Source organism: Marinobacter sp. SS5-14b, assembly GCF_030541005.1.
Classification (GTDB): Bacteria; Pseudomonadota; Gammaproteobacteria; order Pseudomonadales; family Oleiphilaceae; genus Marinobacter.
The window spans coordinates 1-104508 of the sequence record NZ_JASSVM010000010.1; the positions used below are offsets into that span (position 1 = coordinate 1).

General features: G+C 56.2%; 94 protein-coding genes, 3 tRNA genes and 1 rRNA gene. 37 read left to right on the forward strand and 61 right to left on the reverse strand.

What is annotated here, in order from left to right; all coding sequences use genetic code 11:
* Positions 1–133: 133 nt before the first annotated feature.
* The 4 genes from QPL95_RS16490 to QPL95_RS16505 all read right to left on the reverse strand — a co-directional run bounded on the left by QPL95_RS16490 (position 134) and on the right by QPL95_RS16505 (position 3589).
* A complete protein-coding gene (locus QPL95_RS16490) occupies positions 134–550 on the reverse strand; it encodes an MAPEG family protein (RefSeq protein WP_063519512.1) in 417 nt (138 codons plus the stop codon).
* Between the two features lie 96 nt (positions 551–646).
* Positions 647–1015, reverse strand: coding sequence for a ribonuclease E inhibitor RraB (locus QPL95_RS16495; protein ID WP_303292029.1), 369 nt, complete (start codon positions 1013–1015; stop codon positions 647–649).
* Positions 1016–1167: 152 nt separating this feature from the next.
* Positions 1168–1578: a hypothetical protein gene (locus QPL95_RS16500; RefSeq protein WP_298451636.1), complete on the reverse strand. Its 411-nt coding sequence runs from the start codon at positions 1576–1578 to the stop codon at positions 1168–1170.
* A gap of 532 nt (positions 1579–2110) precedes the next feature.
* A complete protein-coding gene (locus QPL95_RS16505) occupies positions 2111–3589 on the reverse strand; it encodes an ATP-dependent endonuclease (RefSeq protein WP_303292030.1) in 1479 nt (492 codons plus the stop codon).
* Positions 3590–5013: 1424 nt separating this feature from the next.
* On the opposite strand from QPL95_RS16505, the gene QPL95_RS16510 reads away from it, so the two are divergent.
* Positions 5014–5280 (forward strand): hypothetical protein, encoded by a 267-nt coding sequence (locus QPL95_RS16510; RefSeq protein WP_303292031.1) that lies wholly within the window; start codon positions 5014–5016, stop codon positions 5278–5280.
* A gap of 96 nt (positions 5281–5376) precedes the next feature.
* On the opposite strand, the gene QPL95_RS16515 is transcribed toward QPL95_RS16510, so the two are convergent.
* From QPL95_RS16515 to QPL95_RS16535, 5 genes are all read right to left on the reverse strand, one after another.
* Positions 5377–5679: a hypothetical protein gene (locus QPL95_RS16515; protein WP_303292032.1), complete on the reverse strand. Its 303-nt coding sequence runs from the start codon at positions 5677–5679 to the stop codon at positions 5377–5379.
* A 129-nt stretch (positions 5680–5808) separates the two neighbouring features.
* Complete coding sequence (locus tag QPL95_RS16520; RefSeq protein ID WP_303292033.1) at positions 5809–6144, reverse strand: hypothetical protein; 336 nt, start codon at positions 6142–6144, stop codon at positions 5809–5811.
* 493 nt (positions 6145–6637) lie between these two features.
* Entirely contained in the window at positions 6638–6886 is a 249-nt protein-coding gene (locus QPL95_RS16525; protein ID WP_303292034.1) for a hypothetical protein, read from the reverse strand.
* Positions 6887–7349: 463 nt separating this feature from the next.
* Positions 7350–7748 (reverse strand): GFA family protein, encoded by a 399-nt coding sequence (locus QPL95_RS16530; RefSeq protein ID WP_061334003.1) that lies wholly within the window; start codon positions 7746–7748, stop codon positions 7350–7352.
* Between the two features lie 116 nt (positions 7749–7864).
* A complete protein-coding gene (locus QPL95_RS16535; RefSeq protein ID WP_008170669.1) occupies positions 7865–8263 on the reverse strand; it encodes a hypothetical protein in 399 nt (132 codons plus the stop codon).
* 1672 nt (positions 8264–9935) lie between these two features.
* Here QPL95_RS16535 and QPL95_RS16540 point away from each other — a divergent pair.
* On the forward strand, positions 9936–10922 hold the full coding sequence (locus tag QPL95_RS16540) for an integron integrase (RefSeq protein WP_303292035.1): 987 nt from the start codon (positions 9936–9938) through the stop codon (positions 10920–10922).
* On the opposite strand, the gene QPL95_RS16545 is transcribed toward QPL95_RS16540, so the two are convergent.
* The gene (locus tag QPL95_RS16545) at positions 10919–11266 is read right to left on the reverse strand and encodes a 4a-hydroxytetrahydrobiopterin dehydratase (protein ID WP_303292036.1); all 348 of its coding nucleotides are present in this window, start codon (positions 11264–11266) and stop codon (positions 10919–10921) included. The genes QPL95_RS16540 and QPL95_RS16545 overlap by 4 nt on opposite strands.
* A 125-nt stretch (positions 11267–11391) precedes the next feature.
* On the opposite strand from QPL95_RS16545, the gene imuA reads away from it, so the two are divergent.
* From imuA to QPL95_RS16560, 3 genes are read left to right on the forward strand one after another with little or no spacing between them, the layout of a single operon-like run.
* Complete coding sequence (gene imuA, locus QPL95_RS16550; RefSeq protein WP_303292037.1) at positions 11392–12081, forward strand: translesion DNA synthesis-associated protein ImuA; 690 nt, start codon at positions 11392–11394, stop codon at positions 12079–12081.
* A gap of 6 nt (positions 12082–12087) precedes the next feature.
* Complete coding sequence (locus QPL95_RS16555) at positions 12088–13506, forward strand: DNA polymerase Y family protein (RefSeq protein WP_303292038.1); 1419 nt, start codon at positions 12088–12090, stop codon at positions 13504–13506.
* Entirely contained in the window at positions 13506–16622 is a 3117-nt protein-coding gene (locus QPL95_RS16560) for an error-prone DNA polymerase (RefSeq protein ID WP_303292039.1), read from the forward strand. Before QPL95_RS16555 ends, QPL95_RS16560 begins: the two co-directional genes overlap by 1 nt.
* Positions 16623–16983: 361 nt before the next feature.
* Here QPL95_RS16560 and QPL95_RS16565 read toward each other — a convergent pair whose 3' ends face one another.
* The 4 genes from QPL95_RS16565 to dbpA form a co-directional block, all read right to left on the reverse strand.
* Positions 16984–18306: a sodium ion-translocating decarboxylase subunit beta gene (locus tag QPL95_RS16565; RefSeq protein ID WP_303292040.1), complete on the reverse strand. Its 1323-nt coding sequence runs from the start codon at positions 18304–18306 to the stop codon at positions 16984–16986.
* 25 nt (positions 18307–18331) lie between these two features.
* On the reverse strand, positions 18332–20113 hold the full coding sequence (gene oadA / locus QPL95_RS16570) for a sodium-extruding oxaloacetate decarboxylase subunit alpha (RefSeq protein WP_303292041.1): 1782 nt from the start codon (positions 20111–20113) through the stop codon (positions 18332–18334).
* A gap of 41 nt (positions 20114–20154) precedes the next feature.
* Positions 20155–20406: an OadG family protein gene (locus QPL95_RS16575; RefSeq protein WP_303292042.1), complete on the reverse strand. Its 252-nt coding sequence runs from the start codon at positions 20404–20406 to the stop codon at positions 20155–20157.
* Between the two features lie 222 nt (positions 20407–20628).
* The gene (gene dbpA, locus QPL95_RS16580; protein ID WP_303292043.1) at positions 20629–22002 is read right to left on the reverse strand and encodes an ATP-dependent RNA helicase DbpA; all 1374 of its coding nucleotides are present in this window, start codon (positions 22000–22002) and stop codon (positions 20629–20631) included.
* A 104-nt stretch (positions 22003–22106) separates the two neighbouring features.
* Here dbpA and QPL95_RS16585 point away from each other — a divergent pair, with 104 nt between their 5' ends.
* On the forward strand, positions 22107–22643 hold the full coding sequence (locus QPL95_RS16585) for a DUF2058 domain-containing protein (RefSeq protein ID WP_303292044.1): 537 nt from the start codon (positions 22107–22109) through the stop codon (positions 22641–22643).
* A gap of 45 nt (positions 22644–22688) precedes the next feature.
* Here QPL95_RS16585 and QPL95_RS16590 read toward each other — a convergent pair.
* The 6 genes from QPL95_RS16590 to alaS form a co-directional block, all read right to left on the reverse strand.
* Positions 22689–22765: transfer RNA gene (locus QPL95_RS16590), tRNA-Arg, on the reverse strand.
* Positions 22766–22785: 20 nt separating this feature from the next.
* Positions 22786–22862: transfer RNA gene (locus QPL95_RS16595), tRNA-Arg, on the reverse strand.
* Between the two features lie 60 nt (positions 22863–22922).
* A tRNA-Ser gene (locus QPL95_RS16600) sits at positions 22923–23012 on the reverse strand.
* Between the two features lie 125 nt (positions 23013–23137).
* Positions 23138–23335: a carbon storage regulator CsrA gene (gene csrA, locus QPL95_RS16605; protein WP_044385012.1), complete on the reverse strand. Its 198-nt coding sequence runs from the start codon at positions 23333–23335 to the stop codon at positions 23138–23140.
* A gap of 172 nt (positions 23336–23507) precedes the next feature.
* On the reverse strand, positions 23508–24746 hold the full coding sequence (locus QPL95_RS16610; RefSeq protein WP_303292045.1) for an aspartate kinase: 1239 nt from the start codon (positions 24744–24746) through the stop codon (positions 23508–23510).
* Between the two features lie 107 nt (positions 24747–24853).
* Positions 24854–27484, reverse strand: a complete 2631-nt coding sequence (gene alaS / locus QPL95_RS16615; RefSeq protein ID WP_303292046.1) for an alanine--tRNA ligase — start codon at positions 27482–27484, stop codon at positions 24854–24856.
* Between the two features lie 159 nt (positions 27485–27643).
* Here alaS and QPL95_RS16620 point away from each other — a divergent pair, with 159 nt between their 5' ends.
* The gene (locus tag QPL95_RS16620) at positions 27644–28180 is read left to right on the forward strand and encodes an RDD family protein (protein ID WP_303292047.1); all 537 of its coding nucleotides are present in this window, start codon (positions 27644–27646) and stop codon (positions 28178–28180) included.
* Positions 28181–28198: 18 nt separating this feature from the next.
* Here the strand turns inward: QPL95_RS16620 and lptG are convergent, their stop codons facing one another.
* Positions 28199–29260, reverse strand: a complete 1062-nt coding sequence (gene lptG, locus QPL95_RS16625) for an LPS export ABC transporter permease LptG (protein ID WP_303292048.1) — start codon at positions 29258–29260, stop codon at positions 28199–28201.
* A complete protein-coding gene (lptF, locus tag QPL95_RS16630; protein ID WP_303292049.1) occupies positions 29253–30356 on the reverse strand; it encodes an LPS export ABC transporter permease LptF in 1104 nt (367 codons plus the stop codon). The genes lptG and lptF overlap by 8 nt, the downstream gene beginning before the upstream one ends.
* Positions 30357–30578: 222 nt before the next feature.
* On the opposite strand from lptF, the gene QPL95_RS16635 reads away from it, so the two are divergent.
* From QPL95_RS16635 to QPL95_RS16655, 5 genes are all read left to right on the forward strand, one after another.
* Positions 30579–32069 carry a leucyl aminopeptidase gene (locus QPL95_RS16635; RefSeq protein WP_303292050.1) on the forward strand — a complete coding sequence of 497 codons (1491 nt, stop codon included), beginning with the start codon at positions 30579–30581 and terminating at the stop codon, positions 32067–32069.
* Positions 32059–32571 carry a DNA polymerase III subunit chi gene (locus QPL95_RS16640; RefSeq protein ID WP_303292051.1) on the forward strand — a complete coding sequence of 171 codons (513 nt, stop codon included), beginning with the start codon at positions 32059–32061 and terminating at the stop codon, positions 32569–32571. Before QPL95_RS16635 ends, QPL95_RS16640 begins: the two co-directional genes overlap by 11 nt.
* 312 nt (positions 32572–32883) lie before the next feature.
* Positions 32884–35736 (forward strand): valine--tRNA ligase, encoded by a 2853-nt coding sequence (locus tag QPL95_RS16645; RefSeq protein WP_303292052.1) that lies wholly within the window; start codon positions 32884–32886, stop codon positions 35734–35736.
* 4 nt (positions 35737–35740) lie between these two features.
* Positions 35741–36625 carry a ketopantoate reductase family protein gene (locus QPL95_RS16650; protein WP_303292053.1) on the forward strand — a complete coding sequence of 295 codons (885 nt, stop codon included), beginning with the start codon at positions 35741–35743 and terminating at the stop codon, positions 36623–36625.
* A gap of 25 nt (positions 36626–36650) precedes the next feature.
* Complete coding sequence (locus tag QPL95_RS16655; protein ID WP_303292054.1) at positions 36651–37208, forward strand: cob(I)yrinic acid a,c-diamide adenosyltransferase; 558 nt, start codon at positions 36651–36653, stop codon at positions 37206–37208.
* Positions 37209–37243: 35 nt separating this feature from the next.
* On the opposite strand, the gene QPL95_RS16660 is transcribed toward QPL95_RS16655, so the two are convergent.
* The 4 genes from QPL95_RS16660 to QPL95_RS16675 form a co-directional block, all read right to left on the reverse strand.
* Positions 37244–39274: a methyl-accepting chemotaxis protein gene (locus tag QPL95_RS16660; RefSeq protein ID WP_303292113.1), complete on the reverse strand. Its 2031-nt coding sequence runs from the start codon at positions 39272–39274 to the stop codon at positions 37244–37246.
* Between the two features lie 118 nt (positions 39275–39392).
* The gene (gene ampE / locus QPL95_RS16665) at positions 39393–40280 is read right to left on the reverse strand and encodes a regulatory signaling modulator protein AmpE (protein WP_303292055.1); all 888 of its coding nucleotides are present in this window, start codon (positions 40278–40280) and stop codon (positions 39393–39395) included.
* Positions 40281–40835, reverse strand: coding sequence for a 1,6-anhydro-N-acetylmuramyl-L-alanine amidase AmpD (ampD, locus tag QPL95_RS16670; RefSeq protein ID WP_303292114.1), 555 nt, complete (start codon positions 40833–40835; stop codon positions 40281–40283).
* 166 nt (positions 40836–41001) lie between these two features.
* Positions 41002–43284: a DUF1631 domain-containing protein gene (locus QPL95_RS16675; RefSeq protein ID WP_303292056.1), complete on the reverse strand. Its 2283-nt coding sequence runs from the start codon at positions 43282–43284 to the stop codon at positions 41002–41004.
* Positions 43285–43508: 224 nt separating this feature from the next.
* Here QPL95_RS16675 and nadC point away from each other — a divergent pair, with 224 nt between their 5' ends.
* Positions 43509–44351, forward strand: a complete 843-nt coding sequence (gene nadC / locus QPL95_RS16680; protein WP_303292057.1) for a carboxylating nicotinate-nucleotide diphosphorylase — start codon at positions 43509–43511, stop codon at positions 44349–44351.
* Positions 44352–44369: 18 nt separating this feature from the next.
* On the opposite strand, the gene QPL95_RS16685 is transcribed toward nadC, so the two are convergent.
* The 5 genes from QPL95_RS16685 to QPL95_RS16705 are packed head-to-tail and all read right to left on the reverse strand — an operon-like array spanning position 44370 to position 48103.
* Positions 44370–44705: a YqcC family protein gene (locus QPL95_RS16685; RefSeq protein ID WP_303292058.1), complete on the reverse strand. Its 336-nt coding sequence runs from the start codon at positions 44703–44705 to the stop codon at positions 44370–44372.
* Between the two features lie 15 nt (positions 44706–44720).
* On the reverse strand, positions 44721–45518 hold the full coding sequence (locus QPL95_RS16690; protein WP_303292059.1) for a ParA family protein: 798 nt from the start codon (positions 45516–45518) through the stop codon (positions 44721–44723).
* Between the two features lie 39 nt (positions 45519–45557).
* Positions 45558–46256 (reverse strand): DnaA regulatory inactivator Hda, encoded by a 699-nt coding sequence (hda, locus tag QPL95_RS16695; RefSeq protein ID WP_303292060.1) that lies wholly within the window; start codon positions 46254–46256, stop codon positions 45558–45560.
* The gene (locus QPL95_RS16700; RefSeq protein ID WP_303292061.1) at positions 46253–46813 is read right to left on the reverse strand and encodes a CDP-alcohol phosphatidyltransferase family protein; all 561 of its coding nucleotides are present in this window, start codon (positions 46811–46813) and stop codon (positions 46253–46255) included. The genes hda and QPL95_RS16700 overlap by 4 nt, the downstream gene beginning before the upstream one ends.
* A gap of 21 nt (positions 46814–46834) precedes the next feature.
* Positions 46835–48103: a DUF2066 domain-containing protein gene (locus tag QPL95_RS16705; RefSeq protein WP_303292062.1), complete on the reverse strand. Its 1269-nt coding sequence runs from the start codon at positions 48101–48103 to the stop codon at positions 46835–46837.
* 230 nt (positions 48104–48333) lie between these two features.
* Here QPL95_RS16705 and purM point away from each other — a divergent pair, with 230 nt between their 5' ends.
* The 3 genes from purM (at position 48334) to QPL95_RS16720 (ending at position 50876) form a co-directional block, all read left to right on the forward strand.
* Positions 48334–49398: a phosphoribosylformylglycinamidine cyclo-ligase gene (gene purM / locus QPL95_RS16710; RefSeq protein ID WP_303292063.1), complete on the forward strand. Its 1065-nt coding sequence runs from the start codon at positions 48334–48336 to the stop codon at positions 49396–49398.
* Positions 49395–50057: a phosphoribosylglycinamide formyltransferase gene (gene purN, locus QPL95_RS16715; RefSeq protein ID WP_303292064.1), complete on the forward strand. Its 663-nt coding sequence runs from the start codon at positions 49395–49397 to the stop codon at positions 50055–50057. The genes purM and purN overlap by 4 nt, the downstream gene beginning before the upstream one ends.
* A gap of 72 nt (positions 50058–50129) precedes the next feature.
* Complete coding sequence (locus QPL95_RS16720; protein WP_303292065.1) at positions 50130–50876, forward strand: DUF3108 domain-containing protein; 747 nt, start codon at positions 50130–50132, stop codon at positions 50874–50876.
* Here the strand turns inward: QPL95_RS16720 and QPL95_RS16725 are convergent.
* The 4 genes from QPL95_RS16725 to apbC form a co-directional block, all read right to left on the reverse strand.
* The gene (locus tag QPL95_RS16725) at positions 50867–52150 is read right to left on the reverse strand and encodes a valine--pyruvate transaminase (protein WP_303292066.1); all 1284 of its coding nucleotides are present in this window, start codon (positions 52148–52150) and stop codon (positions 50867–50869) included. The two genes, QPL95_RS16720 and QPL95_RS16725, sit on opposite strands and share 10 nt — an antisense overlap.
* Positions 52151–52215: 65 nt before the next feature.
* Positions 52216–52815 (reverse strand): YjaG family protein, encoded by a 600-nt coding sequence (locus tag QPL95_RS16730; RefSeq protein WP_303292067.1) that lies wholly within the window; start codon positions 52813–52815, stop codon positions 52216–52218.
* Positions 52812–53378 (reverse strand): dCTP deaminase, encoded by a 567-nt coding sequence (dcd, locus tag QPL95_RS16735; RefSeq protein WP_303292068.1) that lies wholly within the window; start codon positions 53376–53378, stop codon positions 52812–52814. The genes QPL95_RS16730 and dcd overlap by 4 nt, the downstream gene beginning before the upstream one ends.
* Before the next feature lie 306 nt (positions 53379–53684).
* Complete coding sequence (apbC, locus tag QPL95_RS16740) at positions 53685–54785, reverse strand: iron-sulfur cluster carrier protein ApbC (protein ID WP_303292069.1); 1101 nt, start codon at positions 54783–54785, stop codon at positions 53685–53687.
* A gap of 178 nt (positions 54786–54963) precedes the next feature.
* On the opposite strand from apbC, the gene metG reads away from it, so the two are divergent.
* From metG to nth, 8 genes are read left to right on the forward strand one after another with little or no spacing between them, the layout of a single operon-like run.
* Positions 54964–56994 carry a methionine--tRNA ligase gene (gene metG, locus QPL95_RS16745; protein WP_303292070.1) on the forward strand — a complete coding sequence of 677 codons (2031 nt, stop codon included), beginning with the start codon at positions 54964–54966 and terminating at the stop codon, positions 56992–56994.
* A gap of 24 nt (positions 56995–57018) precedes the next feature.
* On the forward strand, positions 57019–57600 hold the full coding sequence (rsxA, locus tag QPL95_RS16750; protein ID WP_044384956.1) for an electron transport complex subunit RsxA: 582 nt from the start codon (positions 57019–57021) through the stop codon (positions 57598–57600).
* A 13-nt stretch (positions 57601–57613) separates the two neighbouring features.
* Positions 57614–58192 (forward strand): electron transport complex subunit RsxB, encoded by a 579-nt coding sequence (rsxB, locus tag QPL95_RS16755; RefSeq protein WP_044384954.1) that lies wholly within the window; start codon positions 57614–57616, stop codon positions 58190–58192.
* Positions 58192–60024, forward strand: coding sequence for an electron transport complex subunit RsxC (rsxC, locus tag QPL95_RS16760; RefSeq protein ID WP_303292071.1), 1833 nt, complete (start codon positions 58192–58194; stop codon positions 60022–60024). Before rsxB ends, rsxC begins: the two co-directional genes overlap by 1 nt.
* Positions 60025–60045: 21 nt before the next feature.
* Complete coding sequence (gene rsxD, locus QPL95_RS16765; protein ID WP_303292072.1) at positions 60046–61098, forward strand: electron transport complex subunit RsxD; 1053 nt, start codon at positions 60046–60048, stop codon at positions 61096–61098.
* Positions 61099–61101: 3 nt separating this feature from the next.
* Positions 61102–61803: an electron transport complex subunit RsxG gene (rsxG, locus tag QPL95_RS16770; RefSeq protein ID WP_303292073.1), complete on the forward strand. Its 702-nt coding sequence runs from the start codon at positions 61102–61104 to the stop codon at positions 61801–61803.
* Between the two features lie 2 nt (positions 61804–61805).
* The gene (locus tag QPL95_RS16775; protein WP_303292074.1) at positions 61806–62522 is read left to right on the forward strand and encodes an electron transport complex subunit E; all 717 of its coding nucleotides are present in this window, start codon (positions 61806–61808) and stop codon (positions 62520–62522) included.
* Positions 62523–62566: 44 nt separating this feature from the next.
* Positions 62567–63205, forward strand: coding sequence for an endonuclease III (gene nth / locus QPL95_RS16780; RefSeq protein WP_303292075.1), 639 nt, complete (start codon positions 62567–62569; stop codon positions 63203–63205).
* Positions 63206–63282: 77 nt separating this feature from the next.
* Here the strand turns inward: nth and QPL95_RS16785 are convergent, their stop codons facing one another.
* The 17 genes from QPL95_RS16785 to QPL95_RS16865 form a co-directional block, all read right to left on the reverse strand.
* Positions 63283–63858, reverse strand: a complete 576-nt coding sequence (locus QPL95_RS16785) for a chalcone isomerase family protein (protein WP_303292076.1) — start codon at positions 63856–63858, stop codon at positions 63283–63285.
* 192 nt (positions 63859–64050) lie between these two features.
* On the reverse strand, positions 64051–65049 hold the full coding sequence (rpoS, locus tag QPL95_RS16790) for an RNA polymerase sigma factor RpoS (protein ID WP_303292077.1): 999 nt from the start codon (positions 65047–65049) through the stop codon (positions 64051–64053).
* Between the two features lie 161 nt (positions 65050–65210).
* Entirely contained in the window at positions 65211–65948 is a 738-nt protein-coding gene (locus tag QPL95_RS16795) for a peptidoglycan DD-metalloendopeptidase family protein (RefSeq protein WP_303292115.1), read from the reverse strand.
* Positions 65949–66262: 314 nt separating this feature from the next.
* Complete coding sequence (locus QPL95_RS16800; RefSeq protein WP_303292078.1) at positions 66263–67228, reverse strand: DUF368 domain-containing protein; 966 nt, start codon at positions 67226–67228, stop codon at positions 66263–66265.
* Positions 67228–67884 (reverse strand): protein-L-isoaspartate(D-aspartate) O-methyltransferase, encoded by a 657-nt coding sequence (locus QPL95_RS16805; RefSeq protein ID WP_303292079.1) that lies wholly within the window; start codon positions 67882–67884, stop codon positions 67228–67230. The genes QPL95_RS16800 and QPL95_RS16805 overlap by 1 nt, the downstream gene beginning before the upstream one ends.
* Complete coding sequence (gene surE / locus QPL95_RS16810; RefSeq protein ID WP_303292080.1) at positions 67881–68651, reverse strand: 5'/3'-nucleotidase SurE; 771 nt, start codon at positions 68649–68651, stop codon at positions 67881–67883. Before surE ends, QPL95_RS16805 begins: the two co-directional genes overlap by 4 nt.
* 23 nt (positions 68652–68674) lie before the next feature.
* The gene (gene truD, locus QPL95_RS16815) at positions 68675–69733 is read right to left on the reverse strand and encodes a tRNA pseudouridine(13) synthase TruD (protein ID WP_303292081.1); all 1059 of its coding nucleotides are present in this window, start codon (positions 69731–69733) and stop codon (positions 68675–68677) included.
* Positions 69730–70209: a 2-C-methyl-D-erythritol 2,4-cyclodiphosphate synthase gene (ispF, locus tag QPL95_RS16820; RefSeq protein ID WP_303292082.1), complete on the reverse strand. Its 480-nt coding sequence runs from the start codon at positions 70207–70209 to the stop codon at positions 69730–69732. Before ispF ends, truD begins: the two co-directional genes overlap by 4 nt.
* Before the next feature lie 45 nt (positions 70210–70254).
* Positions 70255–70956: a 2-C-methyl-D-erythritol 4-phosphate cytidylyltransferase gene (gene ispD, locus QPL95_RS16825; protein ID WP_303292083.1), complete on the reverse strand. Its 702-nt coding sequence runs from the start codon at positions 70954–70956 to the stop codon at positions 70255–70257.
* Positions 70957–71109: 153 nt separating this feature from the next.
* Positions 71110–71382, reverse strand: a complete 273-nt coding sequence (locus QPL95_RS16830; protein WP_044384921.1) for a septum formation initiator family protein — start codon at positions 71380–71382, stop codon at positions 71110–71112.
* Positions 71383–71581: 199 nt separating this feature from the next.
* A complete protein-coding gene (gene eno / locus QPL95_RS16835) occupies positions 71582–72877 on the reverse strand; it encodes a phosphopyruvate hydratase (RefSeq protein ID WP_303292084.1) in 1296 nt (431 codons plus the stop codon).
* A gap of 183 nt (positions 72878–73060) precedes the next feature.
* Positions 73061–73906 carry a 3-deoxy-8-phosphooctulonate synthase gene (gene kdsA / locus QPL95_RS16840; RefSeq protein ID WP_303292085.1) on the reverse strand — a complete coding sequence of 282 codons (846 nt, stop codon included), beginning with the start codon at positions 73904–73906 and terminating at the stop codon, positions 73061–73063.
* 2 nt (positions 73907–73908) lie between these two features.
* Entirely contained in the window at positions 73909–75537 is a 1629-nt protein-coding gene (locus QPL95_RS16845) for a CTP synthase (RefSeq protein WP_303292086.1), read from the reverse strand.
* A gap of 88 nt (positions 75538–75625) precedes the next feature.
* Complete coding sequence (gene tilS / locus QPL95_RS16850; protein ID WP_303292087.1) at positions 75626–76963, reverse strand: tRNA lysidine(34) synthetase TilS; 1338 nt, start codon at positions 76961–76963, stop codon at positions 75626–75628.
* Entirely contained in the window at positions 76947–77900 is a 954-nt protein-coding gene (gene accA / locus QPL95_RS16855) for an acetyl-CoA carboxylase carboxyl transferase subunit alpha (protein WP_303292089.1), read from the reverse strand. Before accA ends, tilS begins: the two co-directional genes overlap by 17 nt.
* A 102-nt stretch (positions 77901–78002) precedes the next feature.
* Entirely contained in the window at positions 78003–81485 is a 3483-nt protein-coding gene (gene dnaE / locus QPL95_RS16860) for a DNA polymerase III subunit alpha (RefSeq protein WP_303292090.1), read from the reverse strand.
* Positions 81486–81487: 2 nt separating this feature from the next.
* The gene (locus QPL95_RS16865; RefSeq protein WP_303292091.1) at positions 81488–81979 is read right to left on the reverse strand and encodes a TlpA disulfide reductase family protein; all 492 of its coding nucleotides are present in this window, start codon (positions 81977–81979) and stop codon (positions 81488–81490) included.
* Between the two features lie 69 nt (positions 81980–82048).
* Between QPL95_RS16865 and arsC the strand changes: the two genes are divergently transcribed.
* Genes arsC through QPL95_RS16885 form a run of 4 tightly spaced genes read left to right on the forward strand, consistent with a single transcriptional unit; the run spans position 82049 to position 85262 of the window.
* Complete coding sequence (gene arsC / locus QPL95_RS16870; protein WP_303292092.1) at positions 82049–82402, forward strand: arsenate reductase (glutaredoxin); 354 nt, start codon at positions 82049–82051, stop codon at positions 82400–82402.
* Positions 82403–82425: 23 nt separating this feature from the next.
* A complete protein-coding gene (wrbA, locus tag QPL95_RS16875) occupies positions 82426–83031 on the forward strand; it encodes an NAD(P)H:quinone oxidoreductase (RefSeq protein WP_303292093.1) in 606 nt (201 codons plus the stop codon).
* A 35-nt stretch (positions 83032–83066) separates the two neighbouring features.
* Positions 83067–83444, forward strand: coding sequence for a DUF2069 domain-containing protein (locus QPL95_RS16880; protein WP_303292094.1), 378 nt, complete (start codon positions 83067–83069; stop codon positions 83442–83444).
* 12 nt (positions 83445–83456) lie between these two features.
* Positions 83457–85262: a GspE/PulE family protein gene (locus tag QPL95_RS16885; RefSeq protein WP_303292095.1), complete on the forward strand. Its 1806-nt coding sequence runs from the start codon at positions 83457–83459 to the stop codon at positions 85260–85262.
* On the opposite strand, the gene QPL95_RS16890 is transcribed toward QPL95_RS16885, so the two are convergent.
* From QPL95_RS16890 to smrA, 8 genes are all read right to left on the reverse strand, one after another.
* Positions 85263–86327 carry a DUF3080 domain-containing protein gene (locus QPL95_RS16890; protein ID WP_303292096.1) on the reverse strand — a complete coding sequence of 355 codons (1065 nt, stop codon included), beginning with the start codon at positions 86325–86327 and terminating at the stop codon, positions 85263–85265.
* 11 nt (positions 86328–86338) lie between these two features.
* Positions 86339–87031 (reverse strand): acireductone synthase, encoded by a 693-nt coding sequence (gene mtnC, locus QPL95_RS16895; RefSeq protein ID WP_303292098.1) that lies wholly within the window; start codon positions 87029–87031, stop codon positions 86339–86341.
* Positions 87028–87588 (reverse strand): acireductone dioxygenase, encoded by a 561-nt coding sequence (locus tag QPL95_RS16900; RefSeq protein ID WP_303292099.1) that lies wholly within the window; start codon positions 87586–87588, stop codon positions 87028–87030. The genes mtnC and QPL95_RS16900 overlap by 4 nt, the downstream gene beginning before the upstream one ends.
* On the reverse strand, positions 87585–88211 hold the full coding sequence (locus QPL95_RS16905) for a methylthioribulose 1-phosphate dehydratase (RefSeq protein WP_303292100.1): 627 nt from the start codon (positions 88209–88211) through the stop codon (positions 87585–87587). The genes QPL95_RS16900 and QPL95_RS16905 overlap by 4 nt, the downstream gene beginning before the upstream one ends.
* A gap of 83 nt (positions 88212–88294) precedes the next feature.
* Positions 88295–90496 (reverse strand): xanthine dehydrogenase family protein molybdopterin-binding subunit, encoded by a 2202-nt coding sequence (locus tag QPL95_RS16910; RefSeq protein ID WP_303292101.1) that lies wholly within the window; start codon positions 90494–90496, stop codon positions 88295–88297.
* Between the two features lies 1 nt (position 90497).
* Positions 90498–90986, reverse strand: coding sequence for a (2Fe-2S)-binding protein (locus QPL95_RS16915; protein WP_303292102.1), 489 nt, complete (start codon positions 90984–90986; stop codon positions 90498–90500).
* A gap of 42 nt (positions 90987–91028) precedes the next feature.
* On the reverse strand, positions 91029–91232 hold the full coding sequence (locus tag QPL95_RS16920) for a hypothetical protein (protein ID WP_368389759.1): 204 nt from the start codon (positions 91230–91232) through the stop codon (positions 91029–91031).
* A gap of 48 nt (positions 91233–91280) precedes the next feature.
* On the reverse strand, positions 91281–91862 hold the full coding sequence (gene smrA, locus QPL95_RS16925) for a DNA endonuclease SmrA (protein WP_303292103.1): 582 nt from the start codon (positions 91860–91862) through the stop codon (positions 91281–91283).
* Between the two features lie 198 nt (positions 91863–92060).
* Here smrA and QPL95_RS16930 point away from each other — a divergent pair, with 198 nt between their 5' ends.
* From QPL95_RS16930 to QPL95_RS16970, 9 genes are all read left to right on the forward strand, one after another.
* Positions 92061–93977 (forward strand): putative nucleotidyltransferase substrate binding domain-containing protein, encoded by a 1917-nt coding sequence (locus tag QPL95_RS16930; RefSeq protein ID WP_303292104.1) that lies wholly within the window; start codon positions 92061–92063, stop codon positions 93975–93977.
* Positions 93978–93992: 15 nt separating this feature from the next.
* Positions 93993–94700, forward strand: coding sequence for a PolC-type DNA polymerase III (locus QPL95_RS16935; protein WP_303292105.1), 708 nt, complete (start codon positions 93993–93995; stop codon positions 94698–94700).
* Between the two features lie 210 nt (positions 94701–94910).
* A complete protein-coding gene (locus QPL95_RS16940; protein WP_303292106.1) occupies positions 94911–95174 on the forward strand; it encodes a DUF4212 domain-containing protein in 264 nt (87 codons plus the stop codon).
* Positions 95175–95180: 6 nt separating this feature from the next.
* Entirely contained in the window at positions 95181–96953 is a 1773-nt protein-coding gene (locus QPL95_RS16945; protein WP_303292107.1) for a sodium:solute symporter family protein, read from the forward strand.
* A 97-nt stretch (positions 96954–97050) separates the two neighbouring features.
* Complete coding sequence (locus QPL95_RS16950; protein ID WP_303292108.1) at positions 97051–97557, forward strand: hypothetical protein; 507 nt, start codon at positions 97051–97053, stop codon at positions 97555–97557.
* 26 nt (positions 97558–97583) lie between these two features.
* Positions 97584–101102, forward strand: a complete 3519-nt coding sequence (locus QPL95_RS16955; RefSeq protein WP_303292109.1) for a PAS domain-containing hybrid sensor histidine kinase/response regulator — start codon at positions 97584–97586, stop codon at positions 101100–101102.
* Complete coding sequence (locus QPL95_RS16960; RefSeq protein ID WP_303292110.1) at positions 101099–102742, forward strand: response regulator; 1644 nt, start codon at positions 101099–101101, stop codon at positions 102740–102742. The genes QPL95_RS16955 and QPL95_RS16960 overlap by 4 nt, the downstream gene beginning before the upstream one ends.
* Positions 102739–103419 (forward strand): sensor histidine kinase KdpD, encoded by a 681-nt coding sequence (locus QPL95_RS16965; RefSeq protein ID WP_303292111.1) that lies wholly within the window; start codon positions 102739–102741, stop codon positions 103417–103419. The genes QPL95_RS16960 and QPL95_RS16965 overlap by 4 nt, the downstream gene beginning before the upstream one ends.
* Before the next feature lie 175 nt (positions 103420–103594).
* Entirely contained in the window at positions 103595–104347 is a 753-nt protein-coding gene (locus QPL95_RS16970; RefSeq protein ID WP_303292112.1) for a response regulator, read from the forward strand.
* 66 nt (positions 104348–104413) lie between these two features.
* On the opposite strand, the gene rrf is transcribed toward QPL95_RS16970, so the two are convergent.
* Positions 104414–104508 (reverse strand): 5S ribosomal RNA (rrf, locus tag QPL95_RS16975); the annotation flags it as partial.

The window sequence follows — 104508 nt, forward strand, 5'->3', positions numbered from 1 at the left end:
TGCCTGACAGCTCGACGAGACTAGCGAAGCAGGCGTTCTCGCTCATGGGTTTAGGTTGGCCGCTGGTGCGGCCAAAAAAATCACTATTGCCTGTTGATTCCGAGAAGGCTCATATGTGTTATGCAAGCATGCGTCATGCGGCCAAATTCCAGGCCGATACAGCCAGCATAGCCAGCAAGACCAAGGCTCCGGTCATGAAGAGTGGCAGCCTCACTGGTATATAGTTTGAAGTCACATGCACGTATGCGTGGGCGTACCTGCTCACGACGAAGAGCCACGCCAGAAATACTGCGACAGATCCGGCAGCGTTGATACTATATAGAACGAAACAGAGAACGTAGAAAAGAACCGGAATCTCAAACTGATTGGCAATGTTGTTGGAAACTTTGACGACATTTTCCGGCCACACTCGGTTGTCGAGAGCCGCTTGTTGTCGATTGACCTTGCCGGCTTTCACCGCGCCCGCTTTCCTTGCCCCAAGAATGATAAACATCACTAAGGTCAGAAAGACCTGTGCCAGAACAGGCCAAAAAATATGACTAGAACTCATCCGTGACTCCAAATTTTATGTGCATAACGCCAGTGGTAATGGGCGACAACGGAGCGCAGCGTAGTTGGCGTCCCGTTGACCACCTTGTTAAAGGTCTCAATTGCCAACGGGCCCGACGTCCATGCCATCGTAGGAATCTAGACCAAATTCATGAGCAAATTTGTAAAGCTCATCGTTTCTCTCGTCTAGGGTCTCAGAAGTGTGTGTCTCAATCCGCTCAACATGGAGCCAAAACGTATCTGGGTCGTTCGGCTCGTCTTTATCAGAAAGAAAAATATCTACGAACCTATAACCCTTTTCAACCAGGGCGTTGTTTGCTTCCTCCAACTTCGTTGGCTCATGATGCGTGAAAAAATATCCCCAAAGCATATCACCCGAAATATCCCAGTCAGTATTCTCTCGGATGTTTTCGAACATTTGATCCAACTGCTCGATGGTTATGATTTTTCCAGGAACATCAGACATCCTCTTGTCTCCCGCATATAGACTGGATGAAATAATGACGGCTAGTAATCCAGCGATTATTTTCATGAGACTTTTAACGCGAAGCTAAGCGGTGCCCTGACAAGGGCATCCGGTGGACGGCCCTCGGGCCGGGAACGTACTTAAGCGATTGGTTAGCAAGCCCATTGGATTGCACCATAGACTACTACACCCGCGCCAAAGATAAATTGGCAGAAGATCAGCACGCGAAAAGCAGTGCTGTATCGGACAATTTTCCCGTGGCGACCCGAATCATTTGCGAACAGTCTGCTGTGTTCAGGGAACTCTTTTTCTAGTTCCTTGAGGCCCGGGATAGTGAGGCGTAATAGGTGCTGACTTCTCAAGTCTACTAGCCAGAAAACCAGCGCTAGAATGATGATAAAAGAGCCAAGCAATACGAGAAGGACAGGATTGAACTGTCTGTCGATAGCGGTAAAAACACCACCATCTGCGAATATCGAGAGAAGCACAAAGAAGTTGAAGCCTTTTAGTCTCTGCTCCGCGTTAAATTTGAAGTGATCCCAAAGGTACTGCCACTCGTCCATGTGATTTCCTTACTTGCTAACGCGAAGCTTAGCGGCGCCCTTGCAATGGAGGCGAAGCCGCAATGAAAAGGGCGTCCGGCGGCCATCGGCCGCGTACTACAGCGACTGGTTAGTGGCAGGTAATGACACTGCCTACTACATGGCACTGACCGTGACGGCCTACTCCGTAACCCTGCACCGGCATAAGCCGATGCACTGTAATTGAAAACACCGCCATCGATGCGGTGAACGAACCTGAACTCAAAGGTAGCAGATCCAGACCGAGTTTTCGGCGGACAGCCCCACACGGTGAACACCAAAACCGCTACCAACGCCACCGCCTGCTAAAGCAACCAAACCGAACGCGGATTTTGACGGCCTTGGTGCTCACCAGATGATGCGGGTCTGGCAACCAGGCCCGGCACCAAGGCTACTGGCACGCCGCAGCCAAAAAGGACCGAGGCCACAGCCACTAACGCCTGCAGCATGCGCGCCCTTGAAATGGAGCTGAAGGCGCAATGGAAAGGGCGTCGCCGTGCCTGCATTGGTTATATTAAGTGGCCAATTGACGCTTGAGATATTCCACTGTTTTCTCAAGTTCCGGGCTTTTCTCAGTCATTAGATGTTGAACTACCATTTCAACCAAATCACTTCTAGACTTTCCTCTATTTCTAAGTTCATCATCTATTCTTTTGTAGAATTTTTTGCCATTTTTGTCTTTTGATACATCAATCTCTACCTTATATTTTTCAACTATTTCCGTGAGACTAACCTGATGAAAAATAAAGTCATTAAGATGCCTAAAAAGCTTATGGTCGATACGATCATGCAGCTTACTTTTTAGGTACTTTTCAAGACTCTCGATAGGAAGATAATTTAAAGGGATATTGTTGCTGACTCCATTGTCGGCAATATACTTTTGAGCCTCAGCCTTAACGTCACCATCAAGAATAATTGAAATAGTAGAGGTCTTCCCAACCAAATTACTATTAACAACTTCTCTCGCAAGCTCAATGACGTTTGTATAGCCACCGCAAGGAAGTACATGGACAAGCTTACTCGATAGCAAGCCATGCTCTCGTAGAAGCCTATTAATAACCTCCTTAGCCAAATCATCTTCAACCAAAAAAATGTAATCATACCCAGAATGATCATAAAGTATTCTCGTTGCATATGCGGGGTAGCATGGATTGAGCATTTCTAAGGACCCATCCGCATGACGTTCCAAGAAAAATATATTGTCTGGCTTGATAGCACCTATTAGTTCAATAGAGTGGGTGGAAAAGTATATTGCATAATTATATATTTTCGAAATTTCTGTTAGGAATGCAACCAGCCTTTTAAGGGAGGAGGGATGGAGTGCCAGTTCAATTTCATCCAAAAATAAAATACACGGTTTGGAAAGGCTTGCGCGGTCATTATTTCTCAAGTTTATCGAATGAAGTACGCTTATCAGCAAATTCTCACCAGTCGACATATGAAATTGACTGACCCGACGCCCCTGCTTTTCATAATAGAAGATATCCCCACTAAATTGGATATCTGGACCGGCATCACGATTATTTATTTTAAGCAATTTTTCGTAATAGGAAGGGTTGTTATGTAAAATCTTGCCGAGATTTTCTTTTATAAAGTCATCTGCCGCATCAAGCTTGCTTCTTTCAATTCTATCGAGCTTGGAAAGTATATGAAAACTGGTGTTTCTAAACCGGGTGCCAAATATTACACTTCCCTCATAAAATCCTTTTATTGACATATTCCCATTTGAGTTCATGGTCCATCGATTATTGCTATTCTTGGTCCAAGACCGTGTTCCGCCATTAAGGCTAAACTTTACATAAGAATCTTGATCAGTAAAGCCGAAGTAGTCGTTCATCCTCATATTAAAAAATACAGTCGAGGCGGCCATCACAAGCGTGCTTTTTCCAGATCCATTTTGACCTGTAATTGCGTAAAGTCCTTTCTCTACCGGAAGATCAATCTTTAGGTTTTCTATAGACTTTATCTTATTAATTTCTACACCTAACTTCACTTTTGATCTCTCCTTTGAGTCGATATTTTGTGAATATAACGCTGAGGTAACCGGCGCCGGAGCGCCAGCGGAGGGAACCGAAAGCGGTACGCTTTTGGCGTCCGGTTGACCGCCTTGTTAATGGCCGTTCACCACCGTGGTTGAGCCAAAACCAAGTGCCGCATACCCTCTCCCGGACAGATTGCACCAATTCGACGGATGGCGAAAGGAACCAGAACGCAAAAGCTGCCAGCCCGATAACCGTTTGAGACGGACGGCCCCATGACTGGGGCACGCCATGAATACCAACACCGCTGACCACTTTGGCAACCAAACCAGACGGCGAACTTTCCGGCCTTGGCCATCACCAAAGTGAGCGGGCACTGCAACCAATCCCGATACCAAGGCCTTTGCACGGCACCAGCCAAAAACCTACAAGTGCCTGGCCATTAACGCCAATATTCAGCGGCGGCCTTTGCGTAGCGAAGCGAAGCGAAGAAAAGGCCGTCCGGTGGAGGCCCAAAGGGCCGTAACGAACTGGAATGACTTGTTAACTGTGCCGCATGCGATGCCGTTGGTTCTCATTGGGGAGTGGCTTTTCAGGTCGGTTTTCACAATACCTACACCCTGCATCTCCGCAACGGCCCTCAAGCCATATGTTGCAATACGCGCAGATAAAAGCATCAAAAGGCTCATAGTAAATCGCTGGCTCCTGACACTTGTGGCATGAAACCGAGTCTTCCGGAATGAAACCCTCGATTTTGACCGCCCCGTCGATGAGCAGAAACCCTTCTTCATCAGCCTTTTCTACGAACTCTGTATCCATGCTTTTCTACAGTTAACGCGGAAATAAGCGGCGGCCCGTCAGGGGCGTCCGGCGGACGGCCCTCTGGCCGGGAGCGAACTTAATTGACTGGTTAAAGGCAGGTACTGACACTGCCTGCTCCCTGGCAACGACCACGACGGCCTACTCCGTTTCCTTGCACCGGCTTACGCCGATACCGTTTGTTTGAATCCACCGCCAAGCCAGCGGTGGGTGAACCTGTACTCAAAGGTACCAGATCCAGAATAAATTGTCGGCGGACGGCCCCAAACGACGAACACTGGATTTGCTGCCAACATCGGTGGCGATTGAAGCTGCCAAACCAGACGCGGACTCTGCCGGCCTTGGTGCTCACCAAATTACGCGGGCTTGGCTACCCAACCCGCCACCAAGGCCACTGGCACATGGCCACCCAAAAGACCGAGGCCTTTGCCATTAACGCCAATGTTAAGCGGCGCCCTTTTTGGAGCGCAGCGGAGAAAAGGGCGTCCGGTGGACGGCCGTCAGGCCGGGAACGAACTTGAACAACTTGTTAGGCTTTTTCCTGCAATGACAGATACTTGCGCTGACATTGATTACCAGCCAAACTGCTAGAAACCATAGCACGAGGCACAACTCGACGATGAAATTTCCTCTCAACTTCCGTGTAGGATTGATGGCTGTTAACTTCGTAGTTTCAGGCATCATGGCCGTTTTTATGTTCTGCTGCAGCCTTAGCTTGGGTCTATGGGGGTGGATGACCAAAGCGACTTGGGCGTATGTTGAAGGCGGTTTTGCTGACAGCACCTTGCTAGGGCTCATCCTGATGATCTCGATATTCCTGCTGGCCGGAACTTATTTCCAGTGGATAGCCAAAGATGCTGCTCGCTTTGTACTAAGCCCTAGATAGGCCTAACGCCGAAGCACAGCGGCGACCTTGAAGTGGGGACGGAGGAGCCACGTAAAGGGCGTCCGGCGGCCATCGGCCGCGTACTGCTGCGACTTGTTATATGGTTGTCTCGCCGTTGAACTTAGGCCAACGGTTATACCCAATCTCAGGATCATTGGAGCGGAACTCACGGATGAACTCTACTTCCTTGGCTGATAACTCGGCCTCGGAACAATCTTCTGACTCCCAGAGAATTTGCTTGCGAATAGTGTAATCTTGGCGAATCGATTCTGGCAGCTTGGCAAAGTCCTCGTTTACCACCTGCATATCTGGACTGCCGTAGTATCGGTAGCTGCCAATACTGTCTTTGCCTATGTAGATCTTGCCTGTGGGATAAGTAATTTTGTAGATCTGCTTCATCAATACATCCGGGCTTTACCCATATAACGCCTGCATTTGCGCGCAGGAACGGAGTGTGGCCTTTTGTGCGACAGTGGCGAAGCCACGCACAAAAGGCCACACGTAGTGACTGTCCGCAAGATGCACTGGTTATACGTTTTTGTTGATGCCATAGTATTTTTTACACGTTGCCCAAAACTGCTCTTTTTTACCTTTTACATTATCGAAATAATCTTCGAAAAAGTAGTTGCGAAACCATGGAGGTGGATACGCATAAAGTTCGCCGTCCTCGCCCTTTTCACTGAGCCAAAACTTGGGCATTTCAGAGTCAATGATTTCAAATTGCTCTGGCTCATATAGGTAAGGCTCATTTTCATCACATATTACCCTAAAGGAATCACCTTCAATACCAAGGACAATATACTGTTTACCTATTGTCATATTTTGAGCTTGGTCTTCTAGGTATTTGATGAATCTTGCTTTCATTTTTTACGTATAACGCCGCCAGCATGCGCGGCTACGAAATGGAGGCGAAGCCGCAATGTAGTAGGCGTCGCCGTGCCTGGCCTTGTTAAATTCAGTCTGACTGATTGCCATAGAGCCGAGCCCCATGAACGATGTGAACATAGAAAAGAAGGGGCACAAAAATGAGAAAAGCCAAACCAACGATTCCCTGATGCTCTAGGGCCTGTCGATAAGTTGGTTTAACAGATCCGAAGGAACCGATGTAAAAAACCAGCCTCGACACTGTAACAAAGGGCCAAGCCACAACCAGAAACATCATCCAAAGCACCGAAGCAACTACGAAAGATTGGGCAAGCGACTCCAGCGTGCTGACGAATCCCGATCCAGTGTCCTGCATAGGCTCCCTTAAATTTAACGCCAATATTCAGCGGCGACCTTTACGCAGCGAAGCGGAGAAAAGGGCGTCCGGTGGAGGCCCTTCAGGGCCGGAACGAACTGGAATGACTGGTTATATTTAGTCATCATCCACAGCCTGAAGTAACTGATGGGCAAGTTCTCTGGCCTGAGCTTTATTCAGCGAGACCGGGAGCGCTTGGTAGGAAAGCAGGCTCTTGGCAACGACCTTTAAACCTACGCCGCTCTCTCCATTATCAAGTGCTAATTGCACAATATCGATTCGCTGCTTGACCGGTCCCTTTCGTAGAGCTTCAACCTCAGCCAACTTGGCGACTTTACGTCCTCTGTAAAGGCTGAACACGCCCATGATCTCTCCCTAGAAAATATAACGCTTGCAGCATGCGCGCCCTTGGAATGGAGCCAAAGGCGCAATGTAAAGGGCGTCGCCGTGCCTGCACTGGTTATGTGCTGAGAAGCTCACGCTCAAATTCGACAACTGACACCGTTTTGTAATCGATCCGATTTATCAGACTAGCCGCTTTATCAATCTTTTCCCTGGGCAGTCCATTCAAAAGCTGCGGAATTTTTGGAAAAGTGGCGACCAGTGGATAGGTATTCCGAACATCAACCACTTGGATGTAGACAGTGCCACACTCCGCAGCGCATTCGAAACACCGCACCCAGGAGTAGCTGGGCACTGTCACTTCTCTGAGTTCTGTTCCACAGTCCGGACAAAACTTCACCATCTAGAATCATCCCTGAACACATAACGCTGAGCGAAGCGGCGGCCCGACAGGGACGTCCGCCTTACGCGGCTTGTTATCACTGCCTCAGTCATTCTCAATAAATTGAGGCAAATCGTCGGTAATCTCGAACCACGGAGCTTTACTGCCCACGAAAACATGGCGGTCTGCGCGTACACCTGGATCGGTGTCGAGGGTGCCCAATGGAAGAGCATAGACTTCCGGTTTTGAATCGAACTTTGTATGAATGCTTGAACCGCAGTTTGCGCAAAAAACCTTGAACTCTCCCGGCGAGGACTCGTAGGTTTTGAGCAGCTCCTGGCCTCTGACAGTCCGCCAGTCATCGACCCGTACCTTTGCACAGGTTCGGAAAGCCGCTGCATGAAGCTTGCGGCACATGGAGCAATGGCAGTTGTAAACGTCGCTAAGGTCACCCGCTACTTCATATTGGACGCCACCGCAAAGGCAGCTACCAGATTGAATCATTGACTCACCTCCCTGTGTGATAACGCCGTTGTTCAGCGGTGCCCTTGTAGCGCAGCGAAAAGGGCATCCGGTGGAGGGCCGTCAGGCCCGGAACGAACTGGAACACTTGGTTAGATTTATTGGATCCTACCGCCTGAAACATGGGCCGCGAAACCTTCCCTCGCTTCCTGTGTTATGCCGGATAGATCTTTGGCCGGGACTCGCTCAACTTCAATCCCCATGGCCTCAGCGACTTTGACCAGATCATCCGCGTGGTACTCAGTCGCTATGAACAATTTTTGGGGTCTTGAGCCAGATTGGCCTTCAGCGTCGGCCAACAATTTCCGTGACAGGAATTCCGGCAAACCAGACATGCTTACCTGAACAAGCTCCATGCCAAAGATCATCCCCGTTGCCACCTCCATGATGGCCATAGCGTTGAAATCTCCATCGGCCTCCGTCATCACCGGTGCTTCGTTCAATTGGAAAAGCAGCCAGGCTTCATTGTGGGCATAATCAGACGGCTCAATTGGCAACGTACTCTCCTGATTCTTTTAAATCTAACGCGAAGCTTAGCGGCGCCCTTGTAATGGAGGCGAAGCCGCAATGAAAAGGGCGTCCGGCGGCCATCGGCCGCGTACTACAGCGACTGGTTAGTGGCAGGTAATGACACTGCCGGCTCCCTGGCACTGACCTTGACGGCCTACTCCGTAACCCGGCACCGACATGAGCCGATGCACTCTGTTTGAAACACCGCCAATGATGCGGTGAATGAACCTGAACTCAAAGGTAGCAGATCCAGACCCAATTTTCGGCGGACGACCCCACACGGTGAACACCGAATTTCCCGCCAAAACTCTTGCTTACTGATGCAACCAAACCGAACGCGGATTCGGACGGCCTTGGTGCTCACCAGAATATGCGGGTTTGGCAACCAAGCACGGCACCAAGGCCACTGGCACACCGCAGCCCAAAAGGACCGAAGCCACAGCCACTAACGACGGATGTTAAGCGGCACTGGCGCCAGCCAGGGTCCGACTTAACGTGTGGTTATACGGACCGTCCTGAAAGACTCTCATGCTCCACCCTACTCACAGACCACTCAACACCCTGCAGACATCCCTGGAAAGCTATCAGGCAAAGGGGCAGCGCGGGCACCGAAGATGCGAAGGCACGGAACAAAGGCGACCACGATTGCCGGTTGATCCGCCTTCCCTCAAGAGCCAAGCCAGACGGATCAAGCCGCGACTTATCCGTCTGGCTTGGCTCTTGAGGGTAGCAGGGAGAGCGCTCAACGGCGATCCGCTCTATTTGTTTTCTTGCAGCCGTTTTCAAAACCAGAAAAAGACTGTTTATACATACAGTATATTCGGGTAACCTTCGGTGAAAGGGCAAGAAAACCCCTTGCACCCTCACCCACCGCTATAACGACGGATGTTAAGCGGCACTGGCGCCAGCCAGGGTCCGACTTAACGTGTGGTTATACGGACCGTCCTGAAAGACTCTCATGCTCCACCCTACTCACAGACCACTCAACACCCTGCAGACATCCCTGGAAAGCTATCAGGCAAAGGGGCAGCGCGGGCACCGAAGATGCGAAGGCACGGAACAAAGGCGACCACGATTGCCGGTTGATCCGCCTTCCCTCAAGAGCCAAGCCAGACGGATCAAGCCGCGACTTATCCGTCTGGCTTGGCTCTTGAGGGTAGCAGGGAGAGCGCTCAACGGCGATCCGCTCTATTTGTTTTCTTGCAGCCGTTTTCAAAACCAGAAAAAGACTGTTTATACATACAGTATATTCGGGTAACCTTCGGTGAAAGGGCAAGAAAACCCCTTGCACCCTCACCCACCGCTATAACAGCTAATTATACGAACGAGTTCGTATATCCCGCGTTCGTATAACTCCACCCAAAACGCGCCCAGAATTTTTAATTTTTCTAATCAAAAACAATAACATGAGAGCGATTCAGCACGGCTACCGCCGGAGTTATACGCCCAGTTTCAAGCCACCCCAGCCCATGCCGACGGGCGTATAACTCCGCCCTGCCTTTTCCTTCTTTCCAACCTTATCAGAAGGTTACAAATATTTCTCATGCATTTTCCGGAGTTTTGCGAACGCGTTCGTATAACTCCGGCTGAATTGCTTAGTTGACTTCATCTGAAATCCTTTTACTGTATACCCATACAGTAAAAGGAGAGCTTCAGGATATGGACATCCCTACCCCCATCCCGGCCCAGCCGACCCGGTTTCTGGATCAGCTTCGCGCCTTTATTCGGCTGCGCGGACTGGCCTATAAAACCGAGTTAACCTATCTGTTCTGGATTAAACGCTTTATCCGGTTCCAGGGGCGCAAACATCCACGCAGCATGGGCACTGCAGAAGTTGAAGCCTTTCTTTCACATCTGGTGCTGCAAGCCAACGTCAGTGTGGCTACTCAGCGCGTTGCGCTAAATGCTTTAATTTTTCTATATCGGGAATTCCTGGGAACACCTCTTGATGATTTGCAGTATGAGGTTGCCCGTAAGCCCAAGAGGTTACCCACGGTGTTCAGTACGGAAGAAGCCAAGAACGTCATTGCGCATCTTCAAGGCGAGTATCAACTGGTTGCCATGTTGCTGTATGGCGCCGGCCTGCGCATCAGTGAGGCGCTGCGGTTGCGGGTCAAAGATGTGGACTTTGGCATGCAACAACTGATTGTGCGCAGCGGTAAAGGCGGCAAAGACAGAATTACATTGTTACCGGATCGCCTGCTCGAGCCACTCCGCATCCAGATAGAGTCTGCACTGCATTTGCATCAATCGGATTTGGCTAAAGGGCTAGGCTCGGTCTACATGCCCGCAGGGCTTGCCCGAAAGTACCCAGGCGCTAGTGAGGAAGCAGCCTGGCAATACGTATTCCCGGCTCCGGATCTTTCTATAGACCCCCGCTCAGGTATTCGTCGTCGCCATCACTTGATCGACAGAACGGTTCAGAAGCATTTCAAAAATGCCATCCGGGAGGCAGGTATTCGCAAGCCCGCCGGTAGCCACACCTTCCGGCACAGTTTTGCAACGCGGCTGCTAGAGGCGGGCTATGACCTACGCACCATCCAGAAACTGTTGGGACATTCCGACGTCCGCACTACCGAAATCTACACCCACGTGGTTCGCAAAGGTGGGTTCGGGGTTCGGAGCCCGGTTGATGAGGTTTTTTAACTCATACCCTGATAAGCCTCATCCGTTCTCGCCGCCATAATAAAGTCATTCCGGTGCAGGCCGCCGATTTTGTGGGTCCACCAGCGCACGGTGGCTTTGCCCCACTCCAGCAATATGGCCGGGTGGTGGTTTTCGGCTTCGGCCAGGTCGGCTACGGCGTTGGTGAAAGCCTGAGCCTGCACATAGTTCTTGAACTTGAATACGCGGATTAGCTGCTCTTCTCCATCACGAACAACAACGTCCCAATCCGGGATGTCGCTCAATAATTCCTTTTTTTCATCGTCAGTCACCTTGGGTGCATCGGCACGGCAGGCTTCACAGGTTTGTTGGCTAAGCGTTGTCATAGCGTTTCTCCTTTTGAAAAGGCTGCTGCAAGCGTGGGTGCCCAGGATCACTTTATCAACCTGACTGTTGAAATCTGGCCACCTTAATAATACTGTATGTATAGACAGTATATCGAGAGATTCCCATGAGTGAATTGCTAAGCAGCCTTCTTCAGGATGCCCGCGTATGGCAAGGCCACAAGCACAGAAAAACCAACCAGTCGGCAGAACCCACAGGTTATCAGGTGCTGGACAACCAGCTTGGCGGTCTGGGCTGGCCCCGGGGTGCTTTGAGTGAATGCCTGCTCGATACCTGCGGCATTGGCGAGTTGCATCTGGTTCTGCCACTGATACAGCGGGTGTCTCAAGAGGGCAAAACCATTTTCTGGCTGAATCCGCCCCATACGCCTTATGCTCCGGCTCTGGCTCGTGAAGGCGTGAGCCTGGACCACCTGGTAATGATCAATACCCGGGATCAGAACGATTTTCTGTGGACGCTGGAAAACTGCCTGCGCTCGCCGGTGACCGGGCTGGTGCTGGCCTGGCCTGGCAGGCTCGCCGGCCGGGATATTCGGCGGCTGCAACTGGCCTCAGAGGCTGGCGGTAATGTATGTGTACTGTTCCGCAGCCGGCGGGAGGTGGATCAAAACTCCCCCGCGGCTTTACGTCTGGAGCTTATCCCCGGTGAACACCAGGATCTTAAGGTCAACATCATCAAGCGCCGGGGCAGCTGGCCGGGGCAACGCTGCTCGCTTGCGCTTGGCCAACGGGCCGATATAACTAACAAGGAATCCTCTCAGGTGGTGCAAGGGCCCTGGTCCGGAGCGGGCAGGTAAGCGGTTATGCTCTGGCTCTACCTGCACTTTCCGCACTTATTGCTGGACCACATTCGCCGGCATCAACCGCCCACTGGCGCTCTCGTCATTGTGGATGGTGCCGGGCATTTTGTGGTTCAGGCCTGCCCCACCGCTCGGGATCTCGGCATTGAAACCGGTATGCGTCTGAAAACGGCTTTGGGCCTGGCCCCGGATCTGAACATCATGCGTGCCGACCCCAAACAGGAGGCCTGGCTGTTAGAGGATCAAGCCCGCTGGCTTTATCACTATGCAGCGCATATTACGCTGGCACCGCCGGACGGTATCTGGGCAGAGGTCAGCAGTTTGCAGAAGCTGTATGGGGGGCTGCCGGCGATTTGGCAAACGGTGGAGCAAGCGTTAACCGAGCGCCAGCTTACCGCCTGGGTGGCCATCGCTCACACACCGTCAGCCGCCCGGTTGTTGGCCCATACCGGCAAAGGGGAATGCACGGCAGACAAGGGCCATATCCTGACAGCGCTTGGCAACCTGCCATTATTGGCTACGGGCTTTGACAAGAAATCCAGCACCCGCTTGCAACGCCTGGGTTTAAACACGTTGGGTGAAGTCTTCGCCCTGCCCGCAGCAGAGCTGGCTCGGCGGTTATCACCCGAGCTACTGGCTGTTGTTCAGAAAATCCAGGGCACAAGGGCTGACCCAAAAGCCCCCTGGCAGCCGCCCCACACCTTCCGGCAGCGGGCGGATTTTATTCAGGAAGTGGAGCATTCCCAGGGGCTGCTGTTCTCACTGCAGCGGATACTGGCAGAGCTGGAAGAAGATCTGTGCTGGCGCCAACAGGATACCGATACCCTTCTTCTGATGCTGCAACACCGGCATGAAGAGCCTACCCGCCTGCGCATCCGCACCACCGGGCCGGAACACCGGGCCCAGGTTTTCCTGAAACTGATCCAACTCAAGCTGGACCAGCAACCGCTACGGGCTCCGGTCACCAGCCTTGTTCTGGCGGTTAAGCGTTTTACCGGACGGGAGGCGCCCGGCGGCCAGGATCTGCTGGGTGAAACCCAGGATCTGAACGAAGCCTGGCACACGCTGATCAGCCGGCTGCAAGCCCGGCTGGGTGAGCAGGCACTGAAGCAGCTAGCGCCAAGGGAGGATCACCGCCCGGAATGTGCCTGGTCGGCCAGTGACGTGCGCAAACCCGGCAAGCCTTATAGAATTGCTTCAGGCCAGCTCCCCCACCGCCCCTTATGGCTTTTGAAAGGCCCGAGGCCTTTGCTGCAAACACCGGTGGTTTGGCATTCCGGCCCGGAGCGCATCAGTGGGGGTTGGTGGGATGGCCAACGTGTTCATCGGGATTACTACATTGCCCAGTTACCGGGCGGTGAACTGGCCTGGGTATTCAGGGACGTTCAGGATGGCTGGTTCATACACGGGTGGTTTGGCTGATGACCACAGGTTATGCGGAGTTGTTCTGTTTCAGTAACTTCACGTTTTTAACCGGGGCGTCGCACCCCCATGAGCTGGCCGAACGGGCGTTGGAGCTTGGTTATCACGCGATTGCAATTACCGATGCCTGTTCGGTGGCGGGCATTCCCAGAGCGTGGGCCGCCCTGAAAGACAGCCCGGTCAAATTGATTACCGGCAGCTGGTTTGAGCTGGACGATGCGCCAACCGGAATCGCTGCCCCCCGCTTCATCCTGCTGGCCCAAACCCGAAAAGGCTACGGCCAGCTGTGTCAGCTGATCACCACCGGCCGCCGCCGGGCCGAGAAAGGCCAATACCGGCTGTTTGCAAAAGATATTGAAACCCACGAGCTGGATAACTGCCTGTGCCTCTGGTTACCCCCAACACTGGCACAAGCCAGCACCGACCAAGCCCGTGTGTGTGGCGAATGGTTGCAGCGGTTGTTTGAACATCGCCTGCGTATTGCCGCTAGCCGAACCCTTGAAGCCGGTGAAGAGCGCCAACTGGCCCGGGTACACTCGCTGGCTGACCACCTACGCTGCCCGGTTGTGGCCACCGGAGAGGTACACATGCACAACCGGGAACGTCAGCCACTTCAGGATGTACTGGCCGCGTTGCGCCATCACAACACCCTGGAAAGTGCCGGCCACTGTCTGTTCCAGAATGGTGAGCGTTACCTGCGCCCGCTTCCGGTATTGCAACGTCTTTTTCCGGAAGCCTGGTTGCAAGAAACCGTCAAGGTTGCCAACAGTTGCCGTTTTGAGCCTGGCAGCCTTCGCTATGAATACCCACCCGATCTGGTGCCGGCCAATGAAACGCCCGCCGCCTACCTCAAACGCCTGACTCGGGAAGGTGAGCAGCGCCGTTACCCCGAAGGCACTCCGATGAAGGTTCAAGCCCTGATCCGCAAAGAACTGGGGCTGATCTCGGAGCTGAATTACGAACACTACTTTTTGACCATCCACGATATCGTCGCCTTTGCCCGCAGCCAGGGCATTTTGTGCCAGGGGCGTGGTTCGGCGGCCAATTCAGCCGTCTGCTACTGCCTTGGCATCACCGAGGTGAACCCGGCCAGGGTTGAGCTGTTATTTGAACGATTCATATCCAAAGACCGGGACGAACCCCCGGATATCGATGTGGATTTCGAGCACCAGCGCCGTGAAGAAGTGATTCAGTACATTTACCAACGCTACGGCAGGGAACGTGCAGCTCTGGCCGCCACGGTTATAAGGTATCGCCCCCGCAGCGCTATAAGGGATGTTGGTAAGGCACTGGGCTTTGATGCCGCGCTGGTGGAGAAACTGCTGGACGGCATCGACTGGCGAGACAAGGCCACCAACTGGCGCCAGCAGATTCTGGACAAGGGGTTGACCCGCAACCCCAAAGTGGCAGATCAGTTTTTTACCCTGGTGAACACCCTGCTCGGCTTCCCGCGCCACCTGTCCCAGCACGTCGGCGGTTTTGTCATTAGCGCTGGCCCCCTGGCAGAACTGGTGCCGGTAGAAAACGCCGCTATGGCCGATCGCACGGTGATTCAGTGGGACAAAGACGATCTGGAAAGTCTCGGCCTGATGAAAGTGGACGTGCTCGCCTTGGGCATGCTGACCGCCATTCGTAAGGCACTGGAGTTGATCAGTGAAGAAAGTGGCAACACCTTCACCATGCAGGATGTGCCCCAGGAAGATCCGGCCACCTACGCCATGCTGCAAAAAGGCGACAGCATCGGCGTGTTCCAGGTGGAATCCCGGGCACAGATCAACATGCTCCCGCGCCTGAAACCGGAAACGTATTACGACCTGGTGATCGAAGTCGCCATCGTCCGCCCCGGCCCCATTCAAGGCGATATGGTGCATCCTTACCTGCGCCGAAAACACGGACTGGAACCGGTAGAATTCCCCAACGATGAGGTGCGTCAGGTGCTGGAACGCACCCTGGGCGTGCCCATCTTTCAGGAACAGGTCATCAAACTGGCCATGGTGGCCGCCGGCTTCAGTGCTGGCGAAGCCGACAAACTGCGCCGCGCCATGGCCGCATGGAAATCCCATGGCGACCTCACCCCATTCCGGGACAAGCTGATCAATGGCATGCTCGAGCGAGGCCATGACCCAGACTTTGCCGAGCGCCTATACTTACAAATCTGTGGCTTTGGCGGTTACGGCTTTCCGGAATCCCACGCCGCCAGCTTCGCCTTACTGGTGTACGTTTCCGCCTGGATCAAACGCCACCACCCGGCCGCCTTCTACTGCGCCCTGCTCAACAGCCAGCCCATGGGGTTCTACTCCCCCAGCCAGCTGGTGCAAGACGCGAAACGCCATAACGTGGCCGTACTCCCGCCAGACGTCAACCACAGCCACTGGGAGCACACCTTGCAAGGCACGGAAAGACAGCTTCGCCTTGGATTGAGAATCATCCAGGGTCTCTCAAAAAGTGGCGGCACCAATATCCACCTGCACCGTCCAGAAAGCGGCTATCAGTCCGCCGCAGACTTACGCGCCCGCGCCAGCCTGAGTCAGCGGGACATGGAGCTGCTTGCCGGGGCAAACGCCATGCCCGGCTTCACCAGCAACCGCCATCAGGCCTACTGGCAACTGCTGGAACACGAAGAACCCGCCGAACTCTTCGCCAACGAAGCCATGGCCGATTACCAACCCCAGCCCTGCAACCTGCTCCCCGAACCCACCGAGGGCCAGAACGTCCTCGCCGACTACAGCAGCCAGGGCCTCACCCTGCAAAGACACCCCCTCGCCCTGCTCCGCGAACAAGGCCACCTGCGCTACTGCCTCACCGCCGACCAACTCAAAGCCACCCGCCCCGGCATCCCCGTACAAGTAGCCGGACTGGTCACCGGCCGCCAACGCCCCGGCACCGCCTCTGGCGTCACCTTTGTCACCCTCGAAGACGAAACCGGCAACGTCAACGTCGTCGTCTGGCTAGACACCGCCCGCCGCCAACGCAAACCGTTACTCACCGCCCGGTTGTTACATGTGAAAGGCGTTATCGAAAAAGAGGGAGACATCATTCATGTGATGGCCGGAAAACTGTCTGACCTGAGCCACCTGATCAACTCGTTACCTGTCTCTTCCCGGGATTTTCACTGAAACGCACCAAACGCCAACAACAACACGTACTCATAAGCTTTAGCAACGGTCAGCTCGAAAGTTAGAAGCGCCAGTGTGGGACTGCTTTCCAAAAATCTCGGAGGCCATGGATGGCCGGAGCGAAGCGCCACAGGGGCTCAGCCGAGCGCTTTTGAAGCAATGCTTCATGCGACAGCTGAGCGACCACAATCTGTGATTGTGGGCCGGACCCCGAAGGGGTGCCGCAAGGAGCGTTTTTTGGAAAGCAGTCCCACACTGGTGCCCCCCTAAATCGCAGGCTACTGGACACAAACTCCCGAAGTCAGAAAAAAGAAAACCCCGCCGAAGCAGGGTTCTCTATAAGTACAGACGCGAAAAACAATCAGCTCAGAAGCTTGATCATCACACCCGCTGCAACCGCAGAGCCGATAACACCAGCCACGTTCGGGCCCATCGCGTGCATCAGCAGGAAGTTCTGCGGGTTCGCCTCAAGCCCAACCTTGTTGGACACCCGCGCTGCCATTGGCACCGCAGACACCCCGGCAGAACCAATCAACGGGTTGATAGGCTCCTTGGTGAACTTGTTCATCAACTTCGCCATCAGAACACCTGAGGCCGTACCAACACCGAAAGCCACAATACCCAGGCCGAGGATGCCCAGAGTCTGGCCATCCAGGAACTTGTCTGCCATCAGCTTGGAGCCAACCGACAAACCCAGGAAAATGGTCACAATGTTGATCAGAGCATTCTGGGCAGTATCGCTCAAACGCTCTACCACGCCACACTCGCGCATCAGGTTACCGAAGCAGAACATACCCAGCAGCGGCGCCGCATCCGGCAGGAACAACACCACGGCAATCAGAACAACCAGAGGAAAAACGATCTTCTCTTTCTTGCTCACCGGCCGCAATTGCGACATCTTGATGGCGCGTTCTTTCTGATTCGTCAGCGCCTTCATGATCGGTGGCTGGATCATCGGTACCAGCGCCATGTAAGCGTAGGCCGAGACCGCAATTGCACCCAGAAGGTGAGGCGCCAGTACACTGGACACGTAGATCGACGTAGGGCCGTCAGCTCCACCGATAATACCAATGGCCGCCGCTTCAAGTATGGTGAAGTCCAGAACGCCCAGCCAGTCCAGCAGAGCTGCGCCAAGAACAGTACCAAAGATACCGAACTGAGCCGCAGCACCGAGCAGCAGCGTCTTCGGATTTGCCAGCAACGGACCAAAATCGGTCATCGCACCAACGCCCATGAAGATCAGCAGCGGCCCTATGGTGCTGCCAATCACCACGGAGTAGAAGTTATACAGCATGCCATTGCCATAACCGAAGTCCTGGGCTAACGAATTGGCCATGGCCATTTCAGAATAGCTGGCTTCTTTGATCGCCTCCTTGAACAGGTCTTTCAACTCAGGCGTAACCGCCTGACCAGCCTGATAGGCCACATCCAGAGGCATTGCCAAGGCTGCAAGGATTTCGGTAGAGCCATTCTTCAGTGCGAAGTGGATGGCATTTTCCGCCGCAGTCAGAGCAAGCCCTGCCTCCGGAATATTCGCCAGAATGCCACCGAACCCGATAGGGACCAGTAGCAGTGGCTCAAACCCTTTGCGAATCGCAAGGAACAGGAGAAGAAGGCCGATGGCGATCATCACCACCTGCCCAATTTCTATGTTGAACAGGCCACTGCCCGTCCACAACGTCATTAATTTATCCATGGAATGCTGGCCCTTATGCGATTGTCAGCATTTCATCATCAGGTTGAACGGCATCACCGACCTTGATGAAGATTTCACCGATAGTTCCTGCCTTGGGCGCGCGGATCTCGGTTTCCATTTTCATGGCCTCGAGGATGATCAACACATCACCCTCTTCTACTGCGTCACCTGGAGAAACCTGAATCTTGAAGATATTGCCACCCAACGGAGCAACCACCGGCTCACCTTCACCCACTGGCGCAGGTGAAGAAGCTGCAGGTGCAGAAGCGGATGTACCGTCACCCTGAATCTGGGTGATTTCACCGCCCTCGGAAACCGCAACCACAAACTTCTTGCCGTTCACGTCCACAGTGTAAGTCTCTGGACCTTCAGACTTCTTGGCCGGAGCGACATCACCTGCACTTGGTACCGGCTCAAACGCGTCCGGGTTACCACGGTTTTCCAGGAACTTCAGGCCGATCTGTGGGAACAGAGCATAAGTCAGCACGTCGTCCACTTCCTGACCAGCCAGCTTGAAGCCCTTTTCATCCGCCAGCTTTTTCAGCTCGTCGGTCAGCTTGTCCATTTCCGGCTCAATCAGATCCGCCGGTCGGCAGGTAACCACTTCCTTGCCATCCAGAACACGTTCCTGCAATTCCTTGTTCATTGGAGCCGGTGCAGCACCGTACTCGCCTTTGAGGATTGCGGAGGTTTCTTTGGAGATGGACTTGTAGCGCTCGCCGGTCAGAACGTTCAACACCGCCTGGGTACCCACAATCTGGGAAGTCGGCGTTACCAGCGGAATGAAGCCCAGGTCTTCGCGAACTTTGGGAATTTCGTCCAGAACCTGGTCGAATTTATCACTCGCGTTCTGCTCACGGAGCTGGTTTTCCATGTTGGTCAGCATGCCACCCGGCACCTGGGCAATCAGGATTCGGGAATCCGTGCCTCTGAGGCTGCCTTCAAATTTGGCGTACTTTTTACGAACTTCACGGAAGTAGCTGGCAATTTCTTCCAGCAAGTTGAGGTCCAGACCGGTATCACGGTCAGTGCCTTCCAGAATCGCAACCACCGCTTCTGTGGGCGAGTGACCGTACGTCATGCTCATCGAGGAAATCGCGGTATCCACGTTATCGATACCGGCTTCCGCCGCTTTGATCGCGGTGGCGGTCGACATACCCGTGGTGGCGTGGCACTGCATGTGGATGGGGATATCCAGTTCTTTCTTCAGACGACTGACCAGATCAAAAGCCACGTAAGGCTTGAGGATACCCGCCATATCTTTAATGGCAATGGAGTCCGCGCCCATGTCGGCCACTTCCTTCGCCAGTTCTACCCACATATCAATGGTGTGGACAGGGCTGGTGGTGTAAGCAATGGTGCCCTGGGCATGCTTGCCTGTTTTACGAACGGCCTTGATGGCGCGATCCATGTTACGGGGGTCGTTCATCGCGTCAAAAATACGGAACACATCAACGCCATTCTCGGCGGCACGCTCACAGAAACGATCGACCACATCATCCGCGTAATGGCGGTAACCCAACAGGTTCTGACCACGCAGCAGCATCTGCTGCGGAGTGTTGGGCATGGCGTTTTTCAGCTCGCGGATGCGCTCCCAGGGATCTTCGCCCAGATAACGGATACAGGAATCAAAGGTAGCTCCACCCCAGGATTCGAGAGACCAGAAACCCACTTTGTCGAGTTTCTCGGCGATTGGCAGCATGTCATCCAGCCGCATGCGGGTGGCGAGCAGGGATTGGTGCGCGTCGCGCAGAATTACATCGGTAATCCCCAGCGGTTTTTTCGTGTCAGTCATCGTGTCAGCCTTCTCTTAAAAGGTTCTAATCTGTACCAGGGTCACTTCTTGTGGCGTGACCGGTATTGTGCAATTGCCTTCTTGATGGCCTCGGCGGTGTCAGGGTCAACCGACTCGGGCGCCTTCGGCTTGGCACGTGGCGTTTTGGCCGGGGTTGCCGGCTCTGGAAGCGCAAACCGTCCTATGATTTTGGACATGAGGAGTGTCGCGAATACCAGAACAACCAGGAACGCGAACACAAAGCCCATGCCGGCAATCATCAGGTCAATGGCTTGTGACATCAGCTCATTCATATCGAACAGCTACCTGTATTGGTTTGTGTGATTTCCCCGTCGGCCATTCCGGCCTTTCAGACAAAAGTCTAATAGCGCGAAAATGCAAAACGGGAGGCAAAATCCTGCGTAATTTACCGTTTTCATTGACCAGGAGCAACCGAAAGCACACATTTCTATAGGGATTTTCCGAGCGCCCAGGCCTGAAAAGACAGCTTACCGGTCAACTGAAGCAGAACCGGCTCACAAGTATCGGACCCGGATTTTCCGCCCTTTGACCTTACCCTGCTCAAGCCGGGCCAGAGCCTTGTCTGCCCAGTCCACGTCGACCGCCACAAAACACTGAAAATCGAACAGGTCGATCTTACCCACCGCAGAACCAGGAATACCGGCGTCACCGGTCAAGGCCCCGAGCACATCCCCGGGGCGCACTTTTTCTTTACGGCCGCCCGCCAGACACAGAGTTTTCATCGGCGGAGTGACTGGCCGCAAGGGCTCAGCCAGCAACTTGCTGGTATCACCCCACACTGCCGCACGACCACGAGCAGACTCCAGGCGCGAAATTTTGTGGCCCTGCTTCGGGGTACACAGCGTTACCGCATGGCCCTGCTCCCCGGCCCGACCGGTTCTCCCGATCCTGTGGGTGTAAACTTCCGGATCTCGTGCTGGCTCCGCATTGATGACCAACGGCAGGCCCTTGATATCCAACCCCCGGGCCGCGACATCGGTCGCCACCAAAACGGTACAACTCTGGTTAGCAAATTTCGCCAGAGTGCCGTCACGGTCTTTCTGCTCCAGATCGCCATGCAGCGCCGAGGCAGCAAACCCAAGGTGCTGGAGCTCAGCCGTCAGATCATCGCAATCCCGCTTGGTGGTACAAAACACCAGGCTCGCGGTCGGCTGAAACCTGGACAACAATCCCGCCACCGCGGTTACCTGCTGGTCAGGCGCGATTTCGTAGAAAAGCTCTTCAATAGTGGCCGTCGAATCCGCCGCCTCCACCCTCACATCGGCAGGATCTACCTGAAAACGCTCACTCAGCGTTCTGATAGGCGCCGGCCAGGTCGCCGAAAACAACAGCGTCTGTCGTGATGACGGTGTCTGGGACAGAATCGAGGTCATCACTTCCTCGAACCCCATGTCCAGCATTCGATCGGCTTCATCCAGCACCAGTGTTTTCAGTTGATCCAGAGCCAAGGTGCCTTTGCGCAGGTGATCCTCAACACGGCCAGGCGTGCCAACGATGATGTGAGCACCATGGCTGAGCGAACCTATCTGAGGCCCTATCGACACGCCCCCACAAAGCGTAAGTACTTTGACATTCTCTTTTGCCCGGGCAAGCTCCCGCAGAGCTTTGGCAACCTGATCCGCCAGCTCACGAGTGGGGCACAGCACCAGCGCTTGCACGGCAAACTGCTTTGGTCGCAGTTTTTCAATGAGCGGAATACCGAAGGCCGCCGTCTTGCCGCTGCCCGTCTGAGCCATGGCGATAACATCCCTGCCCGCCATGGCCGGTGGTAATGCTTCGATCTGTATCCCGGTAGGCTCAGTGAAACCCAACCGATCAAGGTTGGTCAGCATGGACGAAGACAGGCCAAGCTCTTTAAAAGAAGACATAGAAAAATCCGTGGGGTGAGTAATCGTGGGTTATTGAGAGTGCACTGACGGCGTATACTAAAACGAAATTTCATGAAGTTTATCACGAATACACGGAGTCACTGATGGCGTCTTTGCAGGAACAACTACTCAAAGCCGGGCTGGCCGATGAGAAAAAAGCCAAATCCATACGCAGCGAAAAGCGCAAGCAGCGCAAGCAGCAGCCCAAAGGTACCGTTCAGGTCAACGAAGCCGAAGAGCGAGCCCGCCAGGCGCGTCAGGAAAAAGCGGAGCGTGATCGCCAGCTGAACCTTGAGCGGAAGCAGGAAGCCGACAAGAAAGCCATTCAGGCCCAGATTCGGCAATTAATTGAAACGAACCGCCTGAACCGCAGCCGGGGCGAAACGTCTTACCAGTTTGTGGACGGCACAAAGATCAAGAAGATCCTGGTGGACGACAAGATGGTGGATCAACTTTCCCGGGGCAGGCTCGCCATAGTGGCACTGGGAGACAGCTACGAAGTGGTGCCAGACAAAGTGGCCCGCAAGATTATGGAGCGCGACGAAGCTGCGGTCATTTCGCTGCACGACCGGAAGCAGGATGACGCGGGCGAAGATGACCCCTATGCCGGGTATGAAATTCCAGATGACCTGATGTGGTGATACAGACACAAAAAACCCCGCAAGAGCGGGGTTTTTTGTGAAATATGGCGCGGCTGGGAGGATTCGAACCTCCGACCGCCTGGTTCGTAGCCAGGTACTCTATCCAGCTGAGCTACAGCCGCTAAAAACGGGTTTGCGATAATGGCGCGGCTGGGAGGATTCGAACCTCCGACCGCCTGGTTCGTAGCCAGGTACTCTATCCAGCTGAGCTACAGCCGCACATTCATTCGCAATGGTTGAACGCTACATCAACCGATTCTCAGTTTCCCCGAAAGGAAATGGCGGAGAGGGAGGGATTCGAACCCTCGGTACGATTGCTCGTACGGTTCCTTAGCAGGGAACTGGTTTCAGCCACTCACCCACCTCTCCTTGAGAACGGGGCGTATACTACCATAATTTTTCTGTTTTCATAGGGTTGACACGAGATTTTTCTGGTCGATTTCCCCATCCATTAAAAAAGCCGCCCAGGTTTCCCATGAGCGGCTTTTATCTGATCAACTATTGCCCGGTTCCGGCTCTTCAGAACCTTTTTCGGACTGAATCCGTTGATAGATTTCTTCACGGTGAACGGCCACATCTTTGGGTGCGTTAACACCGATACGAACCTGGTTCCCCTTCACTCCCAGAACGGTGACGGTAACCTCGTCTCCGATCATCAGAGTTTCGCCAACACGGCGAGTTAGAATCAACATATCCCTTACTCCCTATTGCAGAGCTACCTGTTCCGACTATGACTACTATTTACTTATTGCTTTTATAAAGAGATCACTGGCCACACTGAAGACGCAATAATACTTATGCTCATCCGCGCCTTGATAGCTATAGACAATAATCTCAGAAAGTGCACGTCAGAGCATCCGGCTCTTAGGCGCCTTCTTCCACCCCGGCCTTATCCAGCTCAAACGCGCTGTGAAGCGCACGAACGGCCAGCTCGAGATACTTCTCATCGATCACCACAGAAATTTTGATTTCGGACGTGGAGATCATCTGAATATTAATACCTTCTTTGGACAGCGCTTCAAACATTTTAGTTGCAACCCCGGCATGAGAGCGCATGCCGACACCCACAATGCTGACCTTTGCAATCTTATTGTCCCCACCCACTTCACCGGCACCGATTTCCGTGGAAACACCGCGCAACACGTCCTGGGCACGTTTCAGATCGTTGCGGTGCACCGTGAAGGTAAACGCGGTTTTATTGTCCTGCCCCACGTTCTGAACAATCATGTCCACTTCAATATTGGCATCACTGATCGGCTTCAGAATCCGCAGGGCGCTGCCTGGAGTGTCCGGAACACCGGAGATCGTCAGTTTGGCTTCATCACGATTAAATGCAATGCCGGAAACAACCGGTTGTTCCATGGCGGTCTCATCCTCAAAAGTGATCAGGGTACCTTCGCCTTCCTGGAAGCTGGAAAGAACCCTTAAAGGAACGTTGTATTTACCTGCAAACTCAACGGCACGAATCTGGAGAACTTTCGAACCCAGGCTGGCCATCTCAAGCATTTCTTCAAAAGTAATGCGATCAAGGCGCCGGGCACTGTCCACTACTCGCGGATCGGTCGTGTAAACACCGTCCACATCGGTGTAGATCTGGCATTCGTCTGCCTTCAGCGCTGCCGCCAAAGCGACGGCGGTGGTGTCTGAGCCGCCGCGACCGAGAGTGGTAATGTTGCCGTTATCGTCAACACCTTGAAAACCCGCAACCACAACCACGCGGCCAGCATTCAGGTCGTGCCGCATGTGTTGCTCGTCGATGTCCTGAATACGTGCTTTGGTGTGACTGCTGTCCGTCAAAATCCGCACCTGACCACCCGTGTACGAACGGGCGTCGCAACCACGCTTTTGCAGGGCCATAGACAGCAGCGCAATCGTCACCTGCTCACCGGTAGAAACCAGCACGTCCATTTCTCTGGGCGTCGGCTCTTCCATAATATCGTTGGCCAGGCCGATCAGGCGATTGGTTTCGCCACTCATGGCAGAAACCACCACCACAATATCGTGCCCTTCCTTGCGGAACTGACACACCTTGTCAGCCACCGCCTCAATCCGCGCGGTTGTGCCGACGGATGTACCACCAAACTTCTGAACCAACAGAGCCATGTTTTGCCAAACTCCGAACCGGGGACTCACAGCAGGGTTTTCTGACCCTACCCATCAAATAAAGCGGGCAGGATTATAAACCTCTGCCCACCCCCAAAAACAGTTGGTTAACTGATATTTTGCTCAACCCAGGCCGGGATGCCTTCCAGCGCTTCAGCCAGCTTAGACGGATCGTTACCACCACCCTGCGCCATGTCTGGACGACCACCGCCTTTGCCGTCCACCTGAGCACACAGGTGCTTCATCAGGTCGCCAGCCTTCAGCCTGCCGATTGCCGACTTGGTTACGCCTGCAACGAGCGTCACCTTACCGTCTTCAACGGTCGCCAGAACCACCACGCCTTCACCCAACTTGTTTTTCAGCTGATCTGCGGTCTCCATCAGAGCTTTGCGATCGGCGCCGTCCAATTTCGCAGCCACCACTTTCAGGCCAGCCACGTCGACTGCCGAAGCCGCAAGGTCACTGCCGGCCGAACTCGCAAGCTTGGCCTTCAGGGCGTCCATTTCTTTTTCCAGCTGACGATTCCGGTCCAGCGCTTGCTGCACCTTCTCAACCACCGTTTCACGAGTGGCTCTGACCAGCCTGGCGGTGTCACGCAAGGTGCGCTCAGTTTCATCCACCCACTCGAGCGCGCCAAATCCGGTAACCGCTTCAATACGACGAACACCGGATGAAATGCCACTCTCTGAAGTAATGCGCATCATGCCGATATCACCGGTACGGGCAACGTGCGTGCCACCACACAGCTCCACGGAGTAGCTGTCAGCGCCCATGCTCAGCACCCGCACCACATCACCGTATTTCTCGCCAAACAGCGCCATCGCGCCCTTTTCTTTGGCAGTTTCCATATCGGTAACATCAATCTGTACAGGCGTATTCTCAAAAATCTGTTCATTCACCTGCCGCTCAATGTCCTTGAGCTGCTCCGGGGTGACCGCTTCGAAATGCGAGAAATCAAAACGCAGTTTGTCAGGATCCACCAGCGAGCCTTTCTGGGTCACATGCTCACCCAGAACCTTGCGCAGCGCAGCGTGCAGAAGGTGCGTTGCAGAGTGGTTGCGTTTGGTGCGCTCACGACGGGCATGGTCGATACGGGCGTCCACTTCCAGACCGGAGAACAGCTCACCCTCGATCAACGTACCCACGTGCAGGTGGTTATCACCTTCTTTGCGGGTATCGGTCACCTTGAAGCGACCGCCACTCCAGGTCAGCAAACCGGTGTCGCCAACCTGACCGCCAGACTCCGCATAGAATGGCGTGCGCTCAAGCACCACCACACACTCATCGCCGGCCTCTGCAGCTCGCTCCTCGCCGTTCACCAGAACGGTGCGGATACGCTCGTGACCATCAATGTGATCGTAACCAGTGAACTCGGTTTTACCCTCAATCGTGATACCGGCAGCGTTGTAATCGATACCAAACTTGCTGGCCGCGCGGGCACGCTCCCGCTGAGCCTCCATCGCTTTTTCGTAGCCTTCATAATCCAGGGTCAGGCCCCGCTCACGGGCAATATCATTGGTCAGATCTACCGGAAAACCGTAAGTGTCGTACAAAGTGAAGACGGTTTCGCCCGGAATTTCGGTGCCTTTGAGTTCGGCAATGTCTTGCTCAAGCAGTCGAAGGCCCTTATCCAGGGTTTTCACGAACTGCTCTTCTTCCTGCAACAACACTTTTTCAATCTGCTTGCGGCTGCTAACCAGCTGCGGGAACGCATCGCCCATCAGGTCAACCAGGGCACCGGTCAGCTTATAGAAGAACGGCCCGTTAGCACCCAGCTTGTTTCCGTGGCGGGCAGCGCGACGAATAATGCGGCGCAACACAAAACCACGGCCTTCGTTGGACGGCATTACGCCGTCGGCAATCAGGAAAGCACAGGAGCGGATATGGTCTGCCACCACTCGCAGAGACGCCTCGGTGGTTGCGGCACCGCCCAGAATGTCAGACGCGGCTTTTAGCAGATCCTGGAACAGGTCAATCTCATAATTGCTGTGCACACCCTGCAATACCGCAGCAATGCGCTCCAGCCCCATACCCGTATCCACAGACGGCTTGGGCAGGTTCAGCATTTCGCCATCCGCAGTACGGTTATACTGCATGAACACCACGTTCCAGATTTCTATGTAGCGATCGCCGTCTTCTTCCGGGCTGCCCGGAGGTCCGCCGGCTACGTCCGGACCGTGATCGAAGAAGATTTCAGTGCAAGGGCCGCAGGGGCCGGTGTCGCCCATCTGCCAGAAGTTATCCGAGGCGTAGCGGCCGCCTTTGTTGTCACCAATGCGAATGATGCGATCAACCGGAACGCCGATTTCCTTGTTCCAGATATCGAAGGCTTCGTCGTCTTCGGCGTAAACGGTGACCCACAATTTTTCCTGCGGCAGATTCAGGTGCTGCTCGCTGGTCAGGAAAGTCCAGGCAAAATTGATCGCTTCGCGCTTGAAATAGTCGCCAAAGCTGAAGTTGCCCAGCATTTCGAAAAACGTGTGGTGCCGTGCAGTATAACCAACGTTCTCCAGGTCGTTATGCTTGCCGCCCGCACGAACGCACTTCTGGGTTGACGTCGCTCGAGTGTAGTCGCGCTCTTCCCGGCCAAGGAACGTGTCCTTGAACTGGTTCATGCCAGCGTTGGTAAACAGCAAGGTGGGGTCGTCCGCCGGAACCAGCGAACTGCTCGGAACAATGGTGTGACCCTGCTGCTTGAAATAATCGAGGAACGCCTGTCGCAACTCTGCGGTTTTCATAGCCCTTTGATACCTTTCGACCTTTAACACCTTGCCAGAAACCCACCGGAACAACCGGCAAGTCCGCGATTGAAATACGAATACTTACATGCGTGTGCAAATCGGCTACTCTAGCACACGCCGAGAACAGGAAAAACGTGAAACCTCACAGGAGACTCCATGCCCCGACGCTTCCACGACGCTGAGGAACTACTGCCGCCAGCCACGGCTCTCAAGCGCGCACTGGCGATTATCTATGACGGCCTGATCAGCATCGCTGTTTTATTGGTGGCCACCTGGGCTTACACCATGGTTGCCGGCTGGATCACCGGCTGGGACACCTATGAACAAATGGCCGAAGCGGGCAAGCTCTCCGGCGATCCGGGGCTCACCTTCGTGCTCTTCCTGGTGCTGTACATTTTTTTCGCCTACTTCTGGACCCGCGCCGGGCAGACCTTGGGTATGCAGGTGTGGCGAGTACGCATCGAGAACCTGGACGGCACGTCCGTCAGCTGGACTCAGTCACTGCTCCGCTACGGCACTGCCTCCGCGGTGGTGTTCCTGGCCATGCTTGGCGGACACTATCTCGGCGCCATCACCCTGTTGCTGACGGTGCCAGCCATTATCGCCCTCTTCTACCCGATTAATGGCCTTTCGATCACCGACCGGGTGTCTAACAGCGTGGTGGTGGCGCTGGCAAAACCCACCAAAAAATAGTGCGATGAACAGGCCGGCTCAGCCGGCCTTTCTCATCAACATCGCACCCACAATTGCGTTCACCACAATCGGTGCCAGCACGGCAAACAACGGGTTAAAGCCGTAGACCATGCTCATCGGCCCCAGCAGATCCTGCATGTACTTGAACAGAAGCCCCACCAGCAATCCGGTAAACACCCGAAAGCCCATGGTAACCGAACGCAACGGGCCGAAAACAAAAGATATCGCCACCAACACCATCACCGCTGTCCCGAGCGGCATCAGCGCCTTCTTCCAGAACGCCAGCCAGTAAGGAGCCGCCGTCAGTCCCTGCTCTCCCAGGTAACGGGCGTAAGTGTACAAGCCACTCATCGAGAGGTTTTCAGGCTTCACAATCAGTACGCTGAGCACCTCCGGCGACAGGCCGGTATTCCACCGGAGTGAAGCGTGCTCTTCTCGCACCGTGCGCTCACCCTCCATCTGCGTGGCAACCACATTTTCAAGAATCCAGTGGTCGCCGTTAAACTCCGCGCGCTCCGAAAAGCTGGACTGCGTGAGCTGCCGTTCCTCATCAAACTCAAACAGTGACACACCCACCAGTACGCCATTCGGCTGAACTGCATTCAGGTGCATAAAGGTGTTACCTTCCCGGTGCCAAACACCGTGAGCGGCCGCCACATTTTTACCCGCCCCCAGCGCCACAGCCTTGTTACTCTGGGCGATGCGTTCCGTTGAGGGAGCCACATACTCGCCAATGGCCACGCCCAGCAAAACCACCACTAACGCCGGCTTCATGGCGGACCACACAATACGCTTGAGCGACACGCCGGCGGCACGAATTACCGTCAATTCGGACGAACTGGCCATCGTCCCCAGGCCCACCAGGCAGCCCATAAACGCGCCTAACGGCAGGTAATCATAGATGCGCCTTGGCAACGTCAGCGCCACGTACCACAACGCCTGCAGGGTCTGATAATCGTTACGGGTATCTTCGAGCTCCGCGATAAAGGCAAAAATAACGTCCAGCGACAGCACCACCACCATCACAAGGAACATGGCGCCACCCACAGTGCTCATCACGTAGTTATCGATCTTACGCATGGGCTCGGGCCTCCTTATCCAGGCGCCGCCGATGGAGCCACGCTGGCCCAAGCAGAAGCCACAACCCGAGGGCCAGGAACAATGCATGCACCCAGAGCATCCCTATCCATTCTGGCACCTTGCCATCAGCCAGGGCGTCACGGGCAACAATCAGCAAACCCAGGTAAGTGATGTACACCAACATCGCCGGCAGTAGATGGAAAAACCGGCCCTGTCGCGGATTAACCCGGCTAAGGCGAACCGCCAGCAAGGTGATGATGGGGACAATCAAAGGCAGAGATACACGCCAGTGCAACAGCGCGCGATCTTCAGGGTTATCCGACTGCCAGAGCGCCAACGTCGAAACGCCCTCTTCCAGCTCTCGGGTTCCCGCTTCGCCACTCTGAATCTTCAGGCCGTATGCATCAAAGAGCGTCACACTGTAATCAAGCTGCCCCGGTGTCCCCTGAAACCGGCCGCCTTCTTCCAGAATCAGAAAACGACTTCCCGTCTCCTGGTCAATCAGTTGCGAACCGGACTTGGCGGTGATCAGCGTCACACCCTCGCCATTGCGGCCATATTCCGCGATAAACACACCCTGCAGCTCACGCTTGTCATCACTCAGCGCCTCGGTGTAGGTCACCCGGGTACCCGAGGTGAAGTCCTGAAACCGGCCAGGAGCAAGCATCTCAAACTCGGTCGCCTTGCGCTGTTCATTAAAGATCTGCTCAACCTGCTTCATACCCCAGGGCGATACATACAGGCTCATCGCACCCACCACGAACATCACGGGTAACGCGCCAATCAGGGTCTTGGCCAGCAACTGCCGCTCACTCACACCACAGGCGTAAAGCACCGTCATCTCGCTTTCCAGGTACATCCTTCCATAGGCCAACAGAATGCCGATAAACAGGCCGAGCGGCAGGATCAGCTCCAGAAAGCCCGGAAACCGGTACGCCATAATGGAAAACAGGACACCTGCCGCAATTTCGCCTTCGGCGGCACTGCCCAGATACTTGATAAAGCGCCCACTCATGAACACCAGCAAAAGAATGCCGGAGACAGCAAGCATGCTGACCATGATCTGGCGAATGAGGTAACGGAAAACGATAGTCAAATCAGTCTCTCTGGTGGCGCCCTGTCACAGGATGGTAGATACAGGAAACTGCGCGTATTCTATGTAACCTCGCAGACGAATGACAGTAAAGCGCTCATACAATGAAGTCATCGTAGCAATATAGGCAGTTTGCTTGATTATTCGAGGCTTCACCCCAATCCTTAACAACACGAAGTGAGCGCCGCAAACCGCGAACAGCAAAACCATACAACAGGAGTTGCCATGAATTTCAGCCTCAGCAGCAAGGCCATTACAGCCACCAAAACCGATTGCCTGGTCATCGGCCTGCCCGAAAAAGGCACCTGGCCTGACACCACAACACAGGCAGACGAAACCCTGGGTGGGCTGATCAAGCAACTCGAAAAAGCTGGCGACCTGACCGGCAAAAATGCTTCTGTTAACACCATCCCGCTGGTCGACCAGCCCTGGCAGCGCCTGGTTGTGGTTGGCACCGGCAAAGATGCAGACCGCACACCGGCCAACTTCCGCAAAGCCCTGATCGTCATGATGGGAGCCCTGAAAGACGGCCCTTCCAAAAACACCCTGATCTGCCTGGCCGACACTGCCCTGCAGGGAGAAGACGCTGTCAGCAACGAAGAAGCGCGCCTTAACCTGATTGGCCGCATTCTGGAAGACCAGCTGTACAGCTTCACCGGCTTCAAGAGCGAAAAGCCTGCGGCCCGCAAGCTCAAGAAAGTAACCGTACAGGCCTCGGGTGCCGGCAAAGCCCTGAAAGATGCCTTCAACCTGGGCCTGTCCACCGGCCGAGGCATGAATTACACCAAAGATCTGGGCAACACCCCGCCCAACATCTGCCACCCGGTCTGGCTGGCCGAGCAGGCCAAATCCATGGCCAAGGAATACGACTGCATCAAGACCGAAGTACTTGATGAAAAGCAGATGGAAAAACTGGGCATGAACACCATCCTGGCGGTGGGCAAAGGCTCCAAACAGCCCCCGCGCCTGATCGTGATGGAATACCGGGGCGGCAAAGCCAAAGACAAGCCTCACGTACTGGTCGGCAAAGGCATCACCTTCGACACCGGCGGCATCAGCCTCAAGCCCGGCGAAGGCATGGACGAGATGAAATACGACATGGGCGGTTCCGCCAGCGTATTCGGCGCCATGAAAGTACTGGCTGAGACCAAGCCCAAAATCAACGTAGTCGCGGTGATTGCTGCCGCCGAAAACATGCCGGATGGCGGCGCCTCCCGCCCGGGCGACATCGTAACCACCCTGAGCGGCATGACCGTTGAGATCCTCAACACCGACGCCGAAGGCCGTCTGGTACTGTGCGACGCCCTCACCTACGTGAAGAAATTTGACCCGGCCGCCGTAGTCGACCTGGCCACCCTCACCGGTGCTTGCATCATCGCCCTGGGCAACCACGCCACCGGCCTGCTGTCCAACAACGACGAACTGGCCAACGAACTGCTGGCCGCGGGTGAGCGCACCGGCGACCGCGCCTGGCGCCTGCCACTCTGGGACGAATACCAGAGCCAGCTCGACAGCAACTTCGCCGACATGGCCAACATCGGCGGCCGCCCGGCCGGCACCATCACGGCTGCCTGCTTCCTGAGCCGCTTCGCCAAAGACTACCGTTGGGCCCACCTGGACATCGCCGGCACCGCCTGGAACTCCGGCAAAGCCAAAGGCGCCACCGGCCGCCCGGTACCCCTGCTGGTCAACTACCTGATGTCCCATGCAGGATAACCAACAAACCCGATCCCCGGAGCCCGGCAGCCCAGCTGCCGGCCCCTCCGGCCGGGACGAAAAGAACCAACGCTACTGGTTCCACATCCTCGCCCAGAACACCCCCGCCGCCCGCAACCTCCACGCCGCCAAACTCGTGGACAAAGCCTGGCAGCAGGGCGACCGCGTGTGCATCCTCTGCGACACCGAAGACCACGCCAAAGAACTCGACGACCTGCTGTGGAACTTCACCCCCGAAGCCTACATCCCCCACAGCATCGCCAAAGACCCGACCACCCCCTGCACCGATCCTGTCGGCATCCTGCTCTACCCGCCGGCCGCCACGGACTGGGATACCGTTATCGTGCTGTCCTCAACACTGCCCGACGACGCCGACCAGTATGGCCGTCTGGCCCTAGTCGCCCACAACGACCCGGCCGTTCTCAACCAAGCAAGAGGGCACTATAAGCAACTGCGCACGATGGGTATTGAAGCGCGAGTACATGATATGCGGCGACGGTGATTGTTCTTTGCCACGGATAGCAAAAAGTCAGATCTGTGGGGTTGGGGACAGGCTTTCCAAAAATCTCGGAGGCCATGGATGGCCGGAGCGAAGCGCCACAAGGATGTGCCGCAAGGAGCGTTTTTTGGAAAGCCTGTCCCCAACCCCACAAGGCACCAAACTATCAGGCTGCTAGCCGCCCAGCACCAAACTATCAGACTACGATCCAGACACCGAACTCCGAAGGTTCGCCGCAACCAAAGCGACCATGTATAATCGGCCCACTCAGAATTTCCCTATGTGAATCAACCAAAACGGTCACTGCATAATCCCATGGAAAAAACCTACCAGCCAGAAAACATCGAGCGCCAGTGGTACGAAAACTGGGAATCCAAAGGCTATTTCCGGCCCAGCGGCGAAGGCGACTCCTACAGCATCGCCATACCGCCACCCAACGTGACCGGCAGCCTGCACATGGGCCATGCGTTCCAGCACACCATCATGGACACCCTCACCCGCTACAAGCGCATGCAGGGCCGTAACGCATTATGGACCGTCGGCACCGACCACGCCGGCATCGCCACCCAGATGGTTGTAGAGCGCAAACTGGCTGCGGAAGAAGACAAAACCCGCCACGACCTGGGCCGGGAAGAATTCATCAAACGCATCTGGGACTGGAAAGAGCACTCCGGCGGCACCATCACCCGCCAGATGCGCCGCCTCGGCAACTCCGTAGACTGGAGCAACGAACGCTTCACCATGGACGATGGCTTCTACAAAGCCGTACAGGAAGTGTTTATCCGCCTGTACGAAGACGGCCTGGTGTACCGCGGCAAGCGACTGGTGAACTGGGACCCGAAACTGCACACCGCCATTTCCGACCTGGAAGTGGAAAACAAAGAAGAGAAAGGCTATTTCTGGCACCTGCGTTACCCGCTGGCCGATGGCGCCAAAACCAAAGACGGCAAAGACTACGTCGTGGTCGCCACCACGCGTCCAGAAACCCTGCTCGGCGACACCGCCGTTGCCGTTCACCCGGAAGACGAACGCTACCAGCACCTGATTGGCCAGCACGTGCAGCTGCCTCTGGTTAACCGCAGAATCCCGATTGTGGCCGACCACCACGCCGATCCGGAGAAAGGCTCCGGCTGCGTGAAGATCACCCCGGCCCACGATTTCAACGACTATGCCGTGGGCAAGCGCAATCAACTGCCCATGATTAACGTGCTGACCCAGGATGCGAACATCCGGGCTACCGCCGAAGTGTTCAACTCCGACGGCACCGAAAATACCGACATCGACGCTTCCCTGCCCGCCGCCTATGCCGGCCTGACCCGCGAAGCCGGCCGCAAGCAGATTGTGGCCGACATGGAAGCCGCCGGTCTGGTACAGCAGGTCGAAGACCACGTACTGAGCGTGCCCCGGGGTGACCGTTCCGGCCTGATCATCGAACCCATGCTGACCGATCAATGGTTCGCCGACGCCAAGACCCTGGCCAAGCCGGCCATCGAAGCGGTAGAAGACGGCCGCATCCAGTTTGTGCCCAAACAGTACGAGAACATGTACTTCTCCTGGATGCGCGACATCCAGGACTGGTGTATCTCTCGCCAGCTGTGGTGGGGCCACCGGATTCCGGCCTGGTACGACGCTGAGGGCAACATCTATGTCGGCCGCAACGAAGACGAAGTACGCCAGAAGCACAACCTGGCCGCTGACCTGGAACTGAAACAGGACGACGACGTACTGGACACCTGGTTCAGCTCCGCCCTGTGGACCTTCGGCACCCTGGGCTGGCCGGAGATTACCGAACGCCTGAAAACCTTCCACCCCACGGACGTGCTGGTGACCGGTTTCGACATCATCTTCTTCTGGGTTGCCCGGATGATCATGATGACCATGCACTTCATGAAAAACGAAGACGGCACCCCACAGGTACCGTTCAAAACCGTATACGTCACCGGCCTGATCCGGGACGAGCACGGCGACAAGATGTCCAAGTCCAAGGGTAACGTCATCGACCCGCTGGACATGATCGACGGTATCGCGCTGGACGAGCTGCTGGAGAAACGCACCGGCAACCTGATGCAGCCGAAGCTGGCCGAAAAAATCGGCAAGCGTACCCAAAAGGAATTCCCCGAAGGCATCGCCGCCCACGGCACCGACGCCCTGCGCTTCACCCTGGCAGCCATGGCCACCACCGGCCGTGACATCAACTGGGACATGAAGCGTCTGGAAGGTTACCGCAACTTCTGCAACAAGCTGTGGAACGCGGCCCGCTACGTACTGATGAATACCGAAGGCGAAGACTGCGGTATCAACGACGAACCAGTAGAACTGTCCCTGGCTGACCGCTGGATCATCAGCGAGCTGCAGCACTGCGAGCAGGAAGTGATCCGTCACCTGGACCAGTACCGCTTCGATCTGGCCGCCTACGCCCTGTACGAATTCATCTGGAATGAGTATTGCGACTGGTATCTGGAACTGTCCAAGCCCGCCCTGAGTGACGACAGCGCCAGCGCCGAGGCCAAGCGCGGCACTCGCCGCACGCTGGTTCGGGTTCTCGAAGCAGTACTGCGCCTGGCACATCCGATGATGCCGTTCATCACCGAAGAAATCTGGCAGCGCATCGCGCCGCTGGCCGGCAAACAGGGCGACAGCATCATGCTGCAACCCTACCCGCAGCCGGACGCCAGCAAGCAGGATGCTGAAGTCGCGGCCGATATCGAATGGCTGAAAGGCGTGATCGTGGCAGTGCGCAACATCCGTGGCGAGATGAATATCTCTCCCGGAAAACAGGTGCCAGTGCTGCTCAAGGGTGGCAACAGCGAAGATGAGCGCCGCCTCAACGCCAACCGCCAATTCCTGATGTCCCTGGCCAAGCTGGAGAAACTGGAATGGTTCGAGGGTGACAAGGCCCCCATGAGCGCCACCCAGCTAGTGGGTGAAATGGAAGTGCTGGTTCCCATGGCGGGTCTGATCGACAAGGCCGCCGAACTCAAGCGCCTGGACAAAGAGCTTGACCGGCTGCAGAAGGAAGTCGACCGGGTAAAAGGTAAGCTGAACAACGAAAAATTCACTGCCAAAGCCCCGGCCGATGTGGTCGAGAAAGAGAAGGAAAAGCTGCAGGACGCCCAGGGCAGTCTGCAGCGCCTGAGCGCACAGCGAGCTGAAATCGAGGCCATGTAAGGCCATGATTGCCATTCTGGGTGCCGGCTCTCTGGGCCGGCTGTGGGCGGCGAAGCTACCTGCCGGGCAAGTAGCCTTTGTCCCCCGCCCAGGCCAGATCCCCGAGCCGGTTTGTTATCAGTTTTGCCCATTTGAGGGGCAAGCACGTAGAGTGACCGTGCCCTGGCTGCAGCCGGGGCAATCGCCGGACGTGTTGCTGGTGACGACCAAGGCTGGTGACACCCTCGAAGCACTCAGCACAATTCTTCCCCGACTTCCCACCTCTACACCGGTGATTCTGTTCCAGAACGGTCTCGGCAGTCAGCAGCAGGTAGCCAACACCTGGCCAAACCGCCCGATACTGGCCGCCTCAAGCACCGAGGGCGCCAACCGACCGGAAGCCAACGTCACCGTCCACGCCGGCCAGGGAGAAACCCGGGTAGGTGCTCTGAACATTCCGGGAGAAACCCACTTGATCCCGGTTGTGCAGTCTCTGGCCGATAGCCAACTGCCCCTTCATGCAGAACAAGACATCCTGAGCCGGCTCTGGCAAAAACTGGTGATCAACGCCGGCATCAACGCCTTTACTGCCATCCTGAACTGCCCTAATGGGGATATTCTGCAACAGCCGTTCTATCAACAGTGGATTGGTCCGCTGTGCCGGGAAATTACCCTGCTATTAAAGGCCGCTGGACAAACCGAACAAACGGCGGACGAGCTTCAGAACAGAATTGAAACCGTGGCGCGCAACACCGCCGCCAATACCTCATCCATGCGAGCCGACATTCTCGCCGGGCGCACCACTGAAATCGACTTTATCAACGGCTATCTGGTCCGCCTCGGACAACAGCACGGAATCGCGACCCCGGTGAACCAAATGCTCGTCGAACGGGTACAACAACTACACTGAATATCCATCAACGGGAGTGCAAACCATGGGCAACCGCCTGTCAAAGATCTATACCCGCACCGGAGACGACGGTTCCACTGGCCTCGCCGATGGCAACCGCATTGCCAAGAACGCCCAGCGGGTCGAGGCCATGGGCATGGCCGATGAACTGAACTGCCACATTGGCATTCTGGTAGAGACCTTGGCCGCCGGTGACGCATTGACAGACATGCTTCGCCGAATTCAGCACCACCTGTTCGATCTGGGCGGTGAGTTTGCCATCCCGGGCAGCCGCGTGATTGGCGACGACCACATCACTTGGCTGGAAGGCGTTCTGGACCAGTACAACGAGGACCTGCCCCCACTCAAGAACTTCATTCTGCCCGGCGGCTCACCCGCTGCGGCCCAGTGCCACCTCGCCAGGGCCGTGTGCCGTCGTACAGAGCGGGTGGTCGTAGCCTTGGGCCATGAAGACTCCATCAATACCGCCTCACGCCATTACCTCAACCGGTTGTCTGACCTGTTGTTCGTCGTCGCACGGGTACTGGCGCGCCGGGACGGCGCTCAGGAAATTCTGTGGGAGCAAAAAAAATCCGGCCTGTAAGGGCCGGACTCTGAACGGTTGAAATAACCACCGCCTCACACCTTGAAGGCCTGCACCAGCCGCTGAAGCGAGGCGGTCAACTCCGACATCTGGCGAGAGGACTCCAGGGTCTCTTCGGCGTTGGCTGCGGTTTTATGGCCAAGTTCGCCAATACTTTCCACGTTGACGTTCACATTTTTAGCGACCGCAGACTGCTCTTCTGCCGCCTGAGCAATCTGATGGCTCATATCCACGATTGCGGAGATGCCCTGGGCAATGCGATCCAGGGCCTCGGTCACTTCCGACGATTTGCGCACCGTCAGCTCGGTCGCATCGTGACTGCTCGTCATTGCGGATACGGCTTCCTTCACGCCACCCTGCAGCCGGGAAATCATACCTTCAATTTCCTCGGTCGACTTGTGGGTTCTCTGTGACAGTGAACGAACTTCATCAGCGACGACGGCAAAGCCTCTGCCCTGCTCTCCGGCACGAGCTGCTTCTATGGCGGCGTTCAGTGCCAGCAGGTTGGTTTGCCCGGCAATGGCTTTTATTTCAAACAGTACCTGGCTGATGTTGTCACTGTCGGTATTGACCCGATTGATGACCTCAACGGCACCGGCAATTTCACTGGCCAGCGTGTTGATGGTTTCAACGGTATCCGCAACAACTTTCCGGCCGGTTTCGGTGTCTCGCTCGGCACTGCCGGCACTGTCCGCCACCCGGTGCGCACTTTCGGTGACTTCGTTCACCGCGTCGACCATCTGGCCCATCGCCTCATTGATCTGGCTGCTTTCGTCCATCTGCCGCGCCACAGCTTCGCTGTTGGCTGAGGCTGTGTCATTCACCCTGACCGCCTGCTGCCCCACATCTACCGTCGTCTTACTGACGGACCGGATAAGCTCGGCAATCTTGTCAGTCATGTTATTGAACTCACCGGTCAGTTCGCCGAGTTCATCACGGTTGGAGAGCTGTATGTGAGTCGTCATGTCGCCCGCTGCCACATTTCTTGCCGCGCGACTGAACCGGTTGATCGCCACCCTGACCGACATGAAGAAACCGATGTACAGGTAGACAACTACCAGCATGACGACAATCAACGCGACCAGAATCATGGTTCGTTGCTGCGTTTCGCTTTGCAGCCGGCGCTCAAGATTCGCACCTACGACGGAAAAGATTTCCTCGGTCAGCGCATCGTAATGCACGGTGTGAGCCGTTACTGCAGCATCGTACTCCTGCCAGGGCATTTCCAGCCGCATCGGCGTAATGATGTTTATGTCCAGTTCTTCGCGAACGGCCAGCAGGCTCTCTTCTACTCTGGCCAGCGTGCCACCCGCAGATTGCGCCAACTGTTCCGAGGTTTCTCTGGCCACCACAAGGCTTGGCGCCAACAGGGAGCTCCGGTTTGTCAGCTGGTCAAACACCTCGTTAAAGGTATCACTCAGGGCAAACCCGACCTGGCCATCAACCAGCGCGAAAATGCCGTAAGATCGGGCTGAGCCAATCACATTACGGGCATCAGGGAATGCTGACCGAACCAAGCCCAGAAGCAACAGGTTTTCCCGGGATGAATCCTGGCCAAGGCCGGACACTTCGATGGTTGCCGGCAACAATGCTACAACCTTCTGCACAAACTCCTGATAAAACTTAAACTGCGGGCCAATGGTTACCTGGTAGTTGTCGTTTTCCTTCAGACCCTTCCACTCTTCACTCAGGTTCTGAACCTGCTCCTGCCAGGAGCCGGTTAAATCAAAGGAACGGCGTGGTTCAGCCAGATCAGCAAGCAAGGCATCAATGCGCTGGGAAGCCGCTTGAGCCTTCTGGAGCAAATCCGTTTCATCTTTCAGAATGCCCGGCGCCTGGTAATCCCGAAAGTCCATCGCAGCAACCAATAGCTGATCAACTTTCTGGAGTTCTACCAGGCCGTCGATGCTTCGGTTCATGGTCTGTACGGATTGGTTAAGCCCGGAAATAACTAACCAGGACAGCACGACAATGGGGCCTAGAAAAAGAATACTGATGAGGCTGAACTTGTAAACCATGGGCAGCCGGTTCATCAGTGCAATCGCTGGATTAATAATGTAGTTCACAGTGCCCTCGCGCCGATTCAAAAACTGAATCCTGATTCTTTGTTTTGATTATCGCTTAACGCAGTCAAAACTGAATCACTATTAAGTATTATTATGTAACGCTTTGTTTTAACTATTTTTATGCCACACCAGAGATAACCAGCAACGCAATTGCACAAATCCAGACCAACATACTTCGATTCAGTAAATCCCTGATGGCCATCAGGCTCCGACCACCAAAGTTTGGCCAGTCCTCCGGATGCACACTTGAGAACCTTGCAGGATCAAGCGCATACCCGGTTAACGACCCGTTGGCGGAAATCATTAGAACTTCCGAAGTAGATTTTCTGACACCCGGTATAACGCGCCGTACTTCGCGGGACCAACCGGCGAGATCACCAGCCAGGCCAAACGTGCAGGATAGAAGCCGCACAGGCAGCCAGCTCACCCAATCCGCCACCTTTCTGAATCCAGGCCTTGCGCCGGCCTGAGGCCACTGTTCAGCAAGGGCCACGATGCCCCGGGCCAACAACGCGGCACCAATGCCACCCACCACATACCAGAACACCACCAGGAAGAATCGCTGAAACACCGAAACCATCAACGTCCTGGCCACCGACAAATGCATAGCATCGGGAGAGAGTGCCGCTCCTCGTTCCGCCGCCGGCAAGCGGTCCTGAACATGATGCCAGGCACCCTGCATGTCGCCCCTGCGCCAGGCTTCTGAATAGGCCTGCAAAACCGCTTTCCAGCCCGGAGCGCCCATCAGCAAAAGAAGCACCACGAATTCCAGCGGGTAGATTGCCAGCCGGAAGCCAGCCCGTTCAGCGGCGAACGCCAACACAGTCAGGACAATGGCTGGCAGCAGGACCATCCCATAGCCTTTGCCGACCAAGTGTTCCTGGCCTGCTTTCGCCTTGGTTCCACGATGGAACCAGGCCCGCCAAAGGGCATCTCCGTTGAGCTTGTCGAGGCGGTCTAGGCGCCGGCGAATCACGTAGGCCAACAGAAAGATCACCAGTGCCATTCAGCCACTCTCCGTTGTTTTCAGAAGTTTTCGGAAATGCGCCCACTGGAAAGCGGGGCCAGGATCAGTTTTTCTGCCCGGCGCAATATCACTGTGCCCGGTAATACGCTCTGGGTTTACGGTTGGCCAGGCGGCCATCGTCAGGGCGGTGAGATGCGCTAGCGTCTGGTACTGGGCTTCCGAATACGGAATATCGTCAGCCCCTTCCAGCTCGATCCCCACGGAATAGTCGTTGCACTCTTCCTGCCCACCGAAACACGAACGACCCGCATGCCAGGCACGATCGAAGCAGTTAACAAATTGCACGACAGAACCATCCCTGCGAACCAGAGCGTGGGCCGAAACCTGCAGATCTGCAATCAGCTCAAAATAAGGATGTGCCTGCCGCTCAAGTCGGTTGCAGAAAAAATCTTCAATGTAAGAGCCGCCAAACTGACCAGGGGGAAGGCTGATGTTGTGCACCACCAACAGCGATATGGCCGCGTTTTCAGGCCGGGGACCAAAATTGGGAGAGGGGCACCATCTGCTGCCGGGAAACCGGCCGGTTGCTCGCAACTCGGCAACCTGCGCATTGAATGTGGCAGCAGAAAACGGTGCTTCAGGGGAGTCGGTTCGTGTATTGGGCAAGGCTCATCCAAAGGCGCAATGAGTGGCGTATAGATTCGATTGAATCACAAAGCGCCCTCAGATGCTATGGAATCACCCGGCTGTTAACCGGGTGTCAGTCTTTTCGGCTGTGCCTCAGATTATCGATAATAGACTCCAGGGCACGGTCGAAAATAAGCCCGTCATCCAGCAACGAGATAGAACCCTCCTGCATCGCCCGGGCAAGGTCATCGCGCTGGAATTCGGCGACCTTGGCGCCACTCCGATTGACAAAAATATACTTGCCCGTTGCTTTGATAAACGCCGCCAGCTTGCAACGCAACCGGGTATCATCCCTTTGCAGCTCCAGCCAGGAGCCAACCCGCAACTGATCCGCCTTATCAATCCATTGTTGCGCCAACTCACTCTCAGGTGCCTGGTCAACATTGGATTCTTCAGGCGTATCCACCGGCTCTGCCACTTCAGGAGCCAGCGCCTCCGGTTCCGCAGCCAGACTCTGTGGTTCCGAAGCAACCGGAGCTTTAACCTCAGTGACATCCAGAGCGGCGGGTGGAACATCCAGGTTATCAAGCGGAGCGCGATTCTCTTCTACGGGCGCCGTGACCAGCTTTTGGAACACATCGACATGAACCAGCTCAAGGTCTCTGATTGCCGCGTCCGTAGCAAACGGGTCCCAGGAAATTTCCTGCAGCGCTTTTCTCAGATCTTCAACAACGTCGGGAATGGCCCGCAGTAATTCAGAACGGGTCTCCGGTGATACCGGATGCGGGTCCACGCTCCACACCAATCGGCCCGTCAGTTCGCAGGCGCTCTCCCAAAATTCGCTTTCCTCACCGTGACGCAGCGCCACCCACTGCAGGTAGCGAGTCCAAGGTTCTTTGAGCATCTGTAACACGGGCTCAGGAATATCACGGTTTGAGGATTGCTCCTCGATCAGGCGTTCCGCCGCCTGACTGGCCCGTTCCTGCCGCGCCCGGCCTTCTTCTGCATCCCTTAACCGTTGTTCCACCAGCTCCCGGCGACGACGGTCCAGATCCATAAAATGACCGAAGTCTTTCAGGAGTTCTTCAAATAATTCAACCCGCTCTGTGAACTCGGACAGTACCCGACCCACTATTTCTTCAATTTTTTCTCGCAGTGGGTCCCGCATACCCGGGCGCTTCTCACTCCAACCGATTGCTGCCAATGCGAGCTCGTTCAGCAGCTTGCGAACCGGGTGCCCACCACGATTGAAAAAGTTACGGTCACTCAGAGCCACTTTCAGAACCGGGATCTGCAAGCGGCCAATCAACGCTTTCATAACCGGATGCAACTGACGGTCTTCCAGGATGAAATCGAACAGCATGGACACCAGGTTAATCACATCACTGTTTACCTGGCCAACCGACACTTGTCCTCCGCCCTGAGGCTGCAACACAGGCTGCAACTGCTCCCGTAAGGGAATAATCTGTTCGCCCCCCTGAGCGTGCGATGCACCCTGTAGCTCGTTCAGCTTGGCCAGCAGGTGGCTCGTATCCAGAACGAGCGCGCCCGGCTGAGTCACCGAAGCGCCCGACCCGCTACCTTGATGCAACAGGGCACTCAGTTCATTAAACGTGGGCGAAGCACCTCCCTGAGAATAACGAGACTGCCCCCCTGCCCCGAAGCCACCAACTGAGGTACCGGGTACCGGCACCGTTTTCCTGGCCGACGGCTGAGAACCTGCCACCGGAGGCTTCTTCATCTCCGGCAGCACCCCTTCTGCGATCAGAGTACGATTGCACTCCTGATAGAAGTCGCCAAGCTGGTCTGACAACATGCGCTCAAACAGTTTGAGAACCACCAATTTGGCGCGAATATCAATATCGAGATCTGAGCAAGCCTCAGCAATACCACCACACAACACTTCGGGGCTGAGTGGAATCTGGTCTTCCGTCAGCGCCAGCTCCGGCACCACATGCCGGATTCTGGCGGCGAGAAGGCTCAAGGATTCCTGGTAACGGTTTCTCAGACGGTTCGTCAGATTTTCAATGGCAACCTGCTGTTCAAGGTCAGAGTGGTCAAGCAAACTCAGGGAATCACGGTCTGCGTCCTCAAGGGACCGAGCTTTACTCACGGGCCGGAATGACCCCAGCTCGTTAAAGGCCTGACTCACTTTCTGGAGTATCGACACAGTCATCGCCTTGCGACGCAGGCGAAGCTCTCGCATGGCGTCAAAGTAGGCGGCCTGGTCTTGATTGGAACCCGCGCGATCTGCCAGCGCAAACAGACTGTCATCGGCCTGTTCGAAAAAACTGCCCAACACCGTTTTCAGCGACCGACCGGAGGCGTCACGCAGCCGCACCAGAGCAGAAGGCAATGAAAATCTGCCTACCGCCTTCTGGCCAGTCAAGTGAACAACCTTGTTGTCTTGTGCCATGGGGATGCTCCGGTTTGGTTCTGCTGAAGGTACTTGGACCACGCTCTAGTTACATGATATAGCCGGGCTTCGTCACCTTGTGTCAGAAATTGTCACCTTTTGTGCAACGTCGAACTGCGTCACATTTTAGCACCCTTTGCGCTTGCCATTTTGCGAAACCCCGTTCGGGCAGTAGAATTGCGGACCTGACCCAAATCCATTTATTTTTCAGCCGGAAAGCGACCATGATCACTCCCGAACTGCTTCGTCAGGCCCGCATTGAAAATGTTGCCCAAAGCCTCCGGGAGGACATTGGCGACGGCGACATCACCGCCATGCTGATCCCGGCAGAAAAACACGCTCAGGGGCGGGTTATTACCCGAGAGGCTGCGAGACTCGCCGGCAAAGACTGGGTGAATGAGGTGTTCCGGCAGGTTGACCCCAGCGTCGAACTGGAATGGCTGTTCGAAGATGGCGACGATATACCGGCCGACAGCGTTATTTTCCGTATGTCAGGCCCGGCAAGATCGCTTCTGACGGCGGAGCGGGCCGCATTGAACTGGCTGCAGACCCTGTCAGCGGTTGCAACACGGTGCGCAAGCTACGCGGCCCGGGTTTCGCACACCCAGGTGCGACTTCTGGACACCCGAAAAACGCTGCCAGGATTAAGGCTTGCGCAAAAATACGCGGTAACCTGCGGTGGCTGCAGCAATCATCGAATTGGCTTGTGGGACGCCTTCCTGATCAAAGAAAACCACATCGCCGCCTGCGGCTCGATTGCCGCCGCGGTTGCCGAAGCACACAGAATCGCTCCGGGAAAACCCGTCGAAGTGGAAACCGAAACCATGGATGAGCTGAGCCAGGCTCTGGATGCAGGGGCAGATATCATCATGCTGGACGAGTTTTCTCTGGCCGATATGGCCCGAGCTGTTGAAGTGGTAGCCGGGCGGGCAAAGCTGGAGGCGTCAGGCGGAATCAATGAGCAGACACTGGTCCCCATTGCCGAGACGGGCGTGGATTACATCTCTATTGGCACCCTGACGAAGGACGTAAAGGCCATCGATCTGTCCATGCGCCTGGAGGATTGACGCTGGCGGACGCCCCGATCAGCGCCCGGACAACAGCGTGTCCATTTCAACCAGTGCGCGAACCAGCCCGGTACCCGACTGGCTCCGCCCCCGGAAATGCTCTTCTGCCATCGGCGCTATGCCAGAGGCCGATGGCAAGGGCATGCCCGCTTCCACCAATAGCTTCATTCGTTCGATAAACACGAATTGAAGCCACTGGGTAAACTCCATGGTATCCAGGCAGAACGGCTGAGTGCTCTCGAATGCCTCAGCAGGCGGCACCTCAGGCTGCCACTCGCCAAGCTGCCTGAGCTCTAACTCAATCTGAAGCAGACTGTCTGTAATCTGGTCCAGGCGGCGCTGTTCTTCGTGCATCCTCAGTTACCTCGATCAGTCAGCCAGCGGCTCCAACTCTACCGCCTCACCATGCAAGACCCGGTACAGGTCCTCAAATTGCCCGGTCAGCGGGTGCTTCGGCGCCATATGGATCAGGGGCTGCCGGCTTTGGTGTGATTCTTTCATTTTTACCGAGCTGGACAAGCGCACCGGCAGCACTGGCAACCCCTCTTCAGTAAGCTCCCGAACAAGCTGCTTCGGCAGGCTGGCCCTGGGCTGGAACTGGTTGGCAATAATACCTTCCACCACCAGCTCGTCATTATGGTCTTCCTGTAACTCACGTATTTCATGCAGGATGCTGTAAAGCGCCTGACGCGAAAAATCATCACAATCGAAAGGGATCAGGCAACGCTGCGCCGCAATCAGTGCGGAGCGGGTGTAGAAATTCAGCGCAGGCGCAGTATCAATATAAATTTCATCAAAACTGTCACTGAGTTTTTTCAAAAACTCGCGCAACTTATAGATCTTATGCTTGGCCTCAAGCTTGCGCTCAAGAAAATCGAGCTCCGGACTGGATGGCAACACAAAGAGATTGCTAAAAGGAGACGCGTGGACAAATTCGTCCGGACGGCGGTTGAACACACTGAACGCAACCGTCTGCTCCATCAGATCGGCGACGGTATCCTTCAATTCAGACGCAGGCTTGCCCAACAGGTAGTGCGTTGAGTTGCCCTGGGGGTCAAGATCCACCACCAGGGTGCGCTTGCCCCGTGCAGCACTGATGGCCGCAAGATTACAGGTTATGCTGGACTTGCCTACACCGCCTTTCTGGTTGAATACCACCCGTCTCATGTCGTCTCTCCAAGAGTATTTATAGTTCTGATTCCATTACTACCACCCCATCACGGATTTAACGAACGGAATGGTCAAACGCCTTTGGGCCTGAAGGGAGTTTTCATCGAGCGTATCCAGAATACCCAACAGCTCGCCAAGCCTCCTTGGCGCGCGGCGCATAATGTAAGTTGTCACATCGTCGCTCATCACCAGGCCCCGCTGTTCGGCTCGTGCCATCAAAATGCGCATTCTGTCTTCATCCCGGTACAGTCCCAGCTGAAGAAGCAAACCGTGAGACAGTCTTGAGATGAGATCCTGCAGTTCAAAAGGCAGCGATCCCGGCACTTCCGACAAGGTCACCACCAACAGACCACCACCGTCGAGCACACGGTTGTACAAATGAAAAACCGCTTCTTCCCAGTCGGCCTTTCCGGCGACTTGCTCCAGGTCGTCAAGGCAGACCACCGCGTGTGATTCAAGGCCCGCTAATGCCTCCGGGCCAAAAGGTAGCAGCTCGGTGATACTGATACACACGCCGGCGCGGCCCAACTGTTCCGCCTTATGGCAGACCGCCTGAAGCAAATGACTCTTGCCGGTATCCGAATCTCCGCACACCACGACAACTGGCAAACCCTGAGGCGCCAAACATAGGGCCTCAAGGCGCTGGGCGACCTCCCGGTTCCGCTCACCATGGAAATTATCGAACCGGGCGTCATCTCTGAGCTTGACGCCAAGAACCATCTGCGACGGTATCACGACCGCTTTGCCCTCCAGGCCCGCAAGCTCCACACCAGAATGTAATGGCCACCACTGAATGCAGCTGAGACTGCCACCAGCCAGACACCCGCGGTCAGCACCCAGGGCTGCATCGGCAATTCCGCCAGCAGAATAATAATGGCCAACGCGACCAGAATCTGGATGAAGGTATTCATTTTGCCAGGGACACTCGGCTCCATGTCAAAACGGCCAACGCCGTAATGATAAGCCAGAGCACCACAAACAATAATCAGGTCACGCCCGAGCACCACAACAAACAGCCAAACGGGCAGAACGTCGGTGATGGTCAGCATGAGATAAGCCGTAATGAGCAGAGCCTTGTCGGCCAGCGGATCTGCAATGGCACCCAGCCGTGTCCGCCAGTTGAAGTACCTGGCAAGAAAACCGTCAAACGCGTCAGTTAATGCAGCAACAACAAAAATCAACAAAGAAAGCCGGTAGCTCCCTTCAAGCAGAGCACCGGCGAATGGGACAATCAGCACGATCCGCAAAAATGTCAGGGCGTTGGGGATCCAGCGCCACTGCTGCGATTTCACCTGGCTGCCTCCATTAAAAAATCAGTCGCCATCACCAGAGCCCGGCGCAAGCTGCCAACGGTAGTACAGTACCTCGTACAACGACTCAAAAGCCTGCTCGGCATCCTGCTCATCGCCTTCCGGTAACGGCTGATAGGCAAACATGGACTCTCCTTCGGCCGCCGCACCCGCCTCTTCCAATGCGCCTTCGGGCATTTCGCTTTCAGCTGAGTCAGCTTTCGGATCCTCAACTGGTCCGGCGTTCTGAGGCTCCACTGTCTGAGCGTCCTGAACCACAAACCGCGGGTCCAGGGCGATATACTCACGCAACTGATCCAGTTCTCCGGTAAACGAGATCTGAATCGTCAAACGCTCACCACGAACGCGGGAAGGCCCTACGGACAGCACCGGAGTCAGGCTCTGGAGCGCCTTCGTAATAGTGCCGTAGTCGGCAAGCGTGTTCACCCCGTCCAGTACAACGTCAACTTTCGGTGAGTCGCCAACATCGCCCGCGGATACCGCATAACGACTGGCGTATAGCTCAGCCCACTGATCAATCACCGCGACCGCCAGAGCTTCCGGACTTTCAGCACTCGCGGAGCGCTCACTGGCATCCATCCCCATGCCTTTGAAGACCCATCCCGCACGCCATTGACCACCGGAACGGCTGATACGCATCAATGCCAGCACGTCATTGGGCAGGTTCTCGGAGGCACTCTCAATACGACCGACGAACTGCCCCCAAAGGTCGGACAGCAACGTTCGCTCATTGTCAAAGCTTGCAGGAGGCAGCGCGACCGGCAGCCCACGCTCGGAGGCAGCCGCAAGAAAAAGCTGTCTCCAGGGTGACCCATTCGCTCCCGGCTGTTCAGATGATGAGCCCTCGGCCCGGGTAATCAATTGGCGCTGACCACGGTCTTCTACCGCAATCCAGGCCAGTGTCAGCGGGCGGTTAGCGCCCCACACCGGTGCATTGACAGAGGCGAGCGCACGATTCACACCCACCGCGCCGAAGCTCATCTGCATGCGCGTCAGCCCCTGGTCCTTGCGCACCTGGTAGGACAACAACAGCGATTCGGCGTCTTCAAGCAAGCCTGCAACCCCTTCGCGCTGCAGTACGTCGCGGCTGCCGGAAACCCTGATCAGAACCTGGCGCAATCCCGCCTCATAGCCCGCCTTCAAATCGGCTGTTCCGGTACCGGCAACAGGTACTTCGGCATTGTAAAGCCCCGAAGCCGTCACTGCGGCGGCAGGCGCTGCCACAAACAATGCAAAAACCATGGAAAACGCGACCAGCGTTCCCCGTATCATTCTTGCCGTATACCCGTTGACTGATTGCGTCATGTAGATGTAGCACCCTGCCGTTCCCATGATTGGCGCACAGGATACACCATCACCTGTCGGCTGAGTAGCAAGGCACTGTTGCCAGTTGGCAATCTATAAATCAACGAATCACACCCATAACCGGGATTTCCAGTTGGAGCCCCCGTGCGCACCTGTTAAAATCCGCCGCCTGACCCACAGGCCAACGGTTATTTTCCATGAGCGAACAGAAGCCCTCCCTTACCTATCGCGATGCTGGCGTTGATATTGATGCCGGTAACGAACTGGTTAACCGCATAAAGAATACCGCAGCCCGGACCCGCCGGCCCGAAGTGCTCGGTGGCCTTGGTGGTTTTGGCGCGATGGTATCCATCCCGGCTGGTTACAAGGAGCCGGTTCTGGTTTCTGGTACCGACGGCGTAGGCACCAAGCTTCGCCTCGCCATGCAGCTCGAAAAACACGACAGCATTGGTATCGATCTGGTTGCCATGTGCGTGAATGATCTCGTTGTGGGTGGCGCAGAGCCTTTGTTCTTTCTGGACTATTACGCCACCGGCAAACTGAATGTCGATATTGCCGCCCAAGTGGTCGACGGTATCGGTACAGGCTGCGAACTTTCCGGTTGCGCGCTGGTCGGTGGGGAAACGGCCGAAATGCCCGGCATGTACGAAGGCGAAGACTACGACCTGGCCGGGTTCTGTGTTGGCGTGGTTGAGCGCAGCGAAATTCTCGATGGCAGCCGCGTTCAGTCAGGGGACGTATTGCTGGCCCTCGGCTCCTCAGGCCCCCACTCAAACGGCTATTCACTGATCCGCAAGATCATAGAAGTCAGCAACGCCGACATGAGCCGGCCTATGGGCGAAGGCACTCTGGCGGACGCTCTGATGGCACCCACCCGAATTTACGTCAAAAACTTGCTGCAGCTGATTCGCGAAGTGGACGTGCGAGCCATGTCCCACATCACGGGTGGCGGACTGCCTGAAAATATTCCCAGGGTACTTCCTGACGGCACGATTGCTGCCATTGACACCCAAAGCTGGGAGCTGCCTCCGGTATTCCAGTGGCTGAAAGACGCTGGCGGCGTAGCCGCTGAAGAAATGTATCGCACCTTCAACTGCGGCATTGGCATGATTGTATGCGTACCCGCAGATCAGAAGGATCTGGCAGTGGACACACTGAACGCACTGGGCGAGACGGTCTGGCAGGTCGGCGTGATTGAAGCCGCCGATAGCCCCGATGCACCGTCGAAAGTCCGTTACGCTCCAGGGTTGCTGAAGGCATGATGGCAGATCCGGCGCCAAAACCGAAAATTGTTGTTCTTGCCTCGGGCAGTGGCACCAACCTGCAAGCATTGATTGATGCCAGCCGGGAGCGGGACTTTCCTGGTGAAATCATCGCGGTGGGCTGCAACCGGCCCGGCGCCTTTGCGCTGGAACGAGCCGCCCAGGCCAACATCAAAACCTTCGTCATCGACCACCAGCAGTTCGGGTCCCGGGAAGAGTTTGATGGCGCCCTGATCGCGGAACTGCACCGCCACAATCCCGATGTGATTGTGCTGGCTGGTTTCATGCGCATTCTCACCGCAGATTTTGTGCGCGCGTTCCGGGGCCGAATGCTCAATGTTCACCCGTCTCTTCTCCCCGCCTACACGGGCCTGAACACGCACCAGCGGGTGCTTGATGCTGGCGACAAGGTGCATGGTGTCTCCATTCACTTTGTCACCGAAGAGCTGGACGGCGGGCCAGTCATCGCCCAGGCTGACGTGGTCGTGAACGCGGACGACACACCGGAGTCTCTTGCTGAACGGGTTCAGCAGCAGGAACACCTACTGTATCCGATTGTGCTACGTTGGTTCTGCGAAGGACGAATCCAGCTGGCGGCAGAGGGCGTACTGTTTGACGGCGAGCCATTACCCAAACCCATGCGACTGTCCGGAAACTGAACAGATTGTCATCCCTCCAAAGCCAGGGAAAGGCTAGACTGTCGCAAGCATAGACAGTGAAGAGGCAAACGGATGCACAGAAGCTACAAAGCACCTACCAGAATAATCGCACTGCTCGCCGGGCTTATATTCACCAGCCTCGCATTCAACACCCGGGCGGAGACCAGTCGCGATGCACCCGCCCTTACTCCCTACAAGGCCAGCTACACCGCCTCCATGTCCAAGGGCATCAGCCTGAATGGCGAAGGCATTCGCACACTGACGGATCAGGGCAATAATGTCTGGCTATACCGCACGGATGTCGACTCGTTCATCGCCGACATCGACGAATCTCTGGTGTTCAAATGGGAACAGGGGCACGTTATCCCCTTACGCTATCGCTATCGGCTTTCCGGTTTTCTGATCAAAGATCGGGAGCAGTCTATCGATTTTGATTGGCAGGCAGGGATGGCGAAAGGCAAATACCGGGGCAATCGCTTTGAGGTAGAGATCAAGGAAGGGACGCTGGACCCTCTGGGCTACCAGCTTCAACTTCACCAGGACCTTAAAGCCGGTAAACGCGACGTCACCTACCAGGTACTCGACAAGGGCAGCTACGATACTGACCGCTTCGCCGTCATCGACGAAGAATCCCTCAGTGACAAGGGCCGCACGATGCGCACCCTGAAAGCCGAGAAAGTCAGGGCTGAAGACTCAAAGCGCCAGACCCTGATGTGGTTTGACCCAGACCAGGACTATCTGCTGGTTCGACTGCTTCAGGTGGAGCCGGATGACAGCGAATACGAGCTGCGCCTGAAAGACGCCAGGGTTCAGAACTGACCCCTGGCCGAGGACTCTGCCCAGACCACTTTGACTTCGTCCGCAATAATCCGCAAACCTTCCGCCACTTGCTCATCATCCTGCGAGTAGGTTACGCGCAGGCACTCGTGGCGGTGCTTCCAGTCTTCATCCGGCAAGCCCGGAAAGAAATAGTGGCCCGACACTACCAGGACGCCCCGCTCTTTGAGACGCTGATAGAGCTCAAGACTTGAGATCGGCAAATCCGGGAACCACAGCCACAGGAACATCGCACCCTCAGGCTTGTGGATGTACCAGCGGCAGTTATCCTCCCCCATTGCCTCCCGGAACGCCTCAACGGCCCGCTCCATTTTGGCTTTGTAGAATGGACATACAACATCCCGGCTCAGCGACAGAATCTCACCCGAACGCACCAGCGGCTCCGCCAGCATGGCTCCAAAACTGCCAGTAGCCAGGTTCATGATGGCGTTGATGCCAGACAACGCCTTGATGGTCGGCTTCGCCGCAATCACGATGCCGGTGCGGGCCGCAGGCAAGCCAAGCTTGGACAAACTCAGGCACAGAATAATCTGCTCATTCCAGGTGGGCTGTGCATCAACAAACAGTAGGCTCGGAAAGGGCGTGCCGTAGGCACCATCGACAATTAACGGGATATCGTGCTGTCGAGCCAGACTTTCCAGACGAGCCAGCTCCTCGTCGGTGATGACATTGCCGGTAGGATTGGTGGGGCGAGACACACAGATAGCGCCGGTTTCGCCGGTCACTTCTACGGCATCAAAGTCCACCCGGTATTTGAACTCGTGGGCGTCGGTAAACGAGATATCTGGTTGCACGGCATGAAACAGGCCAGGCTCGATCCCCGCATCGGCGTAGCCAATGTACTCCGGTGCCAGCGGCAGCAGAATGTGCTTGCGTTTGCCGTCGCCGTAATCGCCACCGAACATGTTAAACAGCATGAAGAAGGCTGCCTGGCTACCATTGGTCAGCGCAATGTTGTCCGGCGTCAGGCCCCAGCCATATTCACGATTGAGCAGCTCTGCCAGTGAGGCGATAAACTGTTTTTCACCCTGCGGCGGATCGTAGACTCCCACCAGCCTGCGCATCTGGCCTTCATCTGCTGCCATTCCGGCCAGAATCTCCTGCACCCTGCTCTGAATCTCCGGAATATGCCCCGGGTTGCCGCCCCCCATCATGATCATCCCCTCGCCGGAGGCCATGGCGTTACCCAGGTCATCCATGAGTGAGGTGATGCCGGCATCGGCGGTGAATTTCCGACCAAAAGCAGAGAGTTTCATGGCGTTTATCCGTTCAAAAACAGGAGATCAGGTGTATCCAGTCTGTGTAGCCCGAGCCGGCTGACTCAACTATCGAGGGAAATGCCCAGATTGCTGACGCCATCATTTGCAGCGTCATTGCGTAGCTGGCTGACAAATTCTTCCCGGGGCGTGCGTTGACGCTTCAGGGCGAGCACGACATCACGCTGGAAAATTTTGTCGTCTTTGAGCAGGGGGTGTTGCTCAAACAGGCGGACAAGCTGGTCTTCGTCCTTACCCTCACCTTCGGACATTTCGACAAAGTCCATCACGGTACCGGTGGCCAGCTGGGACGCTTCGGTAGCCCGATGCTTGTTTGGGTTCAGGCGGTTGAGCAGTGCCTGCTCCAGCAGCTGGCAGAAGTCGAACGCCGGGTATACGCCGTAGGCGTCGTAGTCGTCGACGTTGGGGCTGAGGGATTCGAGCTTGCTCAGCAGCTGGGGAATGGCGGCTTCCTCAGTGTCCTGCTGGAGTGTGCCCCAGGCAAGGTCGAGCAGCTGGCGCATTTTGCCACCGCTTTTCATGCCTACAGCATCTGCAAACAGTGCGTAGTTTGGGAACGCGCGTTCGGCCAGGGCCAGCAGGAAGGCGCATTCGCGCCAGCCCTGCAGTTGTGAGACGGCTTTAAGAAACTGGTTGGCGTTCATGTCCTGGGGAGTGTCACGCCGGTTTGGCCAAGGTACTTGCCGCCGCGGTCTTTGTAGCTGGTTTCGCAGATTTCGTCGGATTCGAAGAACAGCATCTGGGCGACGCCTTCGTTGGCGTAGATTTTCGCTGGCAGGTTGGTGGTGTTGGAGAATTCCAGGGTGACCTGACCTTCCCATTCCGGCTCCAGCGGGGTGACGTTGACGATGATGCCGCAACGAGCGTAGGTGCTTTTGCCCAGGCAGATGGTGAGTACGCTTCTGGGAATTCGGAAGTACTCAACGGTGCGCGCGAGGGCGAAACTGTTCGGCGGGATGATGCAGACGTCACTGGTGATGTTGACGAAGCTGTTTTCGTCGAAGTTTTTGGGGTCGACGGTGGCGCTGTGGACGTTGGTGAAGATTTTGAATTCGTTGCTGCAGCGTACGTCGTAGCCGTAGCTGGAGGTGCCGTAGGAGATGACACGGCCTTTTTCGTTTTCACGAACTTGCCCGGCTTCGAAGGGTTCGATCATGCCGTGCTGCTCGGACATCCGGCGGATCCACTTATCGGACTTGATGCTCATGGTGAATTCTCGTTTCCAGCTGGGAAAAATTGGGGCGTAGTTTACCTTGTACGGCGGTGCCTGTCGAAGGCTGGGAGTTCCCGTCCTTGGTAGCCTGAGAGTTTGGAGTCAGAGGAAGTGAGGGGCGCTTTCCAAAAAACGCTACGACAGGTGGCTGCGGCATCAGGCCCTTCTGTCCAAAAACCGCTACAAGCACATCCATGTGCGCTTCTCTCAGGCCATCCCTGGCCTTCGACATTTTTGGACAGAAGGGCCTGACGCCGCGATCAGACTAACGCGCTGGAGTCTCTTGGCAACACAGTCCGGTCAGTGTTCGGTGACGGAAACACTGGAAATCGTCCCACCAAGATTCCGCTCCCGGGTAGACAACTCCGCCCCCACGCGTCTGGCAATATCACGGTAACGAAGCGCAACTTCGGACTCCGGCTCAGCAATCACGGTGGGCGAACCACTGTCGGTCTGTTCGCGAATGGTCATGTGCAGGGGCAATTGGCCCAGCAAGATGGTGTCGTATTCTTCCGCAATGCGCTCGCCGCCGCCGTGCCCGAACAGGGGCTCTTCATGGCCGCAGTTGCTGCAGATGTGAACGCTCATGTTTTCGATCACGCCAATCACCGGGACTTCGACCTTGCGGAACATTTCGATGCCTTTTTTACCGTCCAGCAGGGCGATGTCCTGGGGGGTGGTGACGATAACGGCGCCGGTGACCGGGACTTTCTGGCCGAGGGTGAGCTGGATGTCGCCGGTGCCGGGGGGCATGTCGACGATCAGGTAGTCGAGTTCATCCCACAGGGTTTGTTCCAGCAGCTGCATGACCGCACCGCTGACCATGGGGCCGCGCCAGGCCATGGGGGTTTTATCAGTGGTGACGAAGGCCATGGAGTTGGCTTGCAGGCCGTGGGCCTGGATGGGCACGAAGTATTTGTTTTCACGCACGTCCGGGCGCTTACCTTCGGGCACGCCGAGCATCATGCCGATGCTGGGGCCGTAGATGTCGGCGTCAAGGATGCCTACTCTCGCGCCTTCGGCGTGCAGGGCGAGGGCGAGGTTGACGGCGGTGGTGGATTTGCCCACACCGCCTTTGCCGGAGGCGACGGCAATGATGTTTTTGACGCCGGCCACGGGCGCGATGTCTTTGTTAACTTTGCAGGCGTGAATCTTCTGGCCCACGTGGACGTCGGCGCTTTCAACGCCGTCGACAAATTCCAGGGCGTTGGCAACGATCTGTTTCAGGCCGCCGGCGATACCTTTGCTGGGGTACGGGAGCTCCACCATCAGGGTGACGTTACCCTGGTCGTCTGCAGTGAGGGATTTGACGGCACCCAGGTCGTAGAGGTCTTTGTTCAGGTAGGGATCCCGGTATTCGCGGACGGCTTGTTCGAGTGCCTGCTGGGAAATCTGGGTCATCGGGGTCTCCGGAATAAGCTAATCACCTTGAATGCAGGTGAAAAATGATGGTTTGGAAGGTATCATCTGTGGCCGTTTCTGACCATATGGGGTCTTCACCTGGAACAATCAATCCGGATTGCGGCCAGAACCCCGTTTGTCTTTCCAACCCGCATCACGATAAGGTTCGGACATCACCATGACGCAAGCGAGCAAGTCACAGCGCGATATTCTGGTTACCAGCGCCCTGCCCTACGCCAACGGCCCAATCCATCTTGGGCATCTGCTGGAGTACATTCAGACGGATATCTGGGTGCGCTACCAGAACATGCGAGGCCACAACTGCTACTACGTTTGCGCAGACGATGCCCACGGCACCGCCATCATGCTGCGGGCCGAGCGCGAGGGTATTACGCCCGAGCAACTGATTGACCGGATTCGTCAAGAGCATCAGGAAGACTTTGCCGGCTTCCATATCCGCTTCGACAATTACTACTCCACGCACTCGGAGGAGAACCAGTATTTCTCCGAGTACATTTATCGCCAGATCCAGGAAAACGGGAATATTGCCACCCGCAAGATTACCCAGTTCTTCGATCCTGAAAAGGAAATGTTCCTGGCGGACCGGTTCATCAAGGGCACCTGCCCCAAGTGCAAGACTGATGACCAGTACGGTGATAACTGTGAGGCCTGTGGTGCCACCTATACCCCGGCGGAGCTGATCAACCCGCGTTCTGCAGTGTCTGGCGCTACTCCGGTGGAGAAGGAGTCCGAGCACTACTTCTTCAAGTTGCCGGAGTTTCACGATTTTCTGAGCAAGTGGACCCGCAGTGGTGCCCTGCAACCGCAGGTGGCCAACAAGCTGGCCGAATGGCTGGATGCCGGCCTACAGGAGTGGGACATCAGCCGTGATGCGCCTTATTTCGGCTTCGAGATTCCCGATGCCCCGGGCAAGTATTTCTATGTCTGGCTGGACGCGCCTATCGGTTACCTGGCCAGCTTCAAGAACCTGTGTAACCGCGAAGGCATCGATTTCGAGCATTTCTGGAAGAAAGATTCCACCGCCGAGGTGTATCACTTCATCGGCAAGGACATCATTAACTTCCACGCCCTGTTCTGGCCGTCCATGCTGCACGATGCCGGCTTCCGCACACCCACGGCGGTCTGGGCCCACGGCTTCGTGACGGTGAACGGCAAGAAGATGTCCAAGTCCCGCGGTACCTTCATCATGGCCCGCACCTACCTGGATCACCTGGACCCGGAATACCTGCGTTACTACTTCGCCGCCAAGTTGACCGGCGGTGTGGATGACATGGACCTGAATCTGGAAGACTTTGCCGCCCGGGTGAACTCGGACCTTGTGGGCAAGGTGGTCAATATCGCCAGCCGCAGTGCAGGCTTCATCACCAAGCGGTTCGACGGCAAGCTGGGCAAGATCACCGAGCAGGACAAGCTGAAAGAGTTTATCGACGCCGGCGAGCAGATTGCCGAGTTTTACGAAACCCGTGAATTCGGTCGCGCCATGCGCCGGATCATGGAGTTGGCCGACATTGCCAACCAGTACGTGAACGACGAGCAGCCGTGGGTGATCGCCAAGCAGGAAGGCCAGGACGACAAGCTGCAGGCCATCTGCACCAATGCCCTGAACATGTTCCGCTTGCTGATGACCTATCTGGCGCCGGTACTGCCGAAGACCGCCGAGGCGTCGCAGTCGTTCCTGAATTCGCGTCTCGACTGGAACAACCGCGGCGCCCTGCTGGAAAATCACGGCATCGATAAGTTCAAGCCGCTAATGAGCCGGGTTGATATGGCCCAGATCGAGATGATGCTGGACGCGTCCAAAGAGGAGATGCCGGCCGCCATTGGCCAGCCGTCGCCGGCCGCAGACCTTGAGCCCATTGCCGAGGAAATCGAGTTCGGGGATTTCGCCAAAGTCGATCTGCGAGTGGTCAAAATCGTCAAGGCCGAGCACGTTGAAGGCGCTGACAAGCTTCTTCGCCTGACTCTTGATGTGGGGCATGGTGAGCGCAACGTGTTTGCTGGTATCAAGTCTGCCTACAAGCCGGAAGATCTTGAAGGCCGTATGACCGTGATGGTCGCCAACCTGAAGCCCCGGAAAATGAAGTTTGGCATGTCGGAAGGCATGGTTCTGGCGGCCGGGCCTGGCGGCAAGGACATTTTCATCCTGTCCCCGGATTCCGGCGCCACGCCGGGCATGCGGGTTATGTAAGCAGCAACAGGCAGAGACGCTCCGATGACAGAGTATTTGCTGATATTGGTGAGCACCATTCTGGTGAACAACTTTGTGCTGGTGCAGTTCCTGGGACTGTGCCCGTTCATGGGCGTCTCCGGCAAGCTGGAGACCGCCATGGGCATGTCTCTGGCCACCACCTTTGTGCTGACCCTGGCCTCGGTGTGCAGCTATCTGGCATACACCTATCTGCTGGAGCCGCTGGACCTGGCGTTTCTGCGCACCATCACCTTCATTCTGGTGATCGCCGTGGTGGTTCAGTTCACGGAAATGGTGGTGCGCAAAACCAGCCCTCTGCTGTATCGGGTGCTGGGCATATTTTTGCCACTGATTACCACCAACTGTGCGGTGCTGGGTGTGGCCCTGCTGAACATCAACAAGAACAACAACTTTGTTGAGTCTGTGTTGTATGGCTTCGGCGCTGCGGCGGGGTTTTCGCTGGTGCTCGTTCTGTTTGCTGCCATGCGCGAACGGATTGCCGTGTCTGACGTGCCTGTCGCCTTCCGGGGTGCCTCCATCGGCCTGATTACGGCCGGTCTGATGGCGCTGGCGTTCCTGGGCTTCACCGGCCTGGTTGTGATCTGACGGAGCGGTTGATATGTGGACAAGCTTCCTGATTGCCGTTGTGGTGCTACTCGCCCTCGCGCTGGTCTTTGGCGCACTGCTGGGGTTTGCATCCGAGCGCTTCAAAGTAGAAGGCAACCCGCTGGTGGAGCAGATTGATGCGCTGCTGCCGCAAACCCAGTGTGGCCAGTGCGGTTTCCCCGGCTGCCACCCTTACGCAGAAGCCATTGCCAATGGCGAGGCGATCAACAAATGCCCGCCGGGCGGTGAAACCACCATCAAGGCCCTGGCCGACCTGCTGGACGTTGAGCCGCAGCCACTGGATGCCGAACACGGCGCAGAGCAAGCCAAACGGGTAGCCGTCATTCGTGAGGACGAATGTATCGGCTGTACCAAGTGCATCCAGGCCTGCCCGGTCGATGCCATTCTGGGCGCGGCCAAGCACATGCATACGGTCATCGAAAGCGAGTGCACCGGTTGTGACCTGTGCGTGGAGCCCTGCCCGGTCGATTGCATTGACATGATCACCATCCAACCGGATATCCGCACCTGGACCTGGACACCGCCCAAACCCGACATCATTGCCACCGACCGCCAGGGAGCCAGTGCCTGATGACTCAGTTGTGGGATTTTTCCGGCGGGGTTCATCCGCCTGAGAACAAGCAGCAGTCGACCCGCCGCCCCATCCGTATGGCCGGTATACCGGATCGCCTGATTCTGCCATTACAGCAGCACATAGGTGAGCCCGCCGAAGTGATCGTGAACATCGGTGACCGGGTACTCAAAGGTCAGAAAATTGCCGACGTCAAAGCTGGCATGGGTGTGCCGGTGCATGCATCGACCTCCGGCATGGTTGAAGCCATCGAGCACAGGGCGGTGCCCCACCCTTCCGGCATGTCAGACTGGTGTGTGGTGATCAAGCCCGACGGCGAGGACCAGTGGTGCGAGCGCAAGCCAGTGAGTGACTATCGCAAGCTTGATCGCGAACAGGTGCTGGGCATGATCCGTGATGCGGGAATAGCGGGCATGGGTGGCGCCGGCTTTCCAACGGACATCAAATTACGCCCGCCCCGGGATCGCAAGGTCGAAACCCTGATTCTTAATGGCGCGGAGTGCGAGCCGTACATCACCGCCGATGACATGACCATGCGGGAGCATGCTTCCGAGGTGGTCGCCGGCCTGAAGATCATGGCCTGGATTCTGCGCCCGTCCCGTTGTGTGATCGGCATTGAAGACAATAAGCCAGAAGCCATACTCGCCATGCGCGATGCGGTTCAGGGTACCCAGATTGAAATCGCCGTGATACCCACAAAGTACCCTTCGGGTGGCGAAAAACAGCTGATTCAGATCCTCACCGGGCTGGAAGTTCCCAGCGGCGGCATTCCCGCGGACATCGGCGTCATGTGCCAGAACGTGGGCACCGCCATGGCCGTATCCCGCGCGATATTCGAAGCCACACCTCTGATTTCACGGGTAGTTACCATCACCGGCGAAGCCGTCCGGGACGCCGGCACCTTTGAAGTGCTGATCGGCACGCCGGTCAGTGAACTTCTGACGGCAGCCGGGCTCGAAACCGGAAAACTTGACCGGCTCGTGCTCGGCGGCCCGATGATGGGCTACACACTCACGACCGACACTATCCCGGTGGTGAAAACCGCCAACTGCGTGATCGCCGCCACCTCAGAGGAATTACCTGCACCGCCGCCCGAACAGCCTTGCATTCGATGCAGCCAGTGCGCAGAAGCCTGCCCCATGGAGTTATTGCCGCAACAGCTGTTCTGGTACGCAAAAGCAGCAGAGTTTGAAAAAGCAGAACACCTGAACCTGTTTGACTGTATCGAGTGTGGCGCCTGTTCGTATGTGTGCCCCAGCTCGATTCCGCTGGTTCAGTACTACCGCTACGCCAAAGGCGAAATCCGGCAACAGCGTGCTGAGCAGCTGAAATCCGACCGGGCAAGGGAAAGGTTTGAGGCACGCCAGGCACGCCTTGAGCGGGAGCAGCAGGAAAAAGAGGCCCGCCGTAAAGAGCGGGCGAAAGCCGCAGCAGAAGCCCAGGCAAAGAAACAAGCCGAAGCGGAAGAAGCAGCGGCCCAGGGCGAGGCGGTAGATGATAGGGCAGCCAAGGCCGCCCTGGTGCAGCAAGCACTGGAACGCAAAAAAGCAAAAGCCTCAACCAAAGCCGAAAGCGCGCCGGAACAGCCGCTCACCGACACCCGGGAACAACCAGATATTGAGAGTCTGGAAAAGCAATTGATGCAGGCAGAAGCCAAACTCAGCACCATGCAGGGCATGCTGGAAGAAGCAAAAGCCCAGCAGGCTGACAACGTGGACAAACTGGAACGCGCTGTCGCAAAAAACCACGACCGGGTAGAGCGGGCACGGCAGGCGCTTACTGAAGCCCGTCAGCAATCGACCCCGGAAACTGAAACTCCGTCGCCCGAGTAACCCATTGCAGGCTGATCGTTCATGGCATTAGTTCAACAATCATCACCTCATGCCCACCGCGCCCGCCCTACGTCACGGGTGATGCTCTGGGTGATTCTGGCAGCCCTTCCGGGCCTGCTCGCCCAGACCCTGTTTTTTGGCTGGGGCAACCTGATCAACGTTGTCTGGTGTATTGCCCTGGCGCTGGCCTCCGAGGCAGCCATCCTGAAGCTGCGCAACAAGCCGGTGGCGTTTTTCCTGAAAGACAACACCGCTGCGGTGACCGGGCTATTGCTTGGCCTTTCTCTGCCCCAGTTTGCGCCCTGGTGGGTGTCCGGCGTTGCCGTAATCACCGCCATCATTGTGGCAAAACAATTGTACGGTGGGCTGGGTTCTAATCCCTTCAACCCCGCTATGGTGGGCTATGCTCTGGTGCTGGTGTCTTTCCCGGTGGCGATGACCACCAACTGGGCGCAGGCTGCGACGCTCTGGGGCGGCGCGCCCGGTTTCGGAGAAACACTCACAACGATCTTTTCTGCCAGCCAGACTGCTGTCGATGGCTGGACCATGGCCACGCCACTGGACGAGTACAAGCACAAGATCGCCACCCACACCGCCGCCGAGGTGCTGCAACACCCCACCTTTGGCGACCAGGTTGCCCGGGGCTGGGAATGGGTCAACCTGGCGTTCCTGGCCGGAGGCATTCTGCTGATCGGCCTGAAAATCATCAGCTGGCATATTCCGGTCGCCTTTCTGGCGGCCATGGCCATCATGAGCCTGGCGTTCGGCAACAACGTCGATCAGTATGCACCGTTGCAACTGCACTTGCTGGCCGGCGGCACCATGTTGGGTGCGTTTTTTATTGCCACGGACCCTGTTTCTGCCGCCACCAGCCATCAGGGCAAGCTCATATACGGGGCAGGCATCGGTATCCTGATCTACCTGATCCGCACATGGGGCAACTACCCGGATGCCGTCGCGTTCAGCGTTTTGCTGATGAACTTCGCAGTGCCCTTTATCGACCACTACACACCACCCCGGACGTACGGTCACCACAAAGCCCGGCGCGGGTTACCCGGCAGGAATGGAGGCTGAAACATGAGTGCATTGTTTACCTCCATTCGTCGCAGCGCCATCGGCCTCGGGCTGTTCGCGGTTATCACCGGCGGCACCATAGCCTTGACCCAGGGGATCACCAAGGATCGCATCAAGGAGCAGGCAGAAAGAGCCGAGGCCAAGGCCTTATTCGAGATCATTCCCGAAAGCCACCACGATAACGATCTGCTGAAAGACGTCGTCACGCTCCCCGCCAGCGACCGACTGCCGGGTGCAGGCCCGCTGAAGGTCTGGGTTGCGCGCCGCAATGGCCAGCCCATAGGGGTGATTATGCCAATGGTCGCGCCTGATGGTTACTCCGGGGAAATCCGGTTACTGGTCGGTATCAACATGAGTGGCGAGGTTCTGGGGGTTCGTGTAACCAACCACCGTGAAACACCCGGGCTGGGTGATCGCATCGAAACCCGGAAGTCTGACTGGATCTATGGCTTTGACGGTCGCTCCCTGACCAATACCCACCAGAGCCAGTGGAACGTTAAGAAAAACGGCGGTGTGTTCGACCAGTTTACCGGCGCCACCATTACCCCGAGGGCCGTGGTGAAAGCCGTTATGAAATCCTTGCTCTATTTCCGGCAGAATCGCCAGGAAATCCGTGAACGGCTGAACGAACCAACTGACCCCCGGCATAAAAACCAGCGCCCGGAAGCGATTGCCGGTGAATCCAAACCCATGGAGCATTCCTGATCATGGCGACCAAAACCTCCGCTGAAATTATTAAAGACGGCCTCTGGAGCAACAACCCTGCGCTGGTGCAAGTGCTTGGCCTGTGCCCTCTGCTCGCGGTCACCAGCACGGTGGTCAATGCCATCGGCCTCGGCATCGCGACCCTGTTGGTGCTGATCGGCTCCAACCTGTCGGTGTCGTTAATCCGCAACTTTGTCGGTGAGTCCGTTCGGTTACCGGCCTTTGTGATGATCATTGCCTCCTTCGTTACCTGTGCCGAGTTGCTGATGCAGGCGTTTACCTATGAGCTGTACCAGATTCTCGGCATATTTATTCCGCTGATCGTTACCAACTGCGCGATCCTTGGGCGGGCGGATGCCTTTGCCTCAAAAAATCCGCCGCTGCCGGCAGCTCTTGATGGGGCCATGATGGGTCTTGGTTTCCTCGCTGTGTTGATTGTACTCGGCGGAATGCGGGAGCTGATCGGCCAAGGCACCTTGTTTGCGGATATGCACTTGCTACTGGGCCCGGTGGCATCGGACTGGGTTGTCCGGCCATTCGAACAGTACCCGGATATGCTGTTCATGGTATTACCTCCTGGCGCGTTTATGGGCCTGGGCCTTTTGATCGCCCTGAAAAACAGTATCGACCATCGCCTGAAGGAGCGCAGAATCAGCGCTGAGCCAGCCCAGATTGCCAGCGGCAGTAAACGGGTACGGGTAACCGGCACTATCTCCTGAGCCCGGCGCCTGGACCAGGCTCTTGAACTTGAAACCGGAAAACCATGAATAAAGAAAAGCGCATAGAGATTTTTACACGGCTGCGGGATAACAACCCAACCCCGACCACGGAGCTCAACTACAGCACGCCGTTCGAGCTGCTGATTGCCGTGATTCTGTCGGCGCAGGCCACCGATGTAGGTGTCAACAAGGCCACCGACAAGCTCTACCCCGTTGCCAATACACCGGAAGCCATTCTTGCGCTGGGTGTCGATGGGCTCAAAGAGTACATCAAGACCATCGGCCTGTTTAACAGCAAGGCCGAGAACGTTATCAAGACCTGCCGAATGCTGATTGAACAGCACGGCAGCGAAGTGCCGGAGAAGCGGGAAGAGCTGGAAGCCTTGCCTGGCGTGGGCCGAAAAACTGCCAACGTGGTGCTTAACACAGCATTTCGCCAACCGGCCATGGCGGTGGATACCCACATCTTCCGGGTTTCAAACCGGACCGGTATTGCACCTGGAAAAAACGTTCTGGACGTTGAAAAGCGGTTGATGAGACTGGTTCCAAAAGAATTTCTTATGGACGCTCACCACTGGCTGATTCTTCATGGCCGCTACACCTGCACGGCACGTAAGCCAAAATGCGGCGCCTGTCTCATTGAAGACCTTTGCGAATTCAAACAGAAGCGGGACTATCAATAGTCTCAGGCCAGTGACTTGTCAGAGAACGCAAAAAAGCCGGCGATTGCCGGCTTTTTTGTCACTGGAAACCCAACCTATCAGTTCTGGCCGAGCATCTTTTCTTTCAAATCTTTCTGGGCGGGCTTGTCCGACAACCAGATACCAAACAACGCTTTCTTGAACTCAAGATCGCCAACGATATCTTTCTGCTCACCATTTTTCAGAACACGAACGCCTTCTCCGGGAATGTAAACCAGATCAAACACGTCACCCTCTTTAATCTCTTCCTGGAACACGCCCATGAACTGATCAACTTCGGACTGGATGGCAGAAAGATCACCGTCAGTGGAGGCCTCAAAGCCTTCCATCGTCGCTTCGGTCATGCGCTCGCTGGTAATCATGCCAGAGGTAATGTGCAGAGTAATGGCCTGGTGCTCATCGGCATTGATCACCGCCTCACCATTATTGATCTTCTCTGGCACATACAGCCCGCCAACATACAGATCCATGAACCACTTGGAGCGAGTTCCGGCTCCATTGAGCTGAAGTTCCTTGCCCATAGCAGAGTAGGTATCCGGTACATCTACGCTACCCACAGTAAGAGCTGAAGCCGGGGCAGAAAGAACACCTGCCAGAAAAAGTGAAGCAAATCCTGTTGTAAGAGCCTTCTTCATAGTCCTTTCCTTTAGATCGTTATTATTGAATGTTTCATTCGACGCCAGGACGACACCCAGTTCCGGCCCGGCGCTCACATTCTAACAACGACCCAATTCGCCATTCGCCACTTGGTTCTCATTTGCTGCCACAATTCACAAAAAAGCCGGCCCTGTTTCCAGGGCCGGCTTTTTCTTTTCGCAACTCAAAACCTAGTTAAACAGCAGGTTCCCGGACAGACCTTCCTTCTCCAGAATCTCCCTCAAACGGCGCAGAGCCTCTACCTGAATCTGGCGTACACGTTCCCGCGTTAGCCCGATCTCCTGCCCCACTTCTTCCAAAGTACTGATGGGGTAACCCCGCAAACCGAACCGCCGCGACAGAACTTCCTGCTGCTTGTCACTCAGCTGATCAATCCAGTTTTCGAGGCAGGAACACATGTTGTTGTCCTGCAGCAGGTCAGCCGGATCAGAAGCGCCTTCGTCTGCAACGGTGTCCAACAGCGATTTATCGCTACCGGCACCAATGGGCGTATCCATCGACGCAACCCGCTCGTTCAACCCCAGCATGCGCTTCACGTCGTTCACGGGCTTGTCGACCAGGCGGGCAATTTCTTCCGCTGTGGGCTCGTGATCAAGCTTTTGCGTGAGTTCCCGGGCGGCTCTGAGGTACAGGTTGAGCTCTTTTACCACATGGATAGGGAGCCGGATGGTGCGGGTCTGGTTCATGATGGCCCGCTCAATCGTCTGCCGGATCCACCAGGTGGCGTAGGTTGAAAAACGAAAACCGCGCTCAGGATCGAACTTCTCGACAGCACGGATCAGACCCAGGTTACCTTCTTCGATCAAGTCGAGCAGGGTAAGGCCACGATTCACATAACGGCGGGCGATTTTAACCACCAGGCGAAGATTGCTTTCAATCATCCGCTTTCGGCCGGATTCCTCTCCCTTGCGGGCCAGGCGTGCGAAGTACACCTCTTCTTCCGGTGTTAACAGTGGTGAGAAACCGATTTCGTTAAGGTACAGCTGGGTGGCGTCCAGCTGCTTCTGGTTGGTGAGATATTTTCCCTTGGCGGGAAAATCATCTTCGGTGTCTGTTGACTGGTCGTCAGCCGATGCCCGTTCAGGCTTCTCCTCGGCCAGCAATTGCTCTTCTGCGTCGTCCACTTCTGCAACGCGATCAATGATGACGTCTTCTTGCTCTACTGACATTATTTACCCCGCCTCTCAATAATCCTGTTCGCGCCCGATACTTCTTGTTATTGCGGACTTGTTGGTTTCACTCAGGACATTTGCTTGTTGGCTGGCAATCACTGTTGCCGTTATTGTTTTTGTGCTTCGCGGTATTCAGTCAGGCCTTTCGGGTAACGCTGTTAACGCCTTGGCAGGTATCGGGACGGATCAACCGGATTGCCATTTTTTCGGATTTCGAAATGCAACATCGGTTTATCGGTACCGCTACTGCCAAGCTCGGCGATTACCTGCCCGGCTTTTACATCCTCCCCTTCCTGCACCAGAATCTTTCGATTGTGGGCATATGCGCTCAGATAATGTTCATTGTGGTTCACAATAATCAGGTTACCGTAACCAAGTAAACCGTTTCCTGCGTAGACCACATTTCCATCTGCCGCTGCCTTCACAGCATCCCCGGGATTCCCGACAATATCAATGCCTTTATTGACTTTTCCCGATGTTGAATATTTAGCAATTACAGTGCCAGCATGGGGCCAGCGCCAATGAATATTAGCAACCGTCTGGCTACCGCTGCTCCTCGATGGCAAGGCGGACGGCGCTTTTGCGGGAGGCCGTGAGGCCGATACGCTTCCTCGTGAAGGGGCTTTAGCCGCCGGTACCCGAGGTGGCGTTGATGACCCGGCAGCGCTCCGGATCGTCCCTTTTCTGTCTAACCTCAGCACTTGCCCCACGCGGAGATTCCAGGGTGGCCGGATACCGTTGGCATCACCAAGCTCCCGGTAGTCACGGCCATAACGCCAGGCAATGCCGTAAAGCGTTTCACCCTTTTTGACCACATGGGTTCCCCAATTCACAGGAGGATTATAAAGATCGTCCTGATAGATTGCGTTCGTATTACAGCCGGAAAGAAAGAGCATGGAGAGAAAAAGAATGAGAGCGGAGAACACGGCAGATCTGCGGCCACATTTACCACCAGACCAAAGCCGGCCCCTGGCCGGATTTTCTGACTTGATGAGCCCGCTAAAAAGAATCACGTATAAAAAACGCCTGATTATGATGAATCCATCTAAGAAACTGCCCGCGCTGCAGGCAACTTCTCATGTTTCAGGACTAACTTACTAATTTATTGCACGATTTGTAAGCGATTCCAAGTTACTGAGCACACAGGTTTGTTACCTTCAGGAACATTCATTCTGTGCGCCAGGTAACACTTTTTACATTACCCTGAGTGTTAACCCTGCTTCCCCGACAGCCTTCGGCCAGCAATCTCGAGCCCGACAACCAGCAACAACCCAACCCCTGCCATCAAAATAGCCAAGCCAAGTAAAGGCTCCTGCCCGTAGAGCGTAGCCCAGGTGTCGGGGCTCACTGGCAACTGGCTCAATGGCACCTGTTCACCAGCACTGTTGGTGCGCCAGCTCAGCGTTTCCTGCCATGGCCACACCTTCGCCAGAGCCCCAATCATGAAGCCTGTCAACAAAGCCAATACCGTGTCGTGAAAATACCGAAATGCCAGTGTAATCAGCCGAGCCACGGATAGCAGACCGATCAGGCAACCGACCATAAACAATCCCAGGCTAGCAAACTCACCGCCTTTGATGGCCGCCAGCACCGGCGTATACATTCCAATGATCAACAACAGAAAGCTTCCGGAAATGCCGGGCAGAATCATTGCACAAATCGCCAGTGCGCCAGCACCGAGGAATGCAATACCCGAAGGCTCAACCTCGCTGGCTGGCAGCGTTGTTACCCACCACGCAAACAACACACCAGACAACAATGGAACCAGCAGCAAAGGCACATAGCGGCGAACCTGTTGGCCCACGTGCCAGACGGAGGCAATGATCAATCCAAAAAAGAAACTCCAGATCAGGATCGGGTGCTTGTCCAGCAACCAGGTAATAAGCGAGGCAAGACTGGCAATACTGGTGACAATACCCGCCAACAAAGTGACCAGGAAGGTGCCATCAATCGACCGCCAGAAGCCGGTGAGATCACCTCTGATGAGTTGCCGCCAGAAGGCAACGGGCGCTGCGCTGATCGCTTCCAGCAAACGGAAGTAAATACCCGTGATAAAAGCAATAGTGCCGCCGGAAACGCCCGGGACAATATCCGCGGCCCCCATGGCCATACCCCGGAAAAAGACCGCGAGCGGATGATGTTGGCGACTGGTCGAACTGTCAGAACCCTTGGACATCAACGCACGACCCCACCAAGCAAGGGCACAAAACGCACAGGCTCAAGTTCGTGGCGCTCGAAGCTGTCGCCCCGGCGAACGATTTCGACCAGAACCTGTTCGTGCTCGCCTACCGGCGCAATCAGTACGCCGCCATCCGCCAACTGATCCAGAAGCTCCGTCGGCACTTCAACCGGTGCCGCAGTGACGATAATACCGTCAAAGGGCCCCCGATCCGGCCACCCCATTCCCCCGTCTGCGTGTTTGAGCATGACATTGCGAATATTCAGCTGGCGCAAACGTTCCCGGGCACGCTCTTGCAAAGGCCGGATCCGTTCGACGCTGTATATGTCGCTGAACAGCTGGGAGAGCACCGAAGTCTGGTAACCGGAGCCCGTTCCCAACTCCAGCACACGGCGAGGTTGATGAGCCAGTAACAGCTCCGTCATCCGGGCCACAATATAGGGCTGAGACAGTGTTTGACTGTATCCGATGGGCAGCGAGGTATCTTCATAGGCCCGGTGGGAGAGCGCCTCGTCCAGAAAAATATGGCGGGGGATCTGACCAATCACCTCCAAGACCCGGTCAGACTCAATGCCCGCCTCCCGCAACCGCTGCACAAGGCGCATGCGCGTGCGCCGGGAGGTCATTCCGATCCCTTCAATCTGGGCGTTCATTGCCTGCCGCCCTCCATGCCTTCGAGACCATCAACCCAGTCACGAAGCCCTGATAGTGCTTCATGGCGCGTCATATCGGTGTGTACCGGTGTGATCGACACATAGCCTTCCCGAACGGCATGAAAATCCGTACCCGGCCCGGCATCACCACCCTGCCCGGCTGCGCCAATCCAATAACGCTGCTTACCTCTGGGACAGGTCATAGGCACGGCACCTTCTGCCCTCTCCCGGTGCCCCAGACGCGTTATACGAAACCCCGCCAACTGGTTCCAGGGCACATCAGGGACGTTTACATTAAGAATGCAGCGAGGCCCGAGCGTGAGCGTTCGTTTGTTCTGAAGCAGCATCCGAACCACCCTCGCGGCGGTTTCGTAGTGGAAATGTCCATCGTTCACCAGCGACACCGCGATGGCGGGCAAGCCAAGGTGGCGCCCCTCAGTCGCTGCCGCTACCGTACCGGAATAGATCACGTCGTCACCCAGGTTGGCGTGGGTATTGATACCAGAAACCACACGATCAAAAGGTTTGGTGAACAGGCCATTAACCGCCAGATGCACGCAATCGGTGGGCGTTCCATCAATCGAACGGAAGCCATTGGGGTGCTCCTCAACCGTCAGGGGACGGTTCAGGGTCAGTGAGTTGCTGGCACCGCTGTGATCCCGGTCCGGGGCAACGACCCTCAATTCGCCAAGACCTTGCAGCCCCTCATACAGGGCGACCAGGCCAGGCGAATGCACGCCATCATCATTAGACAACAGAATACGCACAGTGATCTCCGCTAGCTCGCTTATTACTTATTATCACGGCTGAGGCTCATGTCCTGCAGCTCAAAAATATCACCCAGCAACGTAGTGGCGTACTGCCCGGGCGGCAAAACGAATTGCAGCCGTAAGGTACTGTCATCCAGCCAATGCCAGCACAGGCGTTCTGGTTGACACACCAGGGCACGGCGCTCGGGCTTCATACGGGTACTCAGAAACAGCTTTTCAAACTCGGGGTGACGGGCAACAACGGCTCGCTCAAGCAATGCCAGCTGTTCGCCAGCGCTGGTGCCACCGTCGCCCCAGAGCGGGCCGGTAGGCATGCCGTCATCAACAGGCTCACCGGGCAAACAGACAAACCAGTTTCCGGCCGTGACTCGTTCCGCCAACACCTCATTAAACAACCACGAACGTGCCGCCGAAAAGTACAATACGTTTTTCGAGCTGTTTCCGCCACCACCACTACGACGACCGCCTTTCTTTCGATTCAACCGGGAAGGGTCAATATTTACCGCCTGCTCCAGATTGCCCCCGCCAATGCCGAACCGTTGTGGCCCGAAATAATTCGGCGCCCCCCGCTCAGCGAGCAGAGTCAACGCCTGCTCCAGCGACGCTCTGTCCCCGGAAACCTCACGCAGCACCAGATCAAAGCCGTTGTTGACGTGTTCACCCCGGCGAAGCTTGCGGGCATGACGACGACTGGCCAGAACGGGCCAGCGCGCGGAGATTGAGGCCAGAAGCTCAGCATCACCAGCTTCTCTTCCAGGACAATACAAACTGAACCACTGCACCGTGACTGCATGGCGATCTTTCAGGCCACAGAATCCCACCTCAAACGCTTTGCATCCAGCCAGCGTGGCGAGCTCCCGAGCCACGTACTCGGTGTTGTCTCCGGTCTTTTCAATGCGGACACACACGTGCTCACCAGCCCCTGCAAAATCACCATCGGGCGCTTCAAACTCTGGCCACAACTGCTCGGTCACCCGGAAATCCTCCGGTGAGACTTTCAGCAACGCTTTGCCAGGGCGCGCTCCAGACGAGGTTGGCCAGTCCAGCCGCCAGCGAGGCCGTTCGTCCGGCCTGCTCACAAGCTCACCGGCTCAAGCAAACACACCGCCTGACAGGCAATGCCCTCGCCCCGCCCCGTAAATCCCAGCTTTTCTGTGGTGGTGGCCTTAACACTCACCCGGCTCACCGGCACACCAAGGTCCTCAGCAATATTCAGCCGCATGGCCTCTACATGAGGCGCGATCTTCGGAGCCTGGGCAATGATCGTCGTATCCACATTCACCACCGAAAAACCTTCCTCCAACACCCGCTGCATCACCCGGCGCAACAAATCCCGGCTATCCGCTCCGGCCCACTCCTCACTGGTATCCGGAAAAAAATGACCGATATCGCCCAGCGCCACCGCACCCAGCAGGGCATCCGCTAACGCATGCAGCAGCACATCACCATCCGAATGGGCTTTCAGACCATGACTATGGGGAATCTCAACACCCCCTAAAATGACAAAACCGCCCTCACAAAAGGCATGGACATCAAAGCCCTGGCCAATACGCATGATCGTCTCCGAAACCAAACAGGAATGTACGTTGAGGGGAAAGCCCTACTGCCGACCAAGAATGAACTCGGCCAATGCCAGGTCCGACGGTACCGTAATCTTGAGATTATCTGCCCGACCTTCCACTAAAAGAGGCATATTACCGGAAAACTCCATGGCAGAGGACTCATCCGTCACCGCATGGCCATTTTCCAGTGCAGACTCCAGCGCCGCCCTGAGCGCGCCAAAACGAAACATCTGCGGCGTCAACGCCCGCCACAAGCGACTACGATCCACCGTCTGCTCAACCTCAGGCGTAACGCCCTCACCCGCCTGTTTCAACGTATCCGTAACCGGCGCCGCCAGCAGACCACCCACAGGGTGCTCAAACAGAGTATCGATCAGGTTGGCAAGATCATGAGGATGCAAACACGGCCGGGCGGCATCGTGTACCAACACCCAGTCATTGTCATCAGCCTGCTCGTCCAACGCATGCAATGCCGAAAGCACCGAATCCGCCCGTTCTTTACCACCGGTACAAGTCTGAATACGGTTGTCTTTGGCAGACTCACTGTCTGGCCACCAATGATCCTGCGCACTCAGCGGGACCATGCAGCCTTTGAACGGTGCGCTATCCAACAATCGGGAAAGGGTGATATCAAGAATAAAGCGGTCAGAGATTCTTAAGTACTGCTTGGGACATTCAGCTTTCATGCGCTGGCCGATGCCAGCGGCAGGAACAACAAGCCAAAGTTCAGAGTTCATCATCGGAAGGCCCGCACAATGTCAGGAGAGAGCGCCGGGGAGTGTCTCTCCGGGAATGTCGAAGGCCAAGGATGGCCTGAGAGAAGCGCACATGGATGTGCTCGTAGCGGTTCCCGGAGAGACACTCCCCGGCGCTCGGAACACCCAAAGCCGAAATCAGTTCTCGACGACCAGGAAAAAAGTCTCGTCTTCACGAATAAGCCCAAGATTCATGCGGGCCCGCTCCTCTACCGCCCCCTGCTCATTGCGAAGATTCCGCACCTCCGCATAAAGCCGGTCATTACGCCCCGCCAAGCCGGCATTCTCCGCCCTCTGCTCCGCAATCGCCTTCTCCAGCGACCAAACCTGCGCAAAGCTGCCCTCCCCGATCCACAGGCGAACCTGCAGCAGGAGAATCAGCACTACCAGAATGGCCCAAAGCGTTTTCATGCAAATCAGCTCAGAAAATAACCAGAATTAAAGTTGGCATCGAAGGTCAAGTATAGACCTTATAGTAGATTAGCAACAAATTCCCGTAAGTCACTGTACAAAAAGGCCATCGTTTCCGAATTTTCATTCAGAACGCGATGGCCTTAACATTTTGTTACCTGCCAGCAACCACCAGCAGGCCACAAACTACCGCCAGATGTTAACCCTGGCCCTTGATTTCGCTCAGACCAAGGTACGGCGCCTTACCTTCCAGCGCTTCTTCAATACGCAGCAGCTGGTTGTACTTGGCAACCCGGTCAGAGCGGCACAAAGAACCGGTCTTGATCTGACCCGCGCAGGTCGCCACCGCCAGATCGGCAATGGTGGTGTCTTCGGTTTCACCGGAACGGTGAGAAATCACCGCCGTGTATCCGGCATCCTGAGCCATCTTGATGGCATCCAGAGTCTCAGACAGGCTACCGATCTGGTTGAACTTGATCAGAATCGAGTTACCCACACCCTTCTCGATACCCTGCTTCAGAATTTTGGTATTGGTTACGAACAAGTCATCACCCACCAGCTGAACCTTGTCACCGAGCTTGTCGGTCAGCACTTTCCAGCCGTCCCAGTCACTCTCGTCCATACCGTCTTCGATGGATACGATCGGGTAACGCTCGCACAGGCCTGCCAGATAATCCGCAAAGCCTTCAGAATCGAAGCTCTTACCCTCACCAGCCAGGTTGTACTGGCCGTCTTTATAGAACTCGGAAGACGCACAGTCCAGAGCCAGGGTGACATCTTTGCCCAGCTCATAACCAGCGTCTTCAACAGCTTGCTTGATCACAGCCAGAGCCGCTTCGTTGGACGGCAGGTTCGGCGCAAAGCCACCCTCGTCGCCGACGGCGGTATTCAGACCCTGAGCCTTCAGCACTTTCTTCAGGCTGTGGAAGATTTCAGCACCCACACGCAGGGCCTCGCCAAAGCTCTTGACGGAAACGGGCTGAACCATGAACTCCTGGATGTCGACGTTGTTATCCGCGTGCTCGCCACCGTTCAGGATATTCATCATCGGCACCGGCATGGAGAATTCACCGGAGGTGCCATTTACATCGGCGATGTGCTCATACAACGGCTTGCCCAGAGAAGTCGCTGCAGCCTTGGCCGCCGCCAGAGAAACCGCCAGAATAGCGTTTGCGCCCAGGTTGGCCTTGTTTTCGGTGCCGTCCAGATCAATCATGATCTGGTCGACGCTACGCTGATCCGCAGAATCCTTGCCCACCAAAGCATCACGAATCTGGCCATTGATGGCATCAACCGCTTTGCGAACACCTTTACCCAGGTAACGGGACTTGTCTCCGTCACGCAGTTCCAGCGCTTCGCGGGAACCGGTAGAAGCACCGGAGGGCGCACAGGCACGGCCAAGGGTGCCGTCCTCAAGAATCACATCCGCTTCTACTGTCGGGTTACCGCGCGAGTCCAAAACTTCACGAGCTTTGATGTTGGCAATCTTGGTCATTCTTCTGGGTCTCCAGTTTATGTCTTCACAATTGGGAGTTAGAGCAAGCGGGGGATGGCTTTACGAAAAACGCTACAAGCACATCCATGTGCGCTTGGGCTCCGCCATCCATGGCTACGCACATTTTCGTAAAGCCATCCCCCGCTCGCTCTCGCAGTCCTGTAGAAACGCCAACACCGCCAATCAGGCGGTGTCGATAGGTTTAAAACTCTTAACAAGATCATCCACGGCTTTCACCCGCTGAAGGAATGGCTCCAGCTGGCTCAGGCGCAGGGCGCAAGGGCCATCGCATTTAGCCTGATCCGGATCAGGATGCGCCTCTAGGAACAATCCGGCCAGGCCCTGGGACATCCCCGCCAGCGCCAGATCGGTCACCTGGGCACGTCGGCCGCCCGCAGAATCAGATCGACCGCCAGGCATTTGCAGCGAATGGGTCACATCAAACATCACTGGCACGTTCATCGACTTCATGATGCCGAAACCGAGCATGTCAACCACCAGGTTGTTGTAACCAAAGCTGCTACCACGCTCGCACAGGATAATCTTGTCGTTACCCGCTTCTTCGCACTTGGTGATGATGTGCTTCATTTCCTGGGGGGCCAGGAACTGAGCCTTCTTGATGTTGATCACTGCGCCGGTTTTCGCCATGGCCACCACCAGATCGGTCTGGCGGCTCAGGAACGCGGGCAGCTGAATGATGTCGCACACCTCTGCAGCCGGTGCCGCCTGCTCTGGCGTGTGTACATCAGAGATGATCGGCACGCCGAACTTGCTCTTGATGTCCGCCAGAATCTGCAAGCCTTTTTCGAGGCCGGGGCCGCGAAACGAGTTGACCGACGAGCGGTTAGCCTTGTCGAACGACGCTTTGAACACATAGGGAATGCCGAGTTTGCCAGTGGCTTCCACGTAAGCATGAGCCACTTCCATGGCCAGCTCGGGCGATTCCAGCACGTTCATGCCGCCAAACAACACGAACGGCTTGTCGTTGGCAACTTCGATTCCGGCGACGTTCACCCTGCTCTGCGCCATACTCAGGATCCTTTCTTGTTGGCCAGTGCAGCCTCAACAAAACCCTTGAACAGCGGATGGCCGTCACGGGGTGTGGAGGTAAATTCCGGGTGGAACTGACAGGCCACAAACCAGGGATGATCCGGCGCTTCCACCACTTCCACCAATCGACCATCGGTAGAACGACCAGAGATCTTCAGGCCCGCTTCTTCCAGTTTTGGCAGGAAGTGGTTGTTGACCTCGTAGCGGTGACGGTGACGCTCGCGAATGGTTTTCTTGCCGTAGCAGGCTGCAATGGTGGAACCATCGGTCAGCACACAATCCTGGGCGCCCAGGCGCATGGTGCCACCCAGGTCTGAGGCTTCGGTGCGCTCTTCGGTATTGCCGCTGGCGTCCAGCCACTCAGTGATCAGACCGACCACCGGTGCCGGGCTGTGCTCGCGGAACTCGGTACTGTGAGCATCATTCAGGCCGGCCACGTTACGAGCGTACTCGATAACAGCGACCTGCATGCCCAGACAGATACCCAGGTAGGGAACCTTGTTTTCACGAGCGTACTGCACCGTGCGAATCTTGCCTTCTACGCCGCGCTCACCAAAGCCACCCGGCACCAGAATGGCATCGGCGGACTCCAGCACAGAGGTGCCGTCGCGTTCGATGTCTTCGGAGTCGATGTAGTTGATATTGACCTTGGTGCGGGTCTTGATGCCTGCGTGCAACAAGGACTCAATCAGGGATTTGTAAGCTTCAAGAAGCTCCATGTATTTGCCAACCATGGCAATGGTAACTTCCTGCTGCGGATTCATCAGGGAATCCACCACTTCGTCCCACTCACTCAGATCTGCTTCGCGAGCTTGCAGGCCAAACCGTTCGATCACCAGCTGATCCAGCCCGTACTCGTGCAGCATGCGCGGGATGGCGTAGATGGATTTGGCATCCTGCAACGGAATCACCGCCCGCTCTTCAACGTTGGTGAACAACGCGATCTTGCGGCGAGAGCTGATATCCACCTCGTGCTCGGAACGGCATAACAGAATATCCGGCTGCAGACCAATGGAGCGCATTTCCTTCACGGAGTGCTGGGTCGGCTTGGTTTTGATTTCACCGGCCGTCGCAATGTAGGGCACCAGAGTCAGGTGCATGAACAAGGCGCGCTGGGGACCCACTTCTACCTTTAGCTGACGGCAGGCTTCGAGGAACGGCAGGGATTCGATATCGCCCACAGTTCCGCCCACTTCAATCATGGCAACATCGGAACCCGCTGCCCCCTCAACCACCCGACGCTTGATCTCATCAGTGATGTGGGGGATGACTTGCACAGTGCCGCCGAGATAATCGCCACGACGCTCTTTGCGGATAACCTCTTCATACACACGGCCGGTGGTGAAGTTGTTACGCTTGCTCATGGGCGTACGAATAAAGCGTTCGTAATGGCCCAGATCGAGGTCGGTTTCCGCGCCGTCTTCGGTGACAAAAACTTCACCGTGCTGGAACGGGCTCATGGTGCCGGGGTCCACGTTGATGTACGGGTCCAGCTTGAGAATAGTGACCTTCAGGCCGCGTGCCTCGAGGATGGCTGCCAGTGAGGCAGACGCAATACCTTTCCCCAAGGAGGACACGACACCGCCGGTGACGAAAATATAACGCGTCATGCAGATTCCGTGATTATCTGGTTCGGTGAAGGAGGGAGATTGTTCATCTCAAGATGGGACGTCAGACTACCAGAAAGCCCCCCTCTACTCAATCACAATCCCTCTCCACAATCAGCCTCCAGCCGGCGGCAGGGGCGCTTCCCGAGTATTGGTCAGAACACCACAAATCGCCAATGGCAATCAACTCACTACCCCCTGGTCCTTGCCGGTAAACCAGCGGCAGCGCTGCTCTTTCCCACGGCGGCACCCCCCGCTCCTGCAACCAGGTTTTTAATGCACGGGAGTGCTCACCCTCCGCGAATCGTACCCGTTCACCACCTTGCCTCGTAGATATCCGTATTTGCGGTGGCGGAATACTTGAGGTATGGCCCGGTCTTTCGGCCCTCAACTGCAGCTGCCAACGGCCCCACTTCAGTATGTGATCAGGTAGAAGATCGACAGGATGCGCCGGAGCGCTCTCGTTCGGCACCAGGTACAGGTGCTCGCGGTAACGCCGCAGGCTGAAGCCATCTCCCCGGATTTCAGGCTCCCGATCTGCCCCTGCAGCCAGCATATCCGCCAGGGCCTGACCCCAGTCAGAGAGTGCCGGTGCCTGCCAACCCTGGTGACGGATCCACCAGCGCACCAGATTGCGCTGTTCAAGCTCTGCCAGAGCACGGAAAGGCTCGAGCTTTAACCGGCCTGCATCCCCGCAAACCTGCCACTGGAACTCAGCCAGGCGCTGATTCAGCTGTTCGCTTTCCCTGCAGGCCCGAGCGCTGTAGGCCACACGCTTAAGCAGGCCAGGCCAACGGCTTTTCAGACCGGGCACGATTGCATGGCGCAGGTAATTGCGATCAAAGATAGGGTTTTCATTGCTGGGGTCTTCAGCCCAACTCAGCCCGGCAGCGCCTGCGACCTCTGCCAAGCGCTCACGACTGATATCCAGCCAGGGGCGAAAAAGCCTGCCAAGACCTATCGCCCGGGTGCGCGGCATACCCGCCAGCCCATGAACCCCAGAGCCACGGAGTAGCCGGAACAACACCGTTTCAGCCTGGTCATCGCCATGATGGGCCATTAGCAGCAGATCATTCTCGCCAAGCTGACGCTTGAACACCTGGTATCGGGCACGACGCGCGGCCTCTTCAAGGCCGCCAGTAACGGTTACCCCCACATCAACCCGGTGCACCACCAACGGCACAGACAGTTGCGCACAGGTATCCCTGCAGAACTGCTCGGTCTGTTCGTGATTGTTCTGGAGCTGATGATTGATGTGAAGAGCGGTTACATCGGGATGGCACGCCGCCACTACGTGCAACAACAGGACGGAATCCAGGCCGCCACTGAAGGCGACCCAGAGCCGGGAATGGTCGGGGAGTGCGCTGACAGGCTCAAACAGGTCAACTGGCCAGTCAGAGCTCCGGGCGGCGTTACCGCCCGCCTTCATACTTGGTTAAACGCTCATAACGGCGGGAGACCAATTCGTCCAAAGGCAACCGGCTGAGTTCAGCCACGCCTTTGGCGAGCCTCGTTTTCAGGGTTTCCGCCATCTTTTCCGGATTTCTGTGAGCGCCACCGAGCGGTTCTTCAATGACGTTGTCGGCGACATCCAGCTCCTTGAGCCGTTGGGCCGTTACACCCATGGCTTCAGCAGCCTGAGCCGCAAACTCCGCGCTCTTCCAGAGAATAGAAGCACAGCCTTCCGGGGAAATAACGGCATAAGTGGAGTACTGCAACATATTCAGCTGATCACACACACCGATGGCCAACGCGCCGCCAGAACCACCCTCACCGATCACAGTGGAAATGATCGGCGTTTTCAGCCGTGACATCACGGCCAGGTTAAAGGCAATGGCTTCGCTCTGGCCGCGCTCTTCAGCACCGATGCCCGGATAAGCACCCGGGGTGTCGATAAACGTCAGAATCGGCATTTTGAAGCGCTCTGCCATTTCCATAAGGCGCAAAGCCTTACGATAGCCTTCCGGGCGTGGCATGCCGAAATTACGCTTTACCTTTTCACGCACTTCACGGCCTTTCTGGTGACCAATCACCATCACGGGCTTGTTGTCCAGCCGAGCCGTTCCGCCAATGATGGACAGGTCGTCCGCGTAGCGGCGGTCGCCGTGCAGCTCGTCAAAATCCTCAAAGATCAGGTCGATGTAATCCTGGGTATAGGGCCGGCGCGGGTGCCGGGCCAGGCGCGCCACGTCCCAGGACTGAAGATCAGAGAAAATCGACTCGGTCAGGCTGACGCTTTTCTTTTTGAGACGACTGATCTCATCAGTGATATTGATGTCGGTGTCGTTACCCACCATGCGAAGCTCTTCAATTTTGGCTTCCAGGTCGGCGATCGGCTGTTCGAAATCCAGGTAGTTAGGGTTCATGATGTTCCGTCATTTGATTGCCAGGCGGGCATAAACCCGCCAAAACCAGAATTTGGGACAAAGATAGCAGCGCTCGGCGCGCAGCTAAAGCGGACATTGGTATTAATCATAGACCAGTTCCACTGACTGGTCGCCCACAAGGTGCTTCAACTCGAACAACAAATTGTCATCCGGCTGCACCCGCCAGGACTCACCCAGCTCTATGCGGGTTCGTGCATCGGCACTGCTGTATTCAATCCAAACCGGGCTACCCTGGTTTCGGAATGGCCTCAGGGTGTCGTCCAGTTTGTCCAGCAGTCCGTTCTGCAGCTGCTCTGAATGCAGCGCCAGCCGGATGCCACGGCTGAACTGCTGGCGAGCGGTGGCCACATCCATCACCGAGCTCACCCGCATTTTCATCTGGCCCGAATAATCGTCGTGACTGACTTGCCCTTCCACCACAATCACCTGATCCGATTGTAGCAACTCGCGATTCTCGAAAAACGCCTCCGAGAACAGCGTGGCCTCTATGCGGGCACTGCGATCATCCAGCGTGATAAAACACATGGTCGATCCGGTCCGGGTTTTCATGGTGCGCTGCGCCACCACCAGGCCCGCAACCCGTTGGGGCGACTTGTTGGGCTTGAGATCTGAAATGGAGGAACGCACAAACCGGCGCACTTCTCGTTCATATTCGTCAAACGGGTGGCCCGTCAGATAAATGCCAAGGGTATCTTTTTCCCCTTTAAGACGCTGCTTCTCCGGCCACTCGCGAACGTTGGCCACGTCTTCATATGGATCGCCATTTTCGCCGCCCTCCAGCATTTCACCGAACATGTCCACCATGCCAACGGCATCGTTCCGGGACTGTTGGCCCGCCTGCTGAATCGCCTTATCAATACTGGCCATCAACTGAGCACGACTGGCCCCGAGCTTATCCATGGCGCCGGCACGTATAAGCGCCTCCATGGCTCTCTTGTTGACCTTTTTAAGGTCAACCCTACGGCTGAAATCGAAGATATCCTGGAATGGACCGCCTTCCCGGGCGGCGGCCACGACGCTGTCGATCGGGCCTTCACCCAAGCCCTTGATCGCGCCCAGACCGTAAATAATCTGACCGTCATCGTTTACCGTGAAGGTGTACTCGGATCGGCTGACGTCTGGAACCAGAAGGTCCAGCTTCATGTTCCGGCACTCTTCAACCAGTGTCACCACCTTGTCGGTGTTCTGCATATCCGCGGTGAGCACTGCGGCCATGAATTCGGCCGGGTAATGGGCCTTCATCCAGAGCGTCTGATAGGACACCAGTGCATAGGCGGCGGAGTGGGATTTGTTAAAACCGTAACCGGCGAACTTTTCAACCAGGTCAAAGATGTTTTCGGCCAGGGTTTTATCAATTCCGTTGTTAGCACAACCTTCCAGAAAAAAGGCCTTTTGCTTGGCCATTTCTTCCGGCTTTTTCTTACCCATGGCCCGACGCAACATGTCAGCGTTGCCAAGCGTATAGCCCGCCATCACCTGGGCAATCTGCATGACCTGTTCCTGATACAGGATAACCCCATACGTGGGCTCTAATACCGGTTTCAGGCCCGCATATTGATAGTCCGGGTGCGGGTAGGACAGAGGCTGCCGGCCGTGTTTCCGGTCGATAAAGTCGTCCACCATACCGGACTGCAGCGGGCCCGGACGGAACAGGGCCACCAGGGCGATCATGTCTTCCAGAGAATCCGGCTGCAAACGGCGGATCAGATCCTTCATACCCCGGGATTCGAGCTGGAATACCGCCGTCGTCTCTGCTTTCTTGAGAATCTCGAACGAAAGCTTGTCGTCCAGTGGAATGGCTGCAATGTCGAGTTCCGGCTCCCCGCGCTTTTGCCGGCGCGGGTTGATCATATGCAAGGCCCATTTGATGATGGTCAGGGTCCGCAGGCCCAGGAAGTCAAACTTGACCAGTCCGGCTTCTTCAACATCGTTCTTGTCAAACTGGGTGACCAGGCTGCCACCCTCATCGTCACAATACAGCGGCGAAAAATCGGTGATTTTGGTGGGCGCAATCACCACCCCCCCGGCGTGTTTGCCGGCGTTCCGGCAGACGCCTTCCAGCTTCAGCGCCATATCCCAGATTTCCTGGGCTTCCTCATCCTGCGCCAGGAATTCTTTCAGCTGAGGTTCCTGATCGATCGCCTTGCTGAGGGTCATGCCCACTTCAAACGGGATCAACTTTGACAGCTTGTCTGCCAGACCGTAGGACTTACCCTGCACACGGGCTACGTCCCTGACGACCGCCTTGGCCGCCATGGTACCGAAGGTAATGATCTGGGAAACCGCCTCACGTCCGTACTTCTGGGCGGTATATTCAATGACCCGGTCCCGGCCTTCCATACAGAAGTCAACGTCGAAGTCGGGCATGGAAACCCGTTCCGGGTTCAGGAACCGCTCGAACAGCAAGTCGTATTCGAGGGGGTCAAGGTCGGTAATCAGCTGGGCATAAGCAACCAGGGAACCCGCACCGGAACCCCGGCCCGGCCCCACCGGCACGCCGTTATTTTTAGCCCACTTGATGAAGTCCATTACGATCAGGAAGTAGCCCGGGAACCCCATCTGAATGATAATATCCAGCTCGAAGTTCAGGCGCTTGTAGTAGGCTTCGCGTTTGGCCTCGTATTCCGGGTCATCCTTGCTCAGGGTTTTGGCAAGTCGCTCTTCCAGACCTTCCTCCGATACCTTCCGGAAATAGTCGTCCATGGTCATGCCATCCGGAATCGGATAGTTCGGCAGGAAGTATTCGCCCATCCGAACCTTTACCGAGCAACGGCGGGCAATCTCTACGGTATTCTCGATCGCTTCCGGAATGTCGCTGAACAACTCGATCATTTCATCGGCGCTGCGCAGGTACTGCTGATCACTGAAACGACGGTCACGGCGCGGGTCGTCCAGAGTACGGCTTTCACCAATGCACACCCGGGCCTCGTGAGCTTCAAAATCATCGGCGCTCAGGAAGTGCACATCGTTGGTGGCTACAACAGGCAGCCCCATGTCTGCGGCCAGATCAACGCACAGGTGCAAGCATTCTTCATCGCCAACCCGGTCGGTTCGCTGCAGTTCGAGGTAGTAGCTGTCCGGGTAAAGGCGCATCCAATATTCAGCCCGCTCCCTGGCCAGATCCGGCTTGTCCGCCAGCAACGCTTTGCCGACATCGCCCATTTTCGCGCCTGACAGCGCAATCAATCCGGTCGCACGCGCTTCCAGCCATTCCTTGCGGATGATCGGCTTACCGTAGCGTTGACCTTCGGTATAACCTAGAGAAATGATTTCAGTAAGATGAAGGTAACCGTCGTTATCGCGAGCGAGTAAGGTCAGGCGAAACGGGTTTTCCGGCTCGTCAGGATTCTCAAGCCAGAGATCAGCGCCAATGATCGGCTTCACCCCGGCGCCCATGGCTGCTTTATAAAAACGAACCAGGGAACACATATTGGATTGCTCGGTCAGCCCGACCGCCGGCATACCCAGCTCGGCGACCCGGCCAATCAGCGGTTTGACCCTTACCAGGCCATCCACCATGGAGTATTCAGAATGCACGCGCAGGTGTACGAAAGTCTTTGCCATGGTCAATTGCCGATCAGTGTGCGGATGTCTTCTTCAGTTTGGGGACCAAAGCGCGTCTCAACGAGTTGCCCGGCCGGATCTACCAGGAAAGTGGCCGGCAAGGCCACAGGCAAGCTCCAGCCAAATCCCGGCCCCGGGTCCTTGGCCAGCATAGTAAACTCAATACCCATGCGCTGCCCCAGCTCCTGCAACGCCTCGCCTTCGATGCCGTCAAAATTGACGCCCAACACAGTAATATCCGGCGCCGTATCAAGATGGTTCAGCTCTGGAATTTCCTCAAGGCACGGCGCGCACCACTCGGCCCAGTAATTCACCAGGACCCACTGCCCCCGGAAGTTATCCCAGTCTACCGGGACACCATCCGCACGCTCCAGCTCGGTTTTCTCACAACCGGACACCAGCAGCGCCGTGATTAGCAACGTAAACACCCGACGAAGCGAGCACCGTGCAAACGGGAACAATCGTGGAATGGACAGGTACCGAGGGTACTGCAAGGGATATCCTCCTGTTAGACTACGCCCCTTCTAACGGACCGCAATCACCACTGTAAACCGGGCATGACCATGACAGAAGCAACCCGCATTTTCCACAACCCACGGTGCTCAAAATCACGCCAGACCCTTGAGCTGCTTCAGCAAAAGGGCGTCGAACCGGAGATTATACGCTACCTGGAGACGCCACCGACAGAGCAGGAACTGTTACATATTCTGGAGTTGCTGGGCTGTGAACCCCGCGAGCTCATGCGCACCAAGGAATCCGAGTACAAAGAGCAGAACCTGGACAACCCCGAACTCACAAGGCATCAACTGGTGCAGGCCATGGTCAACACACCGAAGCTGATCGAGCGCCCCATTGTGCTGGCCAACGGGAAAGCGGCCATCGGACGACCGCCAGAACACGTTCTCGACATTCTCTGAGGCATCCAACCCAGGAGTCAGGCATGAGCACTACATCTCCTTACGTTCTCGTACTCTATTACAGCCGAAATGGTCAAACCGCGGAAATGGCCACCCAGATCGGCCGCGGTGTCGCCCGGGTGACCGGCATGGAGGCGAAGATCCGAACGGTCCCCCCGGTGTCACCCGACACCACCGCCAGCCTGCCCCCGGTTCCGGAGTCCGGCGCCCCCTATGCCACCCGTGACGATCTGGCTGGGTGCGCCGGCCTGGCGCTGGGCAGCCCTACACGATTCGGCAACATGGCGGCACCGCTCAAGCACTTCCTGGATGGCACCGGCGACCTGTGGCTGAATGGCAAACTCGCCGGCAAGCCCGGAGGTGCCTTCACCTCGACCGGCAGCCTGCACGGCGGACAGGAAACTACCCTGCTTACCATGATGATACCCTTGCTGCACCATGGCATGGTGCTGTGCGGCCTGCCCTATTCGGAAGACGCCCTGAACGAAACGTCAACCGGTGGCACACCCTATGGCCCCTCTCATTGGGCAGGCACGGGTGCGCAGCAGATGTTGAGTGATCATGAAAAGGCCCTGTGCCAGGCATTCGGTGAACGGCTCGCCCGACTCGCCCAGAAGCTGGCCGATTGACCCGACAAAACGAACTTAATCACCCGGAACTCTCTATGCTCCACAATGACAAAGCCAAAACCACCGCACGTCTGACCAGCGCGCTTTATCTAGCCGTTCTGGTCACACTGGTTCTGACGACTTTTTACCCTGCGCCGGTGGAAGGGGTTTCAATTACTCTGATGCTGACGGTCAAGCTGCTACCATTGCTGGCCTTCATCATACCGGTGTTCCGCGGGCACAACCGGGGATACATCTGGATGGCGTTTGTGCTGATTTTCTATTTCACTCAGGCTGTGGTTTCAGCCTGGCTCAGCGAGGGCGCTACTGGCCCCATGATTATGACGGCCCTGACATTTTTGCTGTTCACCGTCGCCATGGTGCACCTTAAAGTGAACCGCCCGCGGTCACTGGCTGAACGCAATGCAACCTGAGAGGCAACACGGATGGCTGATCACGACAAGACAATGCCGGGGCCGCCCCACCACCACACGCTCACGCTCAGAGATGTGTGTTCCGCCCTGGCGCAAAGTGGAGAGATCAGCCAGCAGGATGCTGAAAAAGTACTGACAGCCAACCTGGGTGCCGCCACACAGAGTGGCCGCACGGCCCAGAGACACCCACTGGAACTGGTTGCCATCGCTGGCCTGACCAGCCAGAGCGACGGTCGCCCTCTCGATCTCGAACGATTAACGCATTGGCTCGCACAATGGGCGCGCCAGGACTATTACCACATTGACCCGCTGCGCATTGATACCCCGGCCATAGCGCGGGTGATGTCCTACGCCTTTGCCCAGCGCCACGGCATCCTGGCGGTTGAAATCACCGCGAACGAAGTCGTTATTGCCAGCAGCGAACCCTTCAAGCGGGAATGGGAAAGCAATCTCAGCCAGGCTGTACAAAAGGATATTCGGCGCGTCGTCGCCAACCCGGAAGCGATTCGGCGCTATACCGTTGAGTTCTATCAGCTCGCCGCGTCTGTCAGCAAGGCCGGCGGAGGCCAGGCCCCAGGCCCCGGCGGCAACCAGAACTTCGAACAGCTCCTGGATCTGGGGGCCAGTGAAAACCCCGACGCCAATGACCAACACGTGGTCAAGATTGTGGACTGGCTCCTTCAATACGCTTTTGATCAACGGGCCTCGGATATTCACATTGAGCCACGTCGGGCGGTAACTCAGGTACGTTTTCGCATCGATGGTGTTCTGCACAATGTGTACGAATTCCCCGAACATGTGGGTACCGCTGTCACCAGTCGCCTGAAAATCCTGGGGCGCCTGAACGTCGCCGAGAAACGCCGCCCCCAGGATGGCCGAATCAAAACCCGCAAGCCGGATAACAGCGAAGTGGAACTGCGCCTGGCGACCATGCCTACCGCCTTCGGCGAAAAAATGGTGATGCGGATTTTCGACCCGGAAGTGCTGTTGAAATCCTTCGAACAACTGGGCTTCAACAAAGAAGACCGGGAACGCTGGCAAGCCATCACCGCTCGCCCTCACGGCATTGTTCTGGTGACGGGCCCGACCGGTTCCGGCAAAACCACCACCCTGTATTCAACCCTGAAACAGCTGGCCTCGCCCGAACTGAACATTTGCACCATCGAAGACCCCATCGAGATGGTGGAGCCGGCGTTCAATCAGATGCAGGTGCAGACCAACATCGATCTCACCTTTGCCCATGGTGTACGCGCCCTGTTGCGCCAGGACCCGGACATCATCATGATTGGTGAAATCCGGGATCTCGAAACGGCAGAAATGGCCGTGCAGGCCGCGTTGACCGGTCACCTTGTACTGTCCACCCTGCACACCAATGACGCGCCGAGTGCCATTACCCGTTTGATGGAGCTGGGCATTCCACCCTACCTGATCCGGGCCACGGTGCTCGGCGTAATGGCCCAGCGGCTGACCCGCAATCTCTGCCCCCACTGCAAGGAGCCCGGCGAAGCCGACGAACAGGCCTGGCAAACCCTCACCCGGCCCTGGAAGGCACCGCTGCCCCGGCAGTTCTATCACCCGGTGGGTTGCCTTGAATGCCGCAATACCGGATACCTGGGGCGCGCGGGCGTGTATGAGATTATGACGCTGTCTGACAAGCTGACCCGCCAGATCAACGATCGTTGTGAACTGGAGCAGCTTCGGCTGGATGCCTACAAGGAGGGCATGAAATCGCTGCGGCTCAGTGGCGCACAGAAGGTCGCCAGTGGCCAGACAACCGTGGAAGAGATTCTTCGGGTAACACCGGAAAGCCAGCGATAATCAAGCGCCGGGGCGAAGACCGCACTGCCCGAGCAACTCTTGCCAGTGCCGGGTGTGGTGCATCATCGCCTCATCGAGCGCTCGCCAGAGACTGCTGTCGTCATCTGCCGACAGGTGACGCAAGTACCAATAATGAAAGGACTCCGGCATGACCGGCTGCTGCTGATCCGCCAGCCGGGTAAACCCGGCCATCAACGTATCTCTGGCGCGGCTTACATCACTCATGTAAGGCTGCACTTTCTCAATGTAGACATTGAAGAAGAAGTTACGAACAACGTCTGACTGATTGTTGGGCTTGCCGTTCAAACACAGCGGGCGGTCCTCCAGTCGAGTTTTCAGGGTTTCGGTTCCCGCGTTCAGCCCTGCAATCAGCAACCGTGCACTGTTGATCACCTGCCCCGCCAGAAACTCCGCCTGCCAGCGCTGATGGATACGCCCCAGATCTTCCAGTGACACCGCCAGAGGCTCCCGACCCAGCCCCGCCACCATGGTATTCAGCTGCTCAAGATCCAGCGCCAGATCCGCCACCGGGTTTTGTTCGGCGGCCACCGGGTAGTAGCCTTTGGAAAGGGTGAATACCTGCTCAATTTCTTCCGTACCCCAGGTCGCATTCCAGATGGCCAGCGGCAGGGTTTCCCGTTTGCTGGCGATCGCTGCCTGCAACGTGTCCCGAAGCGCTGGATCCTCGACCTCGGGCAGGCACGCCTCTGCGGCACGAATAAAGCGGATTTCATAACGCAAACGGTTAATCGGCTGCATAACGCGGCCCATGACCGAGTTCTTCTCGCCCACCACGTATTGCAACTCGCACCCGTACAAAGAGAGAAAATCCAGCATGCCCAGTTCCAGCTCGGGTATCACCAGAACACGTTCACGACGTCTTGGCAGTGGGGAAGCCAAAGGAAGCTGGTCCGGCAAGGTAACAGCGGGAGTGTCGAGCACCCGACCCAGTCGGTCCAGGTACTCGGTCATCATGGGCTGGGCGTCACTGAAGGGATTACACCCTGACAGCAACAGGGCACACATACCCGAAACCAGCCATTGCCACAGTCGGTTTCCGGGCATGAATTCACCTCCTAACGTTTGCGCAACAGCGCGTCTACCTCCGCAAAATCCCTGGCGACAAAGCGACCGGTATCCGGAAGGTCACCTTCCCGAACCAGCCAGGCGGTTTTCAGGCCGGCTTGCTCGGCAGCTGCGAGCTCTGCCTCAACATCTGACAAAAACAAGACCGTACCAGGCTCAACGCCAAGCTCACCCAAAATATTGAGGTAAGACTGCGCCTCTTTCTTACCACCGACCGCGGTATCAAAATACCCGGAAAAGAACGGCGTAAAGTCGCCTTCTTTGCTGTGGCCGAAAATCAATTTCTGGGCTTTGACCGAGCCGGAGGAATATACGAACAATCTCAGGCCCCGATCATGCCAACGCTGCAGGTAATCTGCCGCATCCGGGTAGATATCACCTTTCAGCTCACCGCTGTTGTAGCCCTGCTCCCAGATCATGCCCTGCAAAGCCTTGAGCGAACCCTCTTTGCGGTCCCCAGCAATCCAGCCCTGCAAGACGTCAATCAGGCCGTCAATATCCCTGGAATCCACCCCACTCTTTTCCGCCACGATCGCCAACTGTTCCGCCACCGCCCGGGTGGTATGGTGGTTGGCCCGGACAAACTCCGGCAGGTGCTTGCTGGCATAGGGAAACAGCACATCGTGCACGAAAGAGATCGAGCTGGTGGTGCCTTCGATGTCGGTCAGGATTACCCGTATCATCCGGCGACTCCCGCGAGCGCTTCATACCGGGGCAACCGAGCGGCGATGTCTTCTCCGGTGAAGCTGGCGACCCAGCCTTCCGGATTGGTGAACAGCCGGATGCAGGTAAACTCAGGCTCAGCCCCCATGTCAAACCAGTGCCGGGTGCCGTCGGGCACGCTGATCAGATCATTCTTCTCACACATCAAAGCGTAGACCTGGTCACCAAAGTGCAGATAGAACAGGCCCTGGCCGTGCACAAAGAAACGCACCTCGTCTTCACTGTGGGTGTGTTCATCCAGGAACTTCTGCCGGAAGGCTTCCTTCTGGGGATGATCCGGCGTCAGGCTGACCACATCGGCGGTCTGGAAACCGCACTCCTCCTTGAGCCTGTCAACTTCGTCCGCGTAGGCAGCCAGAATGTGTTCCTGGCTGGCGTCGGCGGGCAGGTCCCGGGTGGGCCACTGCTCAAAGCGCACGCCCTGGGTGGCCAGAGTTTCCCTGATCACTTGCGGATCGGTGCTGACCGTGTGGGCGGATTCCGGCTGATTCTGGTTAAAAATGCTCAGGGTGGTCATGGGCGCACTCTCATGGTTTCAAGTTCACATTCAAACAGGAATTCAAAGGCTTCCACATGGCGCAGACAGTCGGCCATGGTTTTGCCCCAGGTATACAGGCCGTGGCCACGGATCAGATAGCCCGGCTGCTCGGGGTGGGCCAGAAACCAGTCACGAGTCTGTTCCGCCAGTGCCGGGATATCCTGGGTATTGTCGAACACTGGAATGCTCAGGGTGCCTTCGTGACTGTCCACTCCAGCAAAGGCTTTCTGCAGCTCATATCCTTCCAGATCAAGGGCCGCGCCCGGGGCGATCAGGCGGCTCAGTACCGTGGCCTTTACCGAATGCGTATGCAGTACCGCTCCAGCCTCCGGAAATGCCTGATAAAGCACGGTGTGCAGCAGGGTTTCAGCCGACGATTTGCATTGGCTCTGTACCGGATTGCCGGCCAGATCCACCACCATCACATCGCCGTCGGTCAACTGACCCTTGTGACGGCCAGAAACGGTGATGGCTAAATGATCGCGGTCGATGCGGGCCGAATAGTTGCTGCTGGTGGCAGGCGACCAGCCCCGATCGTAGAGAAAACGACCGGCCTCCATGATGGACCGGGCGGCGGTGGCGTATCGGGTGACATCAAACACAGGTTTTCTCCCGCTTGTGAATGGCCCTGCCGGGCGAAAATCGGCCGCCATTATAGGGCGGCCGACGGCTCCGGCAAACCGCTTTATCCAGCGGTCAGCGGCAAGGCGCGCTGACGCTTTCCGGTCAGCGCAAACAACGCATTGCCGAGCGCGGGAATCACCGGCGGCACGCCGGGTTCACCCACGCCGGTCGGTTCTACGTCACTCTCGACTATATCCACGACCACTTCTGGCACCTGATGCATTTGCAGCAATCGGTAGTCGTGGAAATTACTCTGCTGAACTTCGCCATTCTTGAACGTAATTTCACCGAACAGGGCGGCGGTCAGGCCAAACAGAATGCCACCGGAAATCTGGTCTTCCACAATCCGGGGGTTCACCACCTGGCCACAATCGACACTGCAGGTAACCTTGTACACCCGAATTTCACCGTGTTCGATGCCGGCTTCCACCACCTGGGCAACGTAGGTACCAAAGCTCTTGAACAGCGCGATACCGCGGGCTCGGCCATCCGCAACCGGCGTCGTCCAGTCAGCCAGCTGCGCCGCACGATCCAACACGGCCCGGTGCCGGGGCTCGGAGTCCAGCAGTTTCCTGCGGAATTGCAGCGGATCTTCCCCGGCCTCATGGGCCAGTTCGTCCATAAAGGTTTCCACGGCAAAACCGTTGTGGGAGTAGCCCACCGATCGCCACCAGGTAATGGGCACGCCCGGGTCCGTGTGGGTGTGACGGACACTGACATTGGGCACCTGATAAGGATATCCGATAGCGCCTTCGATGGCCGAGATGTCTTTTGGTGTTGCCAGGCCCTCAACCATCAGGCCAACCCGGCCCAGGGTGTTGTAGAGAAACTTCGGCGCCCAGGGGTATTGGGCAGGCGCAGCGTTGCGCACGTACCAATCCAGAATCTGGGGGCCCACAATCTGATGATCCCAACCGGTCAGCTCGTTACCCTCCAGGCTGGCCGTCATCTTGTGCAGCATGGCCGGGCGCCAAAGGCCGTGGCGCACATCCTCCTCCCGGGACCAGATCAGCTTCACGGGTTGTTTTACCTTGTAAGCAACCGCTGCCGCCTCTTCGATATAATCCTGCGTGAGCCTGCGACCAAAACCACCCCCCAGAAACGTGGTGTGAACAGTGACGTCATCCGGCGAGAGGTCAGAATTCCGCGCCGCAGCGATCCGGCCAAGGTCCGGCGCCTGTGTGGGTGCCCAGACTTCCATGCCACCATCGTGATACCAGGCCGTGGCATTCATTGGTTCCATGGTGGCGTGATCCAGATACGGCTGCTCATACTCAGCCTCCACCACCCTGCCAGCGCTTTTTATGGCCTCTTCAATATCGCCATCGGAGCGCTCCTGTTCCCCCGGGTCATCATTTGCGGCCTGTCGATACCCCTCAAAAACCTGCTCCGTGGACGTGGTCAACGCATCGGAGAAGTCCCAGTCAATCTTCAGGGCATTCTGGGCTTTTCGGGCACGCCAGTACCGGTCGGCAATCACCGCAACACCGTGCTCTGTCAAAAATACGTCCAGCACTCCGGGCAGGGCCAGCACTTCGTCACGGTTGAATCCGGTGGCCTCCCCCCCGTAGCGGGGGCTGCGGGTCATCACCGCGTAAACCATGCCGGGCAATTCCACATCGATACCATAGCCTGCCTTACCCGTTACCTTCGCTTCTGCATCCAGGCGGCCACTCTGACGACCAATGTATTTCCACTCCGAGCGGGGTTTCAGGGGAACGTCGCCCCGGATCACCTCTTTGTCCGCCAGCTCTACCAGCTGACCGTAGCGCAGCGAGTCGATGCCGTTGGGGTGAACAACACGACCATCCTGCGTGGCGCAATCCGCAACGGGCACCTGCCAGATCCTTGCGGCCGCCATCACCAGCATCTGCCGCGCGGAGGCACCCGCCACTCTCAGTGGCTTCCAGCTACTGGCAACGCTGGTACTGCCTCCCGTTAATTGAAGACCGAACAAAGGGTTACGGTATTCGGGCGCGACGGGTGCAAATTTCACAGTAATGCGGGCCGGATCTACGTCCAGCTCTTCGGCGATCAGAGTGGTCAGGCCAGTATAGGTACCCTGCCCCATTTCAACCCGGGCCAGGGTAAAAATAATCTCGTCGTTACGGGTGAGCTCCAGCCAGATGTCCGGTTTCCACTCTCCCGTTTCCGGCTCGTAACCGGTCTTTACGGAGGCACAGCCGGGAATGGACAGGGCCAGCACAAGGCTGCCGGAAGCACCCGTGGTTACTTTCATGAAATCACGACGGTTCATGCTCATATCAAGCTCCCTCCTGAACGGGGTCATAATGGCCAACCCCATTCACGACAGACTCGACAGCCGAAACAATGCGAGCATAGGTGCCGCAGCGACACAGGTTGCCGGTCATGGCCGCCACGATGTCGTCCCGGGAGGGTGAAGCGTTATTTGCCAGCAGATGAGCCGCGGTCATGATCTGGCCAGACTGACAATAGCCGCACTGAGGAACACCTTCTTTTACCCAGGCCTGTTGCAGGGGATGCAGTTCACCCTCTTTCGCCAGGCCTTCGATGGTGGTGATCTTTGCCCCCACCACCAGTTCAACCGGTGTCGAACAGGAACGGGCAGGCTGGCCATCCACATGCACCGTGCAGGCTCCGCATAAGCCCGCTCCACAACCGAACTTGGTACCCTTAAGGCCCAGTTCGTCCCGCAGAACCCACAGCAAGGGGGTGTCAGGCTCTATATCCAGGGTATATTGCTGGCCGTTTACTGTCAGGCTTAACGCCATATTCCGCTCCTGTTCTATTGTTATCGCGGGCTCAAGAAGCCATCACTTGACGACTTCGTTACCGTCTTTATCCACCCAGACCTTGCGATCCCCGGTATTCATCTTGCCATTGGAGTCCCAGACTTCACGGTTCTCTGTCGCACTCTCCACCTTGCCGTTGTCGTTCCAGATGACCCTGTCTTTGCAGCCAGCCAGGGCCAGCAGCCCCATCACAACCACCAATGTCAAAGAATGTTGTTTCATCATCACGTCCTCTTTGAATGAAGGGATAACCTGTCGTTCAAGCTTCAAGGTTCAGCGACCACCGTGAATCTCACGGTTATGCTGCTTGTCACGATCACTTTTTCGCACCATAACGTAAACCGCTCCGGTACCACCATGGTGTTTGCGGGCCGAATGAAAAGCCAGGACGCTGTCCAGCTCTGGTAACCACTTGGCCAGATAACTTTTCAACTGAGCGATGCCATCCGGGTTACGCTCCCCTTTTCCATGCAGAATCATTACCGATCTCAAGCCATAGTTCACACAATCATTGATGAAAGCAAACACCTCACGGCGCGCCTCATCAACGGTCATACGATGTAAATCAAGCCTGGCTTCAATCGGATACTGCCCAAGGCGAAGCTTTCTGAACACCCCATGCTGAACGCCGGGCCGCTGCCAGCTGAGAATATCGTGCGCCGTTAATGGCTCCACAGTATCAGCTGTTAAAGGGTTCAGATCCCGTGCCTGCTTTTCAACCGCAGCACGCTGCCGCTCCAGGTGTCCGGGCGTAAGTTCCCGGAGGGCGGCCACTTCGGCACGGTTGGGTTTGCGTATGCGCCGCACATCCTTCATTTCTTCAAGGAAGGCCAGGCGCTCATCTTTTGTGGTCATGGCACAAACAGTATCCGGGTTGACGAGTATCAGAACTCTACCACCGCGCCGGCGTACCATAAAGGAAAGCGAACAATGGCTCTGCGACCAAAATCGTAGGGCGCATAAATCATCTGCTGAACTACACTTCTGGCGGACAACAATAATGACGGAGCATTGCTGATATTCGCCCGGCTCCTGAGCAAAACGGATTTCTATATGGCTGCTGCAAACCAGGACACGACCCGCCCGCAGAATACCCGCGCAATCATGGCTTTTCTGCGAGAGCACGCCCCATTTTCCAACATGGACGACACACATCTGGCGCATTTTGCCGAGCACGCCACGCTGAGATTCTACGGCGACGGTGAAGAGGTGCTTTCGCCAGATGACGGAGTTGTGAAAAGCTTCTACGTGGTCAAACAGGGCCGGATTCGCGGCGAACGACATAATGAGAAAGACGACCGCGCAGAGACCACGTTCGAAATCAGCCGCGGCGAATGCTTTCCACTGGCCGCATTAATCGGCGAGAGGCCAACACGCACGCTGCACAGGGCGTCAGGCGATACGTTTTGTCTGAGCATTGAACAGAAAGCTTTTATCACCCTGTTTTCCGAAAGTGAGCCATTCAGGGATTTCTGTCTGCGCGGCGTCAGCAGTCTTCTGGACCAGGTCAACCAGCGCATACAGTCCAAGGCCATGGCCTCCATCGGCGCCTCCAGCAGCCTTGATACTCCGCTGGAACGCTATGCATTACGCAATCCCATTGTGTGCACCCCGGACCTGCCAGTCCGAAAAGCGGTCGCCCGGATGCATGAGAACAACGTTGGCAGCATTATCATCACCGACGACAACCGCCACCCAACCGGTATTTTTACCCTGCGGGATTTACGCACCCTGATCGCCGAGGAAAAGGGCACCCTCGACACCCCTATTCAACAAGTCATGACCCCGAACCCGTGCCGCCTAACCGCCACGGCAGACGCCTTTGAGGCCGCCATGCTGATGGCAGAGCACCATTTCGCCCACCTGTGCGTCGTCGACGACGAAGACCGGCTGATCGGTGTGGTTTCTGAGCGCGACCTGTTCTCCCTCCAGCGGGTAGATCTCGTCAATCTGGCCCGAACCATTGGTACAGCCACCCACTTGAGAACGCTGGTCAGCCTGCGCAGCGATGTGTCCCGACTGGTAGACACCATGCTCGCCCACGGCGCGGATTCCGGGCAGGTCGTCAAAATCATCACCACTCTCAACGATGTGACGGTGCGGCGGGTGCTGGAATTGAATCTGAAGAAAGACGACCCGGGCATTCCCTTTACCTGGCTCACGTTTGGTAGTGAAGGTCGCCAGGAACAGACACTGTTGACCGATCAGGACAACGGCATTCTTTTCGAAACCCCCGAGGGCATGACCGAAGACCAGGTCCGCGAAAAACTGTTGCCGTTTGCGCGCAAGGTGAACGACGAGCTTGCGGAGTGCGGCTTCACTCTGTGCAAGGGCAACATCATGGCCAGCAACCCCAAGTTGTGCCTGAGTAACAACGAATGGGATGACTGGTTTGTGCGCTTCATAGATGCATCGACACCCCAGAATCTGGTCTATTCATCCATTTTCCTGGATATGCGGGCGGTGTTCGGGCCAAACGAGGCACTGCAACGATTGCTGGAAAAAGTACTGGTGCGGATCCGGAAGAACGCACTTTTCCAGAAAATGCTGGCTGGCAACGCACTGCAGCGCAAACCACCGCTCACCATGTTCCGGAACTTTCGCTACCTGAACGATGAAAAGAAACATGCGCTGGATCTGAAGCGGCAGGGCCTCGCGCCGTTCGTTGAATCGGTGCGGGTGTTCGCTCTCGCAAACGGCGTAGGCGCAGCCAACACCCTGGAGCGCATTGATGAGTTGGCCAGAAAGGACGTGTTTGACACCAAGGACGCCAACGCGTGGAAAGAGGCGTACAGCCTTATCCAGGCCATTCGGATGCGAGCCCACCAGGACATGCTGGCAAAAAACGAAGAGCTGACAAATTACATAGACCCGGACGACCTCAACCCTCTTGACAGGCGTATCCTGCGGGAATCATTCCGCCAGGCTCAGCGACTCCAGCAAAAGCTGGAAATCACTTACCAACTGTAGGCTAGCGGAATCGCCATGCTCGAATACATCAAACAATGGCTGGCTCAGCGGCGCGGCGGTTCCGTCGGAGACCTGGATGCAGACAACCTGCCGACACCGAAAACCGCAGGAGACCAACCCCTGTCACGGTGCCGACTGATTGTTCTCGACCTGGAAACCACGGGGCTGAACGCCTCGAAAGATGAAGTCATCGCGATCGGCGCCGTGGCTATTGAGGGTGGCGTAATACATCTTGACGACCAATTCGATCTGATCTTGCGCCGCCCTGAACTGGACATCCGGGAAACCGTGCTGATTCACGGCATTGGCCCCGAGGCGCTGACCCAGGGCCATGAAACTGAGGATGCGTTACTGCACCTGCTGGACTGGATGAACGGCGACCCTATCCTGGCCTATCACTCAGCGTTCGATCAGAAGTTTCTCGAAAAGACGCTGAAAGCGCAGCTTGGCTATACCCTGCCCCACCTCTGGATGGATGTTGCAGAATTGTTGCCTGCCATTTTTCCGAAAGCGGAAACCAAAGGCAAAAGCCTTGACCACTGGGCAGATTTCTTCGGGCTGGAAGTGAGTGAACGACATCACGCTGCGGCAGATGCGATGGTAACGGCAGAATTGACCCTGATCGCGTTGAGCACGGCCCGGCGAAGTGGCGTAAAGACCCTGAAAGATGTCACCGAAAAACTGCATTATCAGCGGCGTTTGCAGAATATGCACCGGTTTTAAGAGCACTGCACAATACCTGAATGTCCTTGATCAATTGCAAGGCAAGTTACTGAGAGTTAGACCATTTGCCAATATCCATTAATCCATTGACAGGTAAAGTCGGAGGAGACAACAAGTCGGAGAAGTACTACATGAATAATAAATTCTCTATCCGCAACACCTCAGCAAAAAACCACCCAAACTCTACAAAAACAAAATAGGAGTGTTTGTATGTCAGGTCATAGCTACGACGCTGAAAACTACTGGAAGGCGAATCTACGCCTCATATTCGGGAGCCTGGTTATATGGGCTCTGTGTTCCTACGGGTTCGCGATTCTGCTGCGGCCCATGCTGGCCGGCATCGCAGTGGGCGGCACCGATCTTGGCTTCTGGTTCGCCCAGCAAGGCTCCATTCTTACCTTCATTGTTCTGATTTTCTTCTATGCCTGGCGCATGAACAAAATCGACGAACAATTCGGCGTGCACGAGGAGTAAGAACCCATGAGCCAATTTGCAATTAACCTGCTATTCGTTGGGGGCTCGTTCCTCATCTATATCGGCATTGCCGTCTGGGCAAAAGCCGGTAGTACCAGTGATTTCTACGTGGCCGGTGGTGGTGTTCACCCCGTCACTAACGGTATGGCCATTGGTGCAGACTGGATGTCAGCTGCATCGTTCATCTCCATGGCGGGCCTGATCGCCGCCGGTGGTTACGCAAACTCCACCTTCCTGATGGGCTGGACCGGCGGTTACGTGCTGCTGGCCATGCTGCTCGCCCCTTACCTGCGTAAGTTCGGCAAGTTTACGGTACCGGAGTTCATTGGCGACCGTTACTACAGTGCCAACGCTCGCCTGGTTGCGGTTATCTGCCTGATTGTGGCGTCGGTCACCTACGTAATCGGCCAGATGGCCGGTGCCGGTGTTGCCTTCTCCCGCTTCCTAGAAGTGGATTCCACAACCGGCCTGATGATTGCTGCCGTGGTGGTATTCATCTACGCCGTACTTGGTGGCATGAAGGGCATCACCTACACTCAGGTAGCCCAGTACTGCGTGTTGATTGTGGCCTACACCATTCCTGCGGTGTTTATTTCCCTGCAACTGACCGGCAACCCGATTCCGGGCCTGGGCATGTTCTCTACTCATACCGACTCTGGCTTGCCACTGCTGGATAAACTGAACCAGGTAGTAACTGATCTAGGCTTCCGTGAATACACAGCGGATGTAGACAACAAACTGAACATGGTTCTGTTCACCCTGTCCCTGATGATCGGTACTGCGGGCCTGCCTCACGTTATCATTCGCTTCTTCACCGTACCCAAGGTATCTGACGCACGCTGGTCCGGCGGTTGGGCACTGGTCTTCATCGCCCTGCTGTATCTGACCGCTCCTGCGGTAGCTTCCATGGCTCGTCTGAACCTGATGACCACCATTTACCCGGAAGGCACGCAGTCTCAGCCGATCGAGTACGAAGCCCGCCCAGACTGGATTCGCACCTGGGAACTGACCGGTTTGATCACTTACGAAGACAAGAACGAAGATGGCCGTATCCAGCTGTATAACGACAAGAACGCCGACTTTGCCGCCACCACCGCTTCCGAGCGTGGTTGGGAAGGTAACGAGATGGTCGTTAACAACGATATTCTGGTTCTGGCCAACCCCGAAATCGCCAACTTGCCAGGCTGGGTAATTGGCCTGATTGCGGCCGGTGGTCTGGCTGCAGCACTGTCAACAGCAGCTGGCCTGTTGCTGGCGATCTCCTCAGCAGTGAGCCACGACCTGATCAAGGGCCGGTTGAACCCCAATATCAGTGACAAAGGTGAACTGCTGGCAGCCCGAATCTCCATGGGTATTGCCATCGTGGTTGCGACCTGGCTTGGCGCAAACCCTCCGGGCTTTGCGGCCCAGGTTGTGGCACTGGCCTTCGGTATCGCTGCGGCCTCGCTGTTCCCGGCTTTGATGATGGGTATCTTCTCAAAGCGCGTGAATAACGTGGGCGCAACGCTGGGCATGCTGTCCGGTCTGACCTTCACTCTGGTATACATCTTCGTGTACAAGGGCTGGCTGTTCATCCCGGGAACCAACAACCTGCCGGATACTGCCGAATACTGGCTGCTGGGCATTTCTCCCCTCTCCATCGGCGCAGTTGGTGCTCTGGTTAACTTTGCGGTAGCCTTCTCGGTATCGAAAGTGACTGCAGAGCCACCCGTCGAGATCCAGGAACTGGTTGAAAGCGTCCGTTACCCGCGCGGTGCCGGTAGTGCTCAAGACCACTAAGCTGAGAGTCAGCCTGGCGCATTGTACGCAATGACAGGTTGATACCGAGCGGGCTTCCTCATCGAGGGAGCCCGTTCTTTTTTGAGGATACCGTTTTATGTTCTGGAATTTTGTTGCCACTATCCTTTGCGGACTGGGTGCCGCAGGCATCGCCATGGGAATCCGGGCGGCCACCGCAAAACGCGCGCCACGATGGCTTATCCCGGTGTTTGCCGGTGCGGGCATGCTGGGCTACCTTGTGTATGGCGAATACACTTGGTACGACCACAAACGCTCATTATTACCCGACGAAGCCGTGGTGGTGGATACCGAGCAGGAAAAGCTGTTTTTCCGGCCATGGACCTTTGTCCTGCCTTATGTAACGGCGTTCTCTACCGTAGATGTAGAGAGCATCAGCAGGGATACTGCAGACATCAATATTGTGCGTTTTACACTCTACCGTTTCGAACAAACCGTGACCGACGCCGTTTCTCATCGGGTACACTTGATTAACTGTCGCAGCCGTGAGCTGGTACCACTGGCCCAGGATGGCAGCCCACGGGTAGATAACATGAAAGTACTGACCAATAACGACCCGCTGTTTAAAGTCGTATGTGAGGCCTGACAGCTCAGACCGGATAAAAACAACACATGATTAGCGCCTGGCTGCTTGTTTTAATCTCGATCACCTACATTTCGCTGCTGTTCCTGATTGCCTGGGCCGGAGACAAGCACCCGGGGCTCTATCGTCGCAGGCTCGCACGCACCCACATCTACGGCCTGTCACTGGCGGTGTATTTCACCTCCTGGACCTTCTACGGGGCCGTAGGCCGGGCAACGCAGGAAGGTCTTGGCTTCCTGCCGATCTACCTGGGGCCACTCCTGGTATTTCTGTTTTTTGCGCCCCTGCTCCGGCGCATCATCTACATCAGCAAACGCAATAACAGCACATCAATAGCCGATTTCATCGCTTCCCGGTACGGCAAGTCCCAATTGCTGGCAGCGATGGTGGCCTTTTTCGCCCTGATCGGCAGCGTGCCTTACATCGCGCTACAATTGAAGGCCATCGCACTGGGCTTCAACGTTCTCTCTGGCAGTGGCGAAAGCTATCTCGAGCTGAGCAGCGCTGCCTGGAACGATTCCGCCTGGTACATCACCCTGACCCTTGCGGTCTTCACGGTACTTTTCGGAACCCGTCACCTGGAGTCGACAGAGCACCACCGGGGTATGATTCAAGCCATTGCTTTCGAGTCGCTCATCAAACTGATCGCCTTTATTGCCGTTGGGCTATTTGTCGGTTACGGGCTGTACAACGGTTTTGGCGACTTGTTTCAGCAGGCGGCCGACGCAGACCTCATCGGCGCACTGACAACCAACTCTATTGAAGCACCCGCCTTTATTACCCAGACACTGGTGGCCATGCTTGCCATCATCTGTCTGCCACGGCAGTTTCACGTGATGGTGGTGGAGAACACCGACCACAGGGACTTTGAAGTCGCCCGCTGGGCAATGCCAATTTACCTGGTTATCGCCAGCGCTTTCGTCATCCCGATTGCCGCTGCAGGACTGTTATACGCAGACAGCCTGGGGAGCAATCCGGACATCGTCATCCTCCAGCTGCCGATCATGGCCGGAGAGCAGTGGCTTGCTATTCTGGCGTTTCTGGGAGGTGGCTCGGCTGCTGCTGCAATGGTTATCGTCTGCTCTGTTGCCATAGCAACCATGGTCAGCAACGAAATCATCATGCCGGGACTGTTGCGGTTCTTCCGGCCAGGTATGAATCGCCGCGCCGACCTGAGCTTCTTGCTGCTGACCATTCGGCGCGCCGCCATCTTTGTGGTGCTGTTAACCGCCTACGGTTTTTACCGCATGGCGGGGGAAGACTACAGCCTGACCGCTTTCGGCTTGCTGTCTTTCGCTGCCGCGGCCCAGTTCGGGCCGGCACTGGTCGGTGGCATTATCTGGCGCAGAGGTAACGCAACAGGCGCCACCTGGGGGCTTGGGCTGGGGTTTCTGGTGTGGTGTTATACACTGCTCCTGCCCGCCTTGGTATCAACGGGATGGATCGGTGACACCCTGATCAATCAGGGTCTTTTTGGTTGGGGCTGGATTCGGCCAACCGCCCTGTTCGGGTCAGAGCTCGACCAGATCACCCACGGCATTCTCTGGAGCCTCGGTGTGAATACCGGGGTCTATATTTTGCTGTCCCTGGTTACCCGGCAAAGAATCCGGGAAAAAATCCAGATTGCTGCTTTCTTTCAGGAATCCCATCCCCGTGCGGATAGCGCACAGCATCAAAGCTGGCAAGGAGAGGTTCTGACCTCCGATCTTCAGGCCCTGACCGACCGCTTTATGGGTGAGGAGCGTTCAGAAAGCGTGTTCCGAAACTACGAGCGCCGTAACGCCATTCGACTGTACCCACACCGGCCAGCCTCCGCTCACCTCATGAAATATATCGAGCGTCAACTGGCGTCTGTTATTGGCGCGTCAACCGCCCGGGTCGTACTTGAATCCACGCTGACCGGTCGGGATATGCAGATTGAAGACGTCGTCAGCATCGTTGACGAAGCTTCTCAGGCGATGACCTTCAGCCGCGAACTGCTGCAATCCGCAATTGAAAATATCAGTCTGGGTGTGTCTGTGGTGAATCACCAGCAACAGCTTGTAGTCTGGAACCACCGCTACCTTGAGCTGTTCAATTACCCGAAAGGCTTTGTGCGGGTTGGCCGACCGGTTGAAGACCTGATGCGCTACAACCTCACCAACGCCAACCTTTCCGCCCGTCGCATTGACGAAATCATTGAGGATCGCTGTCACAGTATGCGCGATGGCAAACCCATGTCTTACGAGCGTCAACGCCCGGATGGCACGGTGGTGCGCGTCGACGGCAGCCCTATCCCCGGCAGTGGCTACGTGACGACCTTTCAGGATATCACCGCCATGAGGCGGACCGAGCAAGCCCTGAAGGAAACCAATATCTATCTGGAGCAGCGGGTTCGGGAAAGAACCCAGGAGTTGCAGGTTATCAACGAGCAAATGCTCAAAGCGAAATCGGTCGCCGAGCAAGCCAATCAGAGCAAAACACGGTTTCTTGCTGCGGCAAGCCACGACCTGCTACAACCCTTGAATGCCGCACGTTTATTCACCTCCGCACTGTCCGGCAAGGTGATCGCTGGCGAAACCCGGGAGCTCGTTGAGCATATCGACAGCTCACTGGGTGCCGCTGAAGAAATCATCAGCACCCTGCTGGACATCTCCAAACTGGACGCGGGAGCCCTGGAACCGGACATCGGCGTATTCCCGGTCAACGACCTGCTTCGCCACCTGGCTACCGAATTCTCAGCCATCGCCAAAGATCAAGGCTTGGCACTGCACGTTGTTCCCAGCACAGCCTGGATTCGCTCAGACCAAAAGCTCCTGCGCCGGGTGGTTCAGAATTTTCTGTCCAACGCTATCCGTTACACTGATAGAGGGAAGATTCTAATGGGCTGCCGGCGACTGAAGGGCTACCTGAGAATCGAGATATGGGACACCGGCCCGGGTATGTCAGAAGACCAGCTGACCCATATTTTTGAAGAGTTCCGGCGCTTTCAGCATGGCCGGGACAAAAAAGGCCTGGGCCTTGGCCTTGCCATCGTTGACCGTATCAGCGGCATGTTGAACCACCCGGTATCGGTGCACTCCATTCAGGGCAGAGGCAGCGTCTTTGCCATTACCGTGCCGCTGGCGCCGGCTGATCTCTCACGCCCGGAGACAAACAAAACCTCTGGCGCGTCCAGGCGGGTATCCAGCCTCGGTGGCCTTCATGTACTGTGTATTGATAACGACCCCGCCATACTGCAAGGCATGGTGGCTTTGCTGGGTAACTGGAAGTGTGATGTCACCGCGGCCGAGAGCCTGGAGGCAGCACTGAACAAACTGGCAGGTCGAAGCCCAGACATTATACTTGCTGATTATCAGCTGGATGATAACCGCAACGGCCTGGACGCCATGGATCGCATCCGGGCCGAGCTGGGCGCAGAGATCCCCGGGATGTTGATAACCGGCTACATGGCGCCTGAAGTACGCGAAGATGCCTTCAACCGCGGCTATCAGATTTTGTACAAACCTGTTAAGCCTGCGGCCCTGAGGGCACTTGTAAACAAACTACTTAAGCAGAAACGCTCATGAATCAGTCCGACCGGAAAGATGTTGTAAATCCGTTTGGTAAGCTCCACTTCCTGATTGTTGACGACTTCGAAAACTTCCGGCTATCCATGCGCCAGATGCTTCGAAGCTGTGGTGCTGACAAGATTGAACTGGTCGGCCATGCCACGCCCGCTGTTCAATACTGCACCTATAATCACGTGGACGTGGTGCTTTGTGATTTCAACCTGGGTGAAGGAAAAAACGGCCAGCATATACTTGAGGAGCTTCGCCATAAAAAGCTGCTCAAACGGTCGGCTCTCTTTCTGATGGTTACCGCGGAAACCTCGAAGGAAATGGTCATGGGTGCCCGGGAGTATCAGCCAGACGCCTACCTGACCAAACCGATAAACCGGGCAATGCTGGAAAAGCGACTGGGTAGCCTGATAAACCAACGCAACGCTCTGCTCCCGATCACCCGGGAAATCGACCAGGAAAACTACCCTGAGGCGATTTCACAGTGTCTGCAGGCGCTCCCGAAACAGCCACGCTACAAAACCTGGTTGATGAAAACCCTGGGGGAGCTCTACTTCCTCGTCGGCGACATGGCCCATGCTCAGAAAGTCTATGACGACGTGCTGAATCAACGCGAGCTATCCTGGGCTTCACTCGGACGTTGCAAAGTACTACTTGCCAACCGCAATTTCGATCAGGCTGTAGACGGGCTTAAGGCGCTGATTGAGCGTCACCCCGATTATATGGAAGCCTACGACCTGCTGGCAGAAGGCCTGGAAAAACAAGGCAAGCCAATGCAGGCCCAACAAATTCTCGAAAAAGCCGCAGAGCATTCACCGAATGCGCTGTTGAGGCACAAACACCTTGCCGAACTTGCGGGCGCCAACCAGGACATAGACACTGCATCGCAGGCTTGGCGCCAGACAGTTTCGCTGGGCACCTACTCCATACACGACAATCCTGACCATTACCTTTCTCTTGCCCAAAGCTTGTCTGACCTCAGCGAGGGGGACATGAACGAAGAAGGTACCGAACGAGCATCAGAAGCATTGAACGTCCTGGCAAAAATGGAAAAGCGTTTTTCAGACGATGAATCCATTTCCCTGAAAAGCAGGATTGTGCAATCACGTGTTCATTCCGGCCAGGGGCGACAGCGAGAAGCTGAGAAAATTCTGACCAGCGTAGAAAGCGACATCAAAGCTTTGGAGGAAATCCCTTCAGACGTTGGCCTGGACTATGCCAAAACGCTGTTTCGCACCGGACGAGAGCACCAGGCAAAAGAACTGCTCGGACAACTGGCAGCTCGCTACGATAACGATGCTGATTTACTGCAGAAGATAGAGAACCTGCTGGATGAGCCCGTCGGCTTCCGTCAAAAACTTGAAGCTCGCAGTTTTAACAGAGAGGGAATCAAAGCATTCGAAGCCGGTAGTCTTGATACTGCGGTAAGCGCCTTTAACCAGGCCCTGAGCATCGTGCCGGATCACGCTGCACTGAACCTGAACCTCGTTCAGGTGCTGATGAAACAGTTTGAGCAACAGCCCGGCAACCAGGCTCTGCTAACAACCTGCCAGCAGAGGCTCGAGCGCCTGAGTCATCTACCGGAACAGCACCGGCAATACCGAAGATACCAGGCACTGATCCGAAAAATTAAAGGACTGACCGCATGACTGACCCGACCATCGACTTCTCCATGGTGCTCGCCTCTGCAGTACACGATATGAAGAACTCATTGGGGATGCTCCTCAACAGTCTTGATGAGCTCAGGAACGAACACGAGCAAACGCTTGCTGGCTCGAACAAGTTCAATATGCTTCAGTACGAGGCCGAGCGCATGCATAACGACCTGGTGCAATTATTGGGCATCTACCGGCTAGGCGAAGACAACCTGTCAGCTCATATAGACGAACATTTCGTGCCCGACTTTCTTGCCGATCATCTGGCCCGACATACACCGCTGCTTGAAGGCCTCGGCATTGAATACGAGATCGCTTCAGAGGAAATCAACGGATTCTTTGACGAGGACCTGCTGACAGGCGTACTGAACAACACTATCAATAACGCAATTCGATACACCAAAAGCAAAATTCGGCTAACCGGCCGCCAACAGGATGGATACCTGGTTCTTGGCGTAGAGGATGATGGCCGTGGATACCCGGAAAATATGCAACACACCGGCACATTGAACTTCAAAGCGCTGGATTTCCAGAGCGGTAGTACCAGTCTCGGCCTCTTCTTCGCATCATCGGTTGCGAGGCTTCACAGCGAGGGCGAGCGAAGTGGATCCATAAAGCTGCACAACGGCGGCGCCCTGGGCGGTGGTGTTTTTGAAATCTGGCTTCCCTGACCAACCGCTCAGACACTGAACACTTCCGCATGAATACAGTGAAAAATCAAAAGGGCGTCTCAAATCTGACGCCCAGGCCTCTTCTTCCACTGTATATTTTACGATCTCCCTTTATAGTTCCGCAGATAACAATTTTCTGTAACCCAGCTCAGGGTTAACAAGGGAGAATTCAGAAATGGCGCGGGGGCACGCACTCATCATAGAGGATTCGTCGACAGCGCGAATTATCCTTTCTCGCCTGCTCGAACGGGCAGACATTTCGAGCAAAGGCGTTGCAACAGCAGAAGAAGCCTTCCCTGCGCTTCAGGCAGACACTTTTGATCTCATCTTCCTCGACCACCTTCTCCCAGGAATGAACGGCTTTCAGGCTCTTGAAAAGCTCAAAAGCCAGCCAAGTACTCGTGACATCCCGGTGTTCATGTACACCTCCCAGAACGCCGAGAAATACATTCAGGAAGCCAGAGAGTTGGGCGCTGCCGGCGTTATTCGTAAGCAAGTCGATCGTGACCAGCTCCTGAGAACTCTCGACATCATTCTCTCAGACGTACCGGAGCCTGAACAAAGTGAGGCGCTTCGCCTGGCCGTTGAGGAGGGTGGCTACCCCGTGTCAGAAAGCCTGGAACAAAGCTCACGCAAACTTACCGGACGCATGTCAACGCTGGAAGTAGCCTATGAAGAGCTCGAAGTAGAGCTCAGAGAGCTGCGCGAGTCCTACGAATACCTTGCGCAGGATTATCAACGTAGAAGTCGGCAACAACATTCCAGAATCAGGCTGCTTGGGGGCGCGAACCTGGCCCTTGTGGTCATGCTTGTCTGGCTTGTCACATGGCAGGCGGGCATGCTCGACAATCACATTGAGCGAACAAATGAACAATTCTCATTGATGCACAGCATCGTAGGTGGTGTGATCGAATTAATTGGCAAGTAGCAATATTTCGATTACGCCAATAAAAAACCCCCGACAGCGAAGCTATCGGGGGTTTGGGTATTAGGCGCCTGACGATGACCTACTCTCACATGGGCAACGCCACACTACCATCGGCGCAGGTCTGTTTCACTTCTGAGTTCGAGATGGGATCAGGTGGTTCC

What these genes read in the sequence shown, in the direction of transcription:
- QPL95_RS16845 (WP_303292086.1), bottom strand. Translation starts at nt 75,537, where the DNA reads ATGACGCGTTATATTTTCGTCACCGGCGGTGTCGTGTCCTCCTTGGGG.
- QPL95_RS16495 (WP_303292029.1), bottom strand. Translation starts at nt 1,015, where the DNA reads ATGTCTGATGTTCCTGGAAAAATCATAACCATCGAGCAGTTGGATCAA.
- accA (WP_303292089.1), bottom strand. Translation starts at nt 77,900, where the DNA reads ATGAACCCTAACTACCTGGATTTCGAACAGCCGATCGCCGACCTGGAA.
- rsxD (WP_303292072.1), top strand. Translation starts at nt 60,046, where the DNA reads ATGGCATTAGTTCAACAATCATCACCTCATGCCCACCGCGCCCGCCCT.
- QPL95_RS16555 (WP_303292038.1), top strand. Translation starts at nt 12,088, where the DNA reads ATGCTCTGGCTCTACCTGCACTTTCCGCACTTATTGCTGGACCACATT.
- QPL95_RS16910 (WP_303292101.1), bottom strand. Translation starts at nt 90,496, where the DNA reads ATGAGCATGAACCGTCGTGATTTCATGAAAGTAACCACGGGTGCTTCC.
- smrA (WP_303292103.1), bottom strand. Translation starts at nt 91,862, where the DNA reads ATGACCACAAAAGATGAGCGCCTGGCCTTCCTTGAAGAAATGAAGGAT.
- QPL95_RS16940 (WP_303292106.1), top strand. Translation starts at nt 94,911, where the DNA reads ATGTCAGGTCATAGCTACGACGCTGAAAACTACTGGAAGGCGAATCTA.
- QPL95_RS16800 (WP_303292078.1), bottom strand. Translation starts at nt 67,228, where the DNA reads ATGTCCAAGGGTTCTGACAGTTCGACCAGTCGCCAACATCATCCGCTC.
- QPL95_RS16890 (WP_303292096.1), bottom strand. Translation starts at nt 86,327, where the DNA reads ATGCCCGGAAACCGACTGTGGCAATGGCTGGTTTCGGGTATGTGTGCC.
- QPL95_RS16520 (WP_303292033.1), bottom strand. Translation starts at nt 6,144, where the DNA reads ATGAAAGCAAGATTCATCAAATACCTAGAAGACCAAGCTCAAAATATG.
- QPL95_RS16620 (WP_303292047.1), top strand. Translation starts at nt 27,644, where the DNA reads ATGCCCCGACGCTTCCACGACGCTGAGGAACTACTGCCGCCAGCCACG.
- QPL95_RS16885 (WP_303292095.1), top strand. Translation starts at nt 83,457, where the DNA reads ATGGCTGATCACGACAAGACAATGCCGGGGCCGCCCCACCACCACACG.
- dbpA (WP_303292043.1), bottom strand. Translation starts at nt 22,002, where the DNA reads ATGTCTTCTTTTAAAGAGCTTGGCCTGTCTTCGTCCATGCTGACCAAC.
- nadC (WP_303292057.1), top strand. Translation starts at nt 43,509, where the DNA reads ATGATCACTCCCGAACTGCTTCGTCAGGCCCGCATTGAAAATGTTGCC.
- rsxG (WP_303292073.1), top strand. Translation starts at nt 61,102, where the DNA reads ATGAGTGCATTGTTTACCTCCATTCGTCGCAGCGCCATCGGCCTCGGG.
- rsxA (WP_044384956.1), top strand. Translation starts at nt 57,019, where the DNA reads ATGACAGAGTATTTGCTGATATTGGTGAGCACCATTCTGGTGAACAAC.
- QPL95_RS16530 (WP_061334003.1), bottom strand. Translation starts at nt 7,748, where the DNA reads ATGATTCAATCTGGTAGCTGCCTTTGCGGTGGCGTCCAATATGAAGTA.
- wrbA (WP_303292093.1), top strand. Translation starts at nt 82,426, where the DNA reads ATGAGCACTACATCTCCTTACGTTCTCGTACTCTATTACAGCCGAAAT.
- QPL95_RS16900 (WP_303292099.1), bottom strand. Translation starts at nt 87,588, where the DNA reads ATGACCACCCTGAGCATTTTTAACCAGAATCAGCCGGAATCCGCCCAC.
- rsxB (WP_044384954.1), top strand. Translation starts at nt 57,614, where the DNA reads ATGTGGACAAGCTTCCTGATTGCCGTTGTGGTGCTACTCGCCCTCGCG.
- QPL95_RS16685 (WP_303292058.1), bottom strand. Translation starts at nt 44,705, where the DNA reads ATGCACGAAGAACAGCGCCGCCTGGACCAGATTACAGACAGTCTGCTT.
- QPL95_RS16490 (WP_063519512.1), bottom strand. Translation starts at nt 550, where the DNA reads ATGAGTTCTAGTCATATTTTTTGGCCTGTTCTGGCACAGGTCTTTCTG.
- QPL95_RS16830 (WP_044384921.1), bottom strand. Translation starts at nt 71,382, where the DNA reads ATGAAAACGCTTTGGGCCATTCTGGTAGTGCTGATTCTCCTGCTGCAG.
- QPL95_RS16970 (WP_303292112.1), top strand. Translation starts at nt 103,595, where the DNA reads ATGGCGCGGGGGCACGCACTCATCATAGAGGATTCGTCGACAGCGCGA.
- lptG (WP_303292048.1), bottom strand. Translation starts at nt 29,260, where the DNA reads ATGCGTAAGATCGATAACTACGTGATGAGCACTGTGGGTGGCGCCATG.
- QPL95_RS16915 (WP_303292102.1), bottom strand. Translation starts at nt 90,986, where the DNA reads ATGGCGTTAAGCCTGACAGTAAACGGCCAGCAATATACCCTGGATATA.
- QPL95_RS16880 (WP_303292094.1), top strand. Translation starts at nt 83,067, where the DNA reads ATGCTCCACAATGACAAAGCCAAAACCACCGCACGTCTGACCAGCGCG.
- QPL95_RS16645 (WP_303292052.1), top strand. Translation starts at nt 32,884, where the DNA reads ATGGAAAAAACCTACCAGCCAGAAAACATCGAGCGCCAGTGGTACGAA.
- QPL95_RS16805 (WP_303292079.1), bottom strand. Translation starts at nt 67,884, where the DNA reads ATGAACGCCCAGATTGAAGGGATCGGAATGACCTCCCGGCGCACGCGC.
- QPL95_RS16565 (WP_303292040.1), bottom strand. Translation starts at nt 18,306, where the DNA reads ATGACGTTGTGGACGGGCAGTGGCCTGTTCAACATAGAAATTGGGCAG.
- QPL95_RS16965 (WP_303292111.1), top strand. Translation starts at nt 102,739, where the DNA reads ATGACTGACCCGACCATCGACTTCTCCATGGTGCTCGCCTCTGCAGTA.
- QPL95_RS16500 (WP_298451636.1), bottom strand. Translation starts at nt 1,578, where the DNA reads ATGGACGAGTGGCAGTACCTTTGGGATCACTTCAAATTTAACGCGGAG.
- ispF (WP_303292082.1), bottom strand. Translation starts at nt 70,209, where the DNA reads ATGCGTATTGGCCAGGGCTTTGATGTCCATGCCTTTTGTGAGGGCGGT.
- QPL95_RS16650 (WP_303292053.1), top strand. Translation starts at nt 35,741, where the DNA reads ATGATTGCCATTCTGGGTGCCGGCTCTCTGGGCCGGCTGTGGGCGGCG.
- QPL95_RS16920 (WP_368389759.1), bottom strand. Translation starts at nt 91,232, where the DNA reads ATGATGAAACAACATTCTTTGACATTGGTGGTTGTGATGGGGCTGCTG.
- QPL95_RS16720 (WP_303292065.1), top strand. Translation starts at nt 50,130, where the DNA reads ATGCACAGAAGCTACAAAGCACCTACCAGAATAATCGCACTGCTCGCC.
- QPL95_RS16640 (WP_303292051.1), top strand. Translation starts at nt 32,059, where the DNA reads ATGCAGGATAACCAACAAACCCGATCCCCGGAGCCCGGCAGCCCAGCT.
- QPL95_RS16945 (WP_303292107.1), top strand. Translation starts at nt 95,181, where the DNA reads ATGAGCCAATTTGCAATTAACCTGCTATTCGTTGGGGGCTCGTTCCTC.
- arsC (WP_303292092.1), top strand. Translation starts at nt 82,049, where the DNA reads ATGACAGAAGCAACCCGCATTTTCCACAACCCACGGTGCTCAAAATCA.
- QPL95_RS16655 (WP_303292054.1), top strand. Translation starts at nt 36,651, where the DNA reads ATGGGCAACCGCCTGTCAAAGATCTATACCCGCACCGGAGACGACGGT.
- QPL95_RS16610 (WP_303292045.1), bottom strand. Translation starts at nt 24,746, where the DNA reads ATGGCTCTGTTGGTTCAGAAGTTTGGTGGTACATCCGTCGGCACAACC.
- QPL95_RS16525 (WP_303292034.1), bottom strand. Translation starts at nt 6,886, where the DNA reads ATGGGCGTGTTCAGCCTTTACAGAGGACGTAAAGTCGCCAAGTTGGCT.
- QPL95_RS16575 (WP_303292042.1), bottom strand. Translation starts at nt 20,406, where the DNA reads ATGAATGAGCTGATGTCACAAGCCATTGACCTGATGATTGCCGGCATG.
- QPL95_RS16545 (WP_303292036.1), bottom strand. Translation starts at nt 11,266, where the DNA reads ATGACAACGCTTAGCCAACAAACCTGTGAAGCCTGCCGTGCCGATGCA.
- kdsA (WP_303292085.1), bottom strand. Translation starts at nt 73,906, where the DNA reads ATGGCGCAGAGCAGGGTGAACGTCGCCGGAATCGAAGTTGCCAACGAC.
- QPL95_RS16635 (WP_303292050.1), top strand. Translation starts at nt 30,579, where the DNA reads ATGAATTTCAGCCTCAGCAGCAAGGCCATTACAGCCACCAAAACCGAT.
- purN (WP_303292064.1), top strand. Translation starts at nt 49,395, where the DNA reads ATGATGGCAGATCCGGCGCCAAAACCGAAAATTGTTGTTCTTGCCTCG.
- eno (WP_303292084.1), bottom strand. Translation starts at nt 72,877, where the DNA reads ATGACCAAGATTGCCAACATCAAAGCTCGTGAAGTTTTGGACTCGCGC.
- dnaE (WP_303292090.1), bottom strand. Translation starts at nt 81,485, where the DNA reads ATGGCAAAGACTTTCGTACACCTGCGCGTGCATTCTGAATACTCCATG.
- ispD (WP_303292083.1), bottom strand. Translation starts at nt 70,956, where the DNA reads ATGATGAACTCTGAACTTTGGCTTGTTGTTCCTGCCGCTGGCATCGGC.
- QPL95_RS16955 (WP_303292109.1), top strand. Translation starts at nt 97,584, where the DNA reads ATGATTAGCGCCTGGCTGCTTGTTTTAATCTCGATCACCTACATTTCG.
- QPL95_RS16730 (WP_303292067.1), bottom strand. Translation starts at nt 52,815, where the DNA reads ATGAACGCCAACCAGTTTCTTAAAGCCGTCTCACAACTGCAGGGCTGG.
- QPL95_RS16540 (WP_303292035.1), top strand. Translation starts at nt 9,936, where the DNA reads ATGGACATCCCTACCCCCATCCCGGCCCAGCCGACCCGGTTTCTGGAT.
- QPL95_RS16725 (WP_303292066.1), bottom strand. Translation starts at nt 52,150, where the DNA reads ATGAAACTCTCTGCTTTTGGTCGGAAATTCACCGCCGATGCCGGCATC.
- oadA (WP_303292041.1), bottom strand. Translation starts at nt 20,113, where the DNA reads ATGACTGACACGAAAAAACCGCTGGGGATTACCGATGTAATTCTGCGC.
- nth (WP_303292075.1), top strand. Translation starts at nt 62,567, where the DNA reads ATGAATAAAGAAAAGCGCATAGAGATTTTTACACGGCTGCGGGATAAC.
- QPL95_RS16960 (WP_303292110.1), top strand. Translation starts at nt 101,099, where the DNA reads ATGAATCAGTCCGACCGGAAAGATGTTGTAAATCCGTTTGGTAAGCTC.
- QPL95_RS16775 (WP_303292074.1), top strand. Translation starts at nt 61,806, where the DNA reads ATGGCGACCAAAACCTCCGCTGAAATTATTAAAGACGGCCTCTGGAGC.
- QPL95_RS16705 (WP_303292062.1), bottom strand. Translation starts at nt 48,103, where the DNA reads ATGATACGGGGAACGCTGGTCGCGTTTTCCATGGTTTTTGCATTGTTT.
- QPL95_RS16930 (WP_303292104.1), top strand. Translation starts at nt 92,061, where the DNA reads ATGGCTGCTGCAAACCAGGACACGACCCGCCCGCAGAATACCCGCGCA.
- QPL95_RS16510 (WP_303292031.1), top strand. Translation starts at nt 5,014, where the DNA reads ATGAAATTTCCTCTCAACTTCCGTGTAGGATTGATGGCTGTTAACTTC.
- QPL95_RS16795 (WP_303292115.1), bottom strand. Translation starts at nt 65,948, where the DNA reads ATGCTCTTTCTTTCCGGCTGTAATACGAACGCAATCTATCAGGACGAT.
- QPL95_RS16560 (WP_303292039.1), top strand. Translation starts at nt 13,506, where the DNA reads ATGACCACAGGTTATGCGGAGTTGTTCTGTTTCAGTAACTTCACGTTT.
- csrA (WP_044385012.1), bottom strand. Translation starts at nt 23,335, where the DNA reads ATGTTGATTCTAACTCGCCGTGTTGGCGAAACTCTGATGATCGGAGAC.
- mtnC (WP_303292098.1), bottom strand. Translation starts at nt 87,031, where the DNA reads ATGATACGGGTAATCCTGACCGACATCGAAGGCACCACCAGCTCGATC.
- QPL95_RS16785 (WP_303292076.1), bottom strand. Translation starts at nt 63,858, where the DNA reads ATGAAGAAGGCTCTTACAACAGGATTTGCTTCACTTTTTCTGGCAGGT.
- apbC (WP_303292069.1), bottom strand. Translation starts at nt 54,785, where the DNA reads ATGACCCAGATTTCCCAGCAGGCACTCGAACAAGCCGTCCGCGAATAC.
- QPL95_RS16935 (WP_303292105.1), top strand. Translation starts at nt 93,993, where the DNA reads ATGCTCGAATACATCAAACAATGGCTGGCTCAGCGGCGCGGCGGTTCC.
- tilS (WP_303292087.1), bottom strand. Translation starts at nt 76,963, where the DNA reads ATGAAGGCGGGCGGTAACGCCGCCCGGAGCTCTGACTGGCCAGTTGAC.
- metG (WP_303292070.1), top strand. Translation starts at nt 54,964, where the DNA reads ATGACGCAAGCGAGCAAGTCACAGCGCGATATTCTGGTTACCAGCGCC.
- QPL95_RS16950 (WP_303292108.1), top strand. Translation starts at nt 97,051, where the DNA reads ATGTTCTGGAATTTTGTTGCCACTATCCTTTGCGGACTGGGTGCCGCA.
- imuA (WP_303292037.1), top strand. Translation starts at nt 11,392, where the DNA reads ATGAGTGAATTGCTAAGCAGCCTTCTTCAGGATGCCCGCGTATGGCAA.
- QPL95_RS16515 (WP_303292032.1), bottom strand. Translation starts at nt 5,679, where the DNA reads ATGAAGCAGATCTACAAAATTACTTATCCCACAGGCAAGATCTACATA.
- QPL95_RS16675 (WP_303292056.1), bottom strand. Translation starts at nt 43,284, where the DNA reads ATGGCACAAGACAACAAGGTTGTTCACTTGACTGGCCAGAAGGCGGTA.
- dcd (WP_303292068.1), bottom strand. Translation starts at nt 53,378, where the DNA reads ATGAGCATCAAGTCCGATAAGTGGATCCGCCGGATGTCCGAGCAGCAC.
- rpoS (WP_303292077.1), bottom strand. Translation starts at nt 65,049, where the DNA reads ATGTCAGTAGAGCAAGAAGACGTCATCATTGATCGCGTTGCAGAAGTG.
- ampE (WP_303292055.1), bottom strand. Translation starts at nt 40,280, where the DNA reads ATGGCACTGGTGATCTTTCTGTTGGCCTACGTGATTCGCCGGCGCCTA.
- QPL95_RS16690 (WP_303292059.1), bottom strand. Translation starts at nt 45,518, where the DNA reads ATGAGACGGGTGGTATTCAACCAGAAAGGCGGTGTAGGCAAGTCCAGC.
- alaS (WP_303292046.1), bottom strand. Translation starts at nt 27,484, where the DNA reads ATGAAAACCGCAGAGTTGCGACAGGCGTTCCTCGATTATTTCAAGCAG.
- QPL95_RS16585 (WP_303292044.1), top strand. Translation starts at nt 22,107, where the DNA reads ATGGCGTCTTTGCAGGAACAACTACTCAAAGCCGGGCTGGCCGATGAG.
- rsxC (WP_303292071.1), top strand. Translation starts at nt 58,192, where the DNA reads ATGACTCAGTTGTGGGATTTTTCCGGCGGGGTTCATCCGCCTGAGAAC.
- purM (WP_303292063.1), top strand. Translation starts at nt 48,334, where the DNA reads ATGAGCGAACAGAAGCCCTCCCTTACCTATCGCGATGCTGGCGTTGAT.